Below are 114,319 nucleotides of genomic sequence, written 5' to 3'. Positions count from 1 at the left end.
CTGCCGGCCCGTGACGCGCACGGAGGCCAGCACGCGGTCGGCCGCGGAGGCCTTGCCGTGGGTACGGATCTGCACGTACACCCGGGGCTGTCCGGCGCCGTCCGCCGGTGCCAGCGCGGCCTCGGTGACCGTCCCCGGCCGGCCGGAGCAGTGGCTCCAGACACGGACCCTGCCGTGCCAGGCCGTGCCTGTGTAGGGGTGGCCGCCGTCGTAGTGGCAGCCGGGGTGGCTGAGGGCGTCGACCGCGGCCGTGAGGTCCCCGTGCTCGCTCAGGCCGACGAACGCGCCGTTCACCGGCGCCGCGAGGTCCGGCCACCGCGCCAGGTCGTCCGCGACGGCGAACCCCGGCTCGTGCCCGCCGGGCAGGCCGAGCGCCCGCGGATCCCAGCCCGAGTCGCGCAGTTGACGGTCCCAGGAGGCGGGGACCTCGGCCGTGACCCGCCCGCCGGTGTCGGTGACCCGCACGGCGGACGCCGGTGCGGACCGGTGGACCAGCGCCGGAATCACCCCGATGGCCGCGGCCACCGCCACCACACCGGTGACGGCGAGGGCCCGGCGGTGCCGCCGGGGCCGTCGATCCGTCGAGGTGAGCCCTTCCAGTTCCTGGGCGAAGGCCTGAGCGGTGGGCCAGCGCCGTTCCCGGTCCGGCTCCAGCGCCCGCATCAGAGCGCGCCGGACCGCCGGGTCCAGGTCCGGGCGCAGCCGGTCGGGCGGTACGACCTTGCCGGGCTCGCCCGGCACCGTGCCGGTGACCAGGTGGTAGCCGACCGCGCCCAGGCTGTACACGTCCGCCCGCGCGTCGATCCCCGCCCCGGGTTCGGCCTGCTCCGGCGGACGGTAGCCCGCCGAGCCCGCGGCCAGGGTGAGTCCGGACGCCTGCGCCAGGCTCTTGGCCAGCCCCAGGTCGGCGAGCAGCACCCGCGGACCGCTCCCGGACAGCAGCACATTGGTCGGCTTGATGTCCCGGTGCACGATCCCCGCCGCGTGCAGCGCCGCCGCGCCCCGGGCGGCCAGCGCCGTCAGCCGCAGCGCCTCGGGGACCGGCAGCGGACCGTCGGCGACCAGGTCGGCGAGGGTGCCGCCGTCGGCGTACTCCATGACGAAGTACGGCCGCTCGTCGGGCAGTTCACCGATGTCGTAGACCTGCACCACCCGCTCGGAGCCCGCCCGGCGCAGCATCCGCGCCTCCTCCAGGAAGCGCTCGCGCACATCGAGGCGGTGGGCCCAGTTGTCGGCGAGGACCTTGACCGCGACGGGTGCTCGCAGCACGTCGTCGTGGGCGAGCCAGACCGTGCCGAACGCGCCCGTGCCCAGGCGTCGTTCCAGGCGGTAGCGCCCGATCCGCTCCACGGAGTGCATACGACTATCATGCCTGGACGTGGATCGATCCCGAGCCGAGCACTTGGTCGTGCCCACCGAGGAACTCGCCCGTCTGGCCGCCGCGGGCGACCCGGCGGCGCTGGAGGAACTGCTCCAGGCGATCCGGCCCGAGATCCTCAGGCGCTGCGGCCGCTTCCTGCCCTGCCGGGAGGACGCCGAGGAGGCGGCCCAGGACGTCCTGCTGCAGCTGTCCCGGAAGATCAACACCTTCGAGGGACGCAGCCGCTTCAGCACCTGGCTGCACACGGTCGTCGCCAACTGCTGCCGCCAGAAGTACCGGGAGCTCAAACGGCGGTCCGCCGAGCAGCCGGCTCCCCTCGACGCCGACCGGTCCGTCGACCCCCGCACCACGAGCGTGATCGCCGGCTCCCGGATCGACCTGCTGGAGGCCCTGGAGCGGCTGGAGCGCGAACACCCGCAGCTGGTCGAGCCGTTGGTCTACCGGGACATCTGCCGACTGGAGTACGCGGAGGCCGCGGAGCGCGCCGGGATCCCGCTCGGCACCTTCAAGTCACGCCTGCACGAGGCCCGCCGCCGGGTCCGTCCCTGGCTGACGGACCGGGGCTGAGCGCTCAGTCCTCGGCGAGCAGGCCGATCTCCGCCCAGATCGTCTTGCCCTCGCCGGTGTGCCGGCTGCCCCAGCGCTGGGTGAGCTGGGCGACCAGCAGCAGACCGCGGCCGCCCTCGTCCCACGTCTTGGCGCGGCGCAGATGCGGGGCGGTGTGGCTGGTGTCGGACACCTCGCAGATCAGCGTGGACTCGTCGTGGATCAGCCGCAGCCGGATGGGGTGGGCGCCGTAGCGGATCGCGTTGGTGACCAGCTCGCTCACCACCAGCTCCGCGGTGAACGCCGCCTCCTGCAGATCCCAGGTGTCCAGCTGCTCGACGACCTGCTTGCGGATGGGCGCCACCAGCGCCGGGTCGGCGGGGATGTGCCAGGTCGCCACCCGGGCGGCGGGCAGCCCACGGGTACGGGCCAGCAGCAGGGCCACGTCGTCCGGCGCGCCGCCCGGCGGCAGCAGGGCGTGCAGGATCCGGTCGCACGTCTCGTCCAGGGAGTCCACGTGCCCGGCCAGGGCGTCGCACAGCAGCCGGTGACTGGCGTCGACGTCCCGCTCGCGGGTCTCGATCAGACCGTCGGTGAAGAACGACAGCACGCTGCCCTCGCGCAGCTCCAGCTCCGTGGACTCGAACGGCAGGCCGCCCAGGCCCAGCGGCGGCCCGGCCGGCAGCTCGACCTGCTGCGGCTCGCCCCCGGGCGACAGCACGACCGGCGGCGGATGCCCGGCCCGCGCCAGGGTGCAGCGCCGCGACACCGGATCGTAGACCGCGTACAGACAGGTCGCCCCGACCTCGCCGGTGCCGTCGCTGCCGGACTCCGCGGACAGCCGTACCACCAGGTCGTCCAGATGGGTGAGCAGCTCGTCCGGGGCCAGGTCGATGTCGGCGAGGGTGCGTACGGCGGTGCGCAGCCGGCCCATCGTGGCCGAGGCCTGGATGCCGTGGCCGACGACGTCCCCGACGACCATGGCGACCCGCATCCCCGACAGCGGGATGACGTCGAACCAGTCCCCGCCCACCCCGGCCCGCGCGGCGGGCAGATAGCGGGAGGCGGCGTCCACGGCGGCCGTGCGCGGCAGCGAGCGGGGCAGCAGGCTGCGCTGCAGGGCGAGGGCGGTCTCACGCTCGCGGGAGAAGCGGCGGGCGTTGTCGATGCAGACGGCGGCCCGGGTGGTGATCTCCTCGGCCAGCAGCACGTCGTCGGCCGTGAAGGGGTCCGGCCGCCGGAAGCGGGTGAGCACCGCGACGCCCAGGGTCAGCCCGCGCGCCCGCATCGGCACGGACATCGTGGAGTGGATGCCGTACTCCTTGACCCGGTCGGCGCGCGCCTTGTGCCAGCTCAGCCACTGGTCGAGCGCGCCCTCGGACACCGACGCGACGATCGTGCGGCCCGCGACCAGCGAGTCGGCCTGGGGCGAGCCGTCGGGGTAGTGCTCCGTCTGCCCGGGTTTGAGGACGGCCTCGGGTGTACCGGGGTTGACCGAGAGGTGCGCGGCCCGGCGCAGGGCGATCGGGGCGCTGAGCCGGGGCGGGGGTTCACCGCCGTGTTCCTGGAGGTCCAGCAGGTCGACGCTGACCAGGTCGGCCAGCGCGGGCACGAAGACGTCTGCCAGTTCCTGCGCCGTGCGGGTGACGTCGAGGGTGGTGCCGATGCGCACGCTGGCCTCGTTGACCAGCTGCAGCCGCTCCCGGGCGAGGTAGTTGTCGGTGAAGTCGTGCGCCGCCAGACACACGCCCCGCACCCGGCCCTCGGCGTCCGTGACCGGCGCCATCCGGGCGAGCCACGCGTGCGCGGTGGCCTCGCCGCCGGTGCGCATGTACGTCTGGACGTCGGCCGCCCGACCGGAGGCGAGCACCCGCACCATGTCGGCCTCCAGCCGGTCGCTCTCCGGTCTCCCGCCGATCTCGGACAGCCGCAGCCCCTGGATGCGCTCCTCGGGCAGGCCGATGACCTCGGCCATGGCGTCGTTGATCCGGCGCAGCCGCAGGCGTTCGTCGTAGACGGCGACCGCGCAGGGTGACTGGATGAGGGCCGCCGTGGCCAGCGGGTCGTCAGGGGAGGGCGGGCCACCGCCGTTCAGCGGGCTGAAGACGAGCCAGCGGCCCGGCCTGCCGTCCTCGGCTCGGCGATGGTGGGCGACCAGCCATCTGGAGAGCTCGCGTCCGTCCCGGTGGCGCAGGATCACGGTGCCGTGCCAGCGCGGGTTGTCGGGGGGCCACGGCACGTCCGTGCCGTCGGCCAGCAGACTCCGGGCGGGGCGGCCCAGCACCTCGCCGGCCGGCCAGCCCAGCAGCCGTTCCGCGCCCGCGTTCCAGGAGACCAGCGTGCCGGAGTCGTCGACGGCGACCCGCGCCGTCGCGGCATCGTCGAACGGATACTCCGGGTCCATCGCCGCCACTCCATCGCGAACACTCACAGTGAACCGGTGAGTCACTTGAGTTCCAGCCTAGTCCGTCGCCCTGCGCCGCGGACGGGAACCCCCCGGTCGGTGCGTGAGCCATCGTCAAGGGCCGTTTCCGGTCGTTGTGGCCCGTGGGGCAGAACGGCGGTCCGCACCCTTGACGGGCGTGAGTGGCGGCCCGTCAGAATCTGTTTGTTCACGATGAGTTGTGAGTACTTCTGGGCCCTGATGAGGGAGAGCCGCCATGACGGTCACTCGCAGATCGGTACTGCTCGCCTCCACCGCCGCACCCGCGGCCGGAGTGCTCCTGGCCACCCCGGCGGCCCGTGCCGCCGAGGCGGCCGGGGGCGCGTCCGGCCGGCACACGGTCACGCTGCGCGACGGCTGGCGCTTCGCGCTGGTCAACCCGGGCGGCATCACCGATCCGACCGGTGCCTACGCCAACGCCCCCGACCCCGGCTACGACGACTCGGCCTGGCGCGAGGTGGCCGTTCCGCACGACTGGAGCATCGAACAGACCCCCACCACCCAGTACGGCACCACCAGCGGCACCGGCTTCTTCCCCGGCGGCCTCGGCTGGTACCGGCTGGCCTTCACCCTGCCGCCCGCCTTCGCCGGCAAGCGGATCTCGGTGGAGTTCGACGGCGTGTACATGGACTCCTACGTCTACTGCAACGGCACCCAGGTCGGCCGCCACCCCTATGGCTACACCGGCTTCGCCCTCGATCTGACCGGTCTCGTGCACACCGACGGCAGCACCGAGAACGTGCTCGCGGTCAAGGTGCAGAACCAGCTGCCCAGCAGCCGCTGGTACTCCGGCAGCGGCATCTACCGCGAGGCCCGTCTGGTCATCACCGAGCCGGTGCACGTGGAGCGCTGGGGCACGTACGTCACCACGCTGGACATCAGCGGCGAGCGGGCCGTCGTACGGGCCCGGACCTCGGTGGTCGACGAGTCCGGCGCCACGAGCGAGGTGGAGATCCGCTCGACGGTGAAGGACCCCTCCGGCCGTACGGTCGCCCGCGCGGCCACCACGGCCAGCGTCACCGACAGGGCCGCGGAGACACACGAACTCACCGTCCCCAAGCCGAAGTTGTGGGACTTCGCGACTCCGCACCACCGCTACACCCTGGAGACCGAGTTGCGCGTCGGCGGCAGGACCGTCGACACCTGCCGCACCACCTTCGGCATCCGCGCGTACCGCTTCGACCCCGACGAGGGCTTCTCCCTCAACGGCGCCCACACCAAGATCAAGGGCGTCGACCTCCACCACGACCAGGGCGCCCTCGGCTCCGCGATCAGCATCGACGCGGTGCGCAGACAGCTGACCATCATGAAGTCGATGGGCGTCAACGCCTTCCGCACCTCCCACAACCCGCCCTCGCCCGAGATCGTCCAGGTCTGCGAGGAGCTGGGCATCGTGATGATGGTGGAGGCCTTCGACTGCTGGCGGACCGGCAAGACCAAGTACGACTACGGCCGGTTCTTCGACGAGTGGTGCGAGAAGGACGCCACCGAGATGGTCCTCGCGCACCGCAACTCACCGGCCGTGGTGCTGTGGTCCATCGGCAATGAGATCCCCGACTCCACCTCCACCGCGGGCCTCGCGATGGCCGACCGGATCATCGGCGCGATCAAGGCGGCCGACGACACGCGGCCGGTCGTCATCGGCTCCAACAAGTACCACTCCGTGCCCGCCGCCGGTTCCGCGGCCGACCTCATGCTCGCCAAGCTGGACGGCCTCGGACTCAACTACAACACCGCCAAGTCGGTGGACGCACTGCACGCGAGGTACCCGAAGCTGTTCCTGTTCGAGTCGGAGTCCTCCTCGGAGACCTCCACGCGCGGCACCTACCAGGAGCCCGAGCACCTCAACACCGGCGAGAACCACACGCCGGGCAGGCGGGAGGTCTCCTCCTACGACAACAACCTCGCCTCCTGGACCATGAGCGGCGAGTACGGCCACAAGAAGGACCGCGACCGCAAGTGGTTCGCCGGGCAGTTCCTGTGGTCCGGCATCGACTACATCGGCGAGCCGACCCCGTACGACGTCTTCCCGGTGAAGGCCTCCTTCTTCGGAGCGGTCGACACGGCCGGCTTCCCCAAGGACATGTACCACCTCTTCCGCAGCCAGTGGGTCGACGAGCCGATGGTCCATCTGCTGCCGATGACCTGGAACCACGAGGAGGGCGACACGGTCGAGGTGTGGGCGTACGCCAACGTCGAGACCGTCGAGCTCTTCCTCAACGGGACGTCCCTGGGCACCCGGAGCTTCGACCCCAAGACGACCACCGACGGCCGCACCTATCTGGAGACCACCGAGGCCACCGGCGACGACAAGACCTTCACCGGCGGCCCCTATCCGGGCAGTTACACCAGCCCGAACGGCAGCGCGGGCAAGCTCCACCTGACCTGGAAGGTGCCGTACGCGCCGGGCGAGCTGAAGGCGGTGGCGCGGCGGAACGGCAAGGTGGTCGCCACCGATGTGCTGCGCACGGCGGGTGCGGCGCACGCGGTACGCCTCACCGCCGACCGCGACCCGCTCGCCGCGGACGGGCGTTCCCTGGTGTTCGTGACCGCGGAGATCGTCGACGCGCGGGGCGTGGTGGTGCCCGACGCCGAGCATCTGATCACCTTCGACGTGCGGGGCGGCTCGCTGGCCGGGCTCGACAACGGGCGCGAGGAGAGCGCCGAGCGCTACCAGGCCACCACCCGGACCGCCTTCCACGGCAAGGCCCTCGCGATCGTCCGCTCCGGGACCAGGCCCGGTTCCCTGAAGGTGACCGCGCGGGTGGCGGGTCTGCGGACCGGTACGGCGACCGTGCGCACCACGCCCGCCCGCTCGGTGGCGGCCACCCCGGCCCCGGCGTTCCAGCCCGACTACCCGGCACCCCCGAACTATCCGTACGCGGACGCCAGTTACTCCGGCCGCCCGGACACCCTCCCCGCCGCGATGCTCGACGGCGACCCCGCCACCGGCTGGTCCAACGCCTTCGCCAAGTCGGCCACCGCCCTGCTGCCCGCCTTCAACGGGGCCCGGACCGAGGACTGGGTCTCCGTCGACTTCGGACGTACCCGGAACCTCGGCCGGGTGGAGGTGTCCTTCACCGTGGACGCCACCCACAGTCTGCCCGCCTCCGTCGAGGCCGCGGTGTGGAACGGGCACGCGTATGTGCCGGTGACCGGGGCGTCGACCGACTGGGCCACCGCCTCGGACGTGCCCACCATCATCACCTTCGACCCGGCCGGCGGCTCCCGGCTGCGGCTGACGATGACCAGCGCGCACCCCGGTACGGCCGCGGGCGCGGTGCGCATCAGCAAGCTGGAGGTACCGGCCGGCTGACCCCGGGCGACGGTCCGGACGGGAACCCGTCCCGTCCGGACCGTTGACGGAGTGTCATGGCGCGAACAAACATGAGCTGCGTCCGCATCTGGGAGCGCTCCCATCCGTTGGTGAGCGTGACCCGCCCCTCCACCCGAGGAGCCCAGACGTGAAACGACGCAGAACCGTCCTGCTGACCCTGGCCGCCCTGCTGGGCGCGACCCTCACCGGGCTGCCCGCCGGCCCGGCGGCGGCCGATGAGGTGGAGCAGCTCAAGAACGGCGCCTTCGACACCACCACCGCCCCCTGGTGGACGACGAGCAACGTCACCGCGGGCCTGTCCGACGGGCAGCTCTGCGCGGACGTCCCCGGCGGCACCGCCAACCGCTGGGACGCGGCCGTCGGCCAGAACGACGTCACCCTGGTGAAGGGGGAGTCGTACCGGTTCGCCTTCAAGGCCTCCGGTGCGCCCGCCGGGCATGTGGTGCGGGCGATCGTGGGGCTCCAGGTGTCGCCGTACGACACGTACTTCGAGATCAGCCCGCAGCTCATCGTCTCCGGGGACACCTACTCCTACATCTTCACCTCGCCCGTCGACACCGCCCAGGCGCAGGTCGCCTTCCAGGCCGGCGGCAGCGCGGACGCCTGGCGGATGTGCCTGGACGACGTGTCGCTGCTGGGCGGGGTGCCGCCGGAGGTGTACCACCCGGACACGGGACCGCGGGTACGCGTCAACCAGGTCGGCTATCTGCCCTCCGGCCCGAAGAACGCCACCCTCGTCACCGACGCCACCACCCGCCTGCCCTGGCAGCTGAGGAACGCCGGCGGAACCACCGTGGCCCACGGCTGGAGCGTGCCGCGCGGGGTCGACGTCTCCTCCGGGCAGAACGTCCACTCCATCGACTTCGGCGCCTACCGCAAGCCCGGCAAGGGCTTCACGCTGGTGGCCGACGGGGAGACCAGCCGCCCCTTCGACATCGGCACCGGTGACTACGAGCAGCTGCGGCTGGACTCGCTGAAGTACTACTACACCCAGCGCAGCGGCATCGCGATCCGCGACGACCTGCGCCCGGGCTACGGCAGGCCCGCCGGCCATGTCGACGTCCCGCCCAACCGGGGCGACTCGAACGTCCCCTGTCAGCCCGGGGTGTGCGACTACACCCTCGACGTCACCGGCGGCTGGTACGACGCGGGCGACCACGGCAAGTACGTCGTCAACGGCGGCATCGCCACCTGGGAGCTGCTGAGCACCTACGAACGCGAACTGCTCGCCCGCACAGGGGAGTCGGGCAGGCTGCGCGACGGCACCCTCGCCCTCCCGGAGAGCGGCGACAAGGTGCCGGACATCCTCGACGAGGCGCGCTGGGAACTGGAGTTCCTGCTGAGGATGCAGGTGCCGGACGGCCGGCCGCTGGCCGGGATGGCCCACCACAAGGTCCACGACGAGCAGTGGACGGGCCTGCCCCTGCTGCCCAGCGACGACCCGCAGAAGCGTGAGCTGCACCCGCCGTCCACCCAGGCCACCCTCAACCTGGCCGCCACCGCCGCCCAGGCGGCCCGCCTGTACCGGCCCTACGACCGCGCGTTCGCCGCGAAGGCCCTGACCGCCGCGCGCAAGGCGTGGACCGCCGCGCTCGCCCACCCCGCGATGTACGCCTCCGCCAGCGACGGCACGGGAGGCGGCACCTACGACGACACCAACGCCACCGACGAGTTCTACTGGGCGGCGGCCGAGCTGTATCTCACCACGGGGGAGAAGCAGTTCGCCGACCACGTCCGCACCTCGCCCGTGAACACCGCCGACATCTTCGGCCCGCTCGGCTTCGACTGGGGCCGGACGGCGGCGGCGGGGCGGCTCGACCTGGCCACGGTGCCCAGCAAGCTGCCCGGCCGGGACAAGCTGCGCCAGTCCGTCGTGCAGGGCGCCGACCGCTATCTGGCCACGCTCACGTCCCAGCCGTACGGGATGCCCTACGCCCCCGTCGACAACGTCTACGACTGGGGTTCCAGCGCCCAGGTCCTCAACAACGCGGTCGTCCTGGCCACGGCGTACGACATCACCGGCGCCTCGAAGTACCGGGACGGGGCGACGCAGAGCATGGACTACATCCTCGGCCGCAACGCCCTGAACATCTCGTACGTCACCGGCTACGGCGAGGTCAACTCCCACAACGAGCACAGCCGTTGGTACGCGCACGAACTCGACCCGAACCTGCCGAACCCGCCGAGGGGGACCCTCGCGGGCGGACCGAACTCCTCCATCCAGGACCCCTACGCACAGAGCAGACTCCAGGGCTGCGTCGGTCAGTTCTGCTACATCGACGACATCCAGTCCTGGTCGACCAACGAGACCGCGATCAACTGGAACGCGGCCCTGGCCCGCATGGCCTCCTTCGTCGCGGACCAGGGCTGACGTCGGCCGTCAAAGATCAAGCTGGGCGCCGGCCCACTTGCGGAGCAGCGCCTCGCGCTCCTCGCGGCGCGGGGTGCCCTCCGCGGCGTGGTGCCGGCCCCAGGCGAGCAGTTCGCCGACCACCTCGCGGCTGTCGGTGATCCGTTCCAGGAGGGTGCGGGAGAGCTCGTACTCGTCGGGTGTGTGGACGCCGCCGACAGCGGTCGAGAGGACGCTCACCTCCTCGGTGCCGTCGGCGGTCTCCACGCGTACGGTGAAGGCCGGGGGCAGTTCGCCGTCGCCGGTCACCAGGACCGCCACGGAGTCCCATGCCAGCGAGGCCAGCCGCCGGGCGCCGGAGCGCACGGCCACGTCGGCGGCCTCGATCCGCCGCACCTCGGCCCAGCTCCAGGACGATCCGTGCCCGGAGCCCAGGGGCTCGACGCCGTCCTCCGTCAGCCTGACCCCGGAGGCCGTCCCGACGGGCTCCGCGCCCAGGTACACGGAGTCCTCGGTGATCCAGAACAGGCCGACCATGGCCATCGGTGCCTCCCACGAGTGTGCGGCGGGCGAGCGCCGGTGCGCGCCCGGGTGTCGGTGGGGGAGACACCGCGGCGGCCTCGGTGGTTGCCTCGGCGGCCGGGCTACCGCCGCTCGTGCTCGACGAGTTCCCGGGGGCGTTCGTGCGCGGTCAGGGTGTGCAGCTCCGCCTGGGTGAGGGGTTGGTGGACCTCGACGTACTCGCCGTTCGGCATCCGCTTGATCACGCCGGTCTCGCGGCCGTGCAACACCAGTTCCCGGTCGCGGAGTTGGAGGCCGAGGCAGACACGGCGGGTGACGACGAAGACGATCGCCGGGAGGACGAACACCGCGACGCGGACCGTCCAGGTGACCGTGTTGATGGAGAGGTGGAGGCGGGTGGCGACGATGTCGTTGCCGCCGCCCGCCAGCAGGACCAGGTAGAGGCTGATCCAGGCAGCCCCGATCCCGGTACGCACGGGACGGTTGCGCGGGCGGTCCAGGAGGTGGTGCTCACGCCGGTCGCCGGTCGCCCGCGCCTCCAGGAACGGGTACACCCCGATGAAGACGAGGAGGAGCGGGAAGACCACGACCGGGATCAGCACGCCCAGGACCAGCGTGTGACCCCACAGGGTGATCTCCCACCCCGGCATCACCCGCACCAGACCCTCCGCGAACCCCAGATACCAGTCGGGCTGGGCGCCCGTGGAGACCTGGTCGGGGCGGAAGGGGCCGTAGACCCAGACCGGGTTGATCGTCGCCACCGCCGCGACCAGCGTGAGAGCGCCGAAGACCAGGAAGAAGAAGCCGCCCGCCTTCGCCAGGTACACCGGCATGAACGGGGTGCCGACGACATTGCGCTCGGTCCGTCCCGGGCCCGCGAACTGCGTGTGCTTGTGGTAGACGACCAGGATGAGGTGGGCCACGACGAGCGCGGCCATGACGCCGGGGATGATCAGGACGTGCAGCGAGTAGAAGCGCGCCACGATGTCGTGGCCCGGGAACTCGCCGCCGAACAGGAACATCGACAGATACGTCCCGACGATCGGCACCGACAGCAGCGCGCCGTTGACGAAGCGCAGCCCCGTCCCCGACAGCAGGTCGTCCGGCAGCGAGTAGCCGAACAGGCCCTCGAACAGGCCGAGGAACAGCAGCGCCCAGCCGAACAGCCAGTTGACCTCCCGGGGCTTGCGGAACGAGCCGGTGAAGAAGTGCCGCATCATGTGCGTCAGCATCCCGGCGACGAAGACCAGCGCCGCCCAGTGGTGCAGCTGCCGGATCAGCAGCCCGCCGCGCACGTCGAAGCTGAGGCGCACCGTGGAGGCGTAGGCCTCCGACATCCGCACGCCGTTCAGCGGCAGGTAGCCGCCGTGGTACGTCACCTCGTTCATCGACGGATGGAAGAAGAAGGTCAGGAAGATCCCGGTCAGGACCAGGACGACGAAGCTGTACAGGCAGATCTCGCCCAGCAGGAAGGACCAGTGGTCCGGGAAGACCTTGCGCAGGTACCTGCGGCCCAGCGCGTGGATGCCGAGGCGGCCGTCGAGCCAGTCGGCGACCCGCTCGCCCCTGCCGGGGGTCTCGGTGGCGCTCACTCGGCCTCCTCCGCCTTCTCGTCCCTGCGCACGTGGGTGAGCTTGTCGGGGTTGGTCACGATGTACACGTCGCTGACCCGGTCGCCGTCGGGCGTGAGGTCCATGACCATCACCGCGTACGGGGAGTCGCCCTGGAACAGCACGGCGGCGTCGTCGCCGTTGACCCGGCGGTAGCGCAGGTCGAGGTCCGTGGGCCCGCGTCCCCGGGTGGTGAAGGAGTTGATCAGCCGGACCGCCTTGTCCCGGCCGTGCACCGGCTTCAGACCCGCCGGCTTGCGCCTGCCGCCGCCGTCCGTCCACACCGTGACATCGGGTGCGAGGATCTCCATCAGCTCCGCGATGTCCCCGCCGAGCGCCGCCCGCACGAACCGCTCGGTCGCCTCCCGGCGCACCCGCGGATGCGCCCGGTACAGCGGCCGCCGGGCGTGCACATGCCCCCGGGCGCGGTGCGCGAGCTGGCGTACGGCGGCCGGGGTGCGGTCGATGATCTCCGCGATCTCGGTGTGGGCGTACCCGAAGACCTCGTTGAGCACGAACACCGCGCGTTCCAGCGGCGTCAGCGACTCCAGGACGACCAGCATCGCCAGCGACACCGACTCGGTGCGCAGGGCCGGGTCCTCGGCGCCGTCGCCGTCGGCGACCAGCGGCTCGGGCAGCCAGGGGCCGACGTAGGTCTCGCGGCGGCGGGTGATCACGCCGCGGCGCTGGAGGGCGTGGTTGACGGCGATGCGGACCAGGTAGGCGCGCGGGTTGTCGATGCCCGCCGTGCCCCGGCCGGTCCAGGACAGCCAGGTCTCCTGCAGCACGTCCTCGGTGTCGGCGACGCTGCCCAGCATGTTGTAGACCAGGCCGAACAGCAGCTCGCGATGGCCGATGAAGACATCGGTCGCCTCATCGACAGAACTCTCGGACATACGTGGACCTCCCCGTAGGTGCGCTCACTACTTCGACCCGAACCGGGGGCCCGAGTGTGACATCGGACCGGACGTGTGTGACGCACGTCTCAGCGACGTCACACTCGCCGGCCGGCCCGCCCTCTTGAACACGAGTCCCGCACGGGAGACCGATTCGACAGGAGGGACCCGATGAGCATCGACTTCACCGCGATGTACGCCTCGCACGACGCCTTCCGGCGCGATCTCGAGCGCCTCGCGCAGGCGGTCGCCGAGGGCCGGGCGCACACGCCGGGTGTCCGGGCCGGCTGGGCGAACTTCACCCGGCAGCTGCGCATCCACCACACCGCCGAGGACAGCGAGCTGTGGCCCCGGGTACGCGAACGCCTCTCCGGGCGCCCCCGCGACCTCGCCCTGCTCGACGACATGGAGGCCGAGCACGCCCGTATCGACCCCCTGCTCGCGGCGGTCGACACGGCACTGACCGACCGGGCACCCGAACTGCCCGACCTGGTGCGGGCGTTGAGGGCCACCCTGGACGACCATCTGGGGCACGAGGAGAACAGCGCGCTGCCGCTGATGCGGGACGTCCTCACCGCCGCCGACTGGGGCGCCTTCACCGGACGGATGCGCGAGACCCAAGGGCTGCGCGGCGCCTCGGTGTTCGTGCCGTGGATCGTCGACGGCGCGGGCCCGGCGGACCGCGAGCGCTTCTTCGGCTCGCTCCCGGCGCCGGTGCGCCTCATCAACCGGCTGTTCTGGGAGGGGAGTTACCGTCGCAGAGGGCTGTGGGCGGGCGTCTAGGACGCGTCGTGGAAGACGAGGCCCAGCGCGTGCCTGCGGCCGGAGCGCACGGTGCTCACCCCGTGCCGCATCGCCCCGGCCGACCAGCCGCGCCGGGTGCGCACCGGACGGTCTCGGGTGGTGAAGACGAGCCCGTGGCCCTGTTCCAGCGCGGTCGCGGTGCCCCGCGACTGGGCCCGGGGCCGCTGCTCGACCATGAGGAACTCGCCTCCGGTGTAGTCGGCGCCGTACACGTCGAGGCCGACGACCACCTGGAGGGGGAAGACGAGCTCGCCGAAGACGTCCCGGTGCAGCGCGTTCCAGTCGCCCGCTCCGTACCGCAGCAGGATCTGCGCCGACCGGTCCTGCCCCGCGGCGTGGCACCGCTCCAGCCACTCCTCCAGGGAGTCCGGCCAGGGCGCCGGGCGGCCGAGCCGGGCCGCCCAGTCCCGGGCGACGGGCAGCAGCCGGGGATACAGGGCGGCACGCAGCGCGGCCACCGGGGCGGGCAGGTCGTGGGCGAAGTACCGGTACTCGCCGGAGCCGAACCGGTGGCGTGCCATGTCGACGGTGGTCCGGAACAGCTCCGGCTTCTCGTACAGCGCGGCGAGGTCACGGCACTCGGCCGGCGTCAGCAGCCGTCCGGTGGGCGCGCTGCCGTGCACGTCGAGCTCGGCGGCGAGCGCCGCCCAGTCGGTGTCGCCGGCCCGCCTGCGGGCCTGGGCCATGGTGAGCGTCACGTCCGTCCCCCTCCGTCACACCAGCGTCGGCTGCAGCGCGCCCTCGTGGGTCAGCAGCCACACCTTGCGCTCGACCCCGCCCGCGTAGCCGCGCATCGAGCCGTCGGCGCCGATCACGCGGTGGCACGGGCGGACGATCAGCAGGGGATTGGCCCCGATCGCCGCACCCACGGCCCGGATCTCGTGCCGCGGCACCTCCAGCCGCGTGGCGAGTTCCCCGTACGTGGTCGTGGTGCCGTACGGGATGTCGTCGAGGGCCCGCCACACCCGCTGCTGAAAGGCGGTGCCGGCGGGGGCGAGGTCCAGGTCGAAGCGGGTGAGCCGGCCCGCGAAGTAGGCGGAGAGCTGCCGGGCCGCCTCGGCGAGGGCCGTGTCGTCGCGCCGCCAGGCCGCGCCGACGGCCGGCGCGCCCCGCTGTCCCGGCAGGGACAGCGAGGTGAGGGTCGTCTCCCGCCCCGCCAGCAGCAGTTCGCCCAGGGGGCTGTCGATGGTCGTGTACGTGTCCATGGCTCAAGTCTGCTGCGCCGCACCGGCCGCGACCGGCGGGAATCGGACGTGGTCCTCACCCGGGGGCAACCCTCCGGGTACCGTCGCGCGGGTGCTGTGAGCAGGGAGTATTTACGCATGAGTACCTCGGCGGTACCGTGAGGGCATGCCAGCCCTGAATGTGGAGTTCAGTGATCGTGAACTCGAGGATCTGCGGCAGATCGCCAAGGAACGCGGCACGTCGATGAAGGCGCTCGTGCGCGAGGCGGCGGCGGCCGACATAGCCCGGCACCGGGCCCTGCAGGAAGGGGCGGAGGCGTTCCGCCGCTTCTTCGCCTCCCACGCCGACGAGTTCGCGGCCGCGTTCCCCGAGGACGAGGCATCCGCCACGGGCGAGGGGCGGGTCGCCTGACCGATGGCATCCGTCATCCACATCGACGTGCCCTGGCTGCTGCAGCGCCATGAAGAGGTCCTGCCGGACCAGCCGACCGTCAACGACTTCTCCGCGCTGGTCGCCGCCGTGGCCCGGCACCGCGTGGACCCGCCCCGCCTCGGCGTGGACTCCGACCCGGCCTGGCGCGCGGCCGCCCTGCTGCACACCCTCGCGCTGCTGAAGCCGCTGCCCTCGGCCAACGCCCGCTTCGCCTGCTCGACCGCCGTGGCGTACATGTTCGTCAGCGGCGTCGGCATCGACCCGCCCTACGGCGCCCTCGTCGATCTCGCCCGCGACCTGATCGACGGCAAGACCGACGTCTACGGCGCGGCGGACCGGCTGCGCTCCTGGCAGATCTGAGGACCCCGGCCGCACGGCCCTGTCACCCCCCGGGGCCGCCGGCCGAGGGCGGGAGGAACAAGGCCGGCGGCCCGTACGGCGCAGGAGAGCCGCCGTCCTGCGCGGGGCCTTTCGAGAAGGTCCGCCACCAGTGCACTACGGGGGCGTGCACGCCGGGAGCGTGCGCGGTGCTCCGGCGCGTGCGCCTGTTTCACACGGGGCGCTCGGAATGAGGAAAGCTGGGGCGGGGAACGCGAGTTGCGAGCGTATCTGACTTAATTTCAAAGATGCGGATGTTGCTCAAGTGCCTTGTTGGTCATCAGCGTGTTGTGCAAGGGTTGACCACCCGTGCGGGGGGAATGGCCGGGGCAAGAGGTGTGCACCACAGGGGGCCTTTTCGGCGGCTGTGACTCCTGTGTGTTCTCTGCGCGTGGGAAGGAATTCGCTCAAGTGCCCACCCCCCACCCCCCTCGTCCGCCTTACCCGCCGGCCGGCGGGGTTCCGGGAGATTCCGACGAGAACGTCGCCGCCCGGCTCCGCGGCCGCCCCGACGATGAGACCGGACGTTCCGTCGCGCTGCTCATGACGCGGCACTGGCAGCCGGCCCGCGACTACGCGGCCATCTGCCTCGCCTCCCGCACCGAGGTCGCCTCCATGGTGACCTCGACCGCCTTCCACCAGGTGCTCGACCGGCTGGCACTCGGCGAGCCGGCGCTCGCGCTGCGACCGCGGTTACTGGTGGCGGTCCGGGAGACGGTCCGCGCCTGGACGACGGAGGACCGGATATCCGCCGTTCTTCCGGAGCTGCTGAAACCCGCGGGCGGCCGGGGGATGCGTTCGGCGAAGTCGATGACGCCCGAAAATCGCAAACTGGCCGAGCGGTCATTCCAGGCCCTTCCCGGACTCGCCCGGTGTCTGCTCTGGCACACCGAGGTGGAGGCCGAGGCGATAACCGTCCCGGCCGGTCTGCTGGGCATGGACACAGAGACCGCTTCGGCCGCACTCGAACAGGCGCGGGAAAAATTCCGTGAAGGATGTGTACATGCCCATCGGGAACTCGCGCCGACCAAGGACTGCCGCTTCTACAACCGTCTCCTCGACGTTCCGATCCGGCGTGGCGGAGCGTTGCTGCCCGATGTCCAGCACCATCTGGCCGAGTGCCGCTACTGCCGTTTCGCCGCCGAACAACTGAGCCATTTCGAGGGCGGTCTGGGAGTGCTGCTGGCCGAGGCCGTCCTCGGCTGGGGCGCCCGCCGCTATCTGGAGTCCCGTCCAGGCCGCGCGGGCCAGAGCACGCGGTCCCGCACCCCGCGCCCGCACGGTTCCGCCCGGCACGGCGGCGGCCGTCCCCGCATCCTGCCCCGCATCCCCCTGCCCGGCCGCGGCACCCCGGGCGCGCTGCGCACCTCGCGGGCGCTGCTGACGGTGCTCGGCGTCGCCTCCGCCGGGCTGATCGCCACGGTCGCCGTCGTCGGCATGTGGTCCCACGACGACGGCGTCGACCCGGCCGCCTCCAACAGCGCGAGCGACGGCTCGACCCCCGGTGCCGGCGCCCAGTCCTCGCCCGGCAGCGCCGAACCGCCAACGGTGCCGCGGGACTCGAGACTGCGCAACGCCTCCGCCGACCTCTGCCTCGCCGTCCGGGGCAAGGCGAAGGCGGGCGCCGACACCGAACTGGCGGCCTGCTCGACCGACTCGGGCCAGCAGTGGTCCTACGGCGGCGACGGACTGCTGCGCAGCGCGGCGGCCCCCGATCTGTGCCTGGACTCGCACGTGGACGCCGGTGTGGTCGTCCTCGGCAGGTGCAAGGGCGGTGACGCCGTGCGCTACGACCTCACCGTGCGCGGCGAGTTGCTGCCCCGCTGGGACGAGCGGCTCGCCCTGGCCGCCACGACCGACGACCCGGGAGCCGACATCGTCGTCAAGGTGCGGGACGGCTCGGCCGCGCAGCGGTGGCTGACCGAGCCGCCCGCGTCCGCCACCCCGGGGTCACTGGCGATCACGGGCCCGGAGAAGCCCCCGGTGCGTCCCGCCGAACTCGCGGAGGAGCGGGCGTAGCGCCGCGTTTTGGCGAGGACGTTCCCCCGGGGCGGTCACACGGGGCCCTCGACGAGGTCGGCGGCGCTGATCGTGGCCGGTGTGGCGTGCCCGGACAGGGCGAGGGTCAGGTCGAACTCGGCGAGCAGACAGCGGATCACGTGCTCGACGCCCGTCTGTCCGTCCAGGCCCAGCCCGTAGACGTAGGGCCGCCCGAGCAGGACGGCCCGCGCGCCGAGCGCGAGTGCCTTGAAGACGTCGTCGCCGGTGCGGACGCCGCTGTCGAACAGGACGGTCAGCCTCTCGCCGACCGCCTCGGCCACCCGCGGCAGCGCGTCGGCGGCCGCGACGGAACCGGCGACCTGGCGCCCGCCGTGGTTGGAGACGACCACGCCGTCCATGCCGGCGTCGGCGGCGAGCCGGGCGTCGTCCGGGTGCAGGATGCCCTTGAGGACGATCGGGCCGTCCCAGTTCTCCCGCAGGAAGGCCAGGTCGGGCCAGGTGTGTCCGGCGTCCCCGAACAGCCCGAGGAAGTGCAGCACGGCCGCGTTCGGATCCTCGTGCACGGGCTTGGCCAGTCCCGCCTGGAAGGCCGGGTCGGTGAAGTAGTTGGCGGTACCCACTCCGTGCAGGAACGGGAGGTAGGCGAGGTCGAGATCCCGGGGGCGCCAGGACACCAGCGGGGTGTCGAGCGTGACGAGCAGGGTGGAGAACCCGGCGGCCTTCGCTCTCCCGAGGAAGCTCCTGGTCACCTCGCGGTCCTTGCCCCAGTACAGCTGGAACCACCGCTCGGTGTCGCCGAGAGCCTCCGCCACCTGCTCCATCGGTGTGCTGGACGCCGAGGACAGGATGTACGGCACCCCGTGCGCGGCGGCGGCGCGGGCGGCGGCGGACTCGGCGTCCGGATGCATGATCGACAGTACGCCGACGGGCGCCAGCGCCACCGGCGCGGGCAGCGGTCGGCCCAGCACCCGCACCGAGAGGTCCCGCTCACCGACGTCCCGCAGCATGCGGGGCACGATCCGGCGTCGCTCCAGGGCCGCGCGGTTGGCCCGCATGGTGCTGCCGTCGCCCGCGCCGCCGGCCACGTAACCGACCGGGCCCGGTCCGAGCCGCGTCTCGGCCAGCGCCTCGAGCCTGGTCAGATCGGTGGGCAGCCGGGGCACCGCCCCGCTCATCCCGTTGAGATAGATCTCGTACTGGAAATCCGCCCAGTGCTTCGCCACCGTCGCCCCGCCTCTCCGCATCGAGCACGTGCCGCACCGACCATACTCGCCGGTATGTGCGGGGCGGCGCACCAGCCTTGAGGCCGGGTCGTGATCGCCGGGGGACGGCTGATCCGTCACTCGTCGTCGGTCGGCGCGTCCTGCGGCTCGGCGTCGGGGCCCTGAGCCCGGACCCGCTGCACGTGCTCGAGGGAGTCCCGCAGTTCGGTCAGCCAGTCGTCGGTGTGGCGCTGGACCAGCCGTACGCACCAGGCGAGGGCGTCGCTGCGGCTGCGGGCCACCCCGCCCGCGATGAGGGTGTCGAGGACCTGGCGCTCGGGCTGGCGCAGCCGGGTCATCACGGGCGCGGCGACATGGGTGAACAGGGCGCGCTCGCCGCCGCACACCACACCCCAGGACACCTTGCGGCGGAAGCGGTGCTCGGCCTCGCGCGCCACCGCCACCCGGGCCTCCCGGGTGCGTTCGCGGAACTCCTGGATCCGGCCCTGGACCGCCGCCTCCCGCTCGGCGGCCGAGGCGTCCTCGGCGAGCCGGGGTGCCGGGATGCGGCCGATGACGGTGATCTCCTCGCGGTCGGCGGTGAGCTCGGCCAGCTCCTCGAAGAGGTCGTCGGGAAGGCGGCCGGTGAACCAGCCGCGCAGTTTCTCGTGCTGCTCGGTCGTAATCATGTAATGACGATTACTCGGCATTTCCATGAACACAAGGGGGTGCGGGGGGAGTCAGCGGAGAGCTCAACCGGAATGTTTCAGGCCGATTAACGAAGCGGGCGGAATCAGCCACTTGGCTGCTTCGGGCGATCAAGAACCGCTCAGTTCCGGGGTTCGACCGGTCGGATGCCGTGACTTCGCGCCACTGATTCAACACGCAAGGTTACTGATTCACAGGGGGTCGAGGTGAGTTTCCGCGGCGGACTCGGCAGACTCGCGCTCGCCGGTCCGGCACCGACCCGAAACGGTCCGGCACCCCTTTGGAATCCAGCGGAAGGATGCACACAATGCGGAACACCGCGCGCTGGGCGGCGACCCTCGCCCTCACGGCCACCGCCGTCTGCGGCCCCCTCACCGGAGCCGCCCTCGCCACCCCGGCCGCCGCCCCCGCCTCGCTCTACGCCCCCTCGGCCCTGGTGCTCACCATCGGGCACGGCGACAGCGCCGCCACCGTGACCCCGCAGCGCGCGGTCACCCTGAGCTGCGCCCCCACGCCCTCCGGCACCCACCCGGCCGCCGCCCTGGCCTGCGCCGAACTGCGCGCCGCCGGCGGACTCGACGCCCTGGCGCCCAGAGACGACGTGCTGTGCACCAAGCTGTACGACCCCGTCGTCGTGACCGCCGACGGCGTCTGGCAGGGCAAACGCGTCTCCTACGAGCGCACCTTCGCCAACCAGTGCGTGAAGGACGCCTACATGAGCGACGTCTTCGCCTTCTGAGACCGGGATCGCGCGGTCCCCGGGCACCTGAGAGGCCCGCGGATGGGGAGTGCGGGCTTCCGTCGTGGGGTACCCAGCGATCTCGCACCAGGGGTCGGCAGGGCGGAGTGGGGCCGCCCGCCGACCCCTGGCATCACCTCCGCCCCTCCCCGGGAACCCCGGGGAGGGGCGGAAAGCGTTTCAGCAGACCCGTGCCGGCGAACAGCCGACGGATGCGCGGCTGGTCGCAGACGATCCGCAGCCGCCCCTCGCGCTCCAGGGCCCGGGTCTCGGCCCGGCACAGGACACGCAGTCCGGAACAGTCGAAGAAGGCGACGTACCGCAGGTCGACCAACACGTCCGGCAGTGGCCGGGCGGTCGCCGCGTCCAGGTGCTCGGCGACGAGTCCCGCGGTCGCCAGGTCGATCTCGCCCGTGACCTCGACGACGGTGAAGCGTCCCGAGGTCCTGGTGCGGGCATGGGGGTTCGGCGCGGGATGTTCGAGGGCACGGTCGTCCGCATCCGGGGTCATGGCCGCTCCACCAGGGCAAGGGGCGCATTCGATCCCCGTAGTTACCCCGGCTCGCGCGGAAACATCCCTGTGGCGCGGCCCGCAAGATCTGGTTCACTCGACAAGGTGAATGCCAACGAAAGTGCTTGACAATCAATCACTTCGGGCCGTCATGCGCGGTCCCGGTGGCTGGTGTCGCACCACGGGAAGCGGCGGCTGCGGCGGCAGGTGCACAGCGCGACCCGGAAGCGGTCGGAGGCGACCGTGCTGCCGTCCTCCAGTTCCACTTCCACCGGGCCCTCCACGAGCAGCGGGCCCTTGCGCTGGATCCTGACACGGCGAGGGGAGTCAGACGGGGAGTTCGGCACGGACGATCACCAGCTCTTCCTTCTCGTCGGCGGCCGACAGCAGCCCCTGCTCCCGCAGCCAGCGCTCTCTCCTGCGCAGCACGGGACCGAGCGCGATCCTGCGGCGCCCCGTCACGGTCGCCTTCAGGCCCGCGCCCCGCAGATGGTCGAGCGTGCGGTCGGGTCCGCTGAGCGCGGAGTGGACCATCAGCAGCACCCCGCCCGGGCGCAGCAGATCCGGCGCCTCCCGGCAGATCCGGTCGAGGACCAGCCGGCCGTCCCCGCCCGCGTCCCAGGCCCGGGCCGCACCGCGCGGCGCCGCGCGGTCCGACGGGGTCGGCACATAGGGCGGGTTGGACAGGATGAGGTCGAAGGACTGGCCCCGCACGGGTGCGAAGAGGTTTCCGCGGCGGATGTGCAGCGGCAGTCCGGCGAGCCACGCGTTCACGCGCGCGGTGCACACCGCCCGCCAGGACACGTCGACGGCCGTCACCCGCGAGCCACGGCGGGCGGCGGCGAGCGCCAGGGCGCCGCTCCCGGTGCCCACGTCCAGGACGTGCGCACCCGGCGCGAGTGGTTCCTCGGACAGAGCTCCGACCAGGAGGTCGGTGTCTTCCTGCGGGGCGTACACACCCGGGGGTACCAGTGGATTCACCTGGCTCAGGTACCCCGGCGGTCACGAAATAAAGGAGATTTCCGGAACGTCGCCCGCCCGCAGGGACGACCGGCCCGCCCGCCAGTCCTCCAGCAGCCGGGTGGCGAAGCGGTCCTCGACGAATCCGGTCGCGTCGATGCCGAACGCCACGTCCGGCGCCAGGTGCGGTTCGTCGGCCAGCAGACCCGCGATGACGTCCTGGCGTACGACCTGTTCGTGGACGGCGTCCGCCTCGACGTGCTCGTCGTAGAAGTGCTCGGCGGCGGGACCCGCCCCGGTGCGGCGCATCGCCTCGGCGAGCCGCCGGGAGCCGGGCGAGGAGGTGATCTCGACCGCGGCGAAATGGCCGACCAGGGCGCCGCGCAGGGCCCGGTGGAGGCCGAAGAGGGACATCAGGTTGACGGTGACCAGCATCTCCGCGCTCGCCGCGTCGAGATAGCGGCCGTACGTCGTGTCCAGGCCGAGGTCGGTCATCAGGTCGGCGAACAGCCGGGCGTGCACTCTGTCGGGGCGCCCGCCGCCGAACTCGTCGAACTCCACCGCGGCCATCGCCGCCTTGGCCCGCCCCGCGAGCCGTGGCAGCACCCACGCATGCGGGTCGGCCTCCTTGAGGTGGTACAGCGACCGCTGCGCGGCATACTCCCGCACCTGCCACAACTCACCCTCGTCGCGCAGGAAATGAGAGACACCGGCTCCGTCGACGGGCTCGACGAGCAACTCACCGAGCGCGTCCTCGACGGAGTCGTGCACCGGGGTGTCGGCGCGCAGCGCGGTCAGGAACCGATGCTCAAGACCTGCCCGCAGCCGCAGCAGATCCGGATCCCACTCCCGCTCCGGCCCTACCCCCGCGAACCCGCGATAGTGCAGCTCGTAACAGAGATACATCGCCAGCTGGAGGTCGTCCCCATACACCCCGGCCCCCGCCACGTCCTCATCCCGAGGCAAATCCCCGCTGCCCACCAGATACTCCTTGACGGCACCGGAAACGGGCCCCCGGGAGGCGGGCAGCAGCGGCCCTTCAGCATCGTGCTTCATGGCTCCCGGGTACCCGTGGGGCACCTCGTCACCCCCGCGACAGTGGCGCCCCTCAGGGGCGCGGGGCTGTAACACTGTGCGGCTCCGCCGCGGGGCGCGACCAGCCACAACGGTCCGGCACTCGCCATACGACCGCCCACGGCACATCCGACGGCGTCACTACCCTTCGGACTCCTCCTGCGCACCCACATTGGGCGTGATCGCGTCACCCGCCTCCCCTTCATGCCGCCCCCGTTCGGCGGAGCCCCCGGCACGGGTCTCCGCATCCTCGATCTCGCGCAGCACCTCCTCCAGCGCCGTGTCCTTCTGCTCATCCCTGTTCTTGTCGTCTCGCGACACGAGAACTCCTCCCTCTCCTCAACTCGTCGCGGCAGCGATCCGCAGCGGCACGGGCTCCGGCGCGGCCGGCGTCTCGTTGAGCCGGATGACCTCCGCCCACCAGGACGGCCCGTCCTCGATGTGCCGCAGCAGCACTCCCTCGCGGATCGCCCAGGGGCAGACGCTGACCGACTTCAGCCCGGTCAGCTTCATCGCGGTGTGGCCGACGACCGCCCCCGCCAGGCTCTGCGCGGCGCGCGGCGCGGAGATGCCGGGCAGCAGGGCGCGTTCGGCGACGGGCAGCGCGGCCAGCCGATCGGCGGCCAGCCGCAGGTCTCTGCGGTGCAACTCCCGTTCCACGAACGGTCCGTGGCGCCCGGGCGCGGCCCCGCACAGCCGGCCCAGCTGCTGGAAGGTACGGGAGGTGAAGACCGCGGTGCGCGGCCCCTCCCAGCGGATCCGCGCCGCCACGTCCCGCAGTTGGTGGCGGATCTTGCGGCGCAGGGCGCGTACCTGCTCGGGGGTGGGAGCGTCCTGGTCGGGGAAGAACTCGTGCGTGAGCCGGCCCGCCCCGAGCGGGAGGGAGGCCACGAAGTCCGGCAACCGGCCCCGCCCGAAGGCCACTTCGAGGGAGCCGCCGCCGATGTCCAGCAGGGCGAGCGGTCCCGACCGCCAGCCCATCCAGCGACGCGCGCCGAGGAAGGTCGGTTCGGCCTCGACCTCGCCGGGCAGCACACACAGCCCGACCCCGGTCCGCGAGCGGACGGCGCGCAGCACCTCCTGCCGGTTCGGGGCGGCCCGTACCACGGCGGTGGCGAAGGCCAGTGGCCCGGCGGCACCCCAGCGGCTCGCGGTGCGGGCGGCCTCGCCGACGGCTTCGACCAGCCGTTCCACGTCCTCCTGCGGGATGTCGCTCCCCGGTTTGACATGTTCAGACAGCCTCAGCCGCCACTTCGCGGTGTGCACCGGCAGCGGCACCCCGCCCTCCGCGTCCGCCACCACGAGCCGGACCGTGTTCGACCCCACATCCACGACGCTGATTCGCATGGGCCCGTGGGTACCCAATTGCGCGCGGACCAAAGCTCGGCGACGGTCTCACCCTGGTCTCGATCCTCCGAACCCCCCGCGACAGGCGACGACATACGACGAGGGGCCGCCGTCTCCCTGCAGACGGCGGCCCCTCGGTCCGGGCGGCTCAGGTCCCGGTGATCACATGTGGATCACCGGCGCGGCGTCCGCGTCCTGCTGGGACACTCCACGGCGGAAGAGCAGCAGGGCGATCACGGCACCCGCGGCGAACAGGCCCGCCGACCACCAGAACGCGGTGGTGTAGCTCTCGATCGTCGCCTGGGCCTGCACCAGCTTGCTGGTGGCGTCCCGGCCGGACAGGTAGTTCGTCGCGGCGCTCGCGGCGAGGGTGTTCAGCAGCGCCGTACCGATCGAACCGCCCACCTGCTGCATGGCGTTGACGGTCGCGGAGGCCACACCCGCGTCCTCCGCGGTGACTCCGCCGGTGGCCAGCTGCATGGAGGCCGGCATGACCAGACCGAGACCGAAGCCGGTCACGATGAGCTGCGGCAGCACCGCGCTGAGGTAGCTGGATCCGATGCCGATCCCGGTGAGCCAGGCCATGCCCACGGCGGCGACGGCGAAGCCCAGCGGAACGAGCGCCTTCGGCCCGGTGCGCGGCAGCAGGACCGTGGTCCCGAGCTGCGCCGCGACCATCAGGGCAGCCACCATCGGCAGGAACGCGACACCGGTCTTGGTCGGGCTGAAGCCGAGGTTGAGCTGGAGGTAGTAGGTGAGGAAGAGGAACACGCCGAACATGCCGCCGGCCGAGATCAGCACCGTGACGAAGGAGGCAGCGCGGTTGCGGTCGAGCAGGATGCGCAGCGGCAGCAGCGGGTGCGCGGCCCTGGTCTGCCACCAGGCGAAGGCTGCCAGCAGCACCCCGCCGACGATCAGGAAGCCCCAGGTCAGCGCCGAGCCCCAGTCGTGCGTCTCGGCGTTGGAGAAGCCGTAGACCAGCGAGAACAGACCGGCGGCGACGAGTACCGTGCCCGGGACGTCCAGCTTGCCGTTCCGCGCGTCACGGTGGTTGGTCAGCAGGAACCAGCCGCCGGCGAAGGCGACCACGGCGATCACGACGTTGACGTACAGCGTCCAGCGCCAGTCCAGCGCGTCGGTCAGCAATCCGCCGAGCAGCAGGCCCACCGCACCGCCGGCACCGGCGATGGCGCCGTAGACGCTGAACGCCCTGGCCCGTTCCCGGGCGTCGGTGAAGGTCGTGTTGAGCAGCGAGAGCGCGGCCGGCGCGAGCAGCGCGCCGAAGGCGCCCTGGAGGGCGCGCGCGCTGACCAGCATCCCGAAGCCGTTGGCGGCGCCGCCGAGCGCGGACACCGCGGCGAAGCCGACGACACCGGTGAGGAAGGCCGCCTTGCGGCCGAACAGGTCGGCTATGCGGCCGCACAGGAGCAGCAGTGAGGCGAACGCCAACGCGTAGGCGGTGACGATCCACTGGCGGTTGCCGTCGGAGAAGCCGAGGTCCTTCTGGGCGGAGGGCAGCGCGATGTTCACGATCGTCGCGTCGAGGACCACCATCAGCTGGGCGAGGGCGACGACCGCGAGGATCCACCAGCGTTTCGGCGACGCGGGGTGTTCGGGTTCGGCGAGGATGCCGACGTCGGCACCCTCGGCCAGGGTCTTCTGGGACATGAGAACCACTCCAGGGAAGTCGTTCGGGCTGGACGGTGAAACCGACGCAAGAATTTGAACGAAACGGTTTCGTACACCTGCACCCTAAACCCTTGCCGAGCGAAACGGCAACGTTTCGCTAGATGTGTTCTCCGTCTCTGTTCCATCCGCCCCGAAGGACTGATCCACCATGGCCGCTGATCTCACCGGTACCTATCTGACCCTGGACGACGGCCGCCCGGCCGTCCGCTTCAGCCGTGTCTACGACCATCCGATCGAGCGCGTCTGGCAGTTCGTGACCGACGCGGGCGAACTCGCCCACTGGTTCCCCTCCCGCGCCGAGATCGACCCGCGCCCCGGCGGCACGATCACCTTCACCGGCGACCCGCACATGCCCGAGTCCACGGGCCGGGTGCTCGCCCTCGACGAGCCGCGCCACCTCTCCTTCGCGTGGGGCGGCGACGAACTCCGCTTCGACCTCGAGGCCCTGGACGACGGCCGCACCCGCTTCACCCTGACCGACGTCCTGAAGTCCGCCGACACCGCCGCCCGCAACGGAGCCGGCTGGGAGGTGTGCCTGGCGGCCCTGGACGCGAGGGCACGGAACGAGCGGTCCGAGGGGCCGCACACCGGGGCGGGAGCACCCTGGAAGGAGTTCTACGACGGCTACATCCAGGCCGGCGTGCCCTCGGGAGCGCCCGTCCCCGGCCTCGACTGACCGGCCTCAGGCCAGCTGCCGCCGCACCAGCTCGTGCAGCCGCCCGCCCGTGTCCGCCAGCAGCTGCGCGGGCGGGCCCTGCTGGGCCACCTTGCCGTCCTCCATCACGATGACGCGGTCGGCGTCCAGAACCGTCGAGAGGCGGTGCGCGATGACGACCCGCGTCGCGTTCAGCGCCTTCGTCGACTCGATCACCGTGCGCTGCGTCTCGTTGTCCAGGGCGCTGGTGGCCTCGTCGAAGAACAGGATCCGCGGCCGGCGGATCAACGCCTGCGCGATCATGAGGCGCTGACGCTGGCCACCGGAGACCGCGCCGCTGCCCGAGACGATGGTGTGCAGCCCCATCGGCATCCGCTTGATGTCCTCCGCGAGCCCCGCCATCTCGGCCGCCGCCATCGCCTCCTCCGGCGTGTACGGCTCGGTGCCGCAGATGACGTCCAGGATCGAGCCGGTGAACGGCTGCGCGTGCTGGAGCACCACCCCGCACTGCCGGCGCACCGCCGACTGGTCGAGGGCGGCCAGGTCCTGGCCGTCGTACAGGACACTGCCCGAGACCGGCTTGTCGAAGCCGATCAGCAGCCTGAGCAGCGTCGACTTGCCGCAGCCACTCGGTCCGACGATCGCCACGAACTCGCCCGGGCGGATCTCGAAGGACACGTCGTCCAGGACCAGGGGCCCGTCGTCCGCGTACCGGAAGGACAGCCGGCGCGCCTCGATCGCCCCCGTCAGCGGGCCGGGCCGGGTGCTCGCCGTGCGCACCTCCGGCGTCGCCTCCAGCACGGGCTTGATCTCCTCGAACAGCGGCAGCGCGGCCACCACCGACACGAACGCGCCGGTCAGCTGGGTGACCGAGGTCAGCAGCATCGTCACCGAGGTGTTGAAGGTGAGGAACGCGGCGGCCGACATCACCCCGCGCGCGGGCCCCGCGAGCAGCATGAACATCAGCAGGGTGCACAGCGGCAGATAGACCGCGCCCATCACCGTGGTGAGGTTCTTGATCCGGCCGACCTTCTGCTGCAGCTCCCGGCTGCGGGCGAACTGTGACGCCCAGGCCGCGTACGCGTAGTTCTCGGCCGCCGCGACCCGCAGCTTCGGCAGACCGCGCAGGGTCTGGAAGGCCTGGTTGTTCAGCTTGTTGTTCAGCACGACCAGTCTGCGCTGCCAGCGCACCTGCCACAGACCGAGCCCGAGGAACGCGCCCGCGATGACGACCAGCATGCCGATCGCCGCCATCGCCATCGACGGGCTGTACCAGAACAGCAGGCCCAGGTTCATCGCGCCGACGGTCACCGACTGCGCGACGACCGGTCCGATGCCCGCCATCATGCGGCGGATCGCGCTGATGCCCATGGCCGCGCTCGCCAGCTCACCGGTGGAGCGCTCGGTGAAGAACTTCGTCGGCAGCCGCAACAGCCGGTCCCAGACGGCCGGTTGGAGCGTGGCCTCGATACGGCCCTCCAGCCGCAGGATGGTGAGGTTCTCCAGCAGCATGAAGGCCGCCGCCACCACGCTGGTCAGCATCACCGCGAGACAGACCTGCACGATGAGGTCCGTCTGGGCCCTCGGCACGAACTCGCCCAGCACCTTGCCGGTGGCGATCGGCACCAGCGCCCCGATCGCCACCGTCACCAGACCACTGGCCAGCAGGTTCATGAGATCGCCGCCGGTGCCGCGCATGCTGAACCGCAGCAGCCGCAGCGGGCTCAACGTCCGCTCGGGCAGCGGACGGTAGAACATCACCGCGCGCGGCTCGAACTCCTCCGCGTTGGCCTTCTCGATCGGCGTCTCACGTCCGGTCGACGGATGGACGGCCACATAGCCGCCGCGCCGCCACAGCAGCGCGACCGGCGCACCCGACAGGGCGCGGTGGCCCACCAGCGGCCCGATGTTGTCCCGCCACCAGCGGCCGTCGAGGCGTACGGCCCTGGTGCGCACCCGGGAGGCGACGGCCACCTGCTCCACCGGGTCCAGCCGGTCGCTTCCGGTCCCGCTCTGCGTGCGGTCGGCCAGCGGGATGCCGGCCGCCTCGGCGACCAGCTTGCACGCCGCGTAGCTCGCGTCGGCGTCGGCGGACGTCGTGCGCTGGGCGGAGGACTTGCCGATCGAGGCCAGCAGGGTCCGGTCGGCCTGGGCGCGGACGGCCTCACCCGCCTTGATCCCGGCGGCCGTCCGGGTCTCGTGGGTGCGCTCCAGCTGCTCGATCCAGCGGTCCAGGGTGGTCAGCAGCCGGTACTGCTGGTCGACCATGCTCTGCCAGACCGCCGGGTCCATCAGCAGGTCGGCCGCGGCCTCGGCGCCGTACAGCGAGCCGTACTGGACGCTGCCCGGCGGCACCTGCATCCAGAACACGTCCTCGTCCGTGACCTCGGCGGCCCGCTCGGTCGCCATCGGCGCCTGGAAGAGGACGGACAGCCCGCGGCCGACGCCGAGCGCGAGCGCGTACTCCAGGGGGCTGGTGGTCGGCGGGACGTACTGGGGGTTGCCGTACTCGTCGTAGGACCAGGTCTGGGTGTCGGCCGCCTGGTACAGCTCGCGCAGGCCGATGCGGTGGACCACGCAGTCGCGCAACGGACGGGCGACCAGGGTGTGCTGGGGTCCGAGGACCGGGCCGAGGACCAGTGAGCCCGCCTCCAGCCGGCCGAGGTGGTGCCAGTGGCCCTGCTGCACGGCGTCCACCGCGAACAGGTCCAGGCTGCCGGCCGCGACCAGCCACAGCACCTGCGGGCCCTCCAGGTCGAGCCGGGTCAGGCCCGAGCAGTCGATCCGGCTGCCCAGGGAGCCGAGGGCGCCGAGAACCAGGTCGCCTTCGTGTGCGGTCGTCATCTCATCGCTCCCTGACCAGCGCCGCGTACGCGCCGCCGCGTGCCACCAGGTCCTCGTGCCGCCCGCGCTCCACGATCGTGCCGTGCTGCAGGACGACGATCTCGTCGCTGTCGCGCACTGTGCTGAGCCGGTGCGCGATCACCACGCAGGCGCAGCCGCGCCGGCGCAGGTTGTCCATCACGACCTGTTCGGTCTCCGCGTCGAGCGCGCTGGTCACCTCGTCCAGCACCAGGATGCTGGGCCGGCGCACCAACGCCCGCGCGATCTCCAGGCGTTGACGCTGGCCGCCGGAGAAGTTGCGGCCGTCCTGCTCGACCCTGCTGTGGATGCCGCCGGGCCGGCGCGTCACCACGTCGTACAGGGCCGCGTCCCGCAGCGCGTCGATCACCGCGTCGTCCGGGATCGAGGGGTCCCACAGCGCCACGTTGTCGCGGACCGAGCCCTCGAAGAGGAAGACCTCCTGGTCGACGAAGGACACGGAGGCGGCCAGCGCCCCGCGCGGGATGTCCTCCAGGCGCTGTCCGTCGATGCGGATCACGCCCTCCCAGGGGGCGTACAGACCCGAGATCAGGCGGGAGACGGTCGACTTGCCGCTGCCCGAGCCGCCCACCAGCGCCACCTGCCGGCCCGGGCCGACCGTGAGGTCGAAGCCCGTCAGCAGCGGCTTGTCGAGCGGGTTGTAGCCGAAGGTGATGTTCTGCAGCTCGACATGGCCGTGCAGCCGGCGCGTGGAGTCGCCGGCGCCGGGACGCCCGTAGAGCGGGTCGGCCTGGAAGTTCTCGACGTCCTTGAGACGGGCCACGTCGGCGGCGAAGTCCTGGATACGGCCGGCGACTCCGTTGAGCCGGGTGATGGGGGCGGTGAAGCGGGTGACCAGCGACTGGAAGGCGACCAGCAGGCCCACCGAGATGCCGCCCTCGACCGCGCGCATGCCGCCGACCCAGAGGATCACCGCGCTGTTGAGCGAGGCCAGCGTCGGCGCGACCACGCCCAGCCAGGCGCTCGGCACCCCGAGCCGCTGCTGCTCCTCCAGCGTCGTGGCGTGCTGTCCGGCCCACTTGCGGAAGTAGCCGTCCTCGCCGCCGGTCGCCTTCATCGTCTCGATCAACTGCAGGCCCGTGTACGCGGTGTTGGTGAGCCGGGCGCTGTCCGCGCGCAGCTTCGCCGTCCGGGTGGCCCGCAGCCGGATGACGATCCGCATCGCGACGATGTTGAGCAGCGCGACCCCGATGCCGACGAAGGTCAGCTGCGGATCGTAGGTGTAGAGCAGGACGGCGTAGAGGACGACGACCACCGCGTCCACGCCCGCCGCCGCGAGGTCGCGGGCCAGGGTCTCGGCCACCTGGTCGTTGGACTGCAGCCGTTGCACCAGGTCGGCGGGGCTGCGCTGGGCGAAGAACGTCACCGGCAGCCGCAGCAGATGGCGCAGGAAACGGGCGCTGGAGAGGGTGGAGGAGATGATGCGGCCGTGCAGCAGGTTGACCTGCTGCAGCCAGGTCAGCAGGACGGTGAACAGCACGCACGCGCCCATCGACGCGAACAGCACGCCCAGCAGCGAGGTCTGCCCGCCGATCAGGAACATGTCGATATAGGTACGGCTGAGCGCCGGCACCGCCGCGCCGACCAGGACGAGCAGCAGGCTCGCCAGCACCGCGGCCGGCAGGGTGCCCGCCGTGCCGCGCAGCCGGGCGGGCATCGCGCCGAGGACGCCGGGCCTGCGGCCCCCCTTGGTGAAGCCCTCGCCGGGCTCCATCACCAGCACGACACCGGTGAAGCTGCCGTCGAAGTCCTCCATCGGCACGAAACGGCGGCCCTTGCCGGGGTCGTTGATGTAGACGCCGCGCCGGCCGAAGCGACGGCCCATGCCGTCGTAGACGACGTAGTGGTTGAACTCCCAGAACAGCACGGCCGGGGTCCTCACCTCGGCCAGGGCGGCCGTGTCCATCTGCATGCCCTTGGCCGTCAGGCCGTAACTGCGCGCCGCCTTCAGCAGGTTGCTGGCCCGCGAGCCGTCCCGGGAGACACCGCAGGCGATACGCAGTTCCTCCAGCGGGACGTGCTTGCCGTAGTGGCCGAGCACCATCGCGAGGGACGCGGCGCCGCACTCCACGGCCTCCATCTGCAGGACCGTCGGCGTGCGGACGGTCCTCGCCCTCCCCTTGGGAACCGGGCGCTTGGGCGGAGCGGAGCGGCGCCTGCTCCGGGTCTCCTGTGCGGTGCTCACGGCAGCAGCCAATCGACGGGACGCTGATCGGCCAGCCGGATCGAGCCCGAGGCCATGGTCATGGAGGTGAGGCCGAAGGGCGGGCCGTCCTTGGACGACCACCGGTAACCGCTCCTGGTCGCCGACGACCTGTCCAGCTTCACGAGTACGGCCACCGGGCGGCCCTTCTTGGTGAACTGCTCGCCCAGCTGGCTGTCGCCGAGGAACGCGGCGATCTGCTGGGCCGACTCCGCCGAGCGGTCCACCGACTTCACCTGGCCGCGCAGCACGCCGTACGTCTGGGTGGGCACCGAGGAGACGGTCAGGTCGACCTCGGCGTCCGCGGGGATGGCGGCGGCGTTCTCGGCGGGCACGTACACCGTGGCGTACAGCGGGTCGGAGGCGTGGGCGACCTTCTCCACGGCGGCCACGTTCGCGCCGGTCTGGATGATCTGCCCGATGGTGGCGGCGAGTCCGGTGATCCGGCCCGCGGCGACCGTGCGGACGACGGTGTCGCCCTGTGCCGTCCTGACCTTCAGGACCGGGGAGTCGGCGGGCAGTCGCTCGCCCTGCTCGGCGAGTACGGCGGTGACCTGTCCGGCAACCGGGCTCTGCAGGATGTAACTGCCCTGCCCGTGGGTGAGGATGGCCGGCGCGCTGACCGTGGAGGCCACCGAGCCGGTCACCGCCCACACCGAGGCGGCCGCCACCGCGACCACCGTCACGGACAGCGCGAGCCAGCCCTGCGGCCGGGCGAAGCGCACGGGAAGGTCGAGCTCCTCCGGCGACTGGAGCTTGGCGAGGGCCTGTTGGCGGAACTGCACGGGACTTTCCCTCACCTGAAAACGAGGAAGGACCGGCTCGGCGAGCCGGCTGGTTCACGACAACGACAAGCCCCGGAGCCGGCGAACGGCTCCGGGACTCAGGATCACAACAGGTGCGATCAGAGACCGGCGACCAGGTTGGTGACCGGGGCGGTGTTCAGGCCGGTGACACCCTCGACGGTGCCGACGACCGTGTCGACCAGGCCGGAAACCGGGGCGATGCCGTCCACCAGGCCGGTGACGGTGCCCAGGGCGTTGACCTGCAGGCCGCCGGAGACGTTGTCGAGCTCGGCGTCGGAGATCTCGACGGTCTCAACCTGGGGGGTGGAGTTCATGATGGAACTTCCCTTCATATGGATATCTCACAAGGGGGGAGCGGCACCCCTCTGAGGACAGAGCGACGACCGCGGACCGCGGGCGCCGGGCGTCCGTCTCCGGAGCCCTGAGCGGCTCCCGCGGTGCGATGGATCAAAGCACGCCGCTGGTCCGGGCTTCCAATCAACCAACCGTCTCACCAGGCAACTTGAGTCCCAGGGACCCCGATCCGTGCAGGAGTGCGCACGGCTCGGTGGCAGGTTCTTCACATGCGTCACCGCATCGGCTCGTCCCGGGTCTTGCTGATCGTCAGGCGAATCCGACACTCCCGTCGTAATGGCGTGGGGGAGCGGGCGCGCTTGTGCAGAACCTTCGCCCACCGTGACTTCGCTGAGTATTCAGTGTGCAGATTCTCTGGAGCCGGGATTCGGCGCGCGGTTCACGACGGATCGTCGTCGGCCGACTGCGGACCGTGTCAGCCCAGAAGCGCGTAGACCGTGCTCGCCCGGGCGGCGATCTCGCCCGAGTCCCCGTCGGTCATCGTGATGTCCGCAAACGCCATGCGCCGGCCGAGCTTGCTCAGGACCGCCTCGATCAGGACATCCGAACCGGACACCGCGCGCTGGAACGACGTCGACTGCTGAACCGTCGTCATGGGTCCGTACACCCCGCGCGCCGCCGACACCGCGATCACCGTCGCCGTGTCCGCGGCGGCCATCAGCGCCTGCCCCGACAGCCCTCCGCCCTCCCGTGACAAGCGGTCCGACCAGGGCAGACGCAGAATCGCCCGGTCGTCTCCCACCGCCTCGACACGCAGGCCCAACTCGAGCACCCAAGGGGCGAAGCTGGCGGAGAGGATCTTGTCGGCTTCGGCGGTCGTCATCGTCATATGGGCGATTGTTCCCCGTGTCGCTTCGTCAGACGCGAGTCATGGCCGATTCCGCATCCGGCAAAGAGAGTTGGCAAACGGAATTGAACGCACCACGCGGCCCGTGCGTACCAACAGCCATCCAGGCGCCAGAACAGAACAGCTGCCGAACGGCGGCACAGACTCCGGTCCCCCAGGAGGTCGAGAAGTTTGAGTCACAAGCGAATTCCGAAGCGCAAGGCCGCGATCGCGGCGGGCAGCGTCGTGGCGCTCGGCGCGGCCGCAATCCTGCTGCCGAACGCCAACGCCTCCCAGGACGGTTCGTCGAACGGCGCCGCCGTCGCACCCAAGACCCTGAAGGCGACGGACGCCTCGGATCTCGCCGCGCAGCTCCAGCAGTTGCTCGGACAGGCCTTCGCCGGTTCGTACTACGACTCGGGCAGCCAGCAGCTCGTCGTCAACGTCATATCCGGCGACAACAACGTGGTGGTGCAGGCGAAGAAGGCCGGCGCGAAGGTCCGCGAGGTCAAGAACAGCCTCGCCGCACTGAAGGCCGGGGCACAGACCCTCAAGGCCAAGGCGACCATCCCGGGCACGGCGTGGGCGATCGACCCGAAGACCAACAAGCTCGCCGTCACGGCCGACAGCACGGTCACCGGCGCCAAGTGGGACAGACTGACGTCGACGGTCCAGAGCCTCGGCGCCGACATGGCGACGGTGAAGAAGACCTCCGGCACCTTCAAGACCCTGGTGGCGGGCGGCGACGCCATCTTCGCCCAGGCGGAGGGCGGCACGGTCCGCTGCTCCCTCGGCTTCAACGTCACCGCCAGCGACGGCAGTCCGGCCTTCCTGACGGCCGGTCACTGCGGAGTGGCCGCCAAGCAGTGGTCCGACTCCGAGACGGGCCAGCCGATCGCCACCGTGGACCAGGCCACCTTCCCCGGCAGTGACTTCTCGCTGGTCAAGTACGACGACCCCAACACCCAGACCGCCAGCGAGGTCAACGCCGGCAACGGGCAGACCGTCCAGATCACCAAGGCCGCGGACGCCACCGTCGGCGAGCAGGTGTTCCGGATGGGCAGCACCACGGGTCTGCACGACGGCCAGGTCACCGGTCTCGACGCCACGGTCAACTTCCAGAGCGAGACCAACCCCGGCGGCGTGGACACCGTCAACGGCCTCATCCAGACCAACGTCTGCGCCGAGGCCGGCGACAGCGGCGGCTCGCTGTTCACCCAGGACGGCAGCGCGGTCGGCATGACCTCCGGCGGCAGCGGCGACTGCACCGCCGGCGGCGAGACCTTCTTCCAGCCGGTGACCGCGGCCCTGCAGGCCACGGGCGCCACGTTGGGTGACGGCGGGGCGGGCGCGGGTGCGGGTGCGGGCGACCAGGGCGGCGCGGCCGACCCCTCCGCCTCCGCGACCGACGGCACCGGCGCCGGTGACCAGGCGGGTGGCGGCGACGCGGTGGGTGGCGGCGACGCGGTGGGCGGCTCGGCCGACCCGTCCGCCTCCGCGACCGACGGCACCGGCGACCAGTCGGGTGCCGGCGCGGGCGACCAGTCCGGAACCGGCGCGGGCGACCAGTCGGGCGCCGGCGCGGGCGACCAGTCCGGAACCGGCGCGGGCGATCAGTCGGGGACCGGCGCGAACGACCAGTCCGGGACCGGCGCGAACGACGGCTCGTCGCTCACCCAGACCCGCTGATCGACCTCACCCGCGGTTCCGGTCGACAGTGGACGGCCCGGCCCTCCGGCGGGAGGGCCGGGCCGCACCGCGTCCGCGGGCTCAGCGCGCCCGCAGCAGCAACAGCGCGACGTCGTCGAGCCGTTCGCGGGACCCGGCGTCGTACCGCACCAGATGGTCGGCCAGCTCCTCCAGCGGCAGCTCCCCGGCCTCCCCGAGCCGCTCCCCGAGTTCCGCCAGCGCGTCCTCGATGTCCACGCCCGGCGACTCGATCAGCCCGTCGGTGTACAGCGCGAGCACCGAGCCGGGTGGCAGGCCCACCTCCGTCGTCGGGTAGACGGCGCCGCCGTCGATGCCGAGCAGCGGTCCGCCGGCCAGGTTGAGCACCCGTACCCGCCCGTCCGGACGCCGCAGCAGCGGCGGCGGATGACCGGCCCGGGCCATCACGGCCCGTCCGCGCGCCGGATCCAGCCGCAGATACAGACAACTGGCGAACAGGTCGGCGCCCAGATCGATCAGCAGCCGGTTCGTGCTGCGCATGACCTCCGCCGGAGCCTGTCCCACGGTCGTGTAGGCCCGCACGGCGGTGCGGAGCTGGCCCATCAGCCCGGCCGCGGTCACGTTGTGCCCCTGCACGTCCCCGATCACCGCGGCCGCCACGCCCTGTGTGGGCACCAGGTCGTAGAAGTCGCCGCCGATCTCCATGCCCTGGGTGGCGGGCAGATAGCGCGAGGCCGCCTCGACGCCGGGCAGCGCGGGCAGCGAGTGCGGCAGCAGGGCCTGTTGCAGACCGTGCGCCAGCCGGTGCTTGGCGTCGTACAGCAGGGCCCGCTCCAGGGCCTGCGCGATCAGACCGCCCAGGCTGGTGAGCACCGCCCGCTCGTCCGCGGGGAACGGGTGCGGCTCGGCATAGGCGAGCAGACAGGTGCCCACCGGCCTGCCGGACGCGATCAGCGGAAGGTACGCCCAGGCCTCGAAGCCGTCCGGGGGCGCCTGCACCGACGGGTACAGCCGCTCCAGCTCCTCACGGGAGGCGAAGAACGCGGGCACCCCGGTGGTCAGCGCGTGCGTGCCCGGTGTCTGCCGGGCCAGCGGCAGCCCGTCGAACCGCTCCACGATCCGAGCGTCCGGATACCCGCGATGGCCCAGCACGTGCAGCCGCCCCGCCCGGGAACCGAGGACGACCAGCGCCTGACTGCCGACGGCCGGCGCGATCTCGTCCGCGACCAGCTGCACCACGTCCTGCACCCCCACCGCCTCGGTGAGCGCTCCCGCCAGCGTCAGCACCTGCGAGATGGTGACCAGCCGGGAGGGCGCGTCGCCGGGCTGCGGACCGGCCCGGTTCATCTCCGTGACCGCGCGCGCCCGGGTCACCCGCACGCTCAGCCCGGTCGTGTTCGGATACATCCGGAACGACAGCCAGTCCCCGGGCGGCCGCAGCGCCACGAACGACGTCGTGTGCTGGCTGAGCAGCGCCGCGCGGTAACGGTCCTCGTAGACCGGGTCGTTGAGCCAGGGCACCGAGGCCCACAGCTGGTTGCCCAGCAGTCTGCTGACCGGCACACCGATCAGCTCGGCGGCCGCCGGGTTGGCGTAACCGACCCGGCCGTGCAGATCGAGGGAGCACAGCCCGTACGGCAGCCTGGACACCATCCGCGCCGCCTCCACGGTGCCCAGCGTGCCGGCCGCCCCGGCCACCACCGGCGTGGCGAGCAGATCGGGCTCCGGCAGCGGCGGACGGCTCTCCTGGAGGGCGCGTTCCAGCCGCAGCGCCAGCCGGTCGCAGGCCGCCGTGAGATGGTCCCGCTCCCGGTCCGACAGCTCCGGCGGATGGGAGCCGGGCCAGGTCACGAAGACCGCGCCGTACGCCGTCGACTCGGTCGCCACCGGAACGGCCGCCAGCGCGAAGGGGTACGGCAGCACCACCGCGATCCGGGGATAGCGGACCGCCATGTCCTCCTCGCCGCCCACCCACACCAGCCGCCGCTCGCGCAGCGCGTCGGCGACCGGGATCGGCGCGCTCAGCCCCACCCGCTCCCACGGCGCCGCGAACGCCCGCGGCAATCCCGCCATCACGGCCATCTCCAGCACCGGCTCACCGGACGCCAGCAGATACACCGCGCCGGAGTGCGCGTGCACCTCGTCCATCATCGAGGCGAGCGCCAGCGACAGCAGTGGTCGCCCCACCCGCGTCCGTACGGTCGCCGGCGCCTGGGCGGCGGCCCCCTGCCCGTCGGACACGCCGACCACCTCCTCGCCCGGCTCGGCGGCGGGTCCCAGGGATCAAATCTGCCCCCTGCGGAGCGGACGCGCACGGCGAGCGGGGTGGGGCGGCGCCTTGGCGAGGTCCATGGACAGCCGCATCATCTGGTGCCCGGGGAAGGCAAGTCGGCCCTCGTACGCCCTCGCGTACCAGCCGAGCCCGGCGATCTGCTCGGCGAGCCGTCGCTCGCCGGCGTCCGGTGCCGTGGTGCGGCCGAGGTGCAGGATCATTCCGGCGCGGCCCTGGAAGAGGCCGGGGGCTGGGCGTAGCAGCGTGAGGTGGCGGCGGTGAGGATGCCGGCGCGCCTTGTCGAACCCGGCGTCAAAGGAAGTACGGCCCCGCGCAGCCCTTCAGCAGGGCGCCGAGCCTCTTCCAGCCCTGCGCCGGCCCGGAGACCGGACTGCCGTCCGCCCGGAGCGGCGTCGGCGTCAGCCAGTCCCCGGTCCGCGCAGCGTCCCAGCCCTCGGGAACCTCGCGGCGGGCCGTCGCGAACAGGGCGGTGCCCTGCTCACCGGCCGCGGCGAGCCGGTCCGGCGTGTCGTGGAAGTGTCTGTCCGCGAGGGGCGTACACCTCGTACCGCTTGTCCATGGATCCCCTTCCGTGGCCCCGCAGCGAGGCTTCCAGCCGGGGCAGGGCCGCGGACAGTCACCTGTGTCACGAGGTCGCCGTGCGGTACGCACGCGTCAAGACATGTTCGGTCTCGTTCGACTCGACACGCCTTGTGACCTCCACGGAACGCTCACAGGGGCTGCGCGCCACTCTCATACGCGCTGTAATTGCGGACGTGGTCACTGAGGGCGGCGACGGACGCAGAACGAGGACGCTGCGTGCCGAAGGTGCCCTGAAAGCGCTCGCCTCCGGTCCGGGCCCGCAGGAGCGGGTGCACCGGATCCTGGAACAGGCGCTCGTCTTCGCGGGCGCGGCCTTCGCCGCGCTGTACACGCCCGCCGAGGACGGCGACGCCCTGTGCCTGGTGGAGTCGGCGGGCGTGCCCAGGACACTGTTCGGGCTGCGCGACAGCTATCCCCGTTCCGGGCACTCCCCGGTCGCGGACGCCCATCGCTCGGGCGGTGCGGTGTGGCTGGGGCCCAAGGAACTCGCCGAGGGCGCCCAGGCGCGACGGACACCGGCCGGCGACTTCTTCCTCGCGGTGCTGCCCGCGCGCGGGGACGACGGCGGCGGCTGTCTGCTGGCCGTGAGCGAGCGGCCCGACGGGTTCGACACCGAGGACCGCAAGTGTCTGGAGCTGATCGCCGACGCCGTCGCACCGCCCGCCCCGCCCCGCGCCGCCGAGGGCGGTGAACTGCCGACGGGCGCCTTCAGCCTCGCCATGGACTCCGGCCGGGTCGAGGTCGGCGACGACATCCTGGAGCTGTTCGCCCTCACCCGCGGCGAGTTCGACGGCAAGGTCGAGACCCTGCTGGGCCTGACGGTGCCCGAGGACCTGCCCTCGCTGATGTCGGTGGTGGAGGCCGACCACATGTCCATCGGCGAGCGAGAGCTGGAGTTCCGGGTGCTGCAGCCCTCGGGGCCGCCGAAGTGGCTGCGGCTGCGCGGGCGGCTGCTGCCCGGCGGCGAGGGCCGGGCCGCCCGGCTCGTCGGCACCGTGGCCGACGCCTCCAAGCTGCGCTCCGACGTCACCGACGTGGCCCGCGTCCAGCGGCTGGCCGCCGCCCTCGCCACCGCCGGCACGGTCCGTGACGTCAGCCAGGCCGTGGTCTCCGCGCTGCGCAAGCCGCTCAGGGCCGACCGGATCGCGCTCGCCGAGCTGGAGGGCGAGCGGCTCATCGTGACCGTCCTGGACCCGCCCGAGCCGGAGACCTGGCCCGAGCTGTGGCGTCTGGAGTGGCGCGGCGAGTGGCCCGACGCGCCGGTGCGGGCCATGCCCACTCTCGCCTCCGCCCTGCGCGAGGGCCGCGCCCAGATCTGGCCCGTGGGCACGGCCCTGGAGCCCGCGCTCGCCGAGGTCGGCCCGGGCGGCCTGGCCGTGCTGCCGCTGCCCGCCGGCAACCGCATGGCCGGCGCCTGTCTGATCGGCTGGGACGCCCCGCACGACTTCGGCCCCGACGAACGCGCCCTGCTCACGGCCTCCGCCGGCCTCGCCGGACAGGCCCTGATGCGCGCCCACGCCTTCGACGCCGAGCACGAACTGGTCGGCATGCTCCAGCGCCAGCTGCTCCCGCGCCGCCTGCCCGAGCTGCCCGGCGCGGTCGCCGTCGCCCGCTATCTGCCCGCCACGGCCGGCCTGGAGGTCGGCGGCGACTGGTACGACGTGATCCCGCTGCCGGACAACCACGTCGCCCTGATCATCGGCGACGTGCAGGGCCACAGCACCGCCGCCGCGACCCTCATGGGCCAGATGCGCACCGCCCTGCGGGCCTACGCCGTCGAGGGACACCCGCCGGACGTCGTCGTCTCCCACGCCAACCGGCTGCTGACCGACATGGAGACCGACCTCTTCGCGACCTGCTGCTACGTCGACGTCGACATGGAGGAGGGCTCCGCCTGGTACGTCCGGGCGGGCCATCTGCCGCCCGTGGTGCGCCATCCCGACGGCACCACGGAGGTCCCCGACACGGACGTCGGCCCACCGCTCGGCGTCGTGAGCCAGGCCGACTTCCCGCTCAGCGTGCTGCGTCTGCGGCCCGGCACGGTGATCGCCCTGACCACGGACGGCCTCGTCGAGTCCGCCGACGCCGACATCGACCTCGGCATCGGCCGGCTGGCCGACGAACTGTCCGTGTCGGACCCCGCCCACCTCGGCCTGGTCGCCGACGCCCTGCTGGACAACGCCCAGCGCAACGACGACATCGCCCTGCTCCTGCTGCGCTACGACGGCATGACGCTGCGCCCGCTGCGCGAGAGCTGGACGATCTGGCGGGTCCCCGAGGCCGTCGGACACGCCCGCCGCTTCACCCGCCGCACCATGCGGGCCTGGGGCGTGCCCCGGGACGACATCGACACCGTGCTGCTCGTCGTGTCCGAGCTCGTCACCAACGCCCTCGTGCACACCGACGGCCAGGTCCGCCTGGACCTCACCCTCCTCGACAACCGGCTGCGCGTGTCGGTCGCCGACACCTCGCCCCGTACGCCGGTCAAGCCGACCAGCATCGGCTGGGAGGCCACCGGCGGCCGGGGCATCCTGCTGGTCGAGGCGATGTCGGAGACATGGGGAGCGGTGCCGGTCAGCGGGGGCAAGCAGGTCTGGGCGGAGCTGCCGGTCAGCCGTCCGTGACGTTGGCCGTGATCAGCCGGAGCAGCCGCTTGGCCGGCGCGTCCTGCTCGGGAGTCAGACCCATGGCGTCGCCGATGGCCACGGGGACCGAGCGCGCCCGCTCCCGCAGGGCCGCGCCCTCGCGGGTGAGCCGGATGGCGACGGACCGCTCGTCCTCCGCGCGTCGCTCCCGGCGCAGCAGCGGGCACGGATCACCGCCTCGCCGCTGCGGGCGTCCACCGAGCAGCCGGCCGGGCTGCCCCCGGCCCTGGTCATCACCGGCGAGGCGGACGTCCTGCGGGACGAGGGAGAGGCCTACGCCAACAAGCTGCGCGAGGCCGGAGTCCCCGTGACCGCCGTGCGCTACGAGGGCATCATCCACGACTTCGTGATGCTCGACGCCCTGCGCGAGACCCATGCCGCCGAGGCCGATGGCGTCCCGCCGAGTGGTGTAGCCGATCAAGCCGGCGGAATCCGCAGGTCGCGGCCCGAATCGCCCTCGCCGGCGGCCCTGTTGGAGCTCGCCGAGCCGGGACCAGCGGTGATCGCACGACGGACCGCAGCGGCACGTACCGGACGGCTCCGAAGCGGAGGCGACGGACCGGTGATCGGCTACACCACGACGGGGGACACGACCCCGAGGCCGCCATCAACCAGGCCGTCGCCACCCTGCGCACCGCGCTCAACGCCGCCTGACCACCGCCGCACCGGGGTACCCGGGGCCCGGACGGCGACGACCGGCGTCGCCGTCCGGACACCGATCCCGGGCGAAGGAGAGGTACCCCATGCCCCAGCACGTCAGCGACATCATGACCGCCGACCCGGTCACGGTGGAGCCGCAGACCTCCGTGACGGCGGTGGCCCGCCTCATGCGCGACCAGGATCTCGGCGCCGTCCTGGTCACCGACGGCGACCGGCTGCGCGGCCTGGTCACCGACCGCGACCTCGTGGTCCGCGCGCTCGCCGAGGGCGGCGACCCCGAGCAGACCACCGTGGCCGGCGCCTGCAGCGACGACCTGGTCACCGTGGCCCCCGACGACGACCTCGACCGCGCCATCCGCCTGATGCGCGAACACGCCGTACGCCGGGTACCGGTCGTCGACCACGGCCGGCCCGTCGGCATCGTCTCCCTCGGCGACGCGGCCATGGAACGTGACCCCGGGTCGGCCCTCGGGGACATCAGCGCGGCGAAGCCCAACGACTGAGCGACACCCGAACGGGGGTTCCGCCCGACACCCACGGGTGTTTTCCGCCTTCCCGCTGCTCACCACCGCCTCCGCGTGGGATGAACACTCCGGCGGCGCGGAGCAGGGAGGCGGTCGGGCGTGGAGCGCACGAGGAGACATCCCGGGGAGCGGCTGGCCGACGCCGCCGACGCCCGTCTGCCCGTCCTCGACGGCGGCGGCGCACTGCTGCGCAAGGCCTTCCCCGACCACTGGTCCTTCCTGCTCGGCGAACTCGCCCTCTACAGCCTGCTCGTGCTGCTCCTGACCGGGGTGTGGCTCACGTTCTTCTTCCATCCGGAGATGCGTGAGGTGGTCTACGCCGGCTCGTACGTCCCCCTGCGGGGCGTGCGCATGTCGGAGGCCTTCGACTCCACCCTGCACATCAGCTTCGACATCCGCGGCGGACTGCTGATGCGGCAGACGCACCACTGGGCGGCCCTCGTCTTCGTCGCCGCGATCGGCCTGCACCTGCTGCGGATCTTCTTCACCGGGGCCTTCCGCCGGCCCCGCGAGGCCAACTGGATCATCGGCCTCACCCTGTTCGTGCTCGCCCTCGCCGAGGGCTTCGCGGGCTACTCGCTCCCCGACGACCTGCTGTCCGGCACGGGACTGCGCATCGCCCAGGGCATCATGCTGTCGATCCCCGTCGTCGGCACCTACGTGGCCATGTTCGTCTTCGGCGGCCAGTATCCCGGCCACGAGATCATCAGCCGTCTGTACTCCCTGCACATCCTCCTGCTGCCGGGCGCGCTGGTCGGTCTCGTCACCGTGCACCTCATCCTCGTCTTCCACCTCAAGCACACCCAGTGGCGTGGCCCGGGCCGCACCAACGACAACGCCGTCGGCAAACCGCTCTACCCGCAGTTCAGCGCCTCCTCCGGCGGCCTGTCCCTGATCGTCTTCGGCGTCCTCGCGCTGCTCGGCGGCCTCGCCCAGATCAACCCCGTGTGGACCTACGGCCCCTACCGCCCCGACCAGGCGTCCACCGGCTCCCAGCCCGACTGGTACGTCGGCTTCCTGGAAGGGGCGCTGCGACTCGTACCCCCGTGGGAGACCGATCTCTGGGGCCACACTCTGATGTGGAACGTCCTGCTCCCCGCGGTCGTCCTGCCCGCGCTGCTCTTCCTCGTCCTGTACCTCTACCCGTTCGCCGAGCAGCGCCTGACCGGCGAGGGACACCAGGAACGCCATCTGTGCGACCGCCCCCGCGACCGCCCCGTCCGTACGGCGCTGGGCGTCGCCGGCATCACCTTCTACGGCGTGCTGCTGCTGGCCGGCGGCAACGACGTCGTGGCGCAGTCCTTCCGCATCTCCGTGAACACCCTGACCTGGATCCTGCGCATCGCCCTCGTCCTGGCGCCCGTCGCCGCCTTCCTGGTGACCCGGCGGCTGTGCCACGCCCTCGCCCACGCCGAACAGGAACGGCTCGTGGAGGGCGTGGAGAGCGGCGAGGTGCGCCAGAGCGTCGAGGGCGGCTACGAGAGCGACCACCACCCGGTCACGGACTTCCGGCCCGGCGCCCCGCGAGCCCCTCTCACTCCGGCGGACCGGAGCCCCGGTCCACGTACTGGAACACGAAGCCCGCAACGCCCCGGGCCAGCACCACGAGGCCGATGAGGAACAGCCACAGCCCGTAGACCACACCGGTCGCCGTCAGCGCGAAGCCGAACGCCGTGACGACCGGCCACCGAGAATCCGGCGGGAAGAACTCCAACGGCCCGGCGCCGTCGGCTACTTCGGCATCGGTGCGGTCCTGGGGCCGGCGCCCCTTGCGCCGGTACTGCACCGCCGTGAAGAACGAGATCAGCGCGGCCATCAGAAAGGCGACGACGAGCACCGCCGAGCCGGCCGGCTCCCGCGCCCACCAGCCGTACAACGCGGCGCTTCCCGCGAAGAACAGCGCCACGCCCCCGAAGAACAACGACTCGGTCTTCACCGCAGACCCTCCTCGCTCGCCCACCGCACGACCGCGGGATGGTGCGCGTCGAACGCCGGAGACTCCGAGCGCACCCGCGGCAGCGCCACGAAGTTGTGCCGTGGCGGCGGGCAGGCCGTCGCCCACTCCAGCCCGCGCCCGTAGCCCCAGGGGTCGTCCACGGCGACCCGCTGTCCGTGCCGGGCGGTGCGCCAGACGTTGTAGAGGAACGGCAGGGTGGAGACGCCCAGCAGGAACGCTCCCACGGACGACAGGGTGTTGAGGAGCGTGAAGCCGTCGCTGGGGAGATAGTCGGCGTACCGGCGGGGCATGCCCGCCTCGCCCAGCCAGTGCTGCACCAGGAACGTGAGCTGGAAGGCCGGGAACAGCAGCCAGAAGTGCACCTTGCCCAGCCGCTCGTCGAGCATCCTCCCGGTGAACTTGGGCCACCAGAAGTAGAACCCGGCGAACATCGCGAAGACCACGGTGCCGAACAGCACGTAGTGCAGGTGCGCCACGATGAAGTAGCTGTCGGTCAGGTGGAAGTCGAGCGGCGGGGACGCGATGAGCACCCCGCTCAACCCGCCCAGCAGGAACGACACCAGAAAGCCGGACGCCCACAGCATCGGCGTCTCGAACGACAGCGAACCACCGCGCATGGTGCCGATCCACGCGAAGAACTTGATGCCGGTGGGCACCGCGATCAGGAACGACATCACCGAGAAGAACGGCAGCAGCACCGCCCCCGTGGCGAACATGTGGTGCGCCCACACCACCGCGGACAGCATGGTGATCGCGATGGTCGCGCCGATCATCGGCAGATACCCGAACAACGGCTTGCGGGAGAACACCGGGATGATCTCCGAGATGATCCCGAAGAACGGCAGCGCCACGATGTACACCTCGGGATGCCCGAAGAACCAGAACAGGTGCTGCCACAGCAACGCCCCGCCGTTCGCCGCGTCGAAGACGTGCGCCCCGAACTTCCGGTCCGCCTCCAGGCCCAGCAGGGCCGCCGTCAGGACCGGGAAGGCGGGCAGCACCAGGATCGACGTGAACAGCACGTTCCAGGTGAAGATCGGCATCCGGAACATCGTCATGCCCGGAGCCCGCAGACACAGGATGGTCGCGATGAAGTTCACCGCGCCCAGCGTTGTCGACACACCGGTCACCACCAGGCCCATCACCCACAGGTCACCGCCCGCGCCGGGGGAGTGGTAGGCGCTGTTGAGCGGGGCGTACGCGAACCAGCCGAAGGCCGCCGCGCCCCCCGGCACCACGAAGCCCGAGACGACCATCACCCCGCCGAAGAGGTACATCCAGTACGACAGCGCGTTCAGCCGCGGGAACGCGACGTCCGGGGCGCCGATCTGCAACGGCATCACCGCGTTCGCGAAGCCGGCGAACATCGGTGTCGCGAACAGCAGCATCATGACGGTGCCGTGGATCGTGAAGAGCTGGTTGTAGGTCTGCTCGTTCATGAACTGCATCCCCGGACGGGCCAGTTCGGCCCGCATGGCGAGCGCCAGCAGCCCGGCGAACAGGAAGAAGCAGAAGCCCGTGACCATGTACAGGCGTCCGATCACCTTGTGGTCGGTCGTCGAGGTCCAGCGCAGCAGCGAGGCGCCGAGCGCGTTGTGGGAGGCGCCGGCCTCCTGGGCGGAATGTTCCGACAGATGCGTCATTGTCCTCCTCCAGCGGCCGCCGCGACGCTACCGCCGTGGCACGGCGGCACCTTCGCGCCACGCCTTGCTGTGGGCCGTCAGCGTGGCGTTTGGCGCCCGCGCCGCCGGGGACCCGGTCGGGGAGGAACGAGGCAGAAGGAAGATGAACCCCCGTGACGACGCAGACGAGTGAGAAGGCCGTACTCCGCCGCCCCGAGACCGGCTGGTCGAAGGCCAGGCGACTGCGGGGCAAGGCAGCCCTGCGCACCTGCGTCCCGGCCGTCCTCGACGCCGGGACCACCCGAACGGACCAGTGCGGTCCGGAGGGAAACATCGTGCGGGGCGAGGACTGAGCGGCCCGTCGAACAGCGCCGGCGAGCGTCACGACATGGGATCCGGCGCGGGGACGACGACTTCGTGATGGGCCTGGGCGACGACTTCGTGCTCGGTGGCATGTGCGGATCCGTCGGTGACAGCGGGTTCGACACGAGGTGGCCGACGAGTTTCCCGAAGAAGTCATGATTGGGCGGAACGGCTTGGCTCACAGCGCGTACAGAGGTAGGTTCGTCGGCACGATGATCGCCCCGGAGCCGCGCCGCGAGCCCCGGGGTGTCGTCGGCGACCTGCGCGGGCAGCCGGCCTGGAGCGGCGCCGGTGCCCCTGTTGCACCAAGCACTTTCCCGGATCCGCAAGGAGTCCCTTCGTGAATCGCCATGAGTTCCTGCGGGAGCTGCACAAGGCCACAGCCAACCGCAACTACCTGGAGATCGGAGTCAACGACGGCCGCAGCCTGAAGCTGTCGCGCGTCCCCAGCATCGCGATCGACCCCGCCTTCAAGGTGGTCACCGAGCTCAAGGTCGACGTCCACCTGGTGCGGGCGACCAGCGACGACTTCTTCGCCCGCGAGAACCCCCTCGCTCACCTCCGCAGCGGCCGCCACCCCGTGCGCAACCTGCGCCGTGGCCGCAGCCCGCTCGGCTACTGGCGGCGCACCACCCTCGACCTGTCGTTCATCGACGGCATGCACCTGTTCGAGTACGCGCTGCGCGACTTCATGAACGTCGAGAAGCACTCCGACTGGGCCAGCGTGATCGCCTTCGACGACATGCTGCCGCGCAGCGTCGACGAGGCGGCCCGCGACCGGCACACCCAGTACTGGACCGGGGACGTCTACAAGGTCATCGAGATCCTGGCGCGCTACCGCCCCGACCTCACGATGGTGCTGGTCGACACCCAGCCCACCGGTCAGCTGGTCGTCTTCGGCGCGGACCACGAGAACACGGTGCTGAAGGACAAGTACGACGAGATCATGGCCGAGTTCAACGTCCCGGACCCGCAGAAGGTGCCCGAGGCGATCCTGGAGCGGGTGAAGGCGGTCAAGCCGGAGACGCTGCTGGAGGCGGACTTCTGGGCCCCGCTGGTGCGGGCCCGCAACCTGGGCCTGAGCCGCAAGCGCGGCCTGGACGCACTGCGCAAGGCCCTGGAGCCGTTCGCCGTCAGCCGCTGACCCGCTCGGGTGTCCGCTGCGCGCCGCGCCCCAGGATCGCGGCGAGTGCGCGCCTCGCCCCGCGGACCGGCCGGCGCAGGGGCGAGGCGCGCGGGTGCGGACGGTCCTGACCGTGAGCGCGTCCGCGTGCGGCGCGAGCGGCAGCGGCAGGAAGCGCCGGTCGACGGCCCCGGGAGCCGCGCACAGGGCGGCGCGCTACAGCGCGCCGCTCAGCTCGTCGGCCGGCAGGTCGGCCCATGGTCCACCCGCCCAGCCCGACCCGGGCGTAGGTGTCCCACGGCCCGGCGTGCAGCGGGCGGTCGGCCGCCGCGCGGGCCGGGTCGACGGCGGCCGTGGCCCGCAGCACCAGCCGGACGTTCCGGCTGTCCTCGACCGGCACGATCTCCCGGATGACCTCGACCGGCTGGAAGTGCCGGGCACCGCTGGAGCGCTCGCGCACCAGCAGGTCGAAGGAGGCCTTGCCGAACCGTCCGACGGCGGCACCCACCCTCGGGATCGTGCACCGGGACGATGACACTGGCCTTGACCGGCATCGGGCTTCCGAGCCCCCTCGGGTCGTTCGCCGTGTGTGGTGCGGTGGCCGGATGGCAACCCGATCCAGGGGCCCGTCCCACCGCGCCCCGCGCTGATCGTTTCGCCGGATCGGCTCACCTGTGCGTCTTGGTAAGGAGTTCCAGGATCTCGTCCGTGGTGCCGGTCTCGCCCAGGCGGGGGAAGATCCGCTCGACGCTCGACCGGTGGGCCTCCGGGTCGAGGTCGCTCATCGCGTCGGTGGCGAGGGTGACGTGGTAGCCGTGCTCGTGTGCGGCGCGCGCGGTGGACTCCACGCCGATGCTGGTGGCCACCCCCGTCAGCACGATCTGCGTGACGCCGCGCCGGCGCAGCTGGACGTCGAGGTCGGTGCCGTGGAAGGCGCCCCAGTTGCGCTTGGTGACGAGGATGTCGCCGGGGTGACCGGCGAGTTCACCGACGATCTCGTCCCAGCCCGCCGGGCGTGGGCCGCCCGGACGGGAGGTCTCGGTGCGGCCGGGGACCGCGTCCGCGCCGTCGGCGGCGAAGGAGACCCGCACCAGGACCACCGGCAGGTCGCGGGCGCGGAAGGCGTCGGCGAGCCGGACCGTGCGGTCGACGACCTCGGCGGTGGTGTACGGCTGCGTGGTGGCGCCGACGACCCCGGCCTGGAGGTCGATCACGACGAGGGCGGTGCGGGGGTCGAGGGCGGTGACGGTCATGGGTCAGGCCTTTCGGGGAGGTTCGGGTGTGCTTCAGAGGCGGCCGGTAGGCGACAGCCACGTTGGTTTCACGGCTTGGTCAGCCGCTCCAGCAGCGTCAGCCCTTCGAGAACCGTGCGCCGCTCGTCCTCGGTGTACCGGTCCTGCAGAGCCCGGCTGAGCCACTCCTCGCGCGCCTGGCGGTCGCCCTCGACGCGGAGGCGCCCGGCCTCGGTCAGGGTGACGAGCTGGCGGCGGCCGTCGTCCGGGTCGGGACTGCGGCGAATCAGGTCCTGCCGGTCGAGCGCTGAGAGCGTGGTCGCCATCGACTGCGGCCGTACCCCCTCGGCGGCGGCGAGGGCGCTGGCCGTGGCCGCGCCGTGCTTGGCGACCAGGGTGAGCGCGGAGACCTGCGGGGGAGTCAGCTGGTCGTCCTCCGCGATCTCCCTCAGACGGCGGCGCAGGCGGCTGAAGACGACCCGCAGATCCCGCGCTGCACGCGCGGCGGACTCGGAGATGCCCTCGGGAGCGCCGCTGGGCTGTGCATCCATGCCCTCACCGTAGAACCGTCAGCTGGAACTGTCCAGTTGAGGCTGAACAGTTTCGACTGCCGATATCTCGGGCCGGCAGCCGTCTAGGCTGGTCGCGTGCGTCTTCTGCTGATGTCCGACACCCACCTCCCGAAGCGCGCCAAGGAGCTCCCCGCCCCGCTCCTCGCGGAACTCCCGCGCGCGGACGTCGTCCTCCACGCCGGGGACTGGGTCGACACCGCCACCCTCGACCTGCTGGAGAGCCGCAGCCGACGGCTCGTGGCCGTGTACGGCAACAACGACGGACCCGAACTGCGCGCCCGGCTGCCCGAGGTGGCGTACGCCGAGATCGGCGGCCTGCGTTTCGGCGTCGTGCACGAGACGGGAGCCGCCCAGGGCCGCGAGACGCGCTGCGCCGCCCGCTTCCCGGATCTGGACGTGCTGGTCTTCGGGCACAGTCACATCCCGTGGGACACCACCGCCCCCGGCGGCCTGCGTCTGCTCAACCCGGGTTCACCGACCGACCGCCGCCGCCGGCCCCACTGCACGTACCTGACCGCTCAGGCCGCCGACGGGAAGCTCACGGACGTGGAACTGCACCGGCTGCCACCGAGGTGACGGACGGTTTCACCGCGAGGGCGAGGGGCACCCGGCACCCCTGCCCGGCAACGGCGTACGGGCCACTGTCAGACCTCCCTGTTACGACAGAAGCATGGCTGATACACCGGTAACGCTCCTCCGGCGCGCGGTCGGGACGGCCCGGCAGGCCGGTTCGCCGCGCACCGTCCTCGTCGTGATGTGCGCCGGCTACTTCCTGGTGCTGCTCGACGTCACCATCGTCAACGTCGCCCTGCCCGGCATCGGCGCGGCCCTGGGCACGGACGTCGGCGGCCTGCAGTGGGTGGTCGACGGCTACGCCCTGGCCCTCGCCTCCCTCATGCTGACCAGCGGGACGGCCGGAGACCTCCATGGGCACCGGCGGGTGGTGCTGGGCGGCCTGGTCGTCTTCGGCGCGGGCTCGCTCGCCTGCGGACTCGCCCCCGGTGTGCCCGTGTTGGTCGCGGCCCGGGTGGTGCAGGGCGTGGGGGCTGCCCTTCTGCTGCCGGGCACGCTGGCCATCATCAGCCGCGCCTTCCCCGACGACGCGGCCCGCGCGCGGGCGATCGGCGTCTGGGCGGGCATCGGCAGCCTGGCCCTCCCGGCCGGCCCGCTGCTCGGCGGCGCGCTCACCGACGCCTTCGGCTGGCGGGCGATCTTCCTGCTGAACGTGCCGATCGTGCTGGTGGCCCTGGTGTGGGCGGCGGCGATCGTCCGGGAGAGCCGGGAGGAGCGGGCCCGCCGCCTCGATGTGCCCGGCGTACTGCTGGGCAGCGTGCTGCTGCTGGCCGCGACGTACGCCTTCATCCAGGGCGGCCGCGCGGGCGCCGGCGCTCCGCAGGTCCTCGCGGCCGCGGCCGTGGCCGTCCTCGCGGTGCCCGCGCTGGCCGTGGCGGAGCTGCGGCGCGGGGACGACGCGATGCTGCCCGTCCCGCTGCTGCGCAGGCCCGCCTTCGACGCGGCGAACATCGCCGCCGGGATCATGAACCTGGGCACCCTCGGCACCCTGTTCGTGCTGATGCTGTTCCTCCAGTCGGTCCAGCACCGCTCGGCGCTGCTCGCCGGTCTGGCGGTGATCCCGCTGTTCGCCCCGCTCGCGGTCATCGCGCCCTTCGGGGGCCGCGTCACCAGCCGGATCGGTGCTCGCCTGCCGGCCACGGCCGGCCTGCTCGTGGCGGCCGCGGGTCTGGCGCTGCTGGCCCGCGCCGGTGCGCACTCGGGCTACCCGGTGCTGCTGCCGGCGTTCCTGCTGTGGGGCGTGGGCATGGGCCTGCTGACCCCGGCGGTCGTGGCCGCGGCCATCGCCGCCGTGCCAGGTGAACGGGCCGGGCTGGCCTCCGCGATGAACAACACCGCACGTCAGACCGGCGGCGCGATCGGCATCGCGGTGGCCGGGGCGGTCGCCGGGCAGCCCGGCGACGGGGAGCGGTTCGTGCGGGGATTCCACACCGTCGCGCTGGGAGCCGCCGGTCTGTACGCGGCCGCCGCGCTGGTGGCGCTGCTCATGCTTCCCGGGGCGCTGGTCCCGGGCCGGGAACGGTGATCCGCGAGGCGTGTCCCGACAAGGGTCCGGGCCGCTTCACGCGTTGGGAAGCGGCCCGGGCGCTGCGAGTGTGCGCTGTCACGGACCTCCTTCCCGCAGAGGTGCTGTGCCATGGGAGGCGACGAAGCCTCCGTTGTGCGGCGACTACCCGTTCAGGCGCGGCTCACACACGGAAATTTCGGTGGATTCCCATCGCCGTCCCGGTGAACTGGTCAGCGTGCTGATCGACGAGACACTGGTACGCCGTCTGCTCCCCGCCCGGTTCCCGCAATGGGCGCACCTTCCCGTCGCACCGGTGCGGCAGTCCGGCATGGACAAGGCGACCTTCCGGCCTCGACGCCGGAAACCGGGGCCCGGGACGTCTTTCGCGAGGCGGTCGGCGCCGACGACGCGATCCGGGCAAGCGGCCGTGGCCGGGCCCTCGCGGGATCCCTCCCGGTCCCCGACGACCCCTACTTCCGGGACCGACCGGCACGGATCACGGCGGCCGTCCACCACCATCCGGAGCGGATCGTCGCCGACCGCCGGCGTGACGCCGGCCGGCCGGGCGTCAGCGGCGCCGTAGTCGCCGCAGACCCAGGAACGCCAGGACGGCCAGTCCGAGCGCCGCGGCACCGGCCGCCGCCCGCTTGGCCACCGGCACCCCGGCCGTGCGGAGCAGGTCGAGGGGTTCCGGCTCCGCCGGCTCCGCCTCCGCTCCCGCCGGCTCCTCGGCCGCCGCCGGGGCGGGAGGACCGGTGATCTTCTCCGACAGGCACTGGGCGAACTGGCCGACGAGCCGGTCGCCCACCTCCGCCAGCACCCCACGCCCGAACTGCGCCGGCCGCCCGGTCACCGTCAGGTCGGTGCGGACCGACACGGCCGTGCCGCCGTCCCGCTCGCTCAGCGTGCCGGTCACGGTCGCGCGGGCGGTGCCCTGACCGCGGGTCTCCCGGCCGCTGGCGATCAGCACCATGCGATGCGCCGCCTCGTCCTGTTCCTCGAAGACGGCGGTGCCCTTGTAGGTCACCGTGATCGGACCGACCTTCACCTTCACCGCCCCGGTGACGGTCTTGCCGTCGTACTCCTCGACGGTCGCCCCCGGCATACAGGGCGCGACCCGCTCGATGTCGAGGAGCGTCCGCCAGGCGTCGTCGACCGGGACCGGCACGCTGAACTCGTGGTGCAGTTCCATGACTTCCTCCAACGGGCGTTACGTCGACGGATGGATGGCCCCTCCGGTGGCCGCCAGCGGAGCCCCCGTGCCGCCCCAGCGCAGGGCGACGATCTCCGCGGCGACGGACACGGCGACCTCCTCGGGCGTCCGGGCCCCGAGGTCGAGGCCGACCGGTGAGCGCAGCCGGGCCAGCTCGGCCTCGGTGAGCCCGGCGTCGACCAGGCGCTTCATACGGTCGTCGTGGGTACGGCGGCTGCCCATCGCCCCGATGTACGCGGCCGGCCGGCGCAGCGCCTCCTCCAGCAGCGGCACGTCGAACTTGGGGTCGTGGGTGAGCACGCAGATCACCGTGCGCTCGTCGGTGTCGGTGCCGCGCAGATAGCGGTGCGGCCAGTCGACGACCACCTCCACGGCGTCCGGGAAGCGCTTGGGCGTGGCGAACACCGGACGGGCGTCGCACACGGTGACCCGGTAGCCGAGGAAGCTGCCGATACGGGCGACCGCGGCCGCGTAGTCGATCGCGCCGAAGACCAGCATGCGCGGGGGCGGAGCGAAGGAGTGCAGGAACACCGTGACGGTGTCCTCGCGGCGTTCGCCGTGCGGGCCGTAGTGGCGCAACCCCGTCGCGCCGATGGCGAGTTCGCCGCGCGCGTCGGCGGTGACGGCCACGTCGAGACCGGTCGAGCCCAGCGTGCCGGAGACCTCCTCGGGCCAGACGGCCAGCGTCGCGCCGACGGCGGCGGGCCCGTCCGTCACCGTCGCCAGGGTCACCGGACGGCCCGCCTCGACGGACTCGGCGACCGCCGCGAAGGCCGGGTCGCTCTCCCGCGTCACCGGCCGGACCAGCAGGGTGATCTCGCCGCCGCAGGTCAGCCCGACGGCGAACGCGTCCTCGTCGCTGTACCCGAACGTCTCGAGCCGCGCCTCGCCGCTCTCCACGACCTCCTTGGCCAGCTCGAACACCGCGCCCTCGACACAGCCGCCGGACACACTGCCGACGACCTCGTCCCGGGGGCCGACCGCCATGGCGGCGCCGGGATCGCGGGGCGCGCTGCGGCTGACGCCGACGACCGTGGCGAGCCCGAAGGGGACCCGCGCCGCGTACCACTCGCTGAGTGTCGGCAGGATCTCACGCACGGTCCGCTCCTTCCCTCGGGGCCGGCTCGGCCCCTCGTACCACCGCCGCGAGTCGTTCCAGGGCCGCCAGGCTGTGCCCCTCGACGAACGCGTCCACGCTCGGCAGCGCCGCCGCCATCCCCGCCGCGAGCGGCGCGTAACCGGGCCGGGCCTTGCGGGGGTTGGCCCAGACCACCCGGTGCGCGAGCCGGTGCAGCCGGCGCATCTGGGCGCCCAGCAGCTCCGGGTCGCCCCGCTCCCAGCCGTCCGACAGCAGCACCACGACCGCGCCGCGCGCCATGCCCCGCTGCCCCCAGCGGTCGAGGAACTCCCGCAGCAGCTCCCCGAGCCGGGTACCCCCGCGCCAGTCGGGCACGGCCTCGGCGAGCGCGGTCATCGCCGGATCGGGGTCACGGTGGGACAGCTCGCGCGTCACCCGGGTCAGCCGCGTACCGATGGTGAAGACCTCCGTACGGGTGCCTCGGGCGGCCGCGTGTGCGAAGCGCAGCAGGGCGTCCGCGTACGGCGCCATCGAACCGCTGACGTCCACCAGCAGCACCACCCGCCGGGGCCGCTCGGCCCGGCTGTGCCGCCTCAGCCGGGCCGGCTCGCCGCCGCGCCGCAGCAGTTCCCGCACCGTCCGGTGGGGATCGACCTCACCGCGCCGGGCGGGCCGTCGCCGCGCGCTGCGCCGCGTCTCCCCGGGCAGGGTGAACGCGGCCAGCAGCCGGCGCAGTTGCTCACGATCGGCGGAGCCCAGCTCGGCGACGTCGCGGTGGCGCAGGACCTCGGTGGAGCTGGCGAGGGCGGCGGCGGGCGGGGCGTCGTGGTGCTCGTCGCGCGCCGCGGTGCCGGGTGCGGGGCCCTCCCGTACGACCAGCCGCAACCGGGGCCGGGGAGTGGCGGGCACGGTCCGCCGGGAGCGCGGGGCGTCTCCGAAGTAGGCGGCGAACACCCGCTCGTAACGCTCCAGGTCGTCGTGGCCGCCGCACAGCGTCAGCCGTCCCGCCCAGTACACGTCCGCCCGCATCCCGGGCCGCAGCTCGTCCACGGCGCGCAGGAACGTGTGCACGCGCTCGGCGCTGGCGTCGACACCGGCGGCGCGCAGGGCACGGGCGAACCCGAGCAGAGCGGCGTCGGCCCCGGGACGGGTGGGTACATCGCGCGGCTGCGGAGCACGGTCCGGCCGACCGTGCTCGCCGTCCGTCCTCCGCCCCGCGCCGCCCGAGCCCGTGCCGTCCACGCCCCTCACGCCCCCCGGGCCGCGAGCACCGCCGCCAGGTCCAGGCCCCGCGCCCGCTCCGCGTCCTCCCGGTACTTCAGCACCGAACCCAGCGTCGCCACCGCCAGCTCCGCGTCCACCTCGGTCGCGCCCAGGGCGTCCAGGGCCTGCGCCCAGTCGATCGTCTCGGCGACGCCCGGCGGTTTGAGCAGGTCCTGCGAGCGCAGGGCCTGCACCAGGGCGGTCACCTGTTCCGCCAGCCTGGCCGAGACCCCGGGCAACCGGCGCCGCACGATGGCGAGTTCGCGTGCGAAGCCGGGGTGGTCGAACCAGTGGTAGAGGCACCGCCGCTTGAGCGCGTCGTGCACCTCGCGGGTGCGGTTGGAGGTCAGGACGACCACCGGAGGGACCTCGGCGCGCAGGGTTCCCAGTTCCGGGATGGTCACCGAGAACTCCGACAGCAGTTCGAGCAGGAACGCCTCGAACTCGTCGTCCGCCCGGTCGATCTCGTCCACCAGCAGCACCGAGGGGTTCGTCTCCAGCGCTTTGAGCAGCGGCCTGGCGACCAGGAAGCGCCGGTCGTACAGCTCGCTCTCCAGCCGGTCCGCGTCCTTCACCCCGGCCGCCTCGGCGGCCCGCAGATGCAGCAGCTGCCGGGGGAAGTCCCAGTCGTACAGGGCCTGCGAGGCGTCGATGCCCTCGTGGCACTGCAGCCGGATCAGCGGGGCGTCCAGCGCCTCGGCGAGGGCGGAGGCGAGCGCGGTCTTGCCGACGCCCGCGTCGCCCTCGCAGAAGATCGGCCGGTGCAGCCGCAGGGCCAGGAAACAGGCGAGGGCCAGTCCGTCGTCGACGAGGTACCCCGTCGCCTCCAGACGGGCCCGCACCTGGTCCGGGCCGCTGATCTCACCGATCGCCGTTCACCCCATTCCGGCGGCGGCCAGCACCGCGCGCCTGGTCAGCACGCGGGCCAGATGCTCCCGGTACTCGGGCGAGGCCGCGGTGTCCTGCGCGGGATGCGTGCCCTCGGCCGCCGACTCCACGGCCCGCGCCACGGACTCGGTGCCCCCGGCGCCGGTCAGGGCCGCCTCGGCCGCTGTGGCGCGCAGCGGGGTCGCGCCCATGTTGGTCAGGCCGATACGCGCCTCGGCGATGTGGCCGTCGTCGCGCCGCACCAGTGCTGCCACGCCGACGGTCGCCCAGGACTGGGCCACCGGGTGGAACTTCTCGTAGTGGAAGCCCCAGCCGTCCGCCTTCGGCAACCGCACCTCCACCAGGAGCTCGTCGGGTTCCAGGGCGGACTGCAGGTAGTCGACGAAGAAGTCGCCGGCCGCGACGGCCCGCCGCCCGCGCGGCCCCTGGGCCACCAGTTCGCCGCCCAGCGCCAGGATCACCGCGGGCAGGTCCCCGGCCGGGTCGGCGTGCGCCAGCGAACCGCCCAGGGTGCCCCGGTGCCGTACGGCCGGGTCGGCGACCGTCGCCGTGGCGGCCGCCAGCAGGCCCGCGTGGCGGCGGACCAGCGGGTCGGTGACCACGTCGTGGTGCGTGGTCATCGCGCCGATGACGAGCGTGTCGCCGTCCTCGCGGACCCCGCGCAGCTCCGGGATGCGGCCCACGTCCACGACCAGCTCGGGGAAGGCCAGCCGCAGCCTCAGCAGCGGCAGCAGGCTCTGCCCGCCGGCCAGCACCTTGGCCTCCTCGCCGGCCTCGGCGAGGGTGCGCACCGCCTCGTCGACGGAGGCCGGACGGGCGTACTCGAACGCCGGAGGAATCATGACCGGGCCTCCCTCACCGCTCGCCAGACCCGTTCGGGCGTACAGGGCATCCGGACGTCGTGCACACCCAGCGGCCGCAGGGCGTCCACGATCGCGTTGACTACCGCCGGCGTGGAGGCGATGGTCCCCGCCTCGCCGACTCCCTTGACGCCCAAAGGATTGGAGGTCGCCGGCGTCTCCGTCCGCTCGGTCACGAACTCGGGCAGGTCCGCCGCCGACGGCACCAGGTAGTCGGCCATCGTGCCGGTGACCAGGTTGCCCTCGTCGTCGTAGACGGCCTCCTCGAACAGGGCCTGCGCGATGCCCTGCGCGAGCCCGCCGTGCACCTGGCCCTCGACGATCATCGGGTTGACCACCCGGCCGACGTCGTCCACGCAGACGTACGACCTGATCTTCGTCTGCCCGGTCTCCGTGTCGACCTCGACCGCGCACAGATGGGTGCCGTGCGGGTAGGAGAAGTTGTCCGGGTCGACCAGGTGTTCGGCGTTGATGGTGGGCTCCATGCCGTCCGGCAGGTCGTGCGAGGTGAACGTCTCGAACGCGACCTCCTGGATCGTCTTACGGGCCTCCGGGGAGCCCTTCACGGAGAAGACGCCGTCCGCGAAGTCCAGGTCCTGCTCGCTCGCCTCCAGCAGGTGCGCGGCGATCTTCCGGGCCTTCGCCACCACCTTCTGCGCCGCGTGGTGCACGGCCGCCCCGCCCACGACCAGGGACCGCGAGCCGTAGGTGTCCATGCCCTGCGGCGCGGCCTTGGTGTCACCGTGCACGACCTCGACGTCCTCGAAGGGCACCCCGAGCACGTCCGCGGCGATCTGGCTCCAGGAGGTGACATGGCCCTGCCCGTGCGGACTGGTGCCGGTGACCACCTCGACCTTGCCGGTGGGCAGCATCCGGATGGTCGCCGCCTCCCAGCCGCCGGCCGCGTACCGCAGATCGCGCAGCACCCGGCTCGGGGCGAGCCCGCACATCTCGGTGTACGTCGAGACACCGATCCCGAGCCGGACCGAGTCCCCGCGCGCGGTGCGGTCGGCCTGCTCGGCGCGCAGCTTGTCGTACTCGAACAGGGCGAGCGCCTTGCCGGTGGCCGCCTCGTAGTTGCCGCTGTCGTAGGTCAGACCGGCGATGGTGGTGTACGGGAACTCCTCGTGCCCGATCCAGTTCCGCCGCCGCAACTCCACCGGATCCAGGCCTACTTCGGCCGCCAGCTCGTCCATGATCCGCTCGATGGCGTACGTCGCCTCGGGGCGTCCGGCGCCGCGGTAGGCGTCGGTGGGCGTGCGGGTGGTGAAGACGCCGGTGCAGGTGAAGTCGTAGGAGTCCATCTTGTAGATCGCCGGGTACATGAACGCGCCCAGGATCGGGATGCCCGGGGTGACGAGCATCAGGTACGCGCCCATGTCGGTCAGCAGGTCGACCTTGAGGCCGAGGAGCCTGCCGTCGCGCATCGCGGCGACCTCGACGTCCTGGATCATGCCGCGGCCGTGGTGGGTGGCGAGGTAGCCCTCGGAGCGCGACTCCGTCCACTTCACCGGGCGGCCGATGCGCCGCGCCACGGCGAGCGCGATGGCCTCCTCGCCGTACACCTGCAGCTTGGAACCGAAGCCGCCGCCCACGTCGGGGGCGATCACCCGCAGCTTGTGCTCCGGGATCCCGGTGACGACCGCCAGCATGATCCGCAGGATGTGCGGGATCTGCGTGGCCGAGTACAGCGTGTACTCGCCGGACGCGGCGAGCGGGGTGACGACGACCGCGCGCGGCTCCATCGCGTTGGGGATGAGCCGCTGGTGGACGTAGCGGCGCTTGACGGTCACCTCGGCGCGCCGGCGCACGGAGTCGAAGTCCTCGCCGGTCTTCAGCGGCCAGACGTAGGAGCGGTTGGTGCCCTTGTCGGAGTGGACCAGCGGGGAGCCCTCGGCGAGCGCGGCCTCCAGGTCGAGCACAGGGGGCAGCGGCTCGTAGTCGACCTCGATCGCCTCCAGGGCGTCGGCGGCCGCGTAGCGGTCGCGGGCCACCACGACCGCCACCGGGTCGCCCGCGTAGCGCACCTCGTCGACCGCGATCGGCGGGTGGTCGGGCAGCACGATGTCCTCGGTGACGGGCCAGGCGCAGGGGAGGGAGCCGAGTCCGTCCAGGTCGCGTCCGCTGAACGCGGCGACGACGCCCGGGCGTTCGAGGGCGGGGGAGACGTCGACCCGCTCGATGCGGGCGTGCGCCATGGGGCTGCGCAGGATCGCCAGGTGGAGCAGTCCGTTGACACTGATGTTGTCGGTCCAGTTGGTCTGGCCGGTGATCAGCCGGGCGTCCTCCTTGCGGGGCCGGGCCCGGCCGACCTCGGACTGGACGGCCTGATCGGTCATGCCGTCACCTCCTGACCTGAGGCGGCCAGCACGGCCCGCACGATGTTCTGGTAGCCGGTGCAGCGGCACAGGTTGCCCTCCAGGGCGTGCCGCACCTCGTCCGAGGAGGGGTGGGGGTTCTCGCGCAGCAGGTCGCGGGCCGCCATCAGCATGCCCGGGGTGCAGTAGCCGCACTGCAGCCCGTGCTTCTCGTGGAACGCCTTCTGCAGCTCGGTCCACTCGCCGTCGCGGGCCAGCCCCTGGACGGTGGTGACCTCGCCGCCGTCCGCCTGCACCGCGAGGACCGAGCAGCTCTTCACGCTCACGCCGTCCAGGTCCACCGTGCAGGCCCCGCAGTTCGAGGTGTCGCAGCCGATCGGGGTGCCGGTCAGGCCCAGGCGGTCACGCAGGTAGTGGATCAGCAGCAGACGGGGTTCCACCTCGTCCTGGTATGTCGTGCCGTCCACTTTCACCGAGATACGGGTCATCTGCCCTCCCAGGAGACGGGGCGTGATGTAGGTCACTCTAGGGCCGTCGGGGGGAGGGGGCGAGTGCTGCGCCCGGGTTCGTTGAGCGTTAATCCATCGCTGCCGGCGGCGGCCGTCCGCTGCTTGAGCGGGGTCCGGCGGGGTCCGGCGGGGGAGGAGGTGGCGTACGCCCGCCTCTTCTCGGTCACCCCGCGCACCAGCGACCGCGTCCCCTTCGACGAGGCCCGCCGGGACGGCAGCGATCAGCGTCTTCGACCACGGCACCGGCGCCCGCGCTGACGAGCCCGCCGCCGGACCCATCGCCCGGCTGTGGGGTCTTGGGTACATCCGGATCGGCGACGCGATCGGCGAACCCCGCAAGGCCTGCGAGGGCCGCTTCGCGCCGCCGACCCTGGAGGCGGTGGTCGTCCCGGGCCCGGGCGCCGACCGGCGCGCTGCACGTCGCGCTCACCCAGCTCGCCGAGCAGGACCCGCTGATCGGCCTGTGAGGCCCCGGCCGACACGTTGGGCGCGCTGGTGCCGGTGCCGGCCGTGCCGGTGCCGGTGCCGGCCGCGCTGCGGGTCGTGCCGCGGACGGCGAGCTGGAGACCGCGTTCGACCGCTGCGCACCGATCACCCATGGAACCGTTCCCGAACGTCCGCGCACCGACCACAACCCCCTCAACCGCAGGGAGTACCTGTTGAACGTGACGCGTCGAGTGGGGAGTTGAGGCTGCAGAGGGGGAACGTACCCGAAAATCCTGAAACTTACTCAAGAGTCAGAAGTATTGACGGTGTCCGGAAATCCCCGGACTGTAGTGGACATGCCGAATATCCGGACACGTCTGCTCGTTGTGCTGGTTGTCCTCTTCGGATCCCTGACGATGGCGGGCCTCCCGTCCGCGTCCGCCGCCACCACCGTCCCCGACTCCCTCTGGTTCGACGGATCGACCCTGACCGTGCAGAACGGCAGATTCGTCGACGGCGACGGCCGCGAGGTCGTCCTGCGGGGCTACAACGTCTCCGGCGAGACCAAGCTGGAGGAGAACAGCGGTCTGCCCTTCGCCTCGGTCGCCGACGCGAGGAAGTCGGCGACGGCGCTGCGGGCGCTCGGCGGCGGCAACTCGGTCCGCTTCCTGCTGTCCTGGGCCTACGCGGAGCCCACCCGGGGCACCGTCGACACCGCCTACCTGGCCGCCGCCACCGACCAGATGCGGGCCTTCCTGGACGCGGGCATCCGGGTCTACCCCGACTTCCACCAGGACCTCTACTCCCGCTACCTGTTCAACTCCGGCAGCTGGTACACCGGTGACGGCGCCCCCAAGTGGGCGGTGGCGCTGGGCGGTTACCCCCAGGAGTCCTGCGGGATCTGCCTGTTCTGGGGCCAGAACATCACCCAGAACCAGGCCGTGACCAAGGCCCAGTACGACTTCTGGCACAACACCTACGGTCTGCAGGACTCCTTCCTCGACACCGCGCAGAAGACCATGGCGTACGTCCAACAGCACTTGAACGACGCCGAGTTCGCGGGAGTCGTCGGCTTCGACCCGTACAACGAGCCGTACGCGGGCAGCTACGACTCGGGCCAGACCAGCCGCACCTGGGAGCAGAACCTGCTGTGGCCCTTCTACCAGAAGTTCCGGGCCCGGATGGACGCGGCCGGCTGGCAGGACAAGCCCGCCCTCGTCGAACCGAACCTCTTCTGGAACTCCAACATCAGCTCCCAGAAGCAGGAGGGCGGACTCCTGGACGCGGGCACGCTCGGCCTGCGGTACGTCTTCAACACCCACTTCTACGACCAGAAGGCCATCTCCGGAATCCTGATGTGGGGCAACGCGTCGGACGGCCAGTACGCGACGGACTTCGGCGCCGTCCGTGACCGTGCCGCGGCCGCCGGAACGGCCGCCGTGGTCAGCGAGTTCGGGCAGCCGCTGTCCGGCTCGGTCTCCGGCAAGGCCCCGACCGTCGACAAGGCGATGTACCAGGCCCTCGACTCCCGTCTGCCGGGCTCGAGTTGGTGGAGCGACCCGGCCGCCTCCGGACCGGTGCTCTCCGGCAACCAGTGGCAGTGGGACATCTACAACGGACGCCACCACGAGCTGATGAACGACAACCCGGACAAGGTGCAGACGTCCGGCGACGGCTGGAACGACGAGGACCTCTCGGTGGTCAGGCTCGACGACTCGGGGACTGTGACGCTCCGTCAGGACGCCCGGCTCCTCGACCGCGTCTACCCCAGCGCCACGGCCGGCACCACCCTCGCGTTCACCTACGAGGACCGCTCACGCGACGGCTCGACGACCCTCACCTGGAATCCGGTGCCGAGCTCACTGCCGAACGTGTCCCAGCTGGTCGGCTCCGGCCAGTACGGGCTGCTCGTATGGCGCTCGGGCTCCGGATCGGCGCCCACCGAACTGCACCTGCCCGCCTCCTTCCCGACCGCCACGACCACGGTGGTCTCCGACCTCGGCACGGTGTACGGCCCCCCGGCCTACTCGGCGTCGGCACCGGTCGCCGCGGCCCCCGAACCCGGCGGCACCGGCAGTCGCCGCCTCCTGCTCACCGACTCCGACTCGGGCGTCCTGCACTACGCCCTGGTGACCAACGGCGCGACCTCCCCCTCGGCGAGTCTCCTCGCCGCGGCGAAGTCCGAACTGGCGTCCTGGGCGGCGTCCCACTTCTGAACGGGACAGCAGAACGGCGCCGGACCCCGTCGGTCCGGCGCCGTTCTGCTGTCGGAGGTCAGCTCGTCGGGCCGGTCCAGTCGGCCAGGACATGGCCGAGCCGCACCCGCTGGGGGTGGTCGCCGACCGGCACGGACAGCACCTTCTGGCCCGTGGCGAAGTCGATCGCGGTGACCTGGTCGGCGCCGCTCTCGGAGATGATGCAGTCCTTTCCGTCACCGCTCACGGTCGCCCAGTACGGGGTCGACGCGGTGACGAGCGGGCCCTCCTGGAGGGTGGCCCGGTCGACGACGGTGGCGTAGTTGTCCATCGTCCCGGCGACGCACAGCTTGGTGCCGTCGGGGCTCATCGAGATGCCGTGGTGGCGGGAGTCCAGCAGCCAGGTGGTGCGGTCGGTGCTGGTCGCCGGGTTCGCCGGCAGCGTCTTCACCCGGGTGATCTTGGCGGTGGCGATGTCGTACTCCAGGAAGCCGTTGAAGAACGACACCTGGAAGTACATCTTCGACCAGTCCGGGGTGAAGGCGGCCGGTCGTACGGCGTCGGAGAAGTCCTTCAGGCCGATCGCGTCGAGGCGGTCGCGCATGTCGATCGTCTTGACGGTCTTGTAGGTCGTGGCGTCGACGACGGTGATGTGCCGGTCGCCCTTCGTCCAGTCCCAGGACGGGTCGTCGAGGGAGGTGGTGACCTCGCCGATCGCCATGTTCCAGATGTACTTGCCGCCGTTGGTGAAGACGTTCTCGTGCGGCTTGTCCCCGGTGGCGAACTCGCCGAGTTCCTTGCCGGTGTTGATGTCCAGCACCTGCACCTTGTTGGCGGTGGAGGCGGACACCGCGACCCTGGTGCCGTCGGGGGAGACGGCCATGTGGTCGGCGCGGTAACCGGCCACCGGGAAACGCCAGTTGATCTTGTCGGTGGCGAGGTCGATGGAGACGACGTCGGCGAAGCTGGGCCGGGAGACGACCACGGACTTGCCGTCCGGCGTGGAGTACATGTCGTCGACGTACTGGTCGTGGCCCTGCCCGACCTCGTTGCGGATGGCCGTGTAGTAGATCCACTTGATGGGGTCGGCGTTGATCTCGGCGATGCGCTGCGCCTTGTCGGGAACTACGTTGATCTCCCCGACCTTGGCGAAGTCGCCGGAGGACTTGAGGACGGTCGCGGTGCCGTCCCAGTTGTTCCCCACGAACAGCACCTCGCGCAGCGCGGCGGAGGAGTCCGCGGTGGCGGCGGTCGCGGGGGCGGCGACGGTCAGGACGAGGGCGGCGGCTACGGAGCAAAGGTGCCTGGATCTGAAGGCAGGCATGAGTGCTCTCTCCTCTGTGGACGGGGCGTGGGCGTGATGCGGGCATGCCAATGGAATCGATGGGCGAATCTGAAAAGAAGCGCGTTCAGACTCTTACTTACTGGAAAGTAAGGAGCGGGCGCCCTTCTCCACAAGACTGCGTACACGACAAAATCGAGGGATCACGTGACGAGGGAGGCTCAGTGGCGGGCAGGCTCAGGGCGCCGACCGGGCGATACGGCGGCAAGACCGCCGAGCAACGGCAGGCCGAGCGGCACAGGAGATTCCTGGACGCCGCGCTCGAACTCTTCGGTGCCGACCCCGGGTACCGGGCCACCACCGTCGCGGCGCTCAGCGAGGCCGCGGGGCTGTCGACCCGTCAGTTCTACGAGGAGTTCCGCACCCTCGAGGATGTGCTCGCGGCGCTGCATCTGCGGGTCAACGACTGGGCGGAGGAGGCGGTGCTCACCGCGTTCGCCGAGGCGGAGGGCCGTCCGATCGCCGAGCGGGCCACCGCGATCTTCCGGGCCTACGCGGCGAACGTCACCGGCGACCCGCGCCGCATCCGCATCACCTTCGTCGAGATCATCGGTGTCAGCCCGCGCCTGGAGGAGCAGCGCCTGGCCCGCCGTTCCCGCTGGGTCGACCTCATCTGCGCCGAGGCGGAGGCGGCGGCAGCGCGGGGGGAGGCGGCCCGACGCGACTACCGCATCGCCGCGACCGCCTTCATCGGCAGCGTCAACGGCCTGCTCCACGACTGGAGCGCGGGCTGGGTGAAGGCGACCCTGGACGAGGTGGTCGACGAACTGGTCCGCCAGCTACTGGGCATACTCCAGCCCCCGGGCTGGACACCGCCGGCTGCCTGAAACTGCTTGGGGGGCGGCCCGCGTCCCGGGCCCCACCTGCCCGGCCGCCGCTGCAGGTCAGTCGCCCCCAGGGCTGCCCCTGGACCGTCGCCTTCCCCACCGCCATTCGCCCGAACGCACTCCCGCCTTCCCCCCAGACGCCGGCCGCCGAACACCCGAGCACCCCGAGTGACCCCTCCAACGGAGCAACGACGCCGTGCCGCAGGAGGCGGACGTGGGGGAGCGGTGTGACCTTGGTGGGAGGCATGGGTCTGCACAGGGAGTCGAGGAGGCGCGATGGCGGACGGATCGGTCGTGGGCGGCATGGCGGCGTCCGCTGTCACGACGGGCGCCACGGATCCCGCCCCCGATCGCTCCCTGGACGCCTTCGAGAACCTGGGCGCCGTGGCAGATGCCGTTCTCTACGAGGGCTACCTCCTGTATCCGTACCGGCGGTCGTCGGCCAAGAACCGCGTCCGGTGGCAGTTCGGGGTGCTGTTCCCCAGGGACTGGGTGGAGCGGGACGGCCCCGTCGTCCCCGGCGTGTCCGGCTCCGCCGACTCCTGGTACCAGCAGACCGAGTGTCTGCTGAGGATCCGCCGGCCCGACGCGCTGCTGAGGGTGCGCCTCCGGTACCTGCAGACGCAGCGCAAGCTGGTGGAGGCGGCCGACGCCGACGGTGGACACCGAGCCGTCGAGTCGCTGCCGACCGAGGACGGCACGGTGCATCTGACCTTCGACGAGGCGGTGCCGTGCGAAGTGGACATCGTCATTCCGGTGGACGACCTCCTCGACGCCGAACACACCGTTGCCACGGGAGCCGCGACCGCCGAGGACATCGAGGCACTGCCGCGGGACGCCGGGCGGGTGGTCCGCCGTCGCGAGGAGCTACGGGCGAGCACCATCGTCACTGCCGAGCGGCTGGGGCAGGACCTCTGCCGCCTCCGCGTCCGCACCGTCAACTCCGGCCCCGCGCCGGATCCTCGGGCGTCCCGCGACGAGGCCCTGCGTCGCGCGCTCATCGCCACCCACACCCTCATCGGCGGTGACGGCGTCGAGTTCGCCTCACTGATCGATCCGCCCGAGGACCTGCGCGGTCACGCGGACGCGTGCCGCAACGAATTCGCCTTCCCCGTCCTCGGCGGCGAACCGGCAGGCGAGGCGCCCGCCCGCGCGGGCGCCGTCGGACACGTCCTGCTGGCCTCGCCGATCATTCTGCCCGACCACCCCCAGGTGGCCCCCGAGAGCCCCGGCGACCTGCACGACGCGGGCGAGATCGACGAGATCCTCACCCTGCGCACGATGCTGCTGACCGACGAGGAGAAGCGCGAGGCACGCGCCACCGATCCACGGGCCGCCGCGATCCTCGACCGGGTCGACACCATGCCCCGCGAGGTCTTCGAACGGCTGCACGGCGCCATCCGCTCCCTGTCCCCGGTCACCCCGCCGACCCCGTCCGCCCCGCCCGCCGGACGTGCCGCCTGGTGGCAGGAGGGCGCCGACGACGGCCTCTCCCCGTCCACCGACACGGTGCTCGTCGACGGCCTACCCCTGGGCGGCGGCAGCCGCGTCCGGCTCCGTCCGCGCCGCCGGGGTGCCGACGCGCAGGACATGTTCCTGGAGGGGCGGAGTGCCGAGGTGGCCGCCGTCCTCCACGACGTGGACGGCAGCGTGCACCTCGCCGTCACCCTCGACGACGATCCCGCGGCCGAACTGCACAGCTGGTACGGCCGCTTCCACTACTTCCGTCCCGACGAACTCGAACCCCTCGAACCCCTCGAACCATCGACCCACACGAGCCCGACCGACTCCGACACCCCCCGCAGCGGAGGCCGTTGACATGACAACCCACAGCAGCACCACCGAGGTCAGCGGCGAACCCAGCCGCGGCGAGGAACGCCAGGGCTTCGACGAGATCCACATCCTCTGGATCTCCGAGGGCATGAGCTGCGACGGCGACACCGTCTCCCTGACGGCCGCCGACCAGCCCTCCATCGAGGACCTCGTGCTCGGTCTGATCCCGGGCCTGCCGAAGGTGAACCTGGTCAACAAGGTGCTCTCACCGAGCCTGGGCGGCGAGGACTTCCTGGCCCCCTACCGGGCGGCCGCACGCGGCGAACTGGGCCCCTTCATCCTCGTCATCGAGGGATCGATCCCCAACCAGAACATCATCAAGGGCGACGGCTACTGGACGTCCTTCGGCAACGACCCCGAGACCGGTCAGCCGCAGACCCTGAACTGGTGGATCGACCAACTCGCCCCCAAGGCCTGGGCGGTGGTGGCCGCCGGCACCTGTGCCACCTTCGGCGGCATCCACGCCATGGCGGGCAACCCGACCGGCTGCATGGGCCTCGCGGACTACCTGGGCTGGGAGTTCAGATCGCAGGGCGACCTGCCCGTGGTGAACGTCCCCGGCTGCCCGATCCAGCCCGAGAACTTCATGGAGACCCTGATCTGGGTCCTCTACCACGCGGCCGGATCCGCCCCGCCGCCCCCGCTGGACCACATGCTGCGTCCGCAGTGGCTGTTCGGGAAGACGGTCCACGAGGGCTGCGACCGCGGCTCGTACTACGAGCAGGGCACCTTCGCCAAGGACTACAACTCACCCAAGTGCCTCGTGAAGACGGGCTGTTGGGGCCCGGTCGTCAACTGCAACGTCCCCAAGCGCGGCTGGATGGCCGGTCTCGGCGGCTGTCCGAACGTCGGCGGCATCTGCATCGGCTGCACGATGCCCGGCTTCCCCGACGCGTTCATGCCGTTCATGGACGAGCCGCCCGGCGGAACCCTGTCCTCCATGATCGTCAAACCGTACGGCGCCGTCATCCGGCGGCTGCGCGGCTTCACCAACGAGCTGGTGAACCACGAACCCAGATGGCGGCACAACAAGCGGAAGCTGACCAGCGGTTACGACCCCTACTGGCGGCCCTGACACCGCGCGAGACCACCCCACCACGGACCGAAGGAACACCGACAGCAAGGGGCAGTAAGAGCGATGACCACAACCGAGGCCCGGCCCACGGGACGCAAGCCGCCGCAGCTCGTGGACATGTCCTGGGACCCGATCACCCGCATCATCGGCAACCTGGGCATCTACACGAAGATCGACTTCGCCAACCGGGAAGTCGTCGAGTGCCACAGCACGTCGTCACTGTTCCGCGGCTACTCGGTGTTCATGAAGGGCAAGGACCCGCGCGACGCGGGCTTCATCACCTCCCGCATCTGCGGCATCTGCGGCGACAACCACACCACCTGCTCCGACTACGCCCAGCAGATGGCCTACGGGGTCAAGCCGCCGAGACTCGCCGAGCACATCGTCAACCTCGGCGAGGCGGCCGAGTACATGTTCGACCACACGATCTTCCAGGACAACCTGGTCTTCGTGGACTTCTGCGAGGCCATGGTCAAGGCCACCAACCCCGGAGTGCTGGCCCGCGCCGAGCGCACCGACGCGCCCCGCGGCGACATCCACGGCTACCGGACCATCGCCGACATCATGAAGGCCTTCAACCCCTTCGAGGGCGAGGTCTACAAGGAGGCCCTGAAGGTCAGCCGGGTCACCCGTGAGATGTTCTGCCTGATGGAGGGGCGGCACGTCCACCCGTCCACGCTCTACCCCGGCGGCGTGGGTACGATGCCGCAGCCGACCGTCTTCACCGACTACCTCAGCCGCCTGATGCGGGTCATCGACTTCGTCAAGAAGGCCGTCGCCATGAACGACGACGTCTTCGACTTCTTCTACGAGGCGCTGCCCGGCTACGAGCAGGTCGGCAACCGCCGTATCCTGCTGGGCTGTTGGGGAGCCTTCCAGGACCCCGACGTCGTCGACTACCGCTACGAGAACATGAACGCCTGGGGCAAGGCGATGTACGTGACGCCCGGCATCGTCGTCGACGGGCAGCTGGTCACCAACAACCTCGTCGACATCAACCTCGGCCTGCGCATCATGCTGGGCAGCTCCTACTACGAGGACTGGGTGAACGAGAAGCCCTTCGTCACCCACGACCCGCTCGGCAACCCGGTCGACATGCGCCACCCCTGGAACCAGACCACGGTCCCGGTGCCGCAGAAGCGCGACTTCGCCGACAAGTACAGCTGGGTGATGAGCCCCCGCTGGTACGACCGCCGCACCGGCGACCACCTCGCCCTGGACACCGGCGGCGGCCCCCTCGCCCGGCTCTGGTCGACCGCGCTGAGCGGCCTCGTCGACACCCCGTACGTCAAGGCCACCGGCAACAGCGTGCGCATCTCGCTGCCCAAGGGCGAGTCGCTGCCGGAGACGACCCTGGAGTGGCGCATCCCGAAGTGGAGCAACACCATCGAACGGGACCGCGCCCGGCCGTACTTCGTCGCCTACGCGGCCGCCATGGCCCTGCAGTTCCTGGAAGAGGCCATGGGCCTGGTGCGCGCCGGCGACACCAAGGTGTTCGAGAACTTCGAGGTGCCCGACGAGGCCATCGGCTGCGGCTTCCACGAGGCCGTGCGCGGTGTCCTCTCCCACCACCTGGTGATCAAGGACAAGAAGATCGCCAACTACCACCCGTACCCGCCCACCCCGTGGAACGCCAGCCCCCGCGACAAGTTCGGCACCCCCGGCCCGTACGAGGACGCCGTCCAGGGACAGCCCATCTTCGAGGAGAACGGGCCCGAGGACTTCAAGGGCGTCGACATCATGCGCACCGTGCGCAGCTTCGACCCCTGTCTGCCGTGCGGGGTGCACATGTACGTCGGCAAGGGCAAGACGCTGACCACCCTGCACTCGCCGACCTACGGCGCGAACCATGGCTGAGGCCGGGGTCGTGGAACGCCTGGCCGACGCGGCGGTGGAGTCCCGGCTCGCCCGCCTCGACCAGCTGCTGGAAGGGCTCCAGTCCGTCCCCGGCCCGGCCACCCGCTCCGCGATCGAGGCGGTGCGGCTGCTCACCGAGGTCTACGGCGAGGCACTGGCCCGGGTCATGGACCACGCGGACGCGCGGCTGTCCGACCGCCTGGCCGACGACGAGCTGCTGGGCCACCTCCTGGTGCTGCACGGGGTCCACCCGGAGCCCGTCGAGCGCAGGGCGGCCCGCGCGGTCGAGCGGCTGCGGCCCGCCGTCCGGGAACGCGGCGGCGACGTGGAGTGGGCCGGTGTGGACGGGGAGGTCGGCCGGGTGCGGCTGACGACGGGCGGCTGCGGCTCCGGATGCGGTGGCGGAACGAACGACGTGACCGCCGCGGTCCAGGAGGCGGTGCTCGCCGTGGCTCCGGAGCTGACGGCTGTGGAGCCGGTGCCGGCCACGGCGCCCGCGGCCTTCGTACCGCTGACCACGCTCACCCGCCGGGGCACGCCGTGACCACGGACGGCGCCCTGGCCCGCCTCATCCGCTCCTCCGCCGACCGCACCGCGGAAGCCGAGGCCGAGCGGTGCGACCTGTGCGCCGCGCCGGTCGCCGACGAGCACCCGCACCTCTACGACCGCGCGGACGACCAGGTGTGCTGCGTCTGCGGCCCCTGCTCGGTGCTGTTCGCCGACGGGGGCGCCGGGGACGGACGCCACCGGCTCGTCCCCCGCAGGCGGATCCGCCTGCCCCGGGTGGACACTGATGTCCTGGGCGTGCCGGTCGGCCTGGTCTTCTTCGTGCCCCGGGCCGACGGCACGGTCACCGCCGAGGGCCCGAGCCCGGCCGGAGCCATGCGGTGGGAGGTCGACGCCGGGGCCTGGCAGCGGCTGGCCGCGCGGTGTCCGCCGCTCGCGTCCATGGAACCCGACGTGGAGGCACTGCTCGTGAACACCGTCCACGGCAACGACCACCACTGGATCGTCCCCGTCGACGACTGCTACCGGATGGTCGCCGTCGTACGCCGCGCATGGCGGGGCCTGTCCGGCGGCGGCCGGGTCTGGCCCGCCGTCGACCGGTTCTTCGAGGACCTCACCGAGCGGCCATGAGCCCGCGCTCCGCGACGCGGAGGCGAGGAAGGAGAGCACCCATGGGCAGCATCAGAGTCGGCCGAGCCCAGGCCAAGCCCGACTCGACCGCGCACGTGCCCGGCTTGCACCAGGGCAACACCGGGCCGTACGACGACCAGACCGGGCATCACGAGGACGGCACCGCCGACGCGCGCCGCTCCACCGGGATCCATTGGAAACGGCACGACGCCCTGCTGGACGTCATGCCGAACATCCCACCGGGATGAGGAACAGCAGGGAGCCGGAATGAAGGTGCAACGAAGCGGGAGCGCCCAGGACGCGACGTCGGGACGGCGGCTGCTGATGGCCGAGGCCGCCCTGGCCGGGGCCGTCGCCCTGGCGCTGTTCGTCCGGGAGCTGCCGAGCCTGCGGCGCGAGATGCGGATCTACCGGATGGCCGGTGGCCTGCGCGCGGGCCACCGGTATCCGTGAGCCGGCCGTGCACGAACTGTCGATCGCGACCGCGATCATCGAGCGGGCCGACGAACTGGCCCGGGTGGACGGAACGGACGCCGTCGCGGCGGTGACCGTCCGGGTCGGCGAGCTGTCGGGCGTCGTCCCCGACGCGCTCGACTTCGCCTTCGAGGTGGCGCGCGACGGCACGGCCCTCGCCGCCGCCCGGCTGGTGGTCGAACAGGTCCCCGCGCAGGCCTACTGCGGCCCGTGCGCCGAGGAGTTCCCGGTGGGCATGCCCCCGTTCTTCTGGTGCCCGCGCTGCGACCACCCCTCCACCGAGCTGCGCAGCGGCCGGGAACTGGAGATCACCGGGATCGAGGCCCGGAGCTGACACGAGCGGGCCCCGCCGGCACCATGAGGTCGGCGGGGCCCCGCTCGCGTCCCGGGTCAGCAGATGCGCGGCAGCTGCTCACCGAGCGGCAGGTCCACCACCCGGGTGCCGCCGAGTCCCGTCGCGACCACGACCATGCCGGGGTGGTCGGCGACGCACTCACCGATCAGCGTGGCCCCGGCGCCCCGCGGGTGGGCACGCATCGCCGCGAGGACGGCCTCCGCCTCCGTCGGCGGCACGAAGGCGACCAGCCGGCCCTCGTTGGCGACGTAGAGCGGATCGAGACCCAGGAAACCGCAGGCGTTCGCGACCGCGTCCGGTACCGGGATGGCACGCTCCCGCAGCCGGACACCGGTTCCGGAGGCGCGGGCGATCTCGTTGAGGGACGCGGCCAGACCGCCGCGGGTCGGGTCGCGCAGGACATGGATGTCCGCGGTCACCGCCAGCATGGACGCGACCAGGTCCGCCAGCGGCGCGGTGTCGCTGGCCAGCTCGACCCCGAACTCCAGCCCGTCCCGGACGCTCATGATCGCCACCCCGTGCAGGCCGATCGGCCCGCTGACGATGACGGCGTCACCGGGCCGCGCCCGCTGGGGCCGGATGTCCACCCCGTCCGGGACGAGCCCGACCCCGGCGGTGGTGACGTACACACCGTCGCCGTGCCCGGACTCCACCACCTTGGTGTCGCCCGTGGCGATGGTGACCCCGGCGGTCTCGGCCGCCGCACCCATGGCGCGCGCGATCCGTTCGACGACGGTCAGCTCCACGCCCTCTTCCAGGACGAAGGCGGCCGACAGGTAGGCGGGTCTGGCTCCGCTCATCGCGAGGTCGTTGACGGTGCCGTTGACCGCGAGGTCGCCGAGACTGCCGCCGGGGAAGAACAGCGGTCGGACCACGTAGGAGTCGGTGGAGAACGCCAGCCGGGCGCCGCCCAGTTCGAGGACGGCGGAGTCGGCGAGGCCGGCCAGGGTGGCGTTGCCGTACGCGGGGACGAAGACCTGCTCCATCAGCTCCGCGGACAGCGCTCCGCCCCCGCCGTGTCCCATGACCACGACGGGCTGGTCGCGCAGGGGAGCCGGGCAGGTCCAGTTCGCGGGGTCGACGGTTTCGACGAGATCAGCCAACGGGGTTCATCTCCTTGCCCGCGGCCCCGGCCGCCTGCGGCGTCGCGTCGTTCATCCGGCGGTACAGGTAGTACGCGGCGCAGGCGCCCTCGCTGGAGACCATGGTGGCGCCGAGCGGGGTGCGCGGGGTGCAGGTGGTGCCGAACGCGCCGCACTCGGTGGGCTTGATCAGCCCCTGGAGCACCTCACCCGCGCGGCACTCGGCGGGCTCCTCGGTGCGGATGTCGGTGACCTGGAAGCGGTGCTCGGCGTCGTGGGCGCGAAACGCCTCGGTCAGCCGCCAGCCGCTGTTCGGAATGGGCCCGATGCCGCGCCAGTTCCGGTCGGTGACCTCGAACACCTCCTCGATCATGCGGACGGCGGCCGGGTTGCCGTCCTCGCGTACGGCACGCGGGTAGGCGTTCTCCACCCGGTGCTCCCCGCGCTCCAGCTGACGCACCGTGCGGCGGATGCCCTCGAGGATGTCCAGCGGCTCGAAGCCGGTCACCACGAGCGGTACGCCGAACCGCTCGGCCAGCCGCGGGTACTCGGCCGTGCCCATCACGCTGCACACGTGCCCGGCGGCCAGGAAGCCCTGCACCCGGCAGGACGGCGCCGTCATGATGGCCTCGACGGCCGGGGGCACCCGGACGTGCGACACCAGAAGGCTGAAGTTCGTGAGGCCCAGGCGGCGCGCCTGGTGCACGGCCATCGCGTTGGCGGGGGCGGTGGTCTCGAAGCCGATGGCGAAGAACACCACCTCCCGGTCCGGGTTGCGGCGGGCCAGCTCCAGCGCGTCGAGCGGTGAGTAGACCACCCGTACGTCGCCGCCCTCGCCCTTGACGCGGAACAGGTCCCGGCCGGTGCCCGGCACCCGGAGCATGTCACCGAAGGAGCAGAAGATCACCTCGGGACGTGAGGCGATCTCCAGCGCCTTGTCGATGACCTCCAGCGGGGTCACGCACACGGGACAGCCGGGGCCGTGGATCAACTCCACCTGTTCGGGCAGGAGTTGGTCGATGCCGTGCCGGATGATGGAGTGGGTCTGGCCGCCGCACACCTCCATCAGGGCCCAGGGCCGGGTGACGCTGGCGCGGATCTCGTCCAGCAGCCGCCGGGCGAGGGCCGGGTCGTTGAACTCGTCGATGTACTTCACGCGGTTCCCGCCTCCTTCGCCGCCTGCTCCCAGGCGTCTCCGAACTCCTCCTCCAGCAGCCCCAGTTCCTCGAAGAGCCGCAGGGAGGCCAGGGCCGATTCCTCGTCCAGGCGCTGGAGTGCGAACCCGACGTGGACGATGACGTACTCACCCACCCGCACGTCCGACACGTACTCCAGACACGCCTGCTTCCGCACACCGCCGAAGTCGATCAGCCCGGTGAGCGGTTCGGCACTGTCGTCGATCGAGACGACCTTGCCGGGCACTGCCAAACACATGGGTCACTCCTCCTGTCGTTCGTGCGCCGCGACCACGAGTTGTCCAAGGGCCAGACCGCCGTCGTTCGGCGGGACTTCGCCGTGCCGCAGCACCGCGAAGCCGTCCTGGGCGAGAAGCCGCGCGCACTCCTCCTCCAGCAGTGCGTTGGCGAACACCCCGCCGCTCAGCGCGACGGTCGCCACTGCGGTCTCCCGGCGAGCCCGCCGGCAGATCTCCGCCACGGCCCGTGCGACGCCCCGGTGGAAACGCGCGGCGAGCACCGGGACCGGTGTGCCGCGCCGCAGGTCGGCGACGAGCGCGCGCAGCACGGGTGCCGGGTCGCACAGGCCGGGGACGAGACCGAAGGCATACGCCGTGGTGTCGGCGTCCCGGGCCGCGGTGGCCGCGGCCTCCAGCTCCAGGGCGGCCTGGGCCTCGTATCCCGCGCGATGGCACACGCCCACCAGGGACGACACCGCGTCGAAGAGCCGGCCCATGCTGGAGGTCGCCACGCAGGCCACTCCGCGCGCCAACTGGCGTTCCAAGATGCTCAGTTCGTCAGGTGAGCAGGCGGCGACGCAGGGCAGGTCCGGCTCCCACGCCAGCCCCGCGGCCCACAGCCTGGCCAGGGCCAGCCGGCACGGGTTGGCCACCCCCGCGTCGCCGCCGGGCAGCGGGGCCGGGGTGAGGTGGGCGATGCGGCGGTGGCCGGTGTAGTCGGCGAGCAGGAACTCGCCGCCCCAGACGGTGCCGTCGTCGCCGTGGCCCGTGCCGTCGAAGGCCACGCCGATCACGGGTGCGGTGCCGTCGAGGCCGTGCTCGGCCATCGCCGAGGCGATGTGCGCGTGGTGGTGCTGCACGAACACGGGCGCGGGCAGGGGTAGTTGGGCGGCATGGCGACGGGCCCAGCGGGAGGAGTGGTAGCCGGGGTGCCGGTCGGCCGCGACCAGCCCGGGGGTGACACCGCTGAGCCGCCGCATGTGCCCCTCGGCCCGCTGGGCGGCCTCCAGTGTGGTCAGGTCGCCCATGTCGCCGATGTGCGGGCCGAGCCAGGCCTGGTCGCCCTCGCCGAGGCAGAGCGCGTTCTTGAGGTCGCCGCCCACCGCGAGCGCGGGCCGCACGGCGACCGGCAGGCGCAGCGGGCGGGGCACGTATCCGCGGGAGCGGCGCAGCACCTGCTCGGTGCCGTCGGCGCGCACCCGCAGCAGTGAGTCGTCGCACGGGGAGGCGATGACCCGGTCGTGGGCGAGCCAGGCGTCGGCCAGCCCGGCGAGGCGGGTCAGCGCCTCCTCGTCGTCCGTGACGATCGGTTCGCCGGAGCGGTTGCCGCTCGTCATGACCAGTACCCGAGGGCCGGGTGGATCACCGGGCAGCCCCAGCAGCAGGGTGTGGACGGGGGTGTAGGGCAGCATCACCCCCAGGTGCGGGCTGCCCGGGCAGACGCCGGGCGCGAGGGGGAGGCCCGCGGCCTCCGTCCGGCGGCGCAGCAGGACGATGGGGCGGCGGGGGCCGGTGAGGGCGGTCCGCTCGGCCGAGGAGACCTCGGCGATCCGCTCCACCGTGTCGAGGTCCGCGCACATCACCGCGAACGGCTTGCCGCCGCGCTCCTTGCGGGCGCGCAGCGTGTCCACGGCCCGTGCGTCGGTGGCGTCGCAGGCCAGGTGGTAGCCGCCGAGGCCCTTGACGGCGAGGATCCGTCCGGCCGCCAGCAGAGCCCGCGCCGCCGCCAGGGCCTCGCCGTCCCGTGCGGGGCGCGGCCCGCTGCCGGGGGCGGGTACCAGGCGCAGCCGGGGGCCGCAGTCCGGGCAGGCGACGGGCTGGGCGTGGAAGCGGCGGTCGGCGGGGTCGCCGTACTCCCGGGCGCAGGCGGGGCACATCGGGAAGCCGGTCATCGTGGTGAGCGCCCTGTCGTACGGCATCCCCGTGGCGATGGTGAAGCGGGGGCCGCAGTGGGTGCAGGTGACGAACGGGTGCCGGTGGCGGCGGTCGGCCGGATCGGCCAGTTCCCGCAGACAGGCGGCGCAGGTCGCGGTGTCGGGCGGGAGCTGGGTGCGGCCGGGGGAGTGGTCGGTGGCACGGATGGCGAAGGAGTCGTCGGCGCCGGTGACGGGCAGGTCCTCGACCCGTACGCCGGTGACGGCGGCCAGCGGCGGGGGTTCCGTGGCCAGGCGGTCGCAGAACCGGGCGACCTCTTCCGGCGGGCCCTCCACCTCGATGAGGACACCGCTCGCCGTGTTGCTCACGAAGCCGGAGAGCGCGAGGCCGGTCGCCAGACGGTGCACGAACGGGCGGAAGCCCACGCCCTGCACGGTGCCGCGCACGGTGACGCGGCGGCGCACCGCCTGTGCGGCGGGCGCGGTCACGAGACGCGGCCGGCCGTGAGGCCGGAATCCTTCCGCCCATGCCGGTGGGGGCGCGGGGCGAGGGGCGGACGGTGCACGGGAGCGCCGTCGCGCGCGGCGAGGACCCGATCCAGTACGGTGCCGACGCCGTCGCCGTCCCGGGCGCAGGACCGGACGACCTCCACCCCGGGGTTGACCCGCCGCACATGGGCGAGGAAGGCGGCCTCGTCGAAACCGGCCGCGTCGGCCAGGTCGGTCTTGGTCAGCACGACGAGATGGGCGGAGCCGAAGGCGGTGGGGTACTTCAGCGGCTTGTCCTCGCCCTCCGTCACCGCCATGAGCACGATGCGCAGGCTCTCGCCGAGGTCGTAGGAGGCCGGGCAGACGAGGTTGCCGACGTTCTCCACGAACAGTACCGCGGTGTCCTCGGGCAGCCAGTCCCGCACATGGGCGCTCAGCTGCCGGGCCTCCAGATGGCACAGTCCGTCGGTCAGCAGCTGTTTCACGGGTGCTCCCGAACGGGCCAGCCGCCGGGCGTCGTTCTCGGTCGCCAGGTCGGCGGTGAGGGCGGCCACCGGGACGCCCCGCTCCACCGCGAGGGCCAGCACCCGTCCCAGCAGCTCCGTCTTTCCGCTGCCCGGGCTGGACAGGAGGTTGACCACGCCGACCCCGCGCCGGGCCAGTTCCTCGCGCAGGCTCGCGGCCAGGCCGTCGTTCTTCGCCAGGACGGCCTGGGTGACGTCCTGGATGGACTCGCACATGGGCGGTGCTCCTCGCGGTCGGTGTGGGTGAGGGACCGGGATGCCGGTGCGTCACCGATCCTCGGCGCCGCCGGCCACCGACAGCGGGAGCCCGGCCGTGGACGGGTCCGTGGATTCGTCCGGGCGGCTCAACGGGGGCGTGGCCGTCGGGTCGGCGAGCAGGGCCGGGATCACGGTGTGCAGGGCCTCGACGGCTCGCCCGACCGCGTCGCGGACCGTCGTGCTGATGCCGGGGGTGATGTCCTCGTCGCCGCTCGGCAGCAGCTCGGGCTCGCAGGCGAGGACGAGGACGCGGGGCAGCGGCTCGTCGCCGAGGTGGGCGGCGAGGGCCAGCACCTTGGCCGGATCCATGCCGTGCGCCTCGGGCGGAGCGGCGCCCTCGCCGCCGGCCGGGAGTTCGGGCTCGATCAGCGACAGGGTGCCCGGCCGGTGGCCCCGTACGGCCGCGTCGACGAGGACGGCGGTGTCGTAGCCGTCGAGCAGTTCGTACGCGAGATCCAGGCCGCGGATGCCGAAGTCCCGCACCCGCACCTCGGCGGGCAGCGGCCGCCCCTCCAGCGCGCGGATCACCTCGGGGCCGAAGGCGTCGTCGGCGAGGAAGATGTTGCCGACGCCCGCCACCAGCAGGCGGGTGCCGGTCACCGGTCACCCCCGGCGAACGGCTCGCCGACCGGGGCGAGGGGCCGGGCCGAGCCGCCCGGCAGCTTGCGCACGAAGGCCGAGCGCAGGGCGTGGTACGGGGCTCGCGCATCGAAGAAGATGGCGCGCATCCGGGCGAGTTCGGCCCGCCGGTAGTCGGAGAGCGGTCGTCGTTCCTCCTCCGCCCGGCGTGTCGCGGCCTTGGCGGCGATCTGCCGGGCGAGGTCCGGGGCACCGGCGAGCGCGATGGCCAGCTTCTCGACCTCGGCGGCGAACGCCTGCGCGGGCACCGGCACCAGCCGGTCCACCATCCCGAGCCGTGCGGCGGTGGCCGCGCTCACCGGCAGCGCCTCGGTGGTCAGCCGCCGCGCGGTCTCTCCTCCGACGCGGCGCGGCAGCGTGTACGTCCAGAACTCCGAGCCGTACAGGCCCATCCGCCGGTAGTGCGGGTTGAGGACGGTGCCCGCGCGGCACCACACCTGGTCGGCGGCGAGGGCGAGCATGACGCCGCCGGCCGCCGCGTTGCCGCCGAGCGCCGCCACCACCAGCCGGTCGGTGGTGCGCAGAACCGCCTCGACCAGGTCGTCCATGGCGTTGAGGTTGGACCAGGACTCACCGGCGGGGTCGGCGGCCGCCTCGATGACGTTCAGGTGAATGCCGTTGGAGAAGAAGTCGCGGGAACCGCCGAGCACCAGTACCCGGGTGGGCCGGGTGAGCGCGTGCCGGTAGGCGGCGAGCAGCCTGCGGCAGTGGTCGGTGCTCATCGCCCCGCCGGGGAAGGAGAAGGCCAGGAAGCCGATGTCGCCGCGCTGCCGGTACCGGATGTCGGTCCAGGTGTTCCGGTGGCCGGGCAGTTCGAGCGGGGCCGGGACCTCCGGCAGCGACGGAGCGGAGAAGGCGGCGAGCACGGCGGCCGCGGGGCGGCGGAACGGTGCCGGGTCGCCTGAGCTCTTGCGGGGCCGCAGCTCCGGGATCCACACCGCGCCGTCCCGGGTGGCCCGACAGACCGCCCCGGCGCGCGTGGCGAGCAACTGCCCGGGGTGGCCGCGCAGTTCGTCCTCGGGGTGACCGCCGTGCAGGAACACCTCGTGGCCGAGGAGTTCGTCCAGGACGCCCGGCTGCGAGTCGGCCCCACGGAGCTTGCGCAGCACCGTCCCGGTGCCGTCGTTCTCCCAGTCGATCTCGCGCCGCTCCTGGCGGAAGAAGTCGCGCCACACCACCCGGATCGAGGGATCGCTCTGCGGCTGCGGCTTGAACGCCCCCTCGGCGTACCGCCGCACGGCCAGGTGGACGGCGGCCGCGGCGGCGTCGGAGACCTCGTTGCGGTACAGGTCGCTCTTGCCGACCGGCGCCGTCGGGAAGGACGCGGACGCCCACACGGCGCCCGCGTCCATGCCCGCCTCCGCCTGGAGCACCGTGACCCCCCACTCGGGCGCCTCCTCGGCGACGGCCCAGTCCAGGGAGGACGGGCCGCGGTCGCCGGGCGGCCCCGGATGCACGATGAGGCAGGTGTGCGCCTGCCAGACGTCCTCCGGCAGCGCCGTCCTCAGCATCGGGGCGACGATCAGCTCCGGACGCACCTCCCGTACGGCCGTCCGGACCGCCTCGGTGCCGTGCGAGGCGAGAACGGCGTCGACCCGGTGCCCTTCGTCCGACAGTTCCGCGTACACACGCTGGGACAGGCTGTTGAACGCGCTGGCGACGAGCAAGATGTCCATGACGCGGCATGATCGTCGGTGCGCCGGGGGGCGAGAAGGACCCGGGCGGCGTTTCGCCGTCCTCCGGGGGCACTCTTCCTCCATCCGGAGCGCATCCTGATCGCACCCGGGTTCTCGGACGCCTCGCTGACCTCGTTCAGCCCGCCGTGCCGCAGCGATGGACCGCGGCCAGCACCGGAGCCACGCCGTCCTCCCCGCGGATGCGCGCCCCCAGGTCGGCCGCGCGCCGTGCGAACGCCGGGTCGCGGGTGGCCCGCATCAGGGCGGTGGCCAGGGTGTCGGCCGTCAGGCGGCGCAGCGGCAGGGCGCGTGGGGCGACGCCCAGGGCGACCAGGCGCGCGGCCCAGAAGCCCTCGTCGAACTGGATCGGGACCGGCACCGTCGGCACCCCGGCACGCAGGGCGGCCGCCGTCGTGCCCGCGCCCGCGTGGTGGACCACGGCGGCCATGCGGGGGAAGAGCAGCGAATGGGGGGCCTCGTCGATCGTCAGCATGTCCGAGTCGGAGGCTTCGAGACCGGCCCAGCCGCGCTGGATCACGCCCCGCAGCCCGGCCCGCCGCAGGGCGCGCACGACGGCCCCGCTCAGCCGGTCGGGGTCGGGTACGGTCGCGCTGCCCAGGCCGACGTAGACCGGCGGGGGTCCCGCGTCGAGGAAGTCCCGTAGCGCGGAGGGGAGTTCGCTGTCTTGGTCGTACGGCCACCAGTAGCCGGCCACGGTGAGGCCCGCATGCCAGTCGCCCGGTCGCGGCACCACCAGCTCGCTGAAGCCGTGCAGCACCGGCCGCGGCTGCCGCTCCCGGGCTCGCCACGCCGCGGTGGCGCTCGTAGGGGGCAGTCCCAGCCGCTGCCGTACGGCCGGCAGCGCCCCGGCGAAGACCTGCTCCACGGCGAGGGTGACCCCGTGCCCGGCGATGCGGTTGCCCACCGCTCCGAGCGAGCGGACTCCGAGCATGGGCGGCCCGAACTCCCGTGTCGGAGCGAGCGGTTGGAGGGGAACGTCCAGATACGGCAGGGACAGGCCCTCGGCGACGGTACGGCCGAGCGGGCCCACGGAACCGGACAGTAGCAGCAGATCGCTCGACCGGGCGGCCGTCACGAGGCCGTCCGCCATGCGCCCGACCAGCGCCCGCGCCATCGCCACCACCCGTACCAGCTTGCCCACCCCGGTCGTGCTGCGATGCAGCCCGCGTCCTCGTGCGGACTCCAACTCGGCCCGCGGGTCGACGGGCAGGGGATGGAAGCGGACGCCCGAACCGGCCACCAGCGGCTCGAACCGGGCGTGGGTGACCAGGGTGACCTCGTGCCCGGCACGGACGAGTCCGTGCCCGAGGCCGGTGTACGGGGCCACATCGCCCCGGGATCCCGCCGTCATGATCGCTACGCGCACGACGGCCAGTATGACGCCGTGTCAGGTCGTGCCGCGACCGCCTTGCGGCGTGCGATGCGTTCGGCCAACGGTGCGGAAGTCGACGGCCCGGTGCTGCGCGGACAGCCTGCGGGTGGTGCCGGGCACCGCCTCGATGCGCCGATCACACCCCGAGCTGCCGGGCGGCGGCGTCGACGGTCTGCTCCAGCAGGGTGGCGATGGTCATCGGGCCGACGCCGCCGGGTACCGGGGTGATGAGCCCGGCCCGCTGAGCGGCGGAGTCGAAGTCGACGTCGCCCACGTTGCCGGGGTTGTACCCGGCGTCGATCACGACGGCGCCGGGCTTGACGTCCTCGCCCCGGACGAGCCGCGGCCGGCCCACCGCGGCGACCACGATGTCCGCCTCGCGCACCACCGACGACAGGTCGGCGGTGCGCGAGTGGCAGTACGTCACGGTCGCGTCGCGGGCGAGCAGCAGCATGCCGGCCGGCTTGCCGAGGATGGCGCTGCGGCCCACGACCACGGCGCGCTTGCCGGCGGGATCGACGTCGTACTCGTCGAGGAGCCGCATGATCCCGCCGGGCGTGCACGAGACGAACCCCGGCAGGCCGAAGCTCATCGTGGCGAACGAGGCGAAGGTGACGCCGTCGACGTCCTTCTCGGGCGCGATCGCCTCGAACGCGGCCCGCTCGTCGATGTGTTCCCCCACCGGATGCTGCAGCAGGATGCCGTGCACGGCGGGATCGGCGGACAACTCCCGCAGCGCGGCGACGAGTTCCCCGGTGGTCGTGGCGGCCGGCAGGGCGACGTGCCGGGAGGCGATGCCGGCCTTGCGGCAGCGGTTCTGCTTCATACGGACGTAGGTGACGGAGGCGGGGTCCTCGCCGACCAGAACGGTCGCGAGACAGGGCGCCGTTCCCGTGCGTGCGGTGAGGTCGGCCGCCTTCTCGGCGGTGTCCTCGACGATGCGCCTGGCGAGCGCGGTGCCCTCCATGAGGCGAGCCTGCGACATGATCCACTCCTGGGCCGGTGTGACGGGATCGCCCAGGCGCACGGCATCGACTGTTCGGGGCCGCTCCCCGGTGGTGCTCCACCTCAGCGCCAGTCACGGCCCGCCAAGAGCCTAACCGACGGGCTCCTCCCGCACCGGTGGGGCCGCCGTCGGGTCGACGCCGTCGAGGAAGCCGGTCGCCTGGGTGTGCAGGCGCCCGGCGCCGACGGCTCCGGCCCAGCGGGCGACCTCGGCCGCGAGGGCCCTCGCCCCGGCCTCGTCACCCGTGGCCCGCGCCACCACCGCCAGCAGCAGCTGCTGGGACAGCGTGCCCGCGACGAGGCCCGCGCCGGCGCCGAGCGCGGTGGCCCGCCGCCAGCGTTCGAGGGCGCGCTCGTGGTTCCCGCCGTCGTGGTCGTGCATGCCGAGGTGCCGCAGTGCCTCCCGGGCCAGCAGCGGATCGGGCCCCGACTCCCCGGCCGCCAGGGCGGCCGCGTAGTGGGCGGGCGCGGCGGCGAGGTCGGCGAAGAGGTTGTCGGTGATCAGACCCAGGTACATCGAGGCCCAGCCGCCTCGCACCTCGTCGGGTGCGCCGTCGCGCAGCTCCCGCGCCTGCCTCCGGAGCCCGTCGAGGACCTCCGGGTCCTTGCCCGCGGGGCCGAGGCTCAGGGTGCCGTCGACGACCAGCAGGCGGCCGTAGGTGTGCCGCAGCCGTGCGAAGGCGAGGTCCCAGTCGTCCTCGGGCAGCAGCTCGGCCGCGGTCTCGAGGCGGGGCCCGGCGAGGTCGGTGCCCGCGAACCAGTCGCTCTCCAGGGCGACTTCGGCGGCGGCCCGGGCGAGTCGGGCCCGGTCCGCCGGGGCGTCGGGGACGGCCGAGTCCAGCAGCCGGAGGGCTCGGGGCCAGCGGCCGGCGAGGGACAACTCCTGCGCGGAGGAGATCAGTTCGTCGATGCTGACGGATGTGCGCAAAGCGCTCGTCGCGTTCGTCATGACGGGAGAAGGTAGTTATGCAGAAAACCATCCACAAGAAAACCACTGCGGGAGACAGACGATGGAGGACTCGGCGGACCGGCATGTCGAGGAGTGGGTGAAGGAGCTCGACTGGATGGACCCGGTGAAGGAGGCGATCTTCGTCCGCCTGGCCATCCTGTCCCGGCACGCCTCCAAGGCCCGGCGCGAGATGCTCGACTCCGACGGGCTGCGCCACTGGCAGTACAAGGTGCTGCTCACCCTGCGCCGGTTCGGCCCGCCCTACACCGCGAGCCCGTCACAGCTCGCCGACCGGCTGGGGCTGACCCGGGGCGCGCTGTCGGCCCGGCTGGCACCGCTGGAGGAGGCGGGCCTGATCAGCCGTACCCACGAGGAGGGCGACCGCCGGAGGGTGCGGGTGCGGCTCACCGAGGCGGGAGACGCCGCCTTCGAGCAGCACGCCGCGTCGGAGGAAGCGGACGAGGTCGCGCTGCTCTCCGTACTGACCGCAGAAGAACAGCGGACACTGGCCGACCTGCTGCGGCGGCTGGTCGTCGCGGCCGAGTCCGGCCCGGAGCCGCCCGAGCCGAAAAGGTCCAGGTCAACCGGGAGCTGACCTGGACCCTCGCGGTTTCTGGCTCCTACTCGTCCCATGCCTGGATCAGGATTTCCTCGGCGATCTTCCCGTCCCGCAGCGTGATCATCGACTCGGCCAGGACCCGGGTCCCGTCCGCGTACTCGCACGACTGGCTGTAGGCGGCGTGGTCGCCCTGGACGATGCACTGGTCGACCCGGTGCGTCATGTCCCGGCTGTAGATGTCCTCGAACAGCGCGCCGATCTCGTCGCGGCCGTGCAGGAGCCGGGGTTTGCTGGGCTGGGTGTTGCGGTCCACGATGCGCACTTGCGCGTCGTCCGCGTAGAGCGACAGAAGGTCTGCCGCCGTGTGTCCCTCGACGCCCCTCTTCAGCGTGTCGGCGTTGAAGGTGCTGCTTGCCGCGGTGCCCATGGTGACCTCCTTCGAGGGCCGCGACCCGGTCGGGAGCGGGCCGCGAAGACCTCACCTTCGAGACTCCTCCGCCCCGGCGGGCTCGGCAAGCGCAACCGCGCGCTACGCCTCGCGGGTGAGCGGGGGCGGGCGCCCGTGTCCGGCCGGGCCGCGGCGGCGTTGCTGAAAGCATGATCTCAACACGACGTATCGTCGCCGCCGTCGGTCTCGCCGCGGGCCTGACCGGGCTGGCCGCGCCGCTGGCCTCCGCGGCCGAGGCGGCGGCACCGGGCACGGGCGCGATCAACCCGATGACCACCCTCGACTCCCTCACCGTGAGCGATCTGCCCGCGGCGCACAAGGCGGGGATCCCGCGGCCGTCGGGCCAGCTGCGGCAGCTGAACCGGCTCAACGACCTCGGCCGGTTGCACCAGCTCACCGACATGGCCGCGCCCGTGACCGGTCTGCTCGGCGGCATCCAGTAGCCGACCGCGCAGCGCGAAGCGAGGGCCGCCCCTGCCCGGGGCGGCCCTCGCCGTGTGTCAGCCCGCCGTCGCCAGGAACTGCGTGGCCGCGAGCTCCGCGTAGAGCGGGTCGGAGGCCACCAGTTCACGATGGGTGCCCACGGCCCGTACCCGGCCCGCGTCCATGACGACGATCCGGTCGGCCGTCGTCACCGTGGACAGCCGGTGCGCGACGACGAGGACCGTGGTCGTCCGGGCGACGTCCGCGACGGTGTCGCGCAGGGCCGCCTCGTTCACCGCGTCCAGCTGCGAGGTCGCCTCGTCCAGGAGCAGGAGGCGGGGGCGGCGCAGCAGCGCGCGGGCGATGGCGACCCGCTGCCGCTCACCGCCCGAGAGCCTGGTGCCGCGATGCCCCACCAGTGTGTCGAGGCCCTTGGGCAGCCGGGCGGCCAGCCCGTCCAGCCGGGTCGTCTTCAGCACCCGCGTGAGCGTCGCCTCGTCGGCCTCCGGATTGCCCAGCAGCAGGTTGTCCCGCAGCGAACCCGACAGGACCGGGGCGTCCTGCTCCACATAGCCGATCGCGGAGCGAAGCCGGGGCAGCTCCCACTCGGCCAGATCACGGCCGTCGAGCGATATGGTCCCGGACTCCGGGTCGTAGAACCGCTCGATGAGCGAGAACACCGTGGTCTTGCCCGCCCCGGACGGACCGACGAACGCCGTCATACCGCGGGCGGGCACCTCGAAGGTGACCCCGTGATGCACGTACGGCAGGTCGTCGGCGTACCGGAAGCGGACCTCGTCGAAGGCGAGCGAGGCCGGCTCGGCGCCGGGCGCGGGCAACGGCGCCGCCTCGGCCGGGGGTTCGGCGGGCAGGGTCAGCGCCTCCTGGATACGGGCCAGGGCGGCGGCGCCCGTCTGGTACTGCGTGATCGCACCGACCACCTGCTGGATCGGGGACATGAGGTAGAAGACGTACAGCAGGAACGCCACCAGCGTGCCGACCTGGACGGCGCCGGTCGCCACCCGCGCCCCGCCCACCGCCAGCACCGTGATGAAGGCGATCTGCATCGCCAGACCGGCCGTGTTGCCCGCCGCGGCCGACCACTTGGCGGCCCGCACGCTCTGCCGCCACGACTCCTCGGTGGCCTCGTGCAGCGTCCGCTCCTCCCGGTGCTCCGCGCCCGACGCCTTCACCGTGCGCAGCGCGCCGAGGATGCGCTCCAGCGCGGCGCCCATCACCCCGACCGCGTCCTGCGCCCGCCGGCTCGCCCGGTTGATGCGCGGCACGATCACGCCGAGCACCGTGCCCGCGCCCAGGATCACCGCCAGCGTGACCCCGAGCAGCACCGGGTCCACCAGCCCCATCATCACCACCGTCGCCACCAGCGTGAGCCCGCCCGTGCCGAGGCCCACCAGGGAGTCGGTGGTGACCTCGCGCAGCAGGGTGGTGTCCGAGGTGATCCGGGCCATCAGATCGCCCGGCTCGCTGCGGTCGACCGCCGTGATGCGCAGCCGCAGCAGATACGACGACAGCGCGCGCCGTGCCCCGAGCACCACCGACTCCGCCGTGCGCCGCAGCACGTACGAACCCAGCGCGCCCAGCGCCGCGTTGGCGACCACCAGGGCCGACATGGCGAGCAGCGCGCCGGTGATCGCCCGGTCGTGGGACAGGTCGTCGATCAACCCCCTGGCCACCAGCGGCAGCAGCAGCCCGGCGGCACCGGTGAGCAGGGACAGCAGCGCGCCGGCCAACAGGGCCCAGCGGTGCGGGCGTACATAGCCGAGGAGCAGCCGCCAGGCGGGCGGACGGGTACCGGGGTCTGCGATGCTCACGGCGCTCCTCGACGGTCGTGGAGCATTCAGGCTACGTCGGCGCCCACCCCCAGCCGCGGCCAGTCCCGGGCCGCCGGGCACGCGACCGCGTCCGGCAGGCACCCCCGGACCATCCGCACCAGCACGTCCGACGGCCCCAGTTCGATCCAGTCCGTGACCCCGTCCGCGTGCAGCCGGCCGACCGCGTCCGCGAACCGCACCGGCTCGCGCAGCTCCCGCACCCAGAACCCGGCCTCGGTCACCTCGTCACCGACCGGCTGCGCGGTCACGTCGGACACGAGCGGAATCCGGGGGGCGCACACCTTCATGGTGGCCATGGTGGCCCTGAACTCGTCGAGGATCGGGTCGAGTTGCGGGGAGTGCGGAGCGATGTCCACCCGGAGCCGATGGGTCCTGCGCCCCCGCGCCGACCACTCGGCGCACAGGTCGTCCAGCGCCTGCCGCTCGCCCGACACCACCACGTCCCGGGGGCCGTTCACCGCCGCGACCACCATGCCGCCCGGCAGCCGCAGCTCCTCCTCGCTCACCTCCAGCGCGGCCATGCCGCCCGTCCCCGGCAGCCTGCCCATCAGCCGGGACAGCGTGCCCACCGTGTGACAGGCGGCCTCGAGCGTCAGCACCCCGGCGGCGTACGCGGCGGCCATCCGTCCCGCCGAGTACCCGAACAGCACGTCCGGCCGCACCCCGCGGCTCTCCAGCAGCCGCAGCTGTGCGACCTGGAGGGCGAAGACCGCCGGATTGCCGAACGTCACCCGGTCCAGCAGCGCGGCCGTGCGCGTGCCCTCCCGGGCGAACATCACGTCCTTCAGCGGCAGGTCGAGATACGGGTCGAGACGCGCGCACACCTCGTCCAGGGCCGCCGCGAACACGGGCGAGGCGGCGTGCAGTTCGCGGCCCATACCGGGCTGCTGCGAGGCACCGCCGGAGAACAGGAACGCCGTGCGGCCCGTCGGTGGCCGTACCGCCGGGGCCGGGATCGAGGGCGCCGGGGCCGTCAGCCGCGCCACGACCTCCTCGGGCGACACGCACACCTCGATCCGCTCCAGATCCCCGGGCCGTACGAACCCCTCGTCCCGGGCGCGCTCCAGGAAGTCCAGCAGCGGTCGGTAGAAGCCCTCGGGGTCCAGCAGCAGGCACGGCTTGCGGTGGAGGTCCAGCCGCGCCCAGCTCAACACCTCCAGCAGTTCCTCCGCCGTGCCCAGACCGCCCGGCAACGCCACGAAGACGTCGCCGAGTTCGGTCATCCGCGCCTTCCGGGCATGTTCGTCGGGCACGATCTCCAGAGCGGTCAGCCCGGTGTGGGCGATCTCGTACGGCGGCATGCGGCGCGGGAGCACGCCGGTCACCGCACCGCCGACCCCCAGGGCGCCGTCCGCGACCGCGCCCATCAGACCGGTGCGCGCACCGCCGTACACGAGCCGCAGCCCCGACTTGCCCAGGGCGCGGCCGAGTTCGGCGGCCGTGCGCAGATGGCCGGCACGCCGGCCGGGGGAGGAGCCGCACCAGACGGTCACCGAGGTCACGGCCACAGCCCGCACCCCCTGGTCAGAATGTGATGCGGGTCGTAGCGGTCCTTGGCGCGGGCGAGGTCCGCCCAGGCGGGGCCGAAGTGCGCGTGCCAGTCGTCGGGCGTCATGGGCAGCGCGCCGACCGGGTGGACGACACCGCCGACGGCCAGCGCGGCCTCGTACACCGCCCTGTTGGCCGCGACCAACTCCCGTACGACATCGGGGCGGTCGGGCGGTGCCGTGCGCATCAGGGAGAGCAGGCACAGGAGTTCACCGGGCGGCCGGCGCAGCAGCGGGGCGTGCAGGGCGCTGCCGTTGAGCGGCCGCAGCTGGACGGTGCCGCAGTGGCGCAGGCCCTCCTGGCGGCGGTCGGCCAGGACGGACGGCACGAACGTCGTCGCGGCCTCCTCCGGGAGCAGGAGCGTCAGCCACGGGTGCGGGCGCTGCCACTCGCCGGTGGCCCGCAGCAGGCGTTCGTCCCGGTCGAGGCGGTGCAGGTACTCCGCGTAGGAGAGGTCCTCGATCTCCGCCGTGTCCGGGTCGTGGTCGAGGTCTCCGATGAACAGCGGGTCGTCACAGGGGAGTTGGCCGGTGTGCGGGGCGACGGCCTCGGTCACGTAGTCCCAGGTGCCGTCGATCGCCGGGCGGGCCTGCCCTGCGACATGGCTGAAGCGGGCGTCGCGGGCGAGGCGCCGCTGGTCGGTGAAGAAGGTGCCGGGCGTGTGGTGGTAGAGGCGGTAGCGGCGGACCAGCGCCGGTGCGGGCACCAGGCGGAGCGTGGCGCGGACGATCAGCGCGCACTGGCCGAGTCCGGCAAGGACGGCGTGGAACAGGCCGGCGTGCCGCTCGGGCGAACAGACCAGCCGCTGCCCGGCACCGGTGACGACCTCCAGCTCCCGCACCCAGTCGGCGACCAGCCCGAACCGGTGACTGGAGCCGCCGAAGCCCCCGGTGCTCAGCACCCCGCCGACACTGCCGCCCAGATGATCCGGCGACACCGCGGGCGCCAGCCCCTCGGCGAGCGCCGCTCGTACCACGTCACGCCACAGGGCACCCGCGTCCGCCACCAGCGTCCGCTCCTCGGGCAGACAGCGCACCTCGTCCAGCGCCGTCATGTCGACGACATAGCCGCCGTCCGCCTGTCCCTGCCCGTACAGCGCCTGTCCGCCGCCGCGCGCCGACACCGGAAGCCCGCGCGGGCCGGCGAAGGCGAGGAGATCGCCGAGCGCGTCGACCGAATGCGCCGTGAGGACACCGCGCGGACGCGAGTCCACGATGTGCCCGAAATCCGTCGCGGCCCGCAGCAGGTCCTCGTCCTCGTCCACCGCCGGAACATCGACTGCCTTCATGCCGCACGCTCCCGTACATGGTCCGAAAAGAATTCCCTCATGGAGCGTCTCGGAACAAAAACCAGGCCGACGCATCGGGTCAGTAAAGAAAGGCCCACACTTCGCGAATATGATTTCCGGCCGTGGTTTTTCTTCATATTTCTTAACGAATTCTTGTCGCCTTTGTGGAACCCTCGTCCCGAGGGCCGCCCGTGTCCCTACTGATCAGTCACACGTAGGCTGCAACCGACCGACAGCGGCCGATGAAAGGGTTCAACACCATGGCGCAGGAAGTACGCGGCGTGATCGCACCGGGCAAGGGCGAGCCGGTGCGGGTGGAGACGATCGTCGTGCCCGATCCCGGCCCCGGGGAAGCGGTCGTACAGGTGCAGGCGTGCGGGGTGTGCCACACCGACCTGCACTACAAACAGGGCGGCATCAGCGACGACTTCCCCTTCCTGCTCGGTCATGAGGCCGCGGGTGTGGTGGAGTCGGTGGGCGAGGGCGTCACCGACGTGGCACCCGGCGACTTCGTGATCCTCAACTGGCGTGCGGTGTGCGGGAACTGCCGGGCCTGTCTGCGCGGGCGGCCCTGGTACTGCTTCAACACCCACAACGCCGAGCAGAGGATGACCCTCGCCTCGACCGGTCAGGAGCTGTCCCCGGCGCTGGGCATCGGCGCCTTCGCGGACAAGACGCTGGTGGCCGCCGGACAGTGCACCAAGGTCGACCCGGGCGTGGCCCCGCAGGTGGCCGGCCTTCTGGGGTGCGGCGTGATGGCCGGGATCGGTGCGGCGATCAACACCGGGGGCGTCGGACGCGGTGACAGCGTGGCCGTGATCGGCTGCGGCGGGGTGGGCGACGCGGCGATCGCCGGCTCCCGGCTCGCCGGCGCGGCGAGGATCATCGCCGTGGACATCGACGACCGCAAACTGTCGACCGCCCGGGAACTGGGCGCCACCCACACCGTGAACTCGCGCGAGAACGATCCCGTCGAGGCGATCCGCGAGCTGACCGGCGGCTTCGGCGCCGACGTGGTGATCGAGGCGGTCGGCCGCCCCGAGACGTACCAACAGGCCTTCTACGCCCGGGATCTGGCCGGCACGGTGGTGCTGGTCGGCGTGCCCACCCCGGAGATGAAGCTCGAACTGCCCCTGCTGGACGTCTTCGGCCGCGGCGGCGCGCTCAAGTCCTCCTGGTACGGCGACTGTCTGCCCAGCCGGGACTTCCCCATGCTGATCGACCTGCACCTCCAGGGCCGTCTGCCGCTGGAGAAGTTCGTCACCGAGACCATCGAACTCGGCGAGGTGGAGAAGGCGTTCGAGCGGATGCACCACGGTGACGTGCTGCGCTCGGTGGTGGTGCTGTGATGGCCGCCCGCATCGAACGCCTGGTCACCTCGGGCACCTTCGCCCTCGACGGCGGCACCTGGGAGGTGGACAACAACGTGTGGCTCGTCGGCGACGACCACGAGGTCGTCGTCATCGACGCGGCCCACGACGCCGACGCGATCGCCGAGGCGGTCGGCGACCGCCGGCTGACGGCGATCGTGTGCACCCACGCCCACAACGACCACGTCAACGCCGCACCCGCCCTCGCGGAGCGCACCGGTGCCACCATCTGGCTGCACCCGGACGACCTGCCGCTGTGGAAGCTCACCCACCCCGACCGGGACCCCGACGCGCATCTCGTCGACGGTCAGGTCATCGAGGCCGCCGGCGCCGACCTCACGGTGATCCACACCCCCGGGCACGCGCCCGGCGCGGTCTGCCTCCACGACCCCGGCCTGGCCACGGTCTTCACCGGCGACACCCTCTTCCAGGGCGGACCCGGCGCCACCGGCCGCTCCTACTCCCACTTCCCGACGATCATCGACTCCATCCGCGACCGTCTGCTCACCCTCCCCCCGGAGACCAAGGTCCTCACCGGCCACGGCGATCCGACGACGATCGGCGCCGAGGCATCGCACCTGGAGGAGTGGATCGCCCGGGGCCACTGAGCCCGTTCGCCCCACCGGGTACGGGGGGTGTGGCTCCGAACGAGTGGACTCGCCGCGATGCCCGTGGAAGGGCGCCTTCCCGCATCGGCCGCCGATGGTGATGTTGCCGTCCCGGCCCGTGACTGGAGAGGCGCCCCCGCATGCGACGTACCCCTCGCCGCCGACTGCTCGCCGCGACGCTGTTCGTGGCGTCCCTGCTGGTCCCGACGGCCGTGGCCCCCGCCATGGCCGTCCCGGCCGGGACCGCCCACCCGTCCGCTCGGCGCCACTGTCCGCCGGGCGGCCTCGGACCCGGCGTGACCGCACGGCTGGACCGGACGATCGAGGACGTCCGCCGGCAGGCGGGCATCCCCGGTGCCGTCGTCGGACTGTGGATGCCGGGCAAGGGGTGCTACGTCCGGGCGAGCGGCGTCGCCGACAAGGCGACCGGCAGGCCGATGACCCCCGGCGTCTACGAGCGGATCGGCAGCGAGACCAAGACCTTCACGGCCACCGCCCTGCTGCAACTCGTCGACGACCATCGTGTCCGGCTGGACGACCCCGTCTCCCGCTACGTCCACGGCGTCCCGGACGGCGACCGGATCACGCTGCGCCACCTCGCCGAGATGCGCAGCGGCCTGTTCCCGTACAGCTCCGACCCGGACTTCGTCCGTGACCTGCTGAGCGACCCGGAGCGCTCCTTCACCCCCCGGCAACTGCTCGCCTACGCGTTCAAGCACAAGAACACCTTCGCGCCGGGCACGCAGTTCCAGTACTCCAACACCAACTTCATCGTGCTCGGGCTCGTCGTCGAGAAGGTCTCCGGTCAGCGGCTCGCCGACTTCGTCGACGCGCGGATCCTGCGGCCGGCCCGGCTGCACCACACGCTGCTGCCGCGGGGGACGGAGTTCCCCCGGCCGCATCCGCACGGCTACACGGACCAGACACTGACCGGAGAGGTCGCCGACGCCACCCACTGGAACCCCAGCTGGGCCTGGGCGGCCGGAGCGATGATCTCCGATCTGCAGGATCTGCGCCGCTGGGCCGAGGTCGTCGCCACGGGAAGTCTGCTCAGCCCCCGTACGCAGGCGCAGCGGCTCAGGATGCTGCCGACCGGTGTCGCCGGCCTCAGCTACGGCCTCGGCCTGTTCGACGCCAACGGATGGATCGGTCACAACGGCTCCATCCCCGGCTACGAGACCGTGACCGTGTACCTGCCCGCGCAGCGGGTCACCCTGGTCATCATGATCAACACGGACAGCACCGTCCAGGGCCAGGAACCCTCCACCCTCCTCGCCCAGGCGGTCACGGCGATCGTCACCCCGGACCACGTCTACGGCGGCGCGGTCGCAACACGCTGAAACAAACGGGCAGGGAAAACGGGCAGAAAAAAGGCGACAGAAGATGTCCGGCTTCCACGGCACCCTCGGCAGTGACCGACAACCGAGACCAAGGGGAGGCCGGACATGTCCGTAGCGCTGAACGGCAGGGTGGCGCTCGTCGCCGGGGCGACGCGGGGAGCGGGCCGTGGGATCGCGGTGGAACTCGGCGCGGCGGGCGCCACCGTCTACGTCACTGGACGCAGCACCCGCGCACGGCGCTCCGAGTACGACCGCCCCGAGACCATCGAGGACACCGCGGACCTCGTCACCCGAGCCGGCGGCCGGGCCATCGCCGTACCCACCGACCACCTCGAACCGGACCAGGTCCGTGCCCTCGTCGACCGCATCGCGGACGAACAGGGGCACCTGGACGTCCTCGTCAACGACATCTGGGGCGGCGAGAGTCTCTTCGAGTGGGACCGCCCGGTCTGGGAGCACGACCTGGACAAGGGCCTCAGGCTGCTGCGGCTCGCGGTCGAGACGCACGCCGTCACCAGCCACCACGCCCTGCCCCTGCTGCTGCGCCGGCCCGGCGGCCTGGCCGTGGAGGTCACCGACGGCACCGCGGAGTACAACCGCGACACCTACCGCGTCTCCTTCTTCTACGACCTCGCCAAGACCTCCGTCCTGCGCATGGCCTTCGCCCTCGGCCACGAACTCGGCCCGCGCGGCGCGACCGCCGTCGCCCTGACGCCGGGCTGGCTGCGCTCGGAGATCATGCTCGACCAGTTCGGCGTACGCGAGGACAACTGGCGCGACGCCCTCACCAAGGTCCCGCACTTCGCGATCTCCGAGACCCCGCGCTACGTCGGACGCGCCGTCGCCGCCCTCGCCGCCGACCCGGAGGTCGCCCGCTTCAACGGCCGCTCCCTGTCCAGCGGCGGCCTCGCCCAGGTCTACGGCTTCACGGACCTCGACGGCAGCCGGCCGGACGCCTGGCGGTATCTGGTCGAGGTGCAGGACGCGGGGAAGCCGGCGGACGTGACCGGGTACCGGTGAGCTCAGGAACCCGGCGTCACCGGAAGCGGCCAGCGCGCGGAATGGCCCGGGGGAAGCGCGAGGTCCTCCCGGACGGCCGCGTAGTAGCCCTCGCGGCCGGCGCGCTGCCGCTCCAGCAGGACCTGCCAGGCCTCGGGGTCCCGTGTGCCCTCTCGCACGAACCGCTCCATCTCCAGCACGGCGACGATCCAGGCCCGGCCCCGCTCCACGACCTCCGGGCTGCCCAGCAGGATCAGCGCCTCGCCGTGCGGTTCACGGGCGGTCTGCACCTCGGCCAGCAGCGGCTCCGCCTCCAGCGGGGTCAGGGGGTGCGGGTGCGGGTCGTTGCCGAAGTGCGCCGCCACCCGGTAGGTCAGCGCCACCTGTTGCTTCAGCGCCTGGGCCCAGTCGGCGTACACCGCGAACCGCCGTTCCTCCCACCGCGCCGCCCGCTCCCGCCTGAACCGCGCCTGATCACCCCGCACCACCGCCAGATACGAGCCGAGCGCACCGATCACGACCCCTATCAGCGCGGGGAGCTGCTGCAGAAAAGCGGACATGGGCGCACGCTATCCGCCCCGTAGATCTTGCGGGGAGTAGGTTCGGCCCATGGCTGACTTCAAGCGCTTCGAGGGGTACGGGGTTCTCGTCACGGGCGCGGCCCGCGGCATCGGCGCCGCCGTCGCCCGGCGCCTGGCCGAGGAGGGGGCGCGGGTCCTGCTCACCGACGCGGACCCGTCCGAGGTGGAGAAGACGGCGGCGGCACTGCGCGAACGCGGCCTGGCCACCGAGGCGTTGGCCTGCGACGTGGGGGACCGGGCGGCGGTGGAGGCGGCCGTCGCGCACGCCGTCGACGTCTTCGGCTCCCTCGAGGTCCTGGTCAACAGCGCGGCCTCCTGCACCCCCGACACCCCGCTCTTCGAGGACGGCGCGGACGAGGCGTGGGCCCGGGACCTCGACATCACCCTCACCGGCGCCTACCGCTGCTGCCGGGCCGCGCTCCCGCACCTCGCCGCCTCCGGGCGCGGCGCCGTCGTCAGCATCGGCTCCGTCAACGGCCGGATGGACTTCGGCAACCAGGCCTACAGCGCCGCCAAGGCCGGCCTCGCCTCCCTGACCCGCACCCTGGCCGGACACGCGGCCGGACGAGGAGTCCGCGTCAACCTCGTCGTGCCGGGCACCGTGCGCACCTCCGCGTGGGAAGGCCGGGAGGACGACCTGGAGGCGCTGCGCACGCTGTACCCGCTCGGCCGGGTCGGGGAACCGGAGGACATCGCGGCGGCCGTCGCCTTCCTCGCCTCCCGGGACGCGGCCTGGATCACCGGCACCGAACTGACCGTCGACGGCGGCCTGACCGCGGTCCACACGGGGTTCAACGCGGTGACGGGAGTGCGCGGCAACGCCTGACCCGCACGAAGTCGCGTACGGAGGGCAGGAGTTGGGGGACTGGGGCACGGCCTCGGCGAGTGTGCGGTGCGTGTCCGCGGGGTAGGCAGGGGGCGACCGCTGTGACCTGGCGCACTGCCAATGTCACCGTTTCGTCGTAACGTGCGGCGACTTACAACCGATCGCGGCGGACATCGGTCTAGCTGGCAGAGATCGCAGATCGGACGACCATTCCGCGCGAAAGGCAAAGGCAGACCATGGGGGACATCCGCAGACGGGGAGCCGTCGCACTCGGGATCACCGGACTGGTGGCACCGCTCACTCTCGCCCTGGGCACCGGTTCCGCCCAGGCGGCCACGAGCTGCACCACGCAGGCCGGGCCCTATCAGAAGCAGGTGGAGAGGTTCCTCGGCCGGCCGGTCGACGGAAAGCAGTCCGCCGCCGACTGCAAGGCCATCAAGGCCTTCCAGACCAAGCACGGCATCACCCCGAACATCGGGTACGCGGGTTCCGTCACCTGGGGCGTGATGGACCTCATGAACAAGCAGAAGGCCGTCGGGAACAACCCCGACAAGGAAGGCAAGTGCCCGACGAACAAGGGCCGCATAGCCTGCGTGAACCTCACGCTCCAGCTCAGCTGGATCCAGGACGGCAGCAGGCTCGTCTACGGCCCGGTGCCGGTCCGCACCGGCCGCAAGGGGTACGTCACCCGCACCGGTCTGAAGAAGATCTACTGGCGTGACAAGAACCACGTCTCGAACATCTACAACGTGCCGATGCCCTACAGCCAGTTCTTCGACGGCGGCCAGGCCTTCCACTCGGTCAACCTCAGCATGTGGAACCCGCCGGGCTCGCACGGCTGCGTCAACATGACCACCGCCACCGCCCAGAAGTACTGGTCCCTGCTGAAGACCGGCGACGACGTCTTCGTGTACGGGCGGAAGCCGGGCACCTGAGCGGGCACCCGGCCCGGCGTCCCGCCTACTGCGGGGCGTCCCCGAAGTCCGGGATCTCCAGCCGTACCCCGCCCTGCCGCGCCGACTCGTGCGCGACGATGCCCGGCAGGGTGTAACGGGCGGCCACCCATGCGTTGACCGACGGCAGGGACCGCGTGTTGACGGCGGTCACGAAGTCGTCGACGAGGAAGTGGTGGCTGCCCTCGTGCCCGTTGTGCAGGTTGTCGAAGGCCCGCGGCAGCCGTGCCCGGTCGTGCACCGGTGCCGAACCGGAGGTGAAGGCCGCCCTCAGCTCCGGCGCGATGTGCTGGAGCGAGGGGTCGTCGGGGGACATGGTGGGCTTGGGCTCCAGCAGTTCGCTGATGTCCTTCACGCCCTTCTTGTCCTGCCACAGGGCCACCGTGGCGAGCTGCTCCATGCTCGCCTCGGTGCCGAAGAAGCGGAACCGGGACTCGCGGATGTGCGAGGGGTAGCCGACGCGACGGAACTCGTTCGTGCGGAAGGATCCGCCTCCCGCCACCTCGAACAGCGCGGTGGCGTTGGAGACGTCGTTGTCGAACTGGCTGACGGAGCGGTCGAAGACGCCGTCGCCGCGGTCGTCGCGGACGCCGATCGCCGACACGCTGACCGCGTGCGTCTGCCAGGCGCCCAGCACCCCGCCCACCGCGTGCGTCGGGTACAGCAGCGGGGGATAGCTGGCGGTGGCCTTCCAGTTCTCGCCGCCGCTGTACTGGTAGGCGTCGTAGAAGCCGAGGTCCATGTCGTGGACGTAGTCGCCCTCGGCGTAGAAGAGCCGTCCGAAGGCGCCCTCCGCTATCTGGTTGCGGGCGTGCACGGTCGCCGGGTTGTACTGGCTGGTCTCGCCCATCATGTACGTCAGTCCGGTCGTCCTGACCGCGTCGATGATCGCGGCGATCTCCTCCGTGGTGATCGCCATGGGGACCGCCGAGTACACGTGCTTGCCGGCGGTGAGGCCCTGCAGGACCAGCGGGCCGTGCGTCCACCGCTGAGTGAAGATCGCGACCGCGTCGACCGCCGGCGACTCCAGCATCGCCTCGTAGCTGGGGAAGGTGCCCGCCAACCCCTGCGCCGCGACGAGCTGTTCGGCTCGTTCGGACAGCAGGTCGGTGACGTACACGTGGCTGACACCGGGGTGGGCCTGGAACAGCGTGGCGAACTGACCGGAGAACTGGCCGGCGCCGACGATGCCGAGGGAGAACGTCATGAAGGCGTGCCCTTCGCTGGGAGAGGATCGGACACTTACTTTTGTCGCGAAAGAATCCTGACGTCAAGAGTCGGGCGGACACGTTTTCGTCTGGCGTTGCGTCGCCTTAGGGTGGGTACGTTCATTCCGTGACGAAAAAAATCATGTGGGAGTCTGACCTCCATGACCACAGTTGCCGCCAGTTGGCTTCCGCTGAGCCCCGGTGAGCGCTCGGTGGCGATCGAGGTGCTCGTCAACGGCCCCCTGTCGCGCACCGAGCTCGCCCGGCGGCTCGGCCTCTCCGCGGGCAGCCTCACCCGGCTCACCAAGCCGCTGATCGAGTCCGGCCTGCTGGTCGAGGTGCCCGAGGCCGGCGCCCCGGCGGAGGTGCGCCAGGGGCGGCCCTCGCAGCCGCTCGACGTCGTCGCCGAGTCCCGGTCCTTCATCGGCTTCAAGATCACCGATGACATGGTCTACGGCGTCGTCACCACCCTCCGCAGCGACATCGTCGCCCGCCGCGACCGCCCGCTCACCACCCATGACCCCGCCGAAGTCGCCGACGTGCTCGCGGAGATGACCCGCGGGTTCACCGCCGCGTACCCGTGCCTGGCGGGCATCGGCATCGGCGTGGGCGGCCGGGTCGAGAGCCGGACGGTGGTCGCCGAGTCCCCCTTCCTGGGCTGGAGCGGAGTGCCGCTCGCCGGGCTCGTCGAGGAACGCACGGGGCTGCCCGTCGTCGTCGAGAACGACGTCGCCGCCCTCGTGGAGGCCGAGACCTGGTTCGGCGCCGGACGGGGCCTGGACCGCTTCGTCGTCCTGACGATCGGCGCCGGCATCGGCTACGGGCTGGTGCTGGGCGGCGGACGGGTGCCGAACGCCGAGGGGGACCGCGGCTTCGGCCGCCACTGGATCGTCAACCCCAACGGCCCGCTCACCCCGGAGGGGGAGCGCGGCAGCGCCGTCTCCCTGCTCGCCATCCCGAGCATCCGCTACCAGGTCCGTGCCGCCACCGGCCGCGACTGGAGCTACGAGGAGATCCTCGGCGGAGCCGCCGCCGGGGAGCCCATGCCCGCCCGCGTCATCGACGAGGCGGCGCGCGCCCTCGGCACGCTGGTCGCCCAGATCTCCAACTTCGTGATACCGCAGAAGATCCTGCTCGCCGGAGAGGGGGTCGGGCTGATGGATGTGGCGGGGAACACGGTGGGGGAGACGATCAGGGCGCTCCGGCACCCGATGGCCGCCCCGGTCGTCCTGGAGACGAAGGTGTCCGATTTTCACGACTGGGCCCGCGGGGCCGCCGTGTTGGCGATCCAGGTGCTGGTGCTGGGCGCGGTGGAGTCCGAACTCCCCGGTGGATCTTGACAGATGGACGTGATCAGTAACACGGTCCGATATGTCCGTTTCCCGCCTGATTACTCACGACGCCTTCACCTCCGGAACCGTATGCTTCACACCATGTCCACCACTGTTGAAACCGTCTCCGAGCGTTCGGCGGACGAGGTCAACGAGGAGATCCGGGCCCTGTGGCGCCGGTCGGGCGGGACACTGAGCGTCGAGCAGCGCGAGGAGTACCAGCGGCTCGTCCTGGAGTGGGCCGCCGCGGCTCCCCAGCCCGCGCGGGCGGCCTAGCGTCAGCTGACGCCCGCCGCGCATCGGCGCGCCGGTCCGGGGCACCCCTGATCGAATGGGTCCCCTCCTCGCACTGGCCTCGGCCGTCTGTTACGGCGTCGTCGACTTCAGCGGCGGGATCCTCTCCCGCCGCGCCTCCTTCACGGCCGTCACCTTCCTCGGCCAGGTCGGCGGTCTCGCGCTCGCCTGTGTCGCCGCCCTCCTCGTTCCCGCCGACGCCGTCCACCCCGCCGACCTCCTGTGGGGCGCCCTGTCCGGCCTCGGCAGCGGCACCGCCATGCACTTCCTCAACCGCGGCCTGAGCCGCGGCGCCATGACGGTCGTCGTCCCCCTGAGCGCGGTGACCGGCGTCGCCCTGTCCGTCCTGTGCGGGGTCCTCCTCCTCGGCGACCGGCCCGACCCGTCGGCCTGGCTGGGCATCGCCCTCGCGGTGCCCGCGCTCTGGCTCGTCTCCGGGGGCCGGGCCGGAGCGGCCCGCGGCGCCGGCGACGGGCTGCTCGCCAGCGCGGGCGTCGCCGTGCAGTACGTCGCCCTCGGCCCGGCGGGCGCGGGCGCCGGGCTGTGGCCGGTCGTCGCCGGCCGGGTCGCCGCCGTACTCCTGCTGCTGCCGACCACCCTGCGGCACGGACCCCCACGGCTTCCGCCCCGGATCGCCGCCCAGGCGCTTCTCGTCGGGGCCGGGGCCGCGCTCGGACTGATCCTCTATCTGCTCGCCGCCCAGCGGCAGTTGCTGGCCGTCGCCGTCGTCCTCGCCTCGCTCTACCCGGCGATCCCGGTGATCCTCGGCCTCGCGCTGCTGCACGAGCGGATCACCGCGCGGCAGGCCGCCGGACTGCTCGGCGCGGCGGCCGCCACCGTCCTGCTCACGCTCGGCTGACCCGTCAGCTCCAGCTCGCGGAGTAGGCGCGGCGGTAGTCCTTGCGGTCCTGCTCCGCCCGGATCCACCGCGTGGCCACCAGCGCGATCATGCTGCCACCGATGACCAGCATCCCGGGGCCGATGTTCCGCGGGTCGCTCAGCCGGGCCAGCAGGGTCGTGCCCGTCGAGGTGCCCGTCGCCGGGGTGGTGGAACCCGGGGAGGTCGTGTTGGGCGCGATCGCGCTGTGCGTGGCCGACGCGGACGGCGCGGGTGAGGCCCCCTGCTGGCCGGCCGCCTGCTTGGAGACGATCAGCCGCACATTGAGCGCCTGCATCGCCTTCGTCACCGGCTGGAAGAACGTCGTACCGCCCGAGGTGCAGTCGCCGCTGCCGCCCGAGGTGATGCCCAGCGCGATGCCCTCGGAGAACATCGGGCCGCCGCTGTCGCCCGGTTCGGCGCACACGTTCGTCTCGATGAGCCCGGTCACCGTGCCCTCGGGGTAGTTCACCGTCGCGTCCAGCCCCTTGACTTCGCCGTCGTGCAGACCGCTGGTGCTGCCGCTGCGGAACACGCGCTCCCCGACCACCGGATCGCTCACGCCGGTGATCCGCACCCCGTTGCCGTTGCCGATGGCCACGATGTCCGCGCCCTGCCCGGCCGTACCGCTCGCGTACTGCACGAGGGAGAAGTCGCTGCCGGGGAAGTTCTGCTGCACGGTGGTGCCGAGCTGCTGGTTGCCCTGGCTGTTGGCGAACCAGACGGAACCGGTCGGCCCGCAGTGCCCCGCGGTGAGGATGAAGTCGGTCTGACCGTTGGTCACGTTGAACCCCGCCGAGCAGCGCCCGCCGGTCGACAGGATCGGCACCGCCCCGTTGAGCCGGGTCGTGAACGTGCCCTTGGTGCGCTCCATCCGCACGAAGCTGCCGATGCCGGACGCCACCTTGGTCATGCCCGACCAGTCGGAGGCCGAGACGGTGCTGTCGGCCTGCACCACCACCTGGTTCGTCCGGTAGTCCATCACCCAGGCCGTGCCCGCCACCCGGGGCGCCGAACGCAGCGTCGCGGTGGCCGCCTTGAGCTCGTTCATGCTGTGGCCGACCATCTTCGCCTCGGCGCCCGCCCGCTCGACCTCGGCCGCCGCCTTCTTGTCGGTCACCGCGACCACCGTGCGCCCGTCCGCGCCGACCCACGTCCCGGCCGTACGCGCGGTGCCCAGCCGCGCCACCAGCGAGGCGCCCGTGCCAGGCGTGTCGCCCTTGGCGCTGAACGGAAGGGCGGAGGTGCCGGGAGACTCGCTCGCCATGGCGGCCTGCGTCACCATGGCTCCCCCCAGGAGGAGTCCGCCGACGGCCGCCAGTCGTGTCACTCGCCGGACCATCCGTCGTCGTGCGTGCCTCATGCATGGCTCCCGAACCAGTACGCGCGGTGCCAACACCGCGGGGCGCTCCGGTCGTTGAGCACCCTCTCTCCATACGTTCCGGGAGCCGACCGCGTTCAGCGCGCCGGTGATCTTCTACCCCTTGCGCCCCACCCCGCCGTACATCGCCACCTCCACCGGCTCGTCCCCCTCCTCCGGGCGCCAGCGCGAGCACGACACCACGCCCGGGTCCAGCAGCTGAAGACCCTCGAAGAAGCGCGCCACCTCCTCCGGCGTGCGCTGCGTCAGGGCCGGCGTGCCGTGCTCGTTCCAGAACCGCACCGCGTCGTCCACCTCGGGCAGCGCCGGAGTCGTGATCGTGTGCGACAGCACCAGGTGGCTGCCGGCGGGCAACGCGTCCATGAACCGCCGCACGATGCCGTACGGGTCCTCGTCGTCGCCGACGAAGATGACCACCCCGAGCAGCATCAGCGCGACCGGCCGGGAGAGGTCCAGGGTGGCGGCGGCGCGCTCCAGGACCGCCTCGACATCACGCAGGTCCGCGTCCAGATGGTCGGTACGGCCCTCCGGCGCGCTGGTGAGCAGGGCGCGGGCGTGCGCCAGGACGAGCGGATCGTTGTCGACGTACACCACCCGGGACTCCGGGGCCAGCCGCTGGGCGACCTCGTGGGTGTTGTCGGCGGTCGGCAGCCCCGTGCCGATGTCGAGGAACTGGCGGATGCCCGCGTCCGCGACCAGATGACGCACGGCGCGGCCCAGGAAGAGCCGGTCGGCGCGGGCGTACTCGCCGATGGAGGGGTGCAGTTCACGGATGCGGTCGCCGGCCACCCGGTCGACCTCGTAGTAGTCGCCGCCGCCGAGCCAGTAGTTCCAGATCCGTGCCGTGTGCGGGCGCAGGGTGTCGATGCGTCTGCGCAGCGCCGCGGCGGGATCTTCGGTGGCTGCCGGGTTGTCCGTCACGTGCTCAGCTCCTGGAGGGCCTGGTGGTCTGGCGCGGGGGGCATCCGGCAATCTAGACGGCGGAGTTGATGTCTGCCGAGGGCGCGGCGGGTGAGATTTTCCCCAGCAGCGCCGCCCGGCCGGCCTCGTCGCCCCACACGGACGCCGGATCGACGTACGGCCGCAGCAGCGCGGTCAGTGCCGGGTCCGCCCGGCGGTTCAGTTCGTCCGAGGCGAGCTTGCGGGCGATCCCGGCGAGGAAGTCGGCCAGCTGCACCCGCGGATCCTCGCCGGCCACCACCAGGCGCAGCCCGACGAGCCGGATCCCGGCCCGCCGGGCCGTCTCCTCGATCCAGGCGATGCGCTCCGGTGTGAGCAGGTTCTGCCGGTCGTGCACGAGCCGGACCTCCCGGCCGCCCGCGCTCCAGTAGGCCGCTGTGCGCACGATCGCCGGCAGCAGCGGATTGAGCGGCGGAATCAACGGCGGTCCGGCGAGCAGTCCGGCCCGGTAGTCGTCCGCCCGGGAACGGGCCGCCGCCAGCCCGTCCAGGACCGGTGCGACGGCCGTACGGGCATGCGCCTGCCGCAGGTCGTCCACCGTGCGGAAGAACAGCTCCGCCGGCTCCGAGGGCTCCCCGTCGTGCCGTACGCGCAGCAGCCGGTTCGCCGCCCGCACGAACTCCCGCCACCCCGCCTCCCCGAACGTGCGCCGCCCGGTCCGGTACAGCGACAGGGCCTCGGCCGTGTCGCCGAGCAGCAGGTGGGCCGTCCGGTCGACGAGGAAGAACTCCTTCTCGACCAGGTGCACATGGGCGTTCCCGTGGATCGGACCATCTGGCGCGAGCAGCCATTCCAGCACCGCCCGGTGCTTCTCCCGCAGCAGATGGTTCGCCTTGTACTCCTCCGCGGGCGAGCGGATGCGGTCCCGGATCTCCCGTACACACGCGGCCGCGGCGTCCACCGGCAGCCCCACCCCGGCGTGCGCGAACACGTCGGTGTTCCCGCCGGTGAGGTTCTCGCCGTCCGACCCCGACTCGTCGCAGGCGACCTCACGGTCGTTCCAGGTCACAGCACGGCCCCCTTATCTTGTGCGACATGAACAGGATCCCGCACGACACGTCCGGCGAACCGAACCCCCTGCGCGCCCTGTCCCTGGACCGGCTCCGACGCCGTACGAGCATGAAGTGGCGCACCCACCCGGCCGACGTACTGCCGCTGTGGGTGGCGGAGATGGACGTTCCGCTCGCCGAGCCGATCGTCCGGGCGGTGACCGACGCCCTCGCGCTCGGCGACACCGGCTACCCGGCGGGCACCGCCTACGCCGAGGCGCTCGCCGCCTTCGCCGACAAGCGGTGGGGGTGGGACGGGCTCGCCGTGGAGCGCACGGCGATCGTGCCCGACGTGATGCTGGGCGTCGTCGAGATGCTGAAGCTGGTCACCGGGCACGGGGACCCGGTCGTCGTCAACTCGCCGGTGTATCCGCCCTTCTACCAGTTCGTCGCGCACCTGGACCGGCAGGTGGTGGAGGCCCCGCTCGGCGCGGACGGGCGGATCGACTTCGGCACTCTGGAGGAGGCCTTCGAGCGGTCGGCCGCCGGCGGCCGCCGGGCCGCCTACCTGCTGTGCAGCCCGCACAACCCGACCGGCGTCGTGCACACGGCCGGGGAACTGGCCGCCGTCGCCGCCCTCGCCGACCGGTACCGCGTCCGTGTGGTCGCCGACGAGATCCACGCGCCGCTGACCGCCGCCGGCGTGGACTTCGTGCCGTACCTGAGCGTCCCCGGCGGGGAGACTGGCCTGTCGCTCATGTCCGCGTCCAAGGCGTGGAACCTCGCGGGCCTCAAGGCGGCGCTCGCGATCGCGGGCCCGGAGGCCGCGGCCGACCTGGCGCGGCTGCCGGAAGAGGTCGGTCACGGCCCCAGCCACATCGGTGTCATCGCCCACACCGCCGCCCTGAAGGAGGGCACGCCCTGGCTGGACGCCCTGCTCGCCGGGCTCGACGACAACCGGCGACTGCTGTCGGACCTGCTGGCCGAACACCTCCCCGCCATCACCTGTCGCCCCGCCGAGGCCACCTATCTGGCCTGGCTCGACTGCCGCGCGCTGGGCCTGGAACAGGACCCGGCGGACGTCTTCCTGGAGCGCGGCAGGGTGGCCCTGAACTCCGGGATCCCCTTCGGCACCGGGGGCGCGGGGCACGTACGCCTGAACCTGGCGGCCTCGCCCGAGGTGATCACGGAAGGTGTACGGCGGATGGCCGCGGCGCTCCGCTGACGCCTGCGGTGCCCTCGGACTCCTCGCTGCCGCCCGCCGTGCCTAGACTTCCGGCATGGAGGACAGACAGCTGGAGCGGCTCGGCGCGGGCAAGTACCTGTTGATCACCAGCTACCGCAAGAACGGCACCCCGGTCGCCACCCCGGTGTGGGTGGTGCGCGACGGTGACACGCTCGGTGTGTGGACGGCCGCCGACTCCTGGAAGGTCAAGCGGATCAGGGCCCGCGGCGACGTCCTCGTCGGCCCCTGTGACCTGCGCGGCAACCCCACCGGGGCGCAGGTTCCCGCCACCGCCGAGATCACCGACGAGGCGACCGTCGCCCGCTACCGCGAGCTCATCGCCCGCAAGTACGGCATCGTCGGCCGGCTCACCCTGCTGGGCAGCCGCCTGCGCCGGGGGCTGAAGGGCACCGTGGGCATCCGCGTCACACCGCGGCCCTGAGACGCGGACGGCCGCGCGGTCCTCGGAAGAGAACCGCGCGGCCGTCACCATGGCACGCCCCGGGTTACGAGGCGTCCAGCACCGTGCCGTCCAGGACCGGCCCGCCCGGCAGCGGGTCGCCCATCTCGTCGCTCAGCTGGAACCGCACCGACTCCGCCGGCTCCGCCACCTGGTCCTTGACCGTAGGCAGGGACACCTCGGCGCTGACCTGCCCGGTCGGCAGGCCCGCGGCCACGGACAGGTACGGCACCGAGGACAGCGGCCGCTCGGGATCGGGCTTCTCGCCCGAGGCGTTCTCCAGCCACTGCGGATCCACGTCCTTCGTGGACAGCTCCGGACCTGCGCTGACGGGCACCACGCCGAAGAACTCGAAGAGGTCCACGTCCGCCGCGGCGGACAGCGTCACCTTCCACTCCAGGGTCTGCCCCTCCGTCACCCGGTCCGCGACCGGCGTCACGGTGAGCGTCGGCATCGGGTCGTCGTTCCGCACGGTGACCCCACCGCGGTAGGAGCCGACGACGGCGCCGTGCACGGCCTTGACCAGCACCGTGTTGTCCACGTCGTAGGCGAACCGCGTGTTGCCCTTGACCCGCACCTTCACCGCGATGTCGTGACCGCCCGGCCGGACCGTGACGAGGCTCTGCCTCTCCTTGCCGGTGACCGGGTCGATGACGTACACCCGCACCTGTCCGTCGCCCCGCCCGGACACCCGTACCGGCACCTGGTACGTGCGGACGCCCGAGTCGCCCTCCTTCACCGTCGTACGGCCGATGTCGACGCGCGGCAGCGCGGCCTCCCATATCGCCGCAGTGCCGGGGCGCCAGCCCCAGGCGTCCATCAGCCAGGCCTGGCCCCTGGCCGACCTCGGCGTCAGTTCGAGCGACGTGACGTGCTTCAGGTCCAGGCCCGCCCGGGACGCGGCGGTCAGCGGGACGCGGACCTCACGGGCCCAGTAGGAGGCGGTGCGTTCCGTGCCGGGCAGCCCGTCGGCCCTGACGGCGCCGAGGGCGGCCCGCTTGCCGTGCGTGTCGGTCAGGGACACGTCGAACCGGGTGCCGGTCGAGTTCGGCGGAACGATCAGCCGCAGCGCCAGGTCCTCGGAGCCGGTGAGCGCGACCGGGGCGCCGGGACGGATCCGCGCCGGGGAACCGGCCGCCGACCACTTCAGCGCGACGGCGCGGCGGCCGACCTCGCGGGAAGGCTCCCACGTCGCGAAGTGCGGGGAGACGCCCTTGGCACCGGAGGGGAGGCAGGCCACGTGCTGGTCCGGGTCGACGGCCGAGCACAGCCGCCCCCCGGTCACCGACAGCTTGCCGTCCGGCAGGAGGCCGCCGATCCGGTTCGCCCCCACGGCGTGGCTGAGCACGCGCGCCGGGTCCGCGGAGGGCGCCCGCCGGCCGGAACCGTCCAGCAGCGGCCGTACCCGGTCGTCCCCGGCGACGAACAGCCGCGCCGCCGCCGCGATGTACGTGCTGCCCGCCCGGTGCTGCTGGTCGGCGGTCAGCCGGGTCGCGGTGCCCGGCGAGCACACCGGGTCCCGGTGCTCGGGGTCGTCGTAGAAGTCGTCCTCCGAGGGCGCCTGGGACTGGCCCGGGGTCCACTCGGTGTTGAAGAAGTTGTGGTCGGCGCCGACCACGTAGACGGCGCTGTGCAGCGCGCTGCCGCGGCTGACCGAGCGGGTGCCGTCGACGTACACCTCGCCCTGCAGGTCGGAGACGTCGCCGTCGCAGCCCGGCAGGATCGTCGTCGAGGGGACGTCCGCGACCGGATTCTGGCCGAAGATCGTCGGTCCGATGAGCACGGTGCCGCTGATGTGCCAGCGCACCGGCCCGTGGTAGCCGTCCTGGGCGGCCGGCGGCGGGTAGAGGCTGTCCATCGCCGCCCGGTTGACGCCCTCACCGCCGCGGGAGTGGCCGACCAGCAGGACGTGCGAGAGGTCCGCCGTCGGGGCGTCGCGGACGACCGCGGGGGCCGAGGCGGGGTGGGCGGCCCAGTCGGCCCAGCGGGCCAGGTGCCGGCGCACCAGCGAGGAGCGCGCCTGGGCGCCGCCGTCCTCGGCCGCCCAGTCCTGGCCGTTGATGCCGCCCGCGGAGATGGAGACGGTCATATAGCCCTGGGAGGCCAGGAGTTGCTGGGCGCGCAGATAGCCGCGGTAGCTCGGGATCGGCTTGCTGCCGGCCGGGCAGGGCCAGTCGCCGCCGACGTCGTCGCCGTTGTAGCAGGTGCTGTGGCGGCCGTGCAGGAACAGGGCGAGCGGACGCCTTCCGGTGGCGCCCTTGGGTGCGACGACCACGGCCTTCATCTCGACGGGGTGCGGGAAGTCGGGCAGTTTCACCGGGTCCAGGTCGTACTCGCCGGTGGACGTGCCGTACGGGCCCGGCTTCCCGGGATCGACGGAGTTCGCCGGCAGTTGCGCGGGCGGCTGGGCGGCCGCTGTGTCAGGCCGGACGGCGGGCGCCCGGGTGCGGCCTGCCGCGTCCAACTGGCGTCCACCGGCCTTCACCTGAAGGCCCGTCAGGTGATCGGCGGTCCTGTCGAGCGCGAGCCGGAAGGTCCTGCCGTCCTTGCCCGGGGCCGGATGGCCGAGCAGCCGGCCGCCGGCGTAGAAGTCGACGCGCGCGTCCCCCATCGGCACGGGCGCGGTCGAACGCCACACCAGCTGCCGCTCCGCCCCCTGGCCGGCGATCCGCCAGCCGGGTGGGAGCGGGGTGTGGCTGTCAGTTGTGGTCGTGAGCGGTCTGGCGTCGGGCGGTCCTGCCGCCTGCGCCAGCCCTGGCGATCCCCCCGCCACCGCGAGCACCGCCACCGCGGTCACCGCTGTTCGCCGGGCACGGAACAAGGTGTTTCCTCCTCAAGTACCGAGCACAGGCGCCCCGTTGGTCAGCGGGGGCCTCTCGTGTACCGGAGGACGGCGGGCGGGATCTGTGGGTTGCCTGTGTGCGCGGATTCGATCACCGGGCGCGAACGGGATCAGGCCATCGCCGTACGAGACAGGTCAGGTCCAGGCGCGGTAGGGCTCGTCGACCAGCTGGAACACGGGCTCGCCGCGCACCGGGTCCTTCACCGTCGACAGGCGTACCCGGTCGCCGCTGTGAATGCCGATCAGCGGGCCCATGACACGGCCCCGGACGACGAACCCCTCGGCCATCTCGACGAGGGAGACATTGCGCGCGGCGGGGGTGTTGCGGTGCACCACCGTGGCGTGCCGGATGGTGCCCGTGCCCTCGCTGCGCTCCGTCCTGAGGTCGCTGCCCTGGCAGACGGGACACAGCAGCCGGTGGTACATGGCGGTGCCGCACCAGGTGCAGCGCTGGAAGAGGATGGTGTCCGCGTCGCGCGAGGCCGGATCGAGGAGACCCGCCGCGGAGCCGGCGGTCTGACGGGCGACGCCTACTGAGTGGTGGTACACGCTGGTCAACTCCCTGCGCTCGGCCGGAATCCCACGTGCGCGGTTCGCCGTGCCACCGTGCACGGCAATAATGTATGACACTCAGTGTCATCCGTAAAGGCACTGCGTACCCTCAAAATGAATGCGCCCTCGGTCACTCCTTTTCGAGGGCGCTCTCGATCTCCTGGACGACCCGCCACAGGGGTGCGCCGCGCCGGGAGACGACGATCACCACATCCTCGGCCTCCTCCTCGCCGTCCGGCGTCGAGGGGGCGGCGAACGCCGACTGCACGTAACCGAGGGCGTGGTCCAGCGCGGCGCTCGCGTCCCCCTGTCCGTCCGAACGCAGCCACGAGCGCAGCGCGTTGTTGTGCGCCGCCGCCACCGCCGCCGCGATCACGTCGGCCCGCAGTGTCCCGTCCCGCAGGTTGGCCAGGCGGCCGCGCAGATAGTCGGCGAAGGCACGCTCGTAACGCCACACCACCGACAGCTCGTAGGCGCGCAGCCCCGGCACCTTCTTCGTCAGGCGGTAACGCTGCACGGAGAAGGTCGGGTTCTCGGTGTACATCCGCAGCACGATCCGGACCGCGTCGCACACCCGTCGCACCGGGTCCTGGTCGTCGGTGCTGTCGGCGAGGAACGCCGTCATCTCCGCCAGGCACCGCTCGTGGTCGGGGAAGACCACGTCCTCCTTGGAGGGGAAGTAGCGGAAGAACGACCGCCGTCCGACGCCGGCGAGCGCCACGATGTCGTCCACGGTCGTCTGCTCGTAGCCCCGCTCGAGGAACAGCTGGAAGGCCGCCGCGACCAGGGCGTCCCGCATGGGTGGCCGTGTGGCCGCCGGCTCCGTCTTCATGACCGTGAACGTAGCATCCGAGCGAGGCGAATGACACTCAGTGCACCCCTGACAGGGTACTCGGTGTCGCCAGAGGGATGGGCGAGGCCACCGGCTGAACTGCCGGGGACGCGGACGCGTATCACTCCCCGGGAACGGCGAAGAGTCCCGTCCCCGGCACGGAAGGAGAGCACTGTGCCCGCACCGCCGGCATCCGGATCACCCGACGACCGCCCGCCGCTGGAGCCCATCGTCGTCCTGCGCCCGCGCCGCACCGACGCCCTGGCGGAGCTGTTCAAGGAGATGGAAGAGGGCACCGCCGGTCTGGAGCCGGTCGTCGTGCCCGACCCGCACTCCTGGGACGAGGGCGAGACGCAGGAACTTCCGCCGGTGCGCGTCCCCGCCCCGGACGGCGGACGCCGGTTCGGCTTCGGCTCGGGCCTCGGCCGCGCCGCCGTCACGGTCGCCGTCGGCGCGGCCGCCCTCGTCGGCTTCGGCTGTGCCCTGCTGCTGCCCGGCCGCAGCGGCGCGGCCGCCACCCCCGCGCCGTCACCCAGCCCGACGGCCTCGGCCGCGCCGACCCCGACGGCGACGGCGTCCGGCGCGGCCGACCCCGACGGCGCGGGCACCCTGCGCGAGGGCGACAGCGGCCCCGCCGTCACCGACCTGCAGCAACGCCTGCGCCACATCCCGAACGTCTACGACAACGGCGCCACCGACGGCCGCTACGACGCCACCCTCGAGGCCGCGGTCGCCCGCTTCCAGCTGTGGTACGGCATCCGCGGCGACGAGACCGGCGTCTACGGCAACGACACCCGGCAGGCGCTCGAATCGCGGACCGGCGCCGGCTGACACCGCGGGCCCGCCCCGGGGCTACTCCGGGTCGACCGGGACCCTGATGTCCACCATGCAGACGTCGTCGCGCCGGTCGCCCTCCAGCATCCCGGCCAACAGGGGTGCCAGGGAGCCGGGTTCCTCGGTGTGGTGGGCCAGCACCGCCTCGGCGAGCCGGGTCAGGCCCTTGTCGATGCCCTCGCCGGGCCGCTCGACCAGGCCGTCGGTGTAGAGGATGACGCGGTCGCCGGGCTCCAGCCGGCACTCCGCCTCCTCGAAGGCGGGCGTCCCGCTCGCACCCAGCAGCATGCCGCGGGGGCGGTCGAGGTATCGCACGACGCCGTCGCGCAGCAGCAGCGGCGGCGGATGGCCGGCCTGGGCCCACACCAGGCGCCGTTCGGCGGCGTTGTAGCGGGCCAGCACCATGGTGGCGGTGCCGTGCGAGTCCCGGGAGTGCAGCAGCAGGGTGTTGAGCCGGGCCAGCGCGCCGGTCAGTGAGGAGCCGGTGATGACCATGCCCTTGGCGGTGAAGCGCAGCAGGGCCATCGAGGCGACCGCGTCGATGCCGTGTCCGGCGACGTCGCCGACGACGAACAGGGCGTCCCCGTCGGGCAGTTCGATGGCGCTGAACCAGTCCCCGCCCACGTGGATGCCCGACTGGGCGGGCAGATAGGCGACGTCGACCCGCAGCCCGGCCAGCGGCACCGGCCGGGTGGGCAGCGGCAGCAGCGCGTGCTGGAGCCGGCCGGCCAGGGTCCGCTCGGCGCGCAGCACGTCGTGCTGGGTGAGGATGGCCCGCTCGCTCTCGATGAGGGCGAGTTCCGCGCTGCGCTGGGCGGTGAGGTCCTGGATGACGCCGTGCACCTCGACGGTGGTGCCGTGGGAGTCGGGCACGGCCTCCGCCACGGCCCGCAGATGCCGCAGCCTGCCCGCCACCCGGATGCGGAAGGGCACGTCGAACGGCCGCCCCGCGCGCAGGAGTTCGGCGATGGCCTGGGTCAGGGCGGACGCGTCCTCGGGCAGCGCGAGGTCGGGCAGCCGGGTCAGGCCGATCGGGCCGTCCGCCGGGTCCCGGCCGAACAGGGAGAAGACCTGGGAGGACCAGGTGACCTCCTGGGTGAGCAGGTTCCAGCTGGCCCAGCCCAGGCTGCCCAGCCGCTGCAGGTCGGCCAGCCGCTGTTCCTGCCGGTCGGAGGAGCCGTGCCGGACCCAGGTGACGACGAGCCGTTCGTCCAGCCGCGCCGCCCGCACCGAGTAGGTGGACAGCTCCGCGACGCCGTCCACGACCTCCTGGTGTGCGAACGGCTCGCTCTCGTACGGCTCTCCGGAGGTCAGCGCACGCCGGAAGCCCTGCCACACCGGCTCGCCCACCAGCGTCGGGCAGCACTCCCGGAACCCGCGGCCGACCAGTTCGCGGCCCACGTGGCCGACCACGTCCGGGGAGTGGGCCGTGGCGGCGTCGATGCGGTAGTCCCTGACGTCCCCGGAGGGGGTGCGCAGCGGGGTGAGCAGCAGGGTGGCCCCGGGCAGCGCGTCGAACACCGCCCTTACGACGTCCAAGGCGTCGTCGGGGGAGACGGGTGGCCGGGTGTCCAGGGCGCGCAGCCGGCCGGCGCACAGCCGGGCCACCGCCCGCAGATGCTCGCGCGTCTCGTCGGGGATCGGCCCGCCCCGGGCGCGCATCACGCCGATGCACACGTCGCCCGGTGCCGCGGCGGTGGCCGTGCGCGTGACCGGCCGACCGTGGGCCGGTACGGGCAGCCAGGCGCGGGTGGGCCAGCGGCTGGGCGGATCCCCGATGAGCAGGTAGCGCTTGCGGTCCGACTCCAGGTCCTCCAGCCAGCGCGGTTCGCCCGCGCGCAGCGCGTCGAGCGCGGCGACCCCGCTCAGCGGCGGCACGTGCTGCCACTGGGCGGCCAGTTCCTCGTCGACGCCCGCGTGCCCGATCAGGTCCAGTCCGCCCGCCGGCATCAGGGCGTAGAGCATCACCGCGTCGGCGCCCACCTCGGGCCCCAGGTGCTCCAGCAGACAGCCGGCCAGCTCCTGCGGGGTGGCCACATGGACGAGTTCCCTGCCCAGGGCGGCGAGGGTGGCGGAGCTCTCCTCGACCGCGGCCGGCTCCCTGAGCGGCACGGAGACGGAGGCGGTGAGGGCGGCGGCGCCGGGCTCGGGGGCCGGGGCGGACGACGGCGCGAGGGAGCCGAGCGTGATCCAGCACTCCTCCAGGAGCGTGTGACGGCCCGCCTCGGCCCGCTTCTGCAACTGCTCCTCGGCGGTGTTCGGAGAGCAGCCGGTCAGCGCCATGACGGCACCCTTGGCCCGCTCCAGGACGGCCGACGTCGCCGCCAGATCGCGCAGCCGGTCCAGCTCCGCTCGCTGCCTGGCGACGATCTTGGCCAGCGCAACGGTGTCAGCCGCGGTCGGGGACTCCGCCGGCGTGGCGGGCTCGCTCGTCACGCGTCGAGCATCGCACATCGGACGCGCTTCGATCGCACCCTTGCCTGCCCGGGCTTCACTCGAAAGAGGAGCACGGGCGTGTGCTGGTGGACATCCCGGACGGTCGTGCTCCGGTCACTCGTCCGGCTGCCGGTACAGCCACTGGCGCACCATGCGGCTCAGCAGCGGCATGACGAGGTACGTCAGCACCGGCAGCAGCACGAGCGGGAAGACGGCCGCCCGCAGCGGCAGCGGCCACGCGGTGGTGCGGGGCGTCACCAGGGCCTGGACGAGCAGGGTGAACGGGTAGGCGCCGAGGAAGGTGGTGAGGACCATCTTCCAGCGGGGCGGGGACTGCACCGTGGTGCCCGGCAGGCTGAACCAGGTCTCCAGGCCGGTGGTCGACTGCCGCTCGCTGCCGACCTCGGTGGCCACGCCCTCGATCCGCTCGTGCCACCGCGCCCGCTCGGCGGACTCCAGCCAGCGGGTCAGCCGGTGCGGATCCGACCAGCGCAGCACCGCGTGGTAGCGGTGGCCGTCCTCGGGCCGCAGCCAGGAGACGCCCTCGTTGCCCGGGAACCGTCTGGCGCAGCGCGTGACGCCCTCGGTCCACTCCTCGAACTCCCGCTCGTGGCCGGGGCGCACCTGCCAGGTCAGGACGGTGGTGACCGGTTCCCCTCTGCGCAGCTCGGTGGTGCTCATGTTCATCACGTGTGCCACGCGGGGCGGGGATCATGCGCCGGGCATCGGCCCGGTGTATCAGCGTCCGGCCTCGACCAGGGCCTGGGTGACCGCGCGGACGCTGCGCGCGATGTGCTGGAGTTGCAGTACCTCGGCCGCGTACAGCTTGATGGTGTGCTCGATGACCGACTCGGGCAGGCCCAGGCCGGGCAGGTCGGCGCGGGCGGTCTGCAGGGCGGTGCGGGCGACCCGGATCTCGTGCTGCACCTGGATCTGCGCGTGGCGGGCGAGCAGCACGGGGTGGCGGAGCATGGCCGGATAGCTGGCGTAGCGCGCCGGTACCAGCTCCCGCAGCCACTTGGCCGCCGAGCGCTCCCAGTCGTAGGAGCCGGGCTGCTTGACCTGGCACGGCCAGTCCGGGCTGAGGCGCGTGGTCGTCAGTGTCATCGGTGATCGCTTCCGGGTGTGCGGCGTCGTGAGGGGTGGTCCGACGGGTGCGTGCGGGCGGCCCCGGCCTAGGGGATGACCGGGGCCACCACGGGCGCTCGCACGGACGAGGCCCGCCCGGAAGCCCGCGCGCCGACGCGGGTAGGAGACGGCGGCTACGGATGTCCGGGTGACGCGTGAGAAGTATTTATATATGCCGTCCGGTTTGCAAGACGTATGAAAACATTCATGCGCATTATGTTGCGAAAGGTCCCTTTGTAATTCGGGACAGCGCGTGGGAAAGGTGTTACCCAAGGTTACGGCCGATCCGGCGCCGACGCTGCTCCGCCGTCAGTCCCGCAGGAAGAACTGGTGCTGGTCGGAGATCTGTTCGTACTCCTCCAGCCGGGCCTGGGTGCGCTCCGGGTCGGCGTCGGTCATCGCCTGCAGCAGCGCGGCGGCGATCACCCCGGGGGCGGCATAGGAGTCGAAGACCAGCCGGGAGCCGGTGCCGGTGGCGAAGACGACGTCGGCCTCGTCGGCGACCGGGCCCAGCGCCAGATCGGTCACCAGGGCGACCTTCAGCCCGGCGCTGCGCGCCACCTGCACGGCCGTCAGGGTCTCCTGGGCGTGCCGGGGCATCGAGAACGCCAGCACCCAGGTGCCGCCCGCCTCCCGGGACTGCAGCAGGGCGTCGTAGGCGACGCTGCCGCCCCGCGTCACCAGCCGCACGTCCGGATGGATCCGGCGCGCGGCATAGGCGAAGTACTCGGCGAGCGAGACCGAGATGCGCAGCCCGAGAACGGTCAGCGGAGTGGAGGCCGACAGCTCGCGGCCGACGTCGATCAGCTGGTCCGGGTCGGCGAAGTCGCGCCGCAGGTTCTCCAGGTTCTCGATCTCGGCGTCCACCGCCGACTGCAGTTCGTTGCTGCCGTTCTCCTCGGGCGCCCCGGGGCCGCCCGCCAGGTGGCCCAGGGCGATCGACTGGAGCTTCTCGCGCAGCGCCGGATAGCCGCTGAAGCCGACGGCCGCCGCGAACCGGGTCACCGACGGCTGGCTCACGCCGACGCGCTCGGCGAGATCGGTGATCGACAGGAACGCCGCCTCGGTGATGTGCTCGATCAGGTACTGGGCGATGCGCCGCTGGCCCGGGGAGAGTCGGGGCCGGTCGAAGAGGGTTCTGAGCTGGGACGCCGGTGCGGCCTCGGCCTCCGGAGCGGTTCTGCCCGAGGTGATCGCGGATGCCTGTGCGCGTGCCTGCTGCGGCGATGGCACCGGTGCGCCTCCTTTGTCTCCCACAGTGCTTCAACATAGCTCACACACCGTTGTGACCAGGGCTTGTACGGGCGCATCCGGCACTGCCGGACGGATCCTCGGGTCGCCTGCCGGACCCCGTGTCACCGGCGGTAGATCGTGATCGAGTGACCGACCTGGTCGACCGGGCGACTGCTGTCGATCAGGGTCCGCAGCCGCCCGCGCGCCTTGTCGACCGCCGTGTCCGACACGACCAGCAGCCCGTGCACCTGACGCGCCGGCACCTTGCGCGGATCGGACGCGTCGATGCCGTAGTACGCGGGCACACCGCTGCCCTTGTACACCAGCCAGACCCGCTCGCCCCGGTACCGCTCGCGCAGCCGGTCGGCGAGCCGGCCGAGGTCCTGTCCCCAGTCCACGTTGGAGTCGTGCAGCCGCAGATACGTCTTGGCCGGACCGCCGAACGCCTCGTTGGAGTACGGCAGGTAGTAGGGGAACGTCCGCAGCGAACTCACCGCGACGAACACCACCAGCGCCCCCGTGGCGAGCGGCGCCCACCGCCACCGCACCAGGAGCACGCACCCGGCCGCCACCGCCAGGAACATCGGCATGAAGAGGGCGTAGCGGGTCCCGAAGTCCCGCGAGCCGGTCATCGCCGAAACCATCAGCACGCCGGCCGGGACCAGCACATAGGGCGCCGCGGGCCGCAGCCGCCGTACCGCCACCATCGCGACGGCACCCGCGGCCCACAGCGCGAGCATGCCGAGCGGTGTCTTCACCAGCAGCGCGGCCGGCAGGTAGTACCAGCGGGAGCCGGTGTACAGATGCCCGAACAGGAAGCCCTGC

The 114,319-nt window shown here is 72.3% G+C and carries 103 protein-coding genes, 3 pseudogenes and 1 riboswitch (2 of these 107 only partly in view); of the genes and pseudogenes, 43 read left to right on the top strand and 63 right to left on the bottom strand.

Going from position 1 to position 114,319, the window contains the following annotated elements; genetic code table 11:
• Positions 1–1,359, bottom strand: partial view of a serine/threonine-protein kinase gene (locus MKW14_RS05720; RefSeq protein WP_240859386.1) — the 5' portion only. The gene continues 12 nt to the left of window position 1, outside the view; only the first 1,359 of its 1,371 coding nucleotides appear in the window; it begins with the start codon at positions 1,357–1,359; the stop codon falls past the left edge of the window.
• 19 nt (positions 1,360–1,378) lie between these two features.
• On the opposite strand from MKW14_RS05720, the gene MKW14_RS05715 reads away from it, so the two are divergent.
• Entirely contained in the window at positions 1,379–1,948 is a 570-nt protein-coding gene (locus MKW14_RS05715; protein WP_240859384.1) for an RNA polymerase sigma factor, read from the top strand.
• 4 nt (positions 1,949–1,952) lie between these two features.
• Here the strand turns inward: MKW14_RS05715 and MKW14_RS05710 are convergent, their stop codons facing one another.
• Positions 1,953–4,331, bottom strand: a complete 2,379-nt coding sequence (locus MKW14_RS05710; protein ID WP_240859383.1) for a SpoIIE family protein phosphatase — start codon at positions 4,329–4,331, stop codon at positions 1,953–1,955.
• 256 nt (positions 4,332–4,587) lie between these two features.
• Here MKW14_RS05710 and MKW14_RS05705 point away from each other — a divergent pair, with 256 nt between their 5' ends.
• Both MKW14_RS05705 and MKW14_RS05700 read left to right on the top strand, forming a co-directional pair.
• Entirely contained in the window at positions 4,588–7,686 is a 3,099-nt protein-coding gene (locus tag MKW14_RS05705; RefSeq protein ID WP_240859380.1) for a glycoside hydrolase family 2 TIM barrel-domain containing protein, read from the top strand.
• 148 nt (positions 7,687–7,834) lie between these two features.
• On the top strand, positions 7,835–10,078 hold the full coding sequence (locus MKW14_RS05700) for a glycoside hydrolase family 9 protein (RefSeq protein ID WP_240859378.1): 2,244 nt from the start codon (positions 7,835–7,837) through the stop codon (positions 10,076–10,078).
• A 9-nt stretch (positions 10,079–10,087) separates the two neighbouring features.
• Here the strand turns inward: MKW14_RS05700 and MKW14_RS05695 are convergent, their stop codons facing one another.
• From MKW14_RS05695 to sigJ, 3 genes are all read right to left on the bottom strand, one after another.
• Positions 10,088–10,600, bottom strand: coding sequence for a hypothetical protein (locus tag MKW14_RS05695; RefSeq protein ID WP_240859376.1), 513 nt, complete (start codon positions 10,598–10,600; stop codon positions 10,088–10,090).
• Between the two features lie 101 nt (positions 10,601–10,701).
• Positions 10,702–12,171, bottom strand: a complete 1,470-nt coding sequence (gene qcrB, locus MKW14_RS05690) for a cytochrome bc1 complex cytochrome b subunit (RefSeq protein WP_240859375.1) — start codon at positions 12,169–12,171, stop codon at positions 10,702–10,704.
• Entirely contained in the window at positions 12,168–13,085 is a 918-nt protein-coding gene (gene sigJ / locus MKW14_RS05685; RefSeq protein ID WP_240859373.1) for an RNA polymerase sigma factor SigJ, read from the bottom strand. Before sigJ ends, qcrB (MKW14_RS05690) begins: the two co-directional genes overlap by 4 nt.
• Positions 13,086–13,256: 171 nt before the next feature.
• Between sigJ and MKW14_RS05680 the strand changes: the two genes are divergently transcribed.
• Entirely contained in the window at positions 13,257–13,868 is a 612-nt protein-coding gene (locus MKW14_RS05680; protein ID WP_240859371.1) for a hemerythrin domain-containing protein, read from the top strand.
• On the opposite strand, the gene MKW14_RS05675 is transcribed toward MKW14_RS05680, so the two are convergent.
• Together MKW14_RS05675 and MKW14_RS05670 are read right to left on the bottom strand one after the other, a co-directional pair.
• Entirely contained in the window at positions 13,865–14,575 is a 711-nt protein-coding gene (locus MKW14_RS05675; RefSeq protein ID WP_240859659.1) for a 2OG-Fe(II) oxygenase, read from the bottom strand. The two genes, MKW14_RS05680 and MKW14_RS05675, sit on opposite strands and share 4 nt — an antisense overlap.
• A gap of 27 nt (positions 14,576–14,602) precedes the next feature.
• Complete coding sequence (locus MKW14_RS05670) at positions 14,603–15,094, bottom strand: methylated-DNA--[protein]-cysteine S-methyltransferase (protein ID WP_240859369.1); 492 nt, start codon at positions 15,092–15,094, stop codon at positions 14,603–14,605.
• 145 nt (positions 15,095–15,239) lie between these two features.
• On the opposite strand from MKW14_RS05670, the gene MKW14_RS05665 reads away from it, so the two are divergent.
• From MKW14_RS05665 to MKW14_RS05655, 3 genes are all read left to right on the top strand, one after another.
• Entirely contained in the window at positions 15,240–15,485 is a 246-nt protein-coding gene (locus MKW14_RS05665) for a hypothetical protein (RefSeq protein WP_240859368.1), read from the top strand.
• Positions 15,486–15,488: 3 nt separating this feature from the next.
• Positions 15,489–15,866, top strand: a complete 378-nt coding sequence (locus MKW14_RS05660; protein WP_133043641.1) for a toxin Doc — start codon at positions 15,489–15,491, stop codon at positions 15,864–15,866.
• Positions 15,867–16,295: 429 nt separating this feature from the next.
• A complete protein-coding gene (locus MKW14_RS05655) occupies positions 16,296–17,903 on the top strand; it encodes an RICIN domain-containing protein (protein ID WP_240859366.1) in 1,608 nt (535 codons plus the stop codon).
• Positions 17,904–17,938: 35 nt separating this feature from the next.
• On the opposite strand, the gene MKW14_RS05650 is transcribed toward MKW14_RS05655, so the two are convergent.
• Together MKW14_RS05650 and abmR are read right to left on the bottom strand one after the other, a co-directional pair.
• Positions 17,939–19,108 carry a lactate 2-monooxygenase gene (locus tag MKW14_RS05650; protein ID WP_240859363.1) on the bottom strand — a complete coding sequence of 390 codons (1,170 nt, stop codon included), beginning with the start codon at positions 19,106–19,108 and terminating at the stop codon, positions 17,939–17,941.
• A 116-nt stretch (positions 19,109–19,224) separates the two neighbouring features.
• Entirely contained in the window at positions 19,225–19,776 is a 552-nt protein-coding gene (gene abmR / locus MKW14_RS05645) for an ATP-binding transcription factor AbmR (RefSeq protein WP_240859362.1), read from the bottom strand.
• A 326-nt stretch (positions 19,777–20,102) separates the two neighbouring features.
• On the opposite strand from abmR, the gene MKW14_RS05640 reads away from it, so the two are divergent.
• Entirely contained in the window at positions 20,103–20,534 is a 432-nt protein-coding gene (locus MKW14_RS05640) for a protease inhibitor (protein ID WP_240859360.1), read from the top strand.
• A gap of 133 nt (positions 20,535–20,667) precedes the next feature.
• Here MKW14_RS05640 and MKW14_RS05635 read toward each other — a convergent pair whose 3' ends face one another.
• The 7 genes from MKW14_RS05635 to MKW14_RS05605 all read right to left on the bottom strand — a co-directional run bounded on the left by MKW14_RS05635 (position 20,668) and on the right by MKW14_RS05605 (position 26,094).
• The gene (locus MKW14_RS05635; protein WP_240859358.1) at positions 20,668–21,045 is read right to left on the bottom strand and encodes an STAS domain-containing protein; all 378 of its coding nucleotides are present in this window, start codon (positions 21,043–21,045) and stop codon (positions 20,668–20,670) included.
• 149 nt (positions 21,046–21,194) lie between these two features.
• Positions 21,195–21,392: a CDGSH iron-sulfur domain-containing protein gene (locus tag MKW14_RS05630; RefSeq protein ID WP_240859355.1), complete on the bottom strand. Its 198-nt coding sequence runs from the start codon at positions 21,390–21,392 to the stop codon at positions 21,195–21,197.
• A complete protein-coding gene (locus MKW14_RS05625; RefSeq protein WP_240859354.1) occupies positions 21,373–22,026 on the bottom strand; it encodes a HemK2/MTQ2 family protein methyltransferase in 654 nt (217 codons plus the stop codon). The genes MKW14_RS05630 and MKW14_RS05625 overlap by 20 nt, the downstream gene beginning before the upstream one ends.
• A 21-nt stretch (positions 22,027–22,047) precedes the next feature.
• Positions 22,048–23,061: an iron-containing redox enzyme family protein gene (locus MKW14_RS05620; protein ID WP_240859351.1), complete on the bottom strand. Its 1,014-nt coding sequence runs from the start codon at positions 23,059–23,061 to the stop codon at positions 22,048–22,050.
• A gap of 159 nt (positions 23,062–23,220) precedes the next feature.
• Positions 23,221–23,400 carry a hypothetical protein gene (locus MKW14_RS05615; RefSeq protein ID WP_240859349.1) on the bottom strand — a complete coding sequence of 60 codons (180 nt, stop codon included), beginning with the start codon at positions 23,398–23,400 and terminating at the stop codon, positions 23,221–23,223.
• Between the two features lie 18 nt (positions 23,401–23,418).
• Positions 23,419–24,426, bottom strand: coding sequence for a Ppx/GppA family phosphatase (locus tag MKW14_RS05610; RefSeq protein ID WP_240859347.1), 1,008 nt, complete (start codon positions 24,424–24,426; stop codon positions 23,419–23,421).
• A 162-nt stretch (positions 24,427–24,588) separates the two neighbouring features.
• Complete coding sequence (locus MKW14_RS05605) at positions 24,589–26,094, bottom strand: MFS transporter (protein ID WP_240859345.1); 1,506 nt, start codon at positions 26,092–26,094, stop codon at positions 24,589–24,591.
• Positions 26,095–26,263: 169 nt separating this feature from the next.
• Here MKW14_RS05605 and MKW14_RS05600 point away from each other — a divergent pair, with 169 nt between their 5' ends.
• A complete protein-coding gene (locus MKW14_RS05600) occupies positions 26,264–26,791 on the top strand; it encodes an SRPBCC family protein (protein WP_240859342.1) in 528 nt (175 codons plus the stop codon).
• Positions 26,792–26,797: 6 nt separating this feature from the next.
• On the opposite strand, the gene MKW14_RS05595 is transcribed toward MKW14_RS05600, so the two are convergent.
• The 5 genes from MKW14_RS05595 to MKW14_RS05575 all read right to left on the bottom strand — a co-directional run bounded on the left by MKW14_RS05595 (position 26,798) and on the right by MKW14_RS05575 (position 33,845).
• Positions 26,798–29,614, bottom strand: coding sequence for an NHLP bacteriocin export ABC transporter permease/ATPase subunit (locus MKW14_RS05595; protein ID WP_240859341.1), 2,817 nt, complete (start codon positions 29,612–29,614; stop codon positions 26,798–26,800).
• 1 nt (position 29,615) lies between these two features.
• Positions 29,616–31,838 (bottom strand): NHLP family bacteriocin export ABC transporter peptidase/permease/ATPase subunit, encoded by a 2,223-nt coding sequence (locus MKW14_RS05590; RefSeq protein WP_240859339.1) that lies wholly within the window; start codon positions 31,836–31,838, stop codon positions 29,616–29,618.
• Positions 31,835–32,641: an HlyD family efflux transporter periplasmic adaptor subunit gene (locus MKW14_RS05585; protein ID WP_240859336.1), complete on the bottom strand. Its 807-nt coding sequence runs from the start codon at positions 32,639–32,641 to the stop codon at positions 31,835–31,837. Before MKW14_RS05585 ends, MKW14_RS05590 begins: the two co-directional genes overlap by 4 nt.
• A 119-nt stretch (positions 32,642–32,760) precedes the next feature.
• Positions 32,761–32,976, bottom strand: coding sequence for a type A2 lantipeptide (locus tag MKW14_RS05580; protein ID WP_240859334.1), 216 nt, complete (start codon positions 32,974–32,976; stop codon positions 32,761–32,763).
• A gap of 455 nt (positions 32,977–33,431) precedes the next feature.
• Complete coding sequence (locus MKW14_RS05575) at positions 33,432–33,845, bottom strand: PaaI family thioesterase (RefSeq protein ID WP_240859333.1); 414 nt, start codon at positions 33,843–33,845, stop codon at positions 33,432–33,434.
• A gap of 189 nt (positions 33,846–34,034) precedes the next feature.
• Here MKW14_RS05575 and MKW14_RS05570 point away from each other — a divergent pair, with 189 nt between their 5' ends.
• On the top strand, positions 34,035–35,531 hold the full coding sequence (locus MKW14_RS05570; protein WP_240859332.1) for a S1 family peptidase: 1,497 nt from the start codon (positions 34,035–34,037) through the stop codon (positions 35,529–35,531).
• Positions 35,532–35,612: 81 nt separating this feature from the next.
• Here the strand turns inward: MKW14_RS05570 and MKW14_RS05565 are convergent, their stop codons facing one another.
• Both MKW14_RS05565 and MKW14_RS05560 read right to left on the bottom strand, forming a co-directional pair.
• A complete protein-coding gene (locus MKW14_RS05565; protein WP_240859331.1) occupies positions 35,613–37,760 on the bottom strand; it encodes a PP2C family protein-serine/threonine phosphatase in 2,148 nt (715 codons plus the stop codon).
• Between the two features lie 93 nt (positions 37,761–37,853).
• Positions 37,854–38,077 (bottom strand): annotated as a pseudogene (locus tag MKW14_RS05560) (hypothetical protein); the annotation flags it as partial.
• A gap of 481 nt (positions 38,078–38,558) precedes the next feature.
• Between MKW14_RS05560 and MKW14_RS05555 the strand changes: the two are divergent.
• The 4 genes and pseudogenes from MKW14_RS05555 to qcrB (MKW14_RS05535) all read left to right on the top strand — a co-directional run bounded on the left by MKW14_RS05555 (position 38,559) and on the right by qcrB (MKW14_RS05535) (position 43,831).
• Positions 38,559–41,009 (top strand): SpoIIE family protein phosphatase, encoded by a 2,451-nt coding sequence (locus MKW14_RS05555; protein ID WP_240859330.1) that lies wholly within the window; start codon positions 38,559–38,561, stop codon positions 41,007–41,009.
• Between the two features lie 43 nt (positions 41,010–41,052).
• Positions 41,053–41,319, top strand: a pseudogene (locus tag MKW14_RS41830) (alpha/beta hydrolase fold domain-containing protein); the annotation flags it as partial.
• Positions 41,320–41,773: 454 nt separating this feature from the next.
• Complete coding sequence (locus MKW14_RS05540) at positions 41,774–42,193, top strand: CBS domain-containing protein (protein WP_240859328.1); 420 nt, start codon at positions 41,774–41,776, stop codon at positions 42,191–42,193.
• 120 nt (positions 42,194–42,313) lie between these two features.
• On the top strand, positions 42,314–43,831 hold the full coding sequence (gene qcrB, locus MKW14_RS05535; RefSeq protein ID WP_240859327.1) for a cytochrome bc1 complex cytochrome b subunit: 1,518 nt from the start codon (positions 42,314–42,316) through the stop codon (positions 43,829–43,831).
• Here the strand turns inward: qcrB (MKW14_RS05535) and ctaF are convergent.
• Both ctaF and ctaD read right to left on the bottom strand, forming a co-directional pair.
• Positions 43,749–44,150: an aa3-type cytochrome oxidase subunit IV gene (ctaF, locus tag MKW14_RS05530; RefSeq protein WP_240859325.1), complete on the bottom strand. Its 402-nt coding sequence runs from the start codon at positions 44,148–44,150 to the stop codon at positions 43,749–43,751. The genes qcrB (MKW14_RS05535) and ctaF overlap by 83 nt on opposite strands.
• Positions 44,147–45,814: an aa3-type cytochrome oxidase subunit I gene (gene ctaD / locus MKW14_RS05525; RefSeq protein ID WP_240859324.1), complete on the bottom strand. Its 1,668-nt coding sequence runs from the start codon at positions 45,812–45,814 to the stop codon at positions 44,147–44,149. The genes ctaF and ctaD overlap by 4 nt, the downstream gene beginning before the upstream one ends.
• Positions 45,815–45,966: 152 nt before the next feature.
• On the opposite strand from ctaD, the gene MKW14_RS05520 reads away from it, so the two are divergent.
• Positions 45,967–46,146 carry a hypothetical protein gene (locus tag MKW14_RS05520; protein WP_208780476.1) on the top strand — a complete coding sequence of 60 codons (180 nt, stop codon included), beginning with the start codon at positions 45,967–45,969 and terminating at the stop codon, positions 46,144–46,146.
• Between the two features lie 350 nt (positions 46,147–46,496).
• Positions 46,497–47,300, top strand: coding sequence for a class I SAM-dependent methyltransferase (locus MKW14_RS05515; RefSeq protein WP_240859323.1), 804 nt, complete (start codon positions 46,497–46,499; stop codon positions 47,298–47,300).
• Here MKW14_RS05515 and MKW14_RS05510 read toward each other — a convergent pair.
• The 3 genes from MKW14_RS05510 to MKW14_RS05500 form a co-directional block, all read right to left on the bottom strand.
• Positions 47,290–47,787: a hypothetical protein gene (locus MKW14_RS05510; RefSeq protein ID WP_240859673.1), complete on the bottom strand. Its 498-nt coding sequence runs from the start codon at positions 47,785–47,787 to the stop codon at positions 47,290–47,292. The genes MKW14_RS05515 and MKW14_RS05510 overlap by 11 nt on opposite strands.
• A gap of 160 nt (positions 47,788–47,947) precedes the next feature.
• Positions 47,948–48,532, bottom strand: coding sequence for a hydrolase (locus MKW14_RS05505; protein ID WP_240859322.1), 585 nt, complete (start codon positions 48,530–48,532; stop codon positions 47,948–47,950).
• A gap of 68 nt (positions 48,533–48,600) precedes the next feature.
• Positions 48,601–49,062: a MarR family winged helix-turn-helix transcriptional regulator gene (locus MKW14_RS05500; protein WP_240859321.1), complete on the bottom strand. Its 462-nt coding sequence runs from the start codon at positions 49,060–49,062 to the stop codon at positions 48,601–48,603.
• 96 nt (positions 49,063–49,158) lie between these two features.
• Between MKW14_RS05500 and MKW14_RS05495 the strand changes: the two genes are divergently transcribed.
• Together MKW14_RS05495 and MKW14_RS05490 are read left to right on the top strand one after the other, a co-directional pair.
• Entirely contained in the window at positions 49,159–49,659 is a 501-nt protein-coding gene (locus MKW14_RS05495) for a metallophosphoesterase family protein (RefSeq protein ID WP_240859319.1), read from the top strand.
• A 94-nt stretch (positions 49,660–49,753) separates the two neighbouring features.
• On the top strand, positions 49,754–51,181 hold the full coding sequence (locus tag MKW14_RS05490) for an MFS transporter (protein ID WP_240859317.1): 1,428 nt from the start codon (positions 49,754–49,756) through the stop codon (positions 51,179–51,181).
• Positions 51,182–51,731: 550 nt separating this feature from the next.
• Here the strand turns inward: MKW14_RS05490 and MKW14_RS05485 are convergent.
• The 7 genes from MKW14_RS05485 to MKW14_RS05455 are packed head-to-tail and all read right to left on the bottom strand — an operon-like array spanning position 51,732 to position 59,271.
• Positions 51,732–52,355, bottom strand: a complete 624-nt coding sequence (locus MKW14_RS05485; protein WP_240859315.1) for an SRPBCC family protein — start codon at positions 52,353–52,355, stop codon at positions 51,732–51,734.
• An 18-nt stretch (positions 52,356–52,373) separates the two neighbouring features.
• Positions 52,374–53,474 (bottom strand): XdhC family protein, encoded by a 1,101-nt coding sequence (locus MKW14_RS05480; RefSeq protein WP_240859313.1) that lies wholly within the window; start codon positions 53,472–53,474, stop codon positions 52,374–52,376.
• The gene (locus tag MKW14_RS05475) at positions 53,467–54,696 is read right to left on the bottom strand and encodes a vWA domain-containing protein (protein ID WP_374116539.1); all 1,230 of its coding nucleotides are present in this window, start codon (positions 54,694–54,696) and stop codon (positions 53,467–53,469) included. Before MKW14_RS05475 ends, MKW14_RS05480 begins: the two co-directional genes overlap by 8 nt.
• 5 nt (positions 54,697–54,701) lie before the next feature.
• On the bottom strand, positions 54,702–55,559 hold the full coding sequence (locus MKW14_RS05470) for an AAA family ATPase (protein ID WP_374116538.1): 858 nt from the start codon (positions 55,557–55,559) through the stop codon (positions 54,702–54,704).
• A 33-nt stretch (positions 55,560–55,592) separates the two neighbouring features.
• The gene (locus MKW14_RS05465; protein WP_240859311.1) at positions 55,593–56,447 is read right to left on the bottom strand and encodes an FAD binding domain-containing protein; all 855 of its coding nucleotides are present in this window, start codon (positions 56,445–56,447) and stop codon (positions 55,593–55,595) included.
• Complete coding sequence (locus MKW14_RS05460) at positions 56,444–58,804, bottom strand: xanthine dehydrogenase family protein molybdopterin-binding subunit (protein ID WP_240859310.1); 2,361 nt, start codon at positions 58,802–58,804, stop codon at positions 56,444–56,446. Before MKW14_RS05460 ends, MKW14_RS05465 begins: the two co-directional genes overlap by 4 nt.
• Entirely contained in the window at positions 58,801–59,271 is a 471-nt protein-coding gene (locus MKW14_RS05455; protein ID WP_240859303.1) for a (2Fe-2S)-binding protein, read from the bottom strand. The genes MKW14_RS05460 and MKW14_RS05455 overlap by 4 nt, the downstream gene beginning before the upstream one ends.
• A 132-nt stretch (positions 59,272–59,403) precedes the next feature.
• On the opposite strand from MKW14_RS05455, the pseudogene MKW14_RS41495 reads away from it, so the two are divergent.
• Both MKW14_RS41495 and MKW14_RS05450 read left to right on the top strand, forming a co-directional pair.
• A pseudogene (locus MKW14_RS41495) lies at positions 59,404–59,756 on the top strand (GTP-binding protein); the annotation flags it as partial.
• Positions 59,757–60,074: 318 nt separating this feature from the next.
• Complete coding sequence (locus MKW14_RS05450; protein WP_240859301.1) at positions 60,075–61,934, top strand: cellulase family glycosylhydrolase; 1,860 nt, start codon at positions 60,075–60,077, stop codon at positions 61,932–61,934.
• Between the two features lie 58 nt (positions 61,935–61,992).
• Here MKW14_RS05450 and MKW14_RS05445 read toward each other — a convergent pair whose 3' ends face one another.
• Positions 61,993–63,237: a YncE family protein gene (locus MKW14_RS05445; protein WP_240859300.1), complete on the bottom strand. Its 1,245-nt coding sequence runs from the start codon at positions 63,235–63,237 to the stop codon at positions 61,993–61,995.
• Positions 63,238–63,419: 182 nt separating this feature from the next.
• Between MKW14_RS05445 and MKW14_RS05440 the strand changes: the two genes are divergently transcribed.
• From MKW14_RS05440 to hypA, 9 genes are all read left to right on the top strand, one after another.
• A complete protein-coding gene (locus tag MKW14_RS05440; protein WP_240859297.1) occupies positions 63,420–64,082 on the top strand; it encodes a TetR/AcrR family transcriptional regulator in 663 nt (220 codons plus the stop codon).
• A gap of 276 nt (positions 64,083–64,358) precedes the next feature.
• Positions 64,359–65,900: a hypothetical protein gene (locus MKW14_RS05435; protein ID WP_240859296.1), complete on the top strand. Its 1,542-nt coding sequence runs from the start codon at positions 64,359–64,361 to the stop codon at positions 65,898–65,900.
• A gap of 1 nt (position 65,901) precedes the next feature.
• Entirely contained in the window at positions 65,902–66,990 is a 1,089-nt protein-coding gene (locus MKW14_RS05430) for an NADH-quinone oxidoreductase subunit B family protein (RefSeq protein ID WP_240859294.1), read from the top strand.
• A gap of 63 nt (positions 66,991–67,053) precedes the next feature.
• The gene (locus tag MKW14_RS05425) at positions 67,054–68,847 is read left to right on the top strand and encodes a nickel-dependent hydrogenase large subunit (RefSeq protein WP_240859292.1); all 1,794 of its coding nucleotides are present in this window, start codon (positions 67,054–67,056) and stop codon (positions 68,845–68,847) included.
• Complete coding sequence (locus MKW14_RS05420) at positions 68,840–69,391, top strand: NifU-related iron-sulfur-binding protein (RefSeq protein ID WP_240859291.1); 552 nt, start codon at positions 68,840–68,842, stop codon at positions 69,389–69,391. Before MKW14_RS05425 ends, MKW14_RS05420 begins: the two co-directional genes overlap by 8 nt.
• Entirely contained in the window at positions 69,388–69,984 is a 597-nt protein-coding gene (locus MKW14_RS05415) for a DUF5947 family protein (protein ID WP_240859290.1), read from the top strand. The genes MKW14_RS05420 and MKW14_RS05415 overlap by 4 nt, the downstream gene beginning before the upstream one ends.
• A 41-nt stretch (positions 69,985–70,025) precedes the next feature.
• Positions 70,026–70,232, top strand: coding sequence for a hypothetical protein (locus tag MKW14_RS05410; protein ID WP_240859289.1), 207 nt, complete (start codon positions 70,026–70,028; stop codon positions 70,230–70,232).
• Positions 70,233–70,251: 19 nt separating this feature from the next.
• Positions 70,252–70,437 carry a hypothetical protein gene (locus MKW14_RS05405; RefSeq protein ID WP_240859288.1) on the top strand — a complete coding sequence of 62 codons (186 nt, stop codon included), beginning with the start codon at positions 70,252–70,254 and terminating at the stop codon, positions 70,435–70,437.
• Between the two features lie 7 nt (positions 70,438–70,444).
• Positions 70,445–70,792 carry a hydrogenase maturation nickel metallochaperone HypA gene (hypA, locus tag MKW14_RS05400; protein WP_240859285.1) on the top strand — a complete coding sequence of 116 codons (348 nt, stop codon included), beginning with the start codon at positions 70,445–70,447 and terminating at the stop codon, positions 70,790–70,792.
• A gap of 56 nt (positions 70,793–70,848) precedes the next feature.
• Here the strand turns inward: hypA and hypE are convergent, their stop codons facing one another.
• The 10 genes from hypE to MKW14_RS05350 form a co-directional block, all read right to left on the bottom strand.
• Positions 70,849–71,916, bottom strand: coding sequence for a hydrogenase expression/formation protein HypE (hypE, locus tag MKW14_RS05395; protein WP_276618494.1), 1,068 nt, complete (start codon positions 71,914–71,916; stop codon positions 70,849–70,851).
• Positions 71,909–73,051 (bottom strand): hydrogenase formation protein HypD, encoded by a 1,143-nt coding sequence (gene hypD / locus MKW14_RS05390; protein ID WP_240859284.1) that lies wholly within the window; start codon positions 73,049–73,051, stop codon positions 71,909–71,911. Before hypD ends, hypE begins: the two co-directional genes overlap by 8 nt.
• Complete coding sequence (locus MKW14_RS05385; RefSeq protein ID WP_240859283.1) at positions 73,048–73,329, bottom strand: HypC/HybG/HupF family hydrogenase formation chaperone; 282 nt, start codon at positions 73,327–73,329, stop codon at positions 73,048–73,050. The genes hypD and MKW14_RS05385 overlap by 4 nt, the downstream gene beginning before the upstream one ends.
• Before the next feature lie 3 nt (positions 73,330–73,332).
• Entirely contained in the window at positions 73,333–75,672 is a 2,340-nt protein-coding gene (gene hypF, locus MKW14_RS05380) for a carbamoyltransferase HypF (RefSeq protein ID WP_240859282.1), read from the bottom strand.
• Positions 75,669–76,412: a hydrogenase nickel incorporation protein HypB gene (hypB, locus tag MKW14_RS05375; RefSeq protein ID WP_240859280.1), complete on the bottom strand. Its 744-nt coding sequence runs from the start codon at positions 76,410–76,412 to the stop codon at positions 75,669–75,671. The genes hypF and hypB overlap by 4 nt, the downstream gene beginning before the upstream one ends.
• A 51-nt stretch (positions 76,413–76,463) precedes the next feature.
• Positions 76,464–77,054, bottom strand: coding sequence for a hydrogenase maturation protease (locus MKW14_RS05370; RefSeq protein WP_240859279.1), 591 nt, complete (start codon positions 77,052–77,054; stop codon positions 76,464–76,466).
• Positions 77,051–78,769: an enoyl-CoA hydratase-related protein gene (locus MKW14_RS05365; protein ID WP_240859276.1), complete on the bottom strand. Its 1,719-nt coding sequence runs from the start codon at positions 78,767–78,769 to the stop codon at positions 77,051–77,053. The genes MKW14_RS05370 and MKW14_RS05365 overlap by 4 nt, the downstream gene beginning before the upstream one ends.
• A gap of 136 nt (positions 78,770–78,905) precedes the next feature.
• Complete coding sequence (locus tag MKW14_RS05360) at positions 78,906–80,141, bottom strand: glycosyltransferase (protein WP_240859652.1); 1,236 nt, start codon at positions 80,139–80,141, stop codon at positions 78,906–78,908.
• 157 nt (positions 80,142–80,298) lie between these two features.
• Positions 80,299–81,147: a bifunctional 5,10-methylenetetrahydrofolate dehydrogenase/5,10-methenyltetrahydrofolate cyclohydrolase gene (locus MKW14_RS05355; protein ID WP_240859275.1), complete on the bottom strand. Its 849-nt coding sequence runs from the start codon at positions 81,145–81,147 to the stop codon at positions 80,299–80,301.
• Positions 81,148–81,170: 23 nt separating this feature from the next.
• A riboswitch (ZMP/ZTP riboswitch) is annotated at positions 81,171–81,254 on the bottom strand.
• A 4-nt stretch (positions 81,255–81,258) separates the two neighbouring features.
• The gene (locus tag MKW14_RS05350) at positions 81,259–82,116 is read right to left on the bottom strand and encodes a hypothetical protein (RefSeq protein ID WP_240859274.1); all 858 of its coding nucleotides are present in this window, start codon (positions 82,114–82,116) and stop codon (positions 81,259–81,261) included.
• A 61-nt stretch (positions 82,117–82,177) separates the two neighbouring features.
• Here MKW14_RS05350 and MKW14_RS05345 point away from each other — a divergent pair, with 61 nt between their 5' ends.
• Positions 82,178–82,711, top strand: coding sequence for a MarR family winged helix-turn-helix transcriptional regulator (locus tag MKW14_RS05345; RefSeq protein WP_240859273.1), 534 nt, complete (start codon positions 82,178–82,180; stop codon positions 82,709–82,711).
• Between the two features lie 25 nt (positions 82,712–82,736).
• On the opposite strand, the gene MKW14_RS05340 is transcribed toward MKW14_RS05345, so the two are convergent.
• Complete coding sequence (locus tag MKW14_RS05340) at positions 82,737–83,102, bottom strand: nuclear transport factor 2 family protein (protein ID WP_240859272.1); 366 nt, start codon at positions 83,100–83,102, stop codon at positions 82,737–82,739.
• A 170-nt stretch (positions 83,103–83,272) separates the two neighbouring features.
• Between MKW14_RS05340 and MKW14_RS05335 the strand changes: the two genes are divergently transcribed.
• A complete protein-coding gene (locus MKW14_RS05335; RefSeq protein WP_240859271.1) occupies positions 83,273–83,566 on the top strand; it encodes a hypothetical protein in 294 nt (97 codons plus the stop codon).
• Between the two features lie 57 nt (positions 83,567–83,623).
• Here the strand turns inward: MKW14_RS05335 and MKW14_RS05330 are convergent, their stop codons facing one another.
• The 3 genes from MKW14_RS05330 to MKW14_RS05320 are packed head-to-tail and all read right to left on the bottom strand — an operon-like array spanning position 83,624 to position 88,235.
• Entirely contained in the window at positions 83,624–85,378 is a 1,755-nt protein-coding gene (locus MKW14_RS05330; protein ID WP_240859269.1) for an ABC transporter ATP-binding protein, read from the bottom strand.
• A gap of 26 nt (positions 85,379–85,404) precedes the next feature.
• On the bottom strand, positions 85,405–86,907 hold the full coding sequence (locus tag MKW14_RS05325) for a TIGR00730 family Rossman fold protein (protein WP_240859267.1): 1,503 nt from the start codon (positions 86,905–86,907) through the stop codon (positions 85,405–85,407).
• Positions 86,898–88,235, bottom strand: coding sequence for an FAD-binding protein (locus MKW14_RS05320; protein ID WP_240859266.1), 1,338 nt, complete (start codon positions 88,233–88,235; stop codon positions 86,898–86,900). The genes MKW14_RS05325 and MKW14_RS05320 overlap by 10 nt, the downstream gene beginning before the upstream one ends.
• A gap of 260 nt (positions 88,236–88,495) precedes the next feature.
• On the opposite strand from MKW14_RS05320, the gene MKW14_RS05315 reads away from it, so the two are divergent.
• From MKW14_RS05315 to MKW14_RS05300, 4 genes are all read left to right on the top strand, one after another.
• Complete coding sequence (locus MKW14_RS05315; RefSeq protein ID WP_240859264.1) at positions 88,496–89,584, top strand: S-(hydroxymethyl)mycothiol dehydrogenase; 1,089 nt, start codon at positions 88,496–88,498, stop codon at positions 89,582–89,584.
• Positions 89,584–90,213: an MBL fold metallo-hydrolase gene (locus MKW14_RS05310; RefSeq protein WP_240859263.1), complete on the top strand. Its 630-nt coding sequence runs from the start codon at positions 89,584–89,586 to the stop codon at positions 90,211–90,213. The genes MKW14_RS05315 and MKW14_RS05310 overlap by 1 nt, the downstream gene beginning before the upstream one ends.
• Positions 90,214–90,353: 140 nt before the next feature.
• A complete protein-coding gene (locus MKW14_RS05305; protein ID WP_240859262.1) occupies positions 90,354–91,553 on the top strand; it encodes a serine hydrolase domain-containing protein in 1,200 nt (399 codons plus the stop codon).
• Between the two features lie 105 nt (positions 91,554–91,658).
• Positions 91,659–92,573 (top strand): SDR family oxidoreductase, encoded by a 915-nt coding sequence (locus MKW14_RS05300; protein WP_240859261.1) that lies wholly within the window; start codon positions 91,659–91,661, stop codon positions 92,571–92,573.
• A 2-nt stretch (positions 92,574–92,575) separates the two neighbouring features.
• Here MKW14_RS05300 and MKW14_RS05295 read toward each other — a convergent pair whose 3' ends face one another.
• Entirely contained in the window at positions 92,576–93,112 is a 537-nt protein-coding gene (locus MKW14_RS05295) for a hypothetical protein (protein ID WP_240859260.1), read from the bottom strand.
• Positions 93,113–93,161: 49 nt separating this feature from the next.
• On the opposite strand from MKW14_RS05295, the gene MKW14_RS05290 reads away from it, so the two are divergent.
• Entirely contained in the window at positions 93,162–93,959 is a 798-nt protein-coding gene (locus MKW14_RS05290; protein ID WP_240859259.1) for an SDR family NAD(P)-dependent oxidoreductase, read from the top strand.
• 236 nt (positions 93,960–94,195) lie between these two features.
• A complete protein-coding gene (locus tag MKW14_RS05285) occupies positions 94,196–94,894 on the top strand; it encodes a L,D-transpeptidase family protein (protein ID WP_240859258.1) in 699 nt (232 codons plus the stop codon).
• 25 nt (positions 94,895–94,919) lie between these two features.
• On the opposite strand, the gene MKW14_RS05280 is transcribed toward MKW14_RS05285, so the two are convergent.
• Positions 94,920–96,119 carry a Gfo/Idh/MocA family protein gene (locus tag MKW14_RS05280; RefSeq protein WP_240859256.1) on the bottom strand — a complete coding sequence of 400 codons (1,200 nt, stop codon included), beginning with the start codon at positions 96,117–96,119 and terminating at the stop codon, positions 94,920–94,922.
• A 162-nt stretch (positions 96,120–96,281) separates the two neighbouring features.
• Between MKW14_RS05280 and MKW14_RS05275 the strand changes: the two genes are divergently transcribed.
• The 3 genes from MKW14_RS05275 to MKW14_RS05265 all read left to right on the top strand — a co-directional run bounded on the left by MKW14_RS05275 (position 96,282) and on the right by MKW14_RS05265 (position 98,604).
• A complete protein-coding gene (locus MKW14_RS05275) occupies positions 96,282–97,460 on the top strand; it encodes an ROK family transcriptional regulator (RefSeq protein WP_240859254.1) in 1,179 nt (392 codons plus the stop codon).
• Between the two features lie 81 nt (positions 97,461–97,541).
• Positions 97,542–97,727, top strand: a complete 186-nt coding sequence (locus MKW14_RS05270) for a hypothetical protein (RefSeq protein WP_133043718.1) — start codon at positions 97,542–97,544, stop codon at positions 97,725–97,727.
• A gap of 55 nt (positions 97,728–97,782) precedes the next feature.
• Positions 97,783–98,604: an EamA family transporter gene (locus MKW14_RS05265; protein ID WP_240859253.1), complete on the top strand. Its 822-nt coding sequence runs from the start codon at positions 97,783–97,785 to the stop codon at positions 98,602–98,604.
• Between the two features lie 4 nt (positions 98,605–98,608).
• On the opposite strand, the gene MKW14_RS05260 is transcribed toward MKW14_RS05265, so the two are convergent.
• From MKW14_RS05260 to MKW14_RS05250, 3 genes are all read right to left on the bottom strand, one after another.
• The gene (locus MKW14_RS05260; protein ID WP_240859252.1) at positions 98,609–99,985 is read right to left on the bottom strand and encodes a S1 family peptidase; all 1,377 of its coding nucleotides are present in this window, start codon (positions 99,983–99,985) and stop codon (positions 98,609–98,611) included.
• Between the two features lie 114 nt (positions 99,986–100,099).
• A complete protein-coding gene (locus tag MKW14_RS05255; protein ID WP_240859251.1) occupies positions 100,100–100,924 on the bottom strand; it encodes an SAM-dependent methyltransferase in 825 nt (274 codons plus the stop codon).
• Between the two features lie 52 nt (positions 100,925–100,976).
• Positions 100,977–101,972 (bottom strand): hypothetical protein, encoded by a 996-nt coding sequence (locus tag MKW14_RS05250; RefSeq protein ID WP_240859250.1) that lies wholly within the window; start codon positions 101,970–101,972, stop codon positions 100,977–100,979.
• A 26-nt stretch (positions 101,973–101,998) separates the two neighbouring features.
• Here MKW14_RS05250 and MKW14_RS05245 point away from each other — a divergent pair, with 26 nt between their 5' ends.
• Both MKW14_RS05245 and MKW14_RS05240 read left to right on the top strand, forming a co-directional pair.
• Positions 101,999–103,177: a MalY/PatB family protein gene (locus MKW14_RS05245; protein WP_240859249.1), complete on the top strand. Its 1,179-nt coding sequence runs from the start codon at positions 101,999–102,001 to the stop codon at positions 103,175–103,177.
• Between the two features lie 55 nt (positions 103,178–103,232).
• The gene (locus MKW14_RS05240; protein ID WP_240859246.1) at positions 103,233–103,619 is read left to right on the top strand and encodes a PPOX class F420-dependent oxidoreductase; all 387 of its coding nucleotides are present in this window, start codon (positions 103,233–103,235) and stop codon (positions 103,617–103,619) included.
• Between the two features lie 64 nt (positions 103,620–103,683).
• Here MKW14_RS05240 and MKW14_RS05235 read toward each other — a convergent pair whose 3' ends face one another.
• From MKW14_RS05235 to MKW14_RS05225, 3 genes are all read right to left on the bottom strand, one after another.
• Positions 103,684–106,458 carry a hypothetical protein gene (locus MKW14_RS05235; protein WP_240859244.1) on the bottom strand — a complete coding sequence of 925 codons (2,775 nt, stop codon included), beginning with the start codon at positions 106,456–106,458 and terminating at the stop codon, positions 103,684–103,686.
• Positions 106,459–106,614: 156 nt separating this feature from the next.
• Positions 106,615–107,028, bottom strand: coding sequence for a Zn-ribbon domain-containing OB-fold protein (locus tag MKW14_RS05230; RefSeq protein WP_133043950.1), 414 nt, complete (start codon positions 107,026–107,028; stop codon positions 106,615–106,617).
• 133 nt (positions 107,029–107,161) lie between these two features.
• The gene (locus tag MKW14_RS05225) at positions 107,162–107,830 is read right to left on the bottom strand and encodes a TetR family transcriptional regulator (RefSeq protein ID WP_240859651.1); all 669 of its coding nucleotides are present in this window, start codon (positions 107,828–107,830) and stop codon (positions 107,162–107,164) included.
• 207 nt (positions 107,831–108,037) lie between these two features.
• Here MKW14_RS05225 and MKW14_RS05220 point away from each other — a divergent pair, with 207 nt between their 5' ends.
• The gene (locus MKW14_RS05220) at positions 108,038–108,694 is read left to right on the top strand and encodes a peptidoglycan-binding domain-containing protein (RefSeq protein WP_240859242.1); all 657 of its coding nucleotides are present in this window, start codon (positions 108,038–108,040) and stop codon (positions 108,692–108,694) included.
• A gap of 21 nt (positions 108,695–108,715) precedes the next feature.
• Here MKW14_RS05220 and MKW14_RS05215 read toward each other — a convergent pair whose 3' ends face one another.
• The 5 genes from MKW14_RS05215 to MKW14_RS05195 all read right to left on the bottom strand — a co-directional run.
• Positions 108,716–111,151, bottom strand: a complete 2,436-nt coding sequence (locus tag MKW14_RS05215) for a SpoIIE family protein phosphatase (RefSeq protein WP_276618491.1) — start codon at positions 111,149–111,151, stop codon at positions 108,716–108,718.
• A gap of 96 nt (positions 111,152–111,247) precedes the next feature.
• Positions 111,248–111,814, bottom strand: coding sequence for an antibiotic biosynthesis monooxygenase (locus MKW14_RS05210; protein ID WP_240859239.1), 567 nt, complete (start codon positions 111,812–111,814; stop codon positions 111,248–111,250).
• 57 nt (positions 111,815–111,871) lie between these two features.
• Entirely contained in the window at positions 111,872–112,240 is a 369-nt protein-coding gene (locus MKW14_RS05205) for a hypothetical protein (RefSeq protein WP_240859238.1), read from the bottom strand.
• A gap of 330 nt (positions 112,241–112,570) precedes the next feature.
• A complete protein-coding gene (locus tag MKW14_RS05200; RefSeq protein ID WP_240859237.1) occupies positions 112,571–113,494 on the bottom strand; it encodes a MurR/RpiR family transcriptional regulator in 924 nt (307 codons plus the stop codon).
• A gap of 122 nt (positions 113,495–113,616) precedes the next feature.
• On the bottom strand, positions 113,617–114,319 hold the end of the coding sequence (locus MKW14_RS05195; protein WP_240859236.1) for a phospholipid carrier-dependent glycosyltransferase. 995 nt of this gene lie beyond the right edge of the window; the window shows 703 of its 1,698 coding nt (coding positions 996–1,698); the start codon falls outside the window, past its right edge — the gene reads right to left on this strand; the stop codon is at positions 113,617–113,619.

The organism is Streptomyces gilvus (assembly GCF_022513565.1).
In the GTDB taxonomy this organism is placed as follows: Bacteria; Actinomycetota; Actinomycetes; order Streptomycetales; family Streptomycetaceae; genus Streptomyces; species Streptomyces gilvus.
This window is presented reverse-complemented; position numbering and strand designations above follow the sequence as displayed.

Bases quoted from the DNA above. Each gene is read 5' to 3' on its own strand.
- MKW14_RS05710 (WP_240859383.1), bottom strand. From the start codon at position 4,331: ATGGACCCGGAGTATCCGTTCGACGATGCCGCGACGGCGCGGGTCGCC.
- MKW14_RS05705 (WP_240859380.1), top strand. From the start codon at position 4,588: ATGACGGTCACTCGCAGATCGGTACTGCTCGCCTCCACCGCCGCACCC.
- MKW14_RS05695 (WP_240859376.1), bottom strand. From the start codon at position 10,600: ATGGCCATGGTCGGCCTGTTCTGGATCACCGAGGACTCCGTGTACCTG.
- sigJ (WP_240859373.1), bottom strand. From the start codon at position 13,085: ATGTCCGAGAGTTCTGTCGATGAGGCGACCGATGTCTTCATCGGCCAT.
- MKW14_RS05680 (WP_240859371.1), top strand. From the start codon at position 13,257: ATGAGCATCGACTTCACCGCGATGTACGCCTCGCACGACGCCTTCCGG.
- MKW14_RS05675 (WP_240859659.1), bottom strand. From the start codon at position 14,575: ATGGCCCAGGCCCGCAGGCGGGCCGGCGACACCGACTGGGCGGCGCTC.
- MKW14_RS05670 (WP_240859369.1), bottom strand. From the start codon at position 15,094: ATGGACACGTACACGACCATCGACAGCCCCCTGGGCGAACTGCTGCTG.
- MKW14_RS05665 (WP_240859368.1), top strand. From the start codon at position 15,240: ATGCCAGCCCTGAATGTGGAGTTCAGTGATCGTGAACTCGAGGATCTG.
- MKW14_RS05660 (WP_133043641.1), top strand. From the start codon at position 15,489: ATGGCATCCGTCATCCACATCGACGTGCCCTGGCTGCTGCAGCGCCAT.
- abmR (WP_240859362.1), bottom strand. From the start codon at position 19,776: ATGATTACGACCGAGCAGCACGAGAAACTGCGCGGCTGGTTCACCGGC.
- MKW14_RS05640 (WP_240859360.1), top strand. From the start codon at position 20,103: ATGCGGAACACCGCGCGCTGGGCGGCGACCCTCGCCCTCACGGCCACC.
- MKW14_RS05635 (WP_240859358.1), bottom strand. From the start codon at position 21,045: ATGACCCCGGATGCGGACGACCGTGCCCTCGAACATCCCGCGCCGAAC.
- MKW14_RS05620 (WP_240859351.1), bottom strand. From the start codon at position 23,061: ATGAAGCACGATGCTGAAGGGCCGCTGCTGCCCGCCTCCCGGGGGCCC.
- MKW14_RS05610 (WP_240859347.1), bottom strand. From the start codon at position 24,426: ATGCGAATCAGCGTCGTGGATGTGGGGTCGAACACGGTCCGGCTCGTG.
- MKW14_RS05605 (WP_240859345.1), bottom strand. From the start codon at position 26,094: ATGTCCCAGAAGACCCTGGCCGAGGGTGCCGACGTCGGCATCCTCGCC.
- MKW14_RS05600 (WP_240859342.1), top strand. From the start codon at position 26,264: ATGGCCGCTGATCTCACCGGTACCTATCTGACCCTGGACGACGGCCGC.
- MKW14_RS05595 (WP_240859341.1), bottom strand. From the start codon at position 29,614: ATGACGACCGCACACGAAGGCGACCTGGTTCTCGGCGCCCTCGGCTCC.
- MKW14_RS05580 (WP_240859334.1), bottom strand. From the start codon at position 32,976: ATGAACTCCACCCCCCAGGTTGAGACCGTCGAGATCTCCGACGCCGAG.
- MKW14_RS05575 (WP_240859333.1), bottom strand. From the start codon at position 33,845: ATGACGATGACGACCGCCGAAGCCGACAAGATCCTCTCCGCCAGCTTC.
- MKW14_RS05540 (WP_240859328.1), top strand. From the start codon at position 41,774: ATGCCCCAGCACGTCAGCGACATCATGACCGCCGACCCGGTCACGGTG.
- ctaD (WP_240859324.1), bottom strand. From the start codon at position 45,814: ATGACGCATCTGTCGGAACATTCCGCCCAGGAGGCCGGCGCCTCCCAC.
- MKW14_RS05505 (WP_240859322.1), bottom strand. From the start codon at position 48,532: ATGACCGTCACCGCCCTCGACCCCCGCACCGCCCTCGTCGTGATCGAC.
- MKW14_RS05500 (WP_240859321.1), bottom strand. From the start codon at position 49,062: ATGGATGCACAGCCCAGCGGCGCTCCCGAGGGCATCTCCGAGTCCGCC.
- MKW14_RS05490 (WP_240859317.1), top strand. From the start codon at position 49,754: ATGGCTGATACACCGGTAACGCTCCTCCGGCGCGCGGTCGGGACGGCC.
- MKW14_RS05485 (WP_240859315.1), bottom strand. From the start codon at position 52,355: ATGGAACTGCACCACGAGTTCAGCGTGCCGGTCCCGGTCGACGACGCC.
- MKW14_RS05465 (WP_240859311.1), bottom strand. From the start codon at position 56,447: ATGATTCCTCCGGCGTTCGAGTACGCCCGTCCGGCCTCCGTCGACGAG.
- MKW14_RS05460 (WP_240859310.1), bottom strand. From the start codon at position 58,804: ATGACCGATCAGGCCGTCCAGTCCGAGGTCGGCCGGGCCCGGCCCCGC.
- MKW14_RS05455 (WP_240859303.1), bottom strand. From the start codon at position 59,271: ATGACCCGTATCTCGGTGAAAGTGGACGGCACGACATACCAGGACGAG.
- MKW14_RS05450 (WP_240859301.1), top strand. From the start codon at position 60,075: ATGCCGAATATCCGGACACGTCTGCTCGTTGTGCTGGTTGTCCTCTTC.
- MKW14_RS05445 (WP_240859300.1), bottom strand. From the start codon at position 63,237: ATGCCTGCCTTCAGATCCAGGCACCTTTGCTCCGTAGCCGCCGCCCTC.
- MKW14_RS05435 (WP_240859296.1), top strand. From the start codon at position 64,359: ATGGCGGACGGATCGGTCGTGGGCGGCATGGCGGCGTCCGCTGTCACG.
- MKW14_RS05430 (WP_240859294.1), top strand. From the start codon at position 65,902: ATGACAACCCACAGCAGCACCACCGAGGTCAGCGGCGAACCCAGCCGC.
- MKW14_RS05425 (WP_240859292.1), top strand. From the start codon at position 67,054: ATGACCACAACCGAGGCCCGGCCCACGGGACGCAAGCCGCCGCAGCTC.
- MKW14_RS05420 (WP_240859291.1), top strand. From the start codon at position 68,840: ATGGCTGAGGCCGGGGTCGTGGAACGCCTGGCCGACGCGGCGGTGGAG.
- MKW14_RS05410 (WP_240859289.1), top strand. From the start codon at position 70,026: ATGGGCAGCATCAGAGTCGGCCGAGCCCAGGCCAAGCCCGACTCGACC.
- MKW14_RS05405 (WP_240859288.1), top strand. From the start codon at position 70,252: ATGAAGGTGCAACGAAGCGGGAGCGCCCAGGACGCGACGTCGGGACGG.
- MKW14_RS05385 (WP_240859283.1), bottom strand. From the start codon at position 73,329: ATGTGTTTGGCAGTGCCCGGCAAGGTCGTCTCGATCGACGACAGTGCC.
- hypB (WP_240859280.1), bottom strand. From the start codon at position 76,412: ATGTGCGAGTCCATCCAGGACGTCACCCAGGCCGTCCTGGCGAAGAAC.
- MKW14_RS05365 (WP_240859276.1), bottom strand. From the start codon at position 78,769: ATGGACATCTTGCTCGTCGCCAGCGCGTTCAACAGCCTGTCCCAGCGT.
- MKW14_RS05360 (WP_240859652.1), bottom strand. From the start codon at position 80,141: ATGACGGCGGGATCCCGGGGCGATGTGGCCCCGTACACCGGCCTCGGG.
- MKW14_RS05355 (WP_240859275.1), bottom strand. From the start codon at position 81,147: ATGTCGCAGGCTCGCCTCATGGAGGGCACCGCGCTCGCCAGGCGCATC.
- MKW14_RS05350 (WP_240859274.1), bottom strand. From the start codon at position 82,116: ATGACGAACGCGACGAGCGCTTTGCGCACATCCGTCAGCATCGACGAA.
- MKW14_RS05345 (WP_240859273.1), top strand. From the start codon at position 82,178: ATGGAGGACTCGGCGGACCGGCATGTCGAGGAGTGGGTGAAGGAGCTC.
- MKW14_RS05340 (WP_240859272.1), bottom strand. From the start codon at position 83,102: ATGGGCACCGCGGCAAGCAGCACCTTCAACGCCGACACGCTGAAGAGG.
- MKW14_RS05335 (WP_240859271.1), top strand. From the start codon at position 83,273: ATGATCTCAACACGACGTATCGTCGCCGCCGTCGGTCTCGCCGCGGGC.
- MKW14_RS05320 (WP_240859266.1), bottom strand. From the start codon at position 88,235: ATGAAGGCAGTCGATGTTCCGGCGGTGGACGAGGACGAGGACCTGCTG.
- MKW14_RS05315 (WP_240859264.1), top strand. From the start codon at position 88,496: ATGGCGCAGGAAGTACGCGGCGTGATCGCACCGGGCAAGGGCGAGCCG.
- MKW14_RS05310 (WP_240859263.1), top strand. From the start codon at position 89,584: ATGGCCGCCCGCATCGAACGCCTGGTCACCTCGGGCACCTTCGCCCTC.
- MKW14_RS05305 (WP_240859262.1), top strand. From the start codon at position 90,354: ATGCGACGTACCCCTCGCCGCCGACTGCTCGCCGCGACGCTGTTCGTG.
- MKW14_RS05300 (WP_240859261.1), top strand. From the start codon at position 91,659: ATGTCCGTAGCGCTGAACGGCAGGGTGGCGCTCGTCGCCGGGGCGACG.
- MKW14_RS05295 (WP_240859260.1), bottom strand. From the start codon at position 93,112: ATGTCCGCTTTTCTGCAGCAGCTCCCCGCGCTGATAGGGGTCGTGATC.
- MKW14_RS05290 (WP_240859259.1), top strand. From the start codon at position 93,162: ATGGCTGACTTCAAGCGCTTCGAGGGGTACGGGGTTCTCGTCACGGGC.
- MKW14_RS05285 (WP_240859258.1), top strand. From the start codon at position 94,196: ATGGGGGACATCCGCAGACGGGGAGCCGTCGCACTCGGGATCACCGGA.
- MKW14_RS05280 (WP_240859256.1), bottom strand. From the start codon at position 96,119: ATGACGTTCTCCCTCGGCATCGTCGGCGCCGGCCAGTTCTCCGGTCAG.
- MKW14_RS05275 (WP_240859254.1), top strand. From the start codon at position 96,282: ATGACCACAGTTGCCGCCAGTTGGCTTCCGCTGAGCCCCGGTGAGCGC.
- MKW14_RS05270 (WP_133043718.1), top strand. From the start codon at position 97,542: ATGCTTCACACCATGTCCACCACTGTTGAAACCGTCTCCGAGCGTTCG.
- MKW14_RS05265 (WP_240859253.1), top strand. From the start codon at position 97,783: ATGGGTCCCCTCCTCGCACTGGCCTCGGCCGTCTGTTACGGCGTCGTC.
- MKW14_RS05260 (WP_240859252.1), bottom strand. From the start codon at position 99,985: ATGAGGCACGCACGACGACGGATGGTCCGGCGAGTGACACGACTGGCG.
- MKW14_RS05245 (WP_240859249.1), top strand. From the start codon at position 101,999: ATGAACAGGATCCCGCACGACACGTCCGGCGAACCGAACCCCCTGCGC.
- MKW14_RS05240 (WP_240859246.1), top strand. From the start codon at position 103,233: ATGGAGGACAGACAGCTGGAGCGGCTCGGCGCGGGCAAGTACCTGTTG.
- MKW14_RS05225 (WP_240859651.1), bottom strand. From the start codon at position 107,830: ATGCGGGACGCCCTGGTCGCGGCGGCCTTCCAGCTGTTCCTCGAGCGG.
- MKW14_RS05215 (WP_276618491.1), bottom strand. From the start codon at position 111,151: ATGTGCGATGCTCGACGCGTGACGAGCGAGCCCGCCACGCCGGCGGAG.
- MKW14_RS05210 (WP_240859239.1), bottom strand. From the start codon at position 111,814: ATGAGCACCACCGAGCTGCGCAGAGGGGAACCGGTCACCACCGTCCTG.
- MKW14_RS05205 (WP_240859238.1), bottom strand. From the start codon at position 112,240: ATGACACTGACGACCACGCGCCTCAGCCCGGACTGGCCGTGCCAGGTC.